Source organism: Sphingomonas panacis (assembly GCF_001717955.1).
GTDB lineage: Bacteria > Pseudomonadota > Alphaproteobacteria > Sphingomonadales > Sphingomonadaceae > Sphingomonas > Sphingomonas panacis.
This window is the reverse complement of sequence record NZ_CP014168.1, coordinates 4,810,406-4,922,164: the sequence shown is the minus strand read 5'-3', so window position 1 is coordinate 4,922,164 and position 111,759 is coordinate 4,810,406. Positions and strand designations below refer to the sequence as shown.

115 protein-coding genes, 1 tRNA gene and 1 pseudogene (2 of these 117 only partly in view) are annotated in these 111,759 nt (G+C 65.6%); 67 read left to right on the top strand and 50 right to left on the bottom strand.

What is annotated here, in order from left to right:
* The 3 genes from glnA to map form a co-directional block, all read right to left on the bottom strand.
* Positions 1-136 carry the start of a type I glutamate--ammonia ligase gene (gene glnA / locus J0A91_RS22920; protein WP_069206833.1) on the bottom strand. 1,277 nt of this gene lie to the left of the window's left edge, so 136 of the gene's 1,413 nt are visible here — the first part of the coding sequence; the start codon lies at positions 134-136; its stop codon lies beyond the left edge, outside the window.
* Positions 137-245: 109 nt separating this feature from the next.
* A complete protein-coding gene (locus tag J0A91_RS22915; protein ID WP_069206832.1) occupies positions 246-584 on the bottom strand; it encodes a P-II family nitrogen regulator in 339 nt (112 codons plus the stop codon).
* A 321-nt stretch (positions 585-905) separates the two neighbouring features.
* A complete protein-coding gene (map, locus tag J0A91_RS22910; RefSeq protein WP_069207597.1) occupies positions 906-1,730 on the bottom strand; it encodes a type I methionyl aminopeptidase in 825 nt (274 codons plus the stop codon).
* A 65-nt stretch (positions 1,731-1,795) separates the two neighbouring features.
* On the opposite strand from map, the gene J0A91_RS22905 reads away from it, so the two are divergent.
* From J0A91_RS22905 to J0A91_RS22885, 5 genes are all read left to right on the top strand, one after another.
* Entirely contained in the window at positions 1,796-2,551 is a 756-nt protein-coding gene (locus J0A91_RS22905) for a competence/damage-inducible protein A (RefSeq protein ID WP_083225012.1), read from the top strand.
* Between the two features lie 65 nt (positions 2,552-2,616).
* Complete coding sequence (locus J0A91_RS22900; RefSeq protein WP_150127035.1) at positions 2,617-3,447, top strand: glycoside hydrolase family 75 protein; 831 nt, start codon at positions 2,617-2,619, stop codon at positions 3,445-3,447.
* Positions 3,426-3,761, top strand: coding sequence for a hypothetical protein (locus J0A91_RS22895; RefSeq protein WP_150127034.1), 336 nt, complete (start codon positions 3,426-3,428; stop codon positions 3,759-3,761). Before J0A91_RS22900 ends, J0A91_RS22895 begins: the two co-directional genes overlap by 22 nt.
* A 35-nt stretch (positions 3,762-3,796) precedes the next feature.
* A tRNA-Gly gene (locus J0A91_RS22890) sits at positions 3,797-3,870 on the top strand.
* A 348-nt stretch (positions 3,871-4,218) separates the two neighbouring features.
* Positions 4,219-4,995, top strand: a complete 777-nt coding sequence (locus tag J0A91_RS22885) for a Crp/Fnr family transcriptional regulator (RefSeq protein WP_069206828.1) — start codon at positions 4,219-4,221, stop codon at positions 4,993-4,995.
* Positions 4,996-5,035: 40 nt separating this feature from the next.
* Here the strand turns inward: J0A91_RS22885 and J0A91_RS22880 are convergent, their stop codons facing one another.
* Positions 5,036-5,359, bottom strand: coding sequence for a hypothetical protein (locus J0A91_RS22880; protein ID WP_150127033.1), 324 nt, complete (start codon positions 5,357-5,359; stop codon positions 5,036-5,038).
* A gap of 798 nt (positions 5,360-6,157) precedes the next feature.
* On the opposite strand from J0A91_RS22880, the gene J0A91_RS22875 reads away from it, so the two are divergent.
* Positions 6,158-7,987, top strand: coding sequence for a diguanylate cyclase (locus J0A91_RS22875; protein ID WP_206364954.1), 1,830 nt, complete (start codon positions 6,158-6,160; stop codon positions 7,985-7,987).
* Between the two features lie 36 nt (positions 7,988-8,023).
* Here the strand turns inward: J0A91_RS22875 and J0A91_RS22870 are convergent, their stop codons facing one another.
* The 7 genes from J0A91_RS22870 to J0A91_RS22840 all read right to left on the bottom strand — a co-directional run bounded on the left by J0A91_RS22870 (position 8,024) and on the right by J0A91_RS22840 (position 19,615).
* A complete protein-coding gene (locus J0A91_RS22870) occupies positions 8,024-9,889 on the bottom strand; it encodes a glycoside hydrolase family 2 protein (protein ID WP_069206826.1) in 1,866 nt (621 codons plus the stop codon).
* 17 nt (positions 9,890-9,906) lie between these two features.
* Positions 9,907-11,214, bottom strand: coding sequence for an alpha/beta hydrolase family protein (locus J0A91_RS22865; protein ID WP_069206825.1), 1,308 nt, complete (start codon positions 11,212-11,214; stop codon positions 9,907-9,909).
* 11 nt (positions 11,215-11,225) lie between these two features.
* Positions 11,226-13,511, bottom strand: a complete 2,286-nt coding sequence (locus tag J0A91_RS22860) for a TonB-dependent receptor (RefSeq protein WP_069206824.1) — start codon at positions 13,509-13,511, stop codon at positions 11,226-11,228.
* 72 nt (positions 13,512-13,583) lie between these two features.
* The gene (locus J0A91_RS22855) at positions 13,584-15,998 is read right to left on the bottom strand and encodes a glycoside hydrolase family 31 protein (RefSeq protein ID WP_069206823.1); all 2,415 of its coding nucleotides are present in this window, start codon (positions 15,996-15,998) and stop codon (positions 13,584-13,586) included.
* Positions 15,995-17,251 (bottom strand): MFS transporter, encoded by a 1,257-nt coding sequence (locus tag J0A91_RS22850; RefSeq protein ID WP_069206822.1) that lies wholly within the window; start codon positions 17,249-17,251, stop codon positions 15,995-15,997. Before J0A91_RS22850 ends, J0A91_RS22855 begins: the two co-directional genes overlap by 4 nt.
* A gap of 73 nt (positions 17,252-17,324) precedes the next feature.
* Positions 17,325-18,113: a DeoR/GlpR family DNA-binding transcription regulator gene (locus J0A91_RS22845; protein WP_083224871.1), complete on the bottom strand. Its 789-nt coding sequence runs from the start codon at positions 18,111-18,113 to the stop codon at positions 17,325-17,327.
* The gene (locus J0A91_RS22840; RefSeq protein ID WP_240502133.1) at positions 18,110-19,615 is read right to left on the bottom strand and encodes a glycerol-3-phosphate dehydrogenase; all 1,506 of its coding nucleotides are present in this window, start codon (positions 19,613-19,615) and stop codon (positions 18,110-18,112) included. Before J0A91_RS22840 ends, J0A91_RS22845 begins: the two co-directional genes overlap by 4 nt.
* 146 nt (positions 19,616-19,761) lie before the next feature.
* Here J0A91_RS22840 and glpK point away from each other — a divergent pair, with 146 nt between their 5' ends.
* Positions 19,762-21,267, top strand: coding sequence for a glycerol kinase GlpK (glpK, locus tag J0A91_RS22835; RefSeq protein ID WP_069206820.1), 1,506 nt, complete (start codon positions 19,762-19,764; stop codon positions 21,265-21,267).
* A gap of 67 nt (positions 21,268-21,334) precedes the next feature.
* Here glpK and J0A91_RS22830 read toward each other — a convergent pair whose 3' ends face one another.
* A complete protein-coding gene (locus J0A91_RS22830; RefSeq protein ID WP_083225010.1) occupies positions 21,335-21,985 on the bottom strand; it encodes a cytochrome b in 651 nt (216 codons plus the stop codon).
* Positions 21,985-23,052 (bottom strand): catalase family peroxidase, encoded by a 1,068-nt coding sequence (locus J0A91_RS22825; protein ID WP_150127032.1) that lies wholly within the window; start codon positions 23,050-23,052, stop codon positions 21,985-21,987. Before J0A91_RS22825 ends, J0A91_RS22830 begins: the two co-directional genes overlap by 1 nt.
* 221 nt (positions 23,053-23,273) lie before the next feature.
* Here J0A91_RS22825 and proS point away from each other — a divergent pair, with 221 nt between their 5' ends.
* The gene (proS, locus tag J0A91_RS22820; RefSeq protein ID WP_069206817.1) at positions 23,274-24,809 is read left to right on the top strand and encodes a proline--tRNA ligase; all 1,536 of its coding nucleotides are present in this window, start codon (positions 23,274-23,276) and stop codon (positions 24,807-24,809) included.
* A gap of 54 nt (positions 24,810-24,863) precedes the next feature.
* On the opposite strand, the gene trhO is transcribed toward proS, so the two are convergent.
* Entirely contained in the window at positions 24,864-25,808 is a 945-nt protein-coding gene (trhO, locus tag J0A91_RS22815; protein WP_069206816.1) for an oxygen-dependent tRNA uridine(34) hydroxylase TrhO, read from the bottom strand.
* A 339-nt stretch (positions 25,809-26,147) separates the two neighbouring features.
* Between trhO and rpsL the strand changes: the two genes are divergently transcribed.
* From rpsL to J0A91_RS22680, 27 genes are all read left to right on the top strand, one after another.
* Complete coding sequence (gene rpsL / locus J0A91_RS22810) at positions 26,148-26,519, top strand: 30S ribosomal protein S12 (RefSeq protein WP_069206815.1); 372 nt, start codon at positions 26,148-26,150, stop codon at positions 26,517-26,519.
* Between the two features lie 61 nt (positions 26,520-26,580).
* Entirely contained in the window at positions 26,581-27,051 is a 471-nt protein-coding gene (gene rpsG / locus J0A91_RS22805) for a 30S ribosomal protein S7 (RefSeq protein ID WP_069206814.1), read from the top strand.
* A 188-nt stretch (positions 27,052-27,239) separates the two neighbouring features.
* A complete protein-coding gene (gene fusA / locus J0A91_RS22800) occupies positions 27,240-29,336 on the top strand; it encodes an elongation factor G (protein WP_069206813.1) in 2,097 nt (698 codons plus the stop codon).
* A 161-nt stretch (positions 29,337-29,497) separates the two neighbouring features.
* The gene (gene tuf, locus J0A91_RS22795; RefSeq protein WP_069206812.1) at positions 29,498-30,691 is read left to right on the top strand and encodes an elongation factor Tu; all 1,194 of its coding nucleotides are present in this window, start codon (positions 29,498-29,500) and stop codon (positions 30,689-30,691) included.
* Between the two features lie 194 nt (positions 30,692-30,885).
* The gene (gene rpsJ, locus J0A91_RS22790; protein WP_069206811.1) at positions 30,886-31,194 is read left to right on the top strand and encodes a 30S ribosomal protein S10; all 309 of its coding nucleotides are present in this window, start codon (positions 30,886-30,888) and stop codon (positions 31,192-31,194) included.
* 207 nt (positions 31,195-31,401) lie between these two features.
* Entirely contained in the window at positions 31,402-32,157 is a 756-nt protein-coding gene (rplC, locus tag J0A91_RS22785; RefSeq protein WP_069207594.1) for a 50S ribosomal protein L3, read from the top strand.
* A gap of 2 nt (positions 32,158-32,159) precedes the next feature.
* Positions 32,160-32,786, top strand: a complete 627-nt coding sequence (gene rplD / locus J0A91_RS22780) for a 50S ribosomal protein L4 (RefSeq protein ID WP_069206810.1) — start codon at positions 32,160-32,162, stop codon at positions 32,784-32,786.
* The gene (locus J0A91_RS22775) at positions 32,779-33,093 is read left to right on the top strand and encodes a 50S ribosomal protein L23 (protein WP_069206809.1); all 315 of its coding nucleotides are present in this window, start codon (positions 32,779-32,781) and stop codon (positions 33,091-33,093) included. Before rplD ends, J0A91_RS22775 begins: the two co-directional genes overlap by 8 nt.
* A gap of 4 nt (positions 33,094-33,097) precedes the next feature.
* Positions 33,098-33,952 carry a 50S ribosomal protein L2 gene (rplB, locus tag J0A91_RS22770; protein WP_069206808.1) on the top strand — a complete coding sequence of 285 codons (855 nt, stop codon included), beginning with the start codon at positions 33,098-33,100 and terminating at the stop codon, positions 33,950-33,952.
* Positions 33,953-33,955: 3 nt separating this feature from the next.
* On the top strand, positions 33,956-34,231 hold the full coding sequence (gene rpsS / locus J0A91_RS22765) for a 30S ribosomal protein S19 (RefSeq protein WP_010164582.1): 276 nt from the start codon (positions 33,956-33,958) through the stop codon (positions 34,229-34,231).
* Positions 34,231-34,608 carry a 50S ribosomal protein L22 gene (rplV, locus tag J0A91_RS22760; protein WP_069206807.1) on the top strand — a complete coding sequence of 126 codons (378 nt, stop codon included), beginning with the start codon at positions 34,231-34,233 and terminating at the stop codon, positions 34,606-34,608. The genes rpsS and rplV overlap by 1 nt, the downstream gene beginning before the upstream one ends.
* Positions 34,608-35,315, top strand: a complete 708-nt coding sequence (gene rpsC, locus J0A91_RS22755; RefSeq protein WP_069206806.1) for a 30S ribosomal protein S3 — start codon at positions 34,608-34,610, stop codon at positions 35,313-35,315. Before rplV ends, rpsC begins: the two co-directional genes overlap by 1 nt.
* Positions 35,316-35,325: 10 nt before the next feature.
* Entirely contained in the window at positions 35,326-35,760 is a 435-nt protein-coding gene (gene rplP / locus J0A91_RS22750; protein ID WP_069206805.1) for a 50S ribosomal protein L16, read from the top strand.
* Position 35,761: 1 nt separating this feature from the next.
* Positions 35,762-35,968: a 50S ribosomal protein L29 gene (gene rpmC / locus J0A91_RS22745; RefSeq protein ID WP_069206804.1), complete on the top strand. Its 207-nt coding sequence runs from the start codon at positions 35,762-35,764 to the stop codon at positions 35,966-35,968.
* A 10-nt stretch (positions 35,969-35,978) separates the two neighbouring features.
* Complete coding sequence (gene rpsQ, locus J0A91_RS22740) at positions 35,979-36,251, top strand: 30S ribosomal protein S17 (protein WP_069206803.1); 273 nt, start codon at positions 35,979-35,981, stop codon at positions 36,249-36,251.
* Between the two features lie 59 nt (positions 36,252-36,310).
* Positions 36,311-36,679: a 50S ribosomal protein L14 gene (gene rplN / locus J0A91_RS22735; protein ID WP_069206802.1), complete on the top strand. Its 369-nt coding sequence runs from the start codon at positions 36,311-36,313 to the stop codon at positions 36,677-36,679.
* Entirely contained in the window at positions 36,679-36,996 is a 318-nt protein-coding gene (rplX, locus tag J0A91_RS22730; protein WP_069206801.1) for a 50S ribosomal protein L24, read from the top strand. The genes rplN and rplX overlap by 1 nt, the downstream gene beginning before the upstream one ends.
* Positions 36,989-37,570 carry a 50S ribosomal protein L5 gene (gene rplE, locus J0A91_RS22725; protein WP_083224870.1) on the top strand — a complete coding sequence of 194 codons (582 nt, stop codon included), beginning with the start codon at positions 36,989-36,991 and terminating at the stop codon, positions 37,568-37,570. The genes rplX and rplE overlap by 8 nt, the downstream gene beginning before the upstream one ends.
* Before the next feature lies 1 nt (position 37,571).
* Positions 37,572-37,877, top strand: a complete 306-nt coding sequence (gene rpsN / locus J0A91_RS22720; RefSeq protein WP_069206799.1) for a 30S ribosomal protein S14 — start codon at positions 37,572-37,574, stop codon at positions 37,875-37,877.
* 10 nt (positions 37,878-37,887) lie between these two features.
* On the top strand, positions 37,888-38,283 hold the full coding sequence (gene rpsH, locus J0A91_RS22715) for a 30S ribosomal protein S8 (protein WP_069206798.1): 396 nt from the start codon (positions 37,888-37,890) through the stop codon (positions 38,281-38,283).
* Positions 38,283-38,816 (top strand): 50S ribosomal protein L6, encoded by a 534-nt coding sequence (rplF, locus tag J0A91_RS22710; RefSeq protein ID WP_069206797.1) that lies wholly within the window; start codon positions 38,283-38,285, stop codon positions 38,814-38,816. The genes rpsH and rplF overlap by 1 nt, the downstream gene beginning before the upstream one ends.
* On the top strand, positions 38,816-39,175 hold the full coding sequence (gene rplR, locus J0A91_RS22705; RefSeq protein ID WP_069206796.1) for a 50S ribosomal protein L18: 360 nt from the start codon (positions 38,816-38,818) through the stop codon (positions 39,173-39,175). The genes rplF and rplR overlap by 1 nt, the downstream gene beginning before the upstream one ends.
* A gap of 2 nt (positions 39,176-39,177) precedes the next feature.
* Positions 39,178-39,921 carry a 30S ribosomal protein S5 gene (rpsE, locus tag J0A91_RS22700; RefSeq protein WP_083224869.1) on the top strand — a complete coding sequence of 248 codons (744 nt, stop codon included), beginning with the start codon at positions 39,178-39,180 and terminating at the stop codon, positions 39,919-39,921.
* Between the two features lie 6 nt (positions 39,922-39,927).
* Positions 39,928-40,104 carry a 50S ribosomal protein L30 gene (gene rpmD, locus J0A91_RS22695; protein WP_069206795.1) on the top strand — a complete coding sequence of 59 codons (177 nt, stop codon included), beginning with the start codon at positions 39,928-39,930 and terminating at the stop codon, positions 40,102-40,104.
* A gap of 173 nt (positions 40,105-40,277) precedes the next feature.
* Positions 40,278-40,829, top strand: coding sequence for a 50S ribosomal protein L15 (gene rplO / locus J0A91_RS22690; protein WP_069206794.1), 552 nt, complete (start codon positions 40,278-40,280; stop codon positions 40,827-40,829).
* A 169-nt stretch (positions 40,830-40,998) separates the two neighbouring features.
* Positions 40,999-42,363: a preprotein translocase subunit SecY gene (gene secY / locus J0A91_RS22685; protein ID WP_069206793.1), complete on the top strand. Its 1,365-nt coding sequence runs from the start codon at positions 40,999-41,001 to the stop codon at positions 42,361-42,363.
* 33 nt (positions 42,364-42,396) lie between these two features.
* Entirely contained in the window at positions 42,397-43,044 is a 648-nt protein-coding gene (locus J0A91_RS22680; RefSeq protein WP_069206792.1) for an adenylate kinase, read from the top strand.
* A 28-nt stretch (positions 43,045-43,072) separates the two neighbouring features.
* Here J0A91_RS22680 and J0A91_RS22675 read toward each other — a convergent pair whose 3' ends face one another.
* On the bottom strand, positions 43,073-43,768 hold the full coding sequence (locus J0A91_RS22675) for a hypothetical protein (protein ID WP_169833210.1): 696 nt from the start codon (positions 43,766-43,768) through the stop codon (positions 43,073-43,075).
* Between the two features lie 295 nt (positions 43,769-44,063).
* On the opposite strand from J0A91_RS22675, the gene J0A91_RS22670 reads away from it, so the two are divergent.
* The 7 genes from J0A91_RS22670 (at position 44,064) to J0A91_RS22640 (ending at position 51,242) form a co-directional block, all read left to right on the top strand.
* Positions 44,064-44,756: a winged helix-turn-helix domain-containing protein gene (locus J0A91_RS22670; protein ID WP_069207592.1), complete on the top strand. Its 693-nt coding sequence runs from the start codon at positions 44,064-44,066 to the stop codon at positions 44,754-44,756.
* 40 nt (positions 44,757-44,796) lie between these two features.
* Positions 44,797-46,113 (top strand): sensor histidine kinase, encoded by a 1,317-nt coding sequence (locus J0A91_RS22665; RefSeq protein ID WP_240502132.1) that lies wholly within the window; start codon positions 44,797-44,799, stop codon positions 46,111-46,113.
* A gap of 183 nt (positions 46,114-46,296) precedes the next feature.
* Positions 46,297-46,665, top strand: a complete 369-nt coding sequence (rpsM, locus tag J0A91_RS22660; protein ID WP_069206790.1) for a 30S ribosomal protein S13 — start codon at positions 46,297-46,299, stop codon at positions 46,663-46,665.
* A 99-nt stretch (positions 46,666-46,764) separates the two neighbouring features.
* Positions 46,765-47,154 carry a 30S ribosomal protein S11 gene (gene rpsK / locus J0A91_RS22655; protein ID WP_034161671.1) on the top strand — a complete coding sequence of 130 codons (390 nt, stop codon included), beginning with the start codon at positions 46,765-46,767 and terminating at the stop codon, positions 47,152-47,154.
* Positions 47,155-47,254: 100 nt separating this feature from the next.
* Positions 47,255-48,319 carry a DNA-directed RNA polymerase subunit alpha gene (locus J0A91_RS22650; RefSeq protein ID WP_069206789.1) on the top strand — a complete coding sequence of 355 codons (1,065 nt, stop codon included), beginning with the start codon at positions 47,255-47,257 and terminating at the stop codon, positions 48,317-48,319.
* A 213-nt stretch (positions 48,320-48,532) separates the two neighbouring features.
* Positions 48,533-48,952, top strand: a complete 420-nt coding sequence (gene rplQ / locus J0A91_RS22645; RefSeq protein WP_069206788.1) for a 50S ribosomal protein L17 — start codon at positions 48,533-48,535, stop codon at positions 48,950-48,952.
* Between the two features lie 145 nt (positions 48,953-49,097).
* Positions 49,098-51,242, top strand: coding sequence for a prolyl oligopeptidase family serine peptidase (locus tag J0A91_RS22640; RefSeq protein WP_069206787.1), 2,145 nt, complete (start codon positions 49,098-49,100; stop codon positions 51,240-51,242).
* A gap of 36 nt (positions 51,243-51,278) precedes the next feature.
* Here J0A91_RS22640 and J0A91_RS22635 read toward each other — a convergent pair whose 3' ends face one another.
* On the bottom strand, positions 51,279-51,593 hold the full coding sequence (locus J0A91_RS22635) for a tetratricopeptide repeat protein (protein ID WP_240502131.1): 315 nt from the start codon (positions 51,591-51,593) through the stop codon (positions 51,279-51,281).
* A 147-nt stretch (positions 51,594-51,740) separates the two neighbouring features.
* Between J0A91_RS22635 and guaA the strand changes: the two genes are divergently transcribed.
* Complete coding sequence (gene guaA, locus J0A91_RS22630; protein ID WP_069206786.1) at positions 51,741-53,297, top strand: glutamine-hydrolyzing GMP synthase; 1,557 nt, start codon at positions 51,741-51,743, stop codon at positions 53,295-53,297.
* 274 nt (positions 53,298-53,571) lie between these two features.
* Here the strand turns inward: guaA and J0A91_RS22625 are convergent, their stop codons facing one another.
* Positions 53,572-54,501 (bottom strand): LysR family transcriptional regulator, encoded by a 930-nt coding sequence (locus J0A91_RS22625; RefSeq protein WP_069206785.1) that lies wholly within the window; start codon positions 54,499-54,501, stop codon positions 53,572-53,574.
* Between the two features lie 161 nt (positions 54,502-54,662).
* Between J0A91_RS22625 and J0A91_RS25100 the strand changes: the two genes are divergently transcribed.
* From J0A91_RS25100 to J0A91_RS22615, 3 genes are read left to right on the top strand one after another with little or no spacing between them, the layout of a single operon-like run.
* On the top strand, positions 54,663-54,995 hold the full coding sequence (locus J0A91_RS25100; protein ID WP_276204597.1) for an SDR family NAD(P)-dependent oxidoreductase: 333 nt from the start codon (positions 54,663-54,665) through the stop codon (positions 54,993-54,995).
* Positions 54,949-55,350, top strand: a complete 402-nt coding sequence (locus tag J0A91_RS25095; protein WP_276204596.1) for an SDR family oxidoreductase — start codon at positions 54,949-54,951, stop codon at positions 55,348-55,350. Before J0A91_RS25100 ends, J0A91_RS25095 begins: the two co-directional genes overlap by 47 nt.
* 41 nt (positions 55,351-55,391) lie before the next feature.
* Positions 55,392-56,507 carry a hypothetical protein gene (locus J0A91_RS22615; RefSeq protein ID WP_150127030.1) on the top strand — a complete coding sequence of 372 codons (1,116 nt, stop codon included), beginning with the start codon at positions 55,392-55,394 and terminating at the stop codon, positions 56,505-56,507.
* 78 nt (positions 56,508-56,585) lie between these two features.
* Here J0A91_RS22615 and J0A91_RS25295 read toward each other — a convergent pair.
* From J0A91_RS25295 to J0A91_RS22600, 3 genes and pseudogenes are all read right to left on the bottom strand, one after another.
* A pseudogene (locus tag J0A91_RS25295) lies at positions 56,586-56,839 on the bottom strand (SDR family oxidoreductase).
* Between the two features lie 188 nt (positions 56,840-57,027).
* A complete protein-coding gene (locus J0A91_RS22605; RefSeq protein WP_069206783.1) occupies positions 57,028-57,456 on the bottom strand; it encodes a tautomerase family protein in 429 nt (142 codons plus the stop codon).
* 53 nt (positions 57,457-57,509) lie between these two features.
* Entirely contained in the window at positions 57,510-58,265 is a 756-nt protein-coding gene (locus tag J0A91_RS22600) for an SDR family NAD(P)-dependent oxidoreductase (protein ID WP_069206782.1), read from the bottom strand.
* A 130-nt stretch (positions 58,266-58,395) separates the two neighbouring features.
* Here J0A91_RS22600 and J0A91_RS22595 point away from each other — a divergent pair, with 130 nt between their 5' ends.
* Complete coding sequence (locus tag J0A91_RS22595) at positions 58,396-59,289, top strand: AraC family transcriptional regulator (RefSeq protein WP_069206781.1); 894 nt, start codon at positions 58,396-58,398, stop codon at positions 59,287-59,289.
* Positions 59,290-59,460: 171 nt separating this feature from the next.
* Here the strand turns inward: J0A91_RS22595 and J0A91_RS22590 are convergent, their stop codons facing one another.
* Positions 59,461-59,862: a winged helix-turn-helix transcriptional regulator gene (locus J0A91_RS22590; RefSeq protein WP_240502129.1), complete on the bottom strand. Its 402-nt coding sequence runs from the start codon at positions 59,860-59,862 to the stop codon at positions 59,461-59,463.
* Entirely contained in the window at positions 59,859-60,905 is a 1,047-nt protein-coding gene (locus J0A91_RS22585) for a potassium channel family protein (protein WP_069206780.1), read from the bottom strand. The genes J0A91_RS22590 and J0A91_RS22585 overlap by 4 nt, the downstream gene beginning before the upstream one ends.
* A 167-nt stretch (positions 60,906-61,072) precedes the next feature.
* On the opposite strand from J0A91_RS22585, the gene J0A91_RS22580 reads away from it, so the two are divergent.
* Positions 61,073-62,026, top strand: a complete 954-nt coding sequence (locus J0A91_RS22580) for a DUF808 domain-containing protein (protein WP_069207588.1) — start codon at positions 61,073-61,075, stop codon at positions 62,024-62,026.
* An 81-nt stretch (positions 62,027-62,107) separates the two neighbouring features.
* Positions 62,108-63,742: a Na+/H+ antiporter gene (locus J0A91_RS22575; RefSeq protein WP_206364953.1), complete on the top strand. Its 1,635-nt coding sequence runs from the start codon at positions 62,108-62,110 to the stop codon at positions 63,740-63,742.
* 31 nt (positions 63,743-63,773) lie between these two features.
* On the opposite strand, the gene J0A91_RS22570 is transcribed toward J0A91_RS22575, so the two are convergent.
* The 5 genes from J0A91_RS22570 to J0A91_RS22550 form a co-directional block, all read right to left on the bottom strand.
* Positions 63,774-64,721 carry a helix-turn-helix domain-containing protein gene (locus tag J0A91_RS22570; protein ID WP_069206778.1) on the bottom strand — a complete coding sequence of 316 codons (948 nt, stop codon included), beginning with the start codon at positions 64,719-64,721 and terminating at the stop codon, positions 63,774-63,776.
* 242 nt (positions 64,722-64,963) lie between these two features.
* A complete protein-coding gene (locus tag J0A91_RS22565) occupies positions 64,964-66,469 on the bottom strand; it encodes an NAD(P)(+) transhydrogenase (Re/Si-specific) subunit beta (protein WP_069206777.1) in 1,506 nt (501 codons plus the stop codon).
* A 111-nt stretch (positions 66,470-66,580) separates the two neighbouring features.
* Positions 66,581-66,892, bottom strand: coding sequence for an NAD(P) transhydrogenase subunit alpha part 2 (locus J0A91_RS22560; RefSeq protein WP_069206776.1), 312 nt, complete (start codon positions 66,890-66,892; stop codon positions 66,581-66,583).
* Positions 66,893-67,043: 151 nt separating this feature from the next.
* Positions 67,044-68,165: an NAD(P) transhydrogenase subunit alpha gene (locus tag J0A91_RS22555; protein ID WP_069206775.1), complete on the bottom strand. Its 1,122-nt coding sequence runs from the start codon at positions 68,163-68,165 to the stop codon at positions 67,044-67,046.
* Positions 68,162-68,299 carry an aa3-type cytochrome c oxidase subunit IV gene (locus J0A91_RS22550; RefSeq protein ID WP_083224867.1) on the bottom strand — a complete coding sequence of 46 codons (138 nt, stop codon included), beginning with the start codon at positions 68,297-68,299 and terminating at the stop codon, positions 68,162-68,164. Before J0A91_RS22550 ends, J0A91_RS22555 begins: the two co-directional genes overlap by 4 nt.
* A gap of 139 nt (positions 68,300-68,438) precedes the next feature.
* On the opposite strand from J0A91_RS22550, the gene J0A91_RS22545 reads away from it, so the two are divergent.
* Together J0A91_RS22545 and J0A91_RS22540 are read left to right on the top strand one after the other, a co-directional pair.
* The gene (locus J0A91_RS22545) at positions 68,439-69,860 is read left to right on the top strand and encodes a sigma-54-dependent transcriptional regulator (protein ID WP_069206774.1); all 1,422 of its coding nucleotides are present in this window, start codon (positions 68,439-68,441) and stop codon (positions 69,858-69,860) included.
* A gap of 140 nt (positions 69,861-70,000) precedes the next feature.
* Complete coding sequence (locus J0A91_RS22540; protein ID WP_069206773.1) at positions 70,001-71,071, top strand: MBL fold metallo-hydrolase; 1,071 nt, start codon at positions 70,001-70,003, stop codon at positions 71,069-71,071.
* Between the two features lie 228 nt (positions 71,072-71,299).
* On the opposite strand, the gene J0A91_RS22535 is transcribed toward J0A91_RS22540, so the two are convergent.
* On the bottom strand, positions 71,300-73,402 hold the full coding sequence (locus J0A91_RS22535) for a beta-galactosidase (RefSeq protein WP_069206772.1): 2,103 nt from the start codon (positions 73,400-73,402) through the stop codon (positions 71,300-71,302).
* Between the two features lie 722 nt (positions 73,403-74,124).
* Here J0A91_RS22535 and J0A91_RS22530 point away from each other — a divergent pair.
* Positions 74,125-74,547: a low affinity iron permease family protein gene (locus J0A91_RS22530; protein WP_069206771.1), complete on the top strand. Its 423-nt coding sequence runs from the start codon at positions 74,125-74,127 to the stop codon at positions 74,545-74,547.
* 347 nt (positions 74,548-74,894) lie between these two features.
* Here the strand turns inward: J0A91_RS22530 and J0A91_RS22525 are convergent, their stop codons facing one another.
* Positions 74,895-75,191 (bottom strand): putative quinol monooxygenase, encoded by a 297-nt coding sequence (locus J0A91_RS22525; protein WP_069207587.1) that lies wholly within the window; start codon positions 75,189-75,191, stop codon positions 74,895-74,897.
* A 71-nt stretch (positions 75,192-75,262) separates the two neighbouring features.
* Positions 75,263-76,063, bottom strand: coding sequence for a type 1 glutamine amidotransferase domain-containing protein (locus tag J0A91_RS22520; RefSeq protein WP_069206770.1), 801 nt, complete (start codon positions 76,061-76,063; stop codon positions 75,263-75,265).
* Between the two features lie 114 nt (positions 76,064-76,177).
* On the opposite strand from J0A91_RS22520, the gene J0A91_RS22515 reads away from it, so the two are divergent.
* A complete protein-coding gene (locus tag J0A91_RS22515) occupies positions 76,178-77,086 on the top strand; it encodes a LysR family transcriptional regulator (RefSeq protein WP_069206769.1) in 909 nt (302 codons plus the stop codon).
* Between the two features lie 165 nt (positions 77,087-77,251).
* Here J0A91_RS22515 and J0A91_RS22510 read toward each other — a convergent pair whose 3' ends face one another.
* From J0A91_RS22510 to J0A91_RS22475, 7 genes are read right to left on the bottom strand one after another with little or no spacing between them, the layout of a single operon-like run.
* Positions 77,252-77,881, bottom strand: a complete 630-nt coding sequence (locus tag J0A91_RS22510) for a cysteine hydrolase family protein (protein WP_069206768.1) — start codon at positions 77,879-77,881, stop codon at positions 77,252-77,254.
* Between the two features lie 52 nt (positions 77,882-77,933).
* Positions 77,934-80,027 carry an NAD-dependent epimerase/dehydratase family protein gene (locus J0A91_RS25150; RefSeq protein ID WP_169833209.1) on the bottom strand — a complete coding sequence of 698 codons (2,094 nt, stop codon included), beginning with the start codon at positions 80,025-80,027 and terminating at the stop codon, positions 77,934-77,936.
* A complete protein-coding gene (locus J0A91_RS22495; protein ID WP_069206767.1) occupies positions 80,024-81,112 on the bottom strand; it encodes a CgeB family protein in 1,089 nt (362 codons plus the stop codon). Before J0A91_RS22495 ends, J0A91_RS25150 begins: the two co-directional genes overlap by 4 nt.
* Positions 81,109-82,296 carry a CgeB family protein gene (locus J0A91_RS22490; protein ID WP_083224866.1) on the bottom strand — a complete coding sequence of 396 codons (1,188 nt, stop codon included), beginning with the start codon at positions 82,294-82,296 and terminating at the stop codon, positions 81,109-81,111. Before J0A91_RS22490 ends, J0A91_RS22495 begins: the two co-directional genes overlap by 4 nt.
* A complete protein-coding gene (locus J0A91_RS22485) occupies positions 82,293-83,420 on the bottom strand; it encodes a glycosyltransferase family 4 protein (RefSeq protein ID WP_240502128.1) in 1,128 nt (375 codons plus the stop codon). The genes J0A91_RS22490 and J0A91_RS22485 overlap by 4 nt, the downstream gene beginning before the upstream one ends.
* Positions 83,417-84,481: an SDR family NAD(P)-dependent oxidoreductase gene (locus J0A91_RS22480; RefSeq protein WP_069206766.1), complete on the bottom strand. Its 1,065-nt coding sequence runs from the start codon at positions 84,479-84,481 to the stop codon at positions 83,417-83,419. Before J0A91_RS22480 ends, J0A91_RS22485 begins: the two co-directional genes overlap by 4 nt.
* Entirely contained in the window at positions 84,478-85,599 is a 1,122-nt protein-coding gene (locus tag J0A91_RS22475) for an NAD-dependent epimerase/dehydratase family protein (RefSeq protein WP_069206765.1), read from the bottom strand. The genes J0A91_RS22480 and J0A91_RS22475 overlap by 4 nt, the downstream gene beginning before the upstream one ends.
* Before the next feature lie 181 nt (positions 85,600-85,780).
* Between J0A91_RS22475 and J0A91_RS22470 the strand changes: the two genes are divergently transcribed.
* Positions 85,781-86,362 carry a histidine phosphatase family protein gene (locus J0A91_RS22470; RefSeq protein WP_069207584.1) on the top strand — a complete coding sequence of 194 codons (582 nt, stop codon included), beginning with the start codon at positions 85,781-85,783 and terminating at the stop codon, positions 86,360-86,362.
* Here J0A91_RS22470 and J0A91_RS22465 read toward each other — a convergent pair.
* Together J0A91_RS22465 and J0A91_RS22460 are read right to left on the bottom strand one after the other, a co-directional pair.
* Positions 86,340-86,774 carry a DUF6165 family protein gene (locus tag J0A91_RS22465; protein WP_069206764.1) on the bottom strand — a complete coding sequence of 145 codons (435 nt, stop codon included), beginning with the start codon at positions 86,772-86,774 and terminating at the stop codon, positions 86,340-86,342. The two genes, J0A91_RS22470 and J0A91_RS22465, sit on opposite strands and share 23 nt — an antisense overlap.
* On the bottom strand, positions 86,771-87,655 hold the full coding sequence (locus J0A91_RS22460; protein WP_240502127.1) for a glycosyltransferase family 9 protein: 885 nt from the start codon (positions 87,653-87,655) through the stop codon (positions 86,771-86,773). Before J0A91_RS22460 ends, J0A91_RS22465 begins: the two co-directional genes overlap by 4 nt.
* Positions 87,656-87,854: 199 nt before the next feature.
* On the opposite strand from J0A91_RS22460, the gene J0A91_RS22455 reads away from it, so the two are divergent.
* The 3 genes from J0A91_RS22455 to J0A91_RS22445 are packed head-to-tail and all read left to right on the top strand — an operon-like array spanning position 87,855 to position 90,791.
* Positions 87,855-88,667, top strand: coding sequence for a TIGR04290 family methyltransferase (locus J0A91_RS22455; protein ID WP_240502126.1), 813 nt, complete (start codon positions 87,855-87,857; stop codon positions 88,665-88,667).
* A 1-nt stretch (position 88,668) separates the two neighbouring features.
* The gene (locus J0A91_RS22450; RefSeq protein WP_069206762.1) at positions 88,669-89,679 is read left to right on the top strand and encodes a glycosyl hydrolase; all 1,011 of its coding nucleotides are present in this window, start codon (positions 88,669-88,671) and stop codon (positions 89,677-89,679) included.
* Positions 89,679-90,791 carry an inositol-3-phosphate synthase gene (locus J0A91_RS22445; protein WP_069206761.1) on the top strand — a complete coding sequence of 371 codons (1,113 nt, stop codon included), beginning with the start codon at positions 89,679-89,681 and terminating at the stop codon, positions 90,789-90,791. The genes J0A91_RS22450 and J0A91_RS22445 overlap by 1 nt, the downstream gene beginning before the upstream one ends.
* Before the next feature lie 19 nt (positions 90,792-90,810).
* Here J0A91_RS22445 and J0A91_RS22440 read toward each other — a convergent pair whose 3' ends face one another.
* The gene (locus J0A91_RS22440; protein WP_069206760.1) at positions 90,811-91,338 is read right to left on the bottom strand and encodes a DUF1003 domain-containing protein; all 528 of its coding nucleotides are present in this window, start codon (positions 91,336-91,338) and stop codon (positions 90,811-90,813) included.
* A 50-nt stretch (positions 91,339-91,388) separates the two neighbouring features.
* On the opposite strand from J0A91_RS22440, the gene J0A91_RS22435 reads away from it, so the two are divergent.
* The 4 genes from J0A91_RS22435 to J0A91_RS22420 all read left to right on the top strand — a co-directional run bounded on the left by J0A91_RS22435 (position 91,389) and on the right by J0A91_RS22420 (position 94,596).
* The gene (locus J0A91_RS22435; RefSeq protein ID WP_069206759.1) at positions 91,389-92,345 is read left to right on the top strand and encodes an MDR/zinc-dependent alcohol dehydrogenase-like family protein; all 957 of its coding nucleotides are present in this window, start codon (positions 91,389-91,391) and stop codon (positions 92,343-92,345) included.
* Positions 92,342-93,316 carry a Gfo/Idh/MocA family protein gene (locus J0A91_RS22430; RefSeq protein WP_069206758.1) on the top strand — a complete coding sequence of 325 codons (975 nt, stop codon included), beginning with the start codon at positions 92,342-92,344 and terminating at the stop codon, positions 93,314-93,316. Before J0A91_RS22435 ends, J0A91_RS22430 begins: the two co-directional genes overlap by 4 nt.
* A 34-nt stretch (positions 93,317-93,350) precedes the next feature.
* A complete protein-coding gene (locus tag J0A91_RS22425; protein ID WP_069206757.1) occupies positions 93,351-93,569 on the top strand; it encodes a hypothetical protein in 219 nt (72 codons plus the stop codon).
* Between the two features lie 196 nt (positions 93,570-93,765).
* On the top strand, positions 93,766-94,596 hold the full coding sequence (locus tag J0A91_RS22420; protein ID WP_083225006.1) for an aldo/keto reductase: 831 nt from the start codon (positions 93,766-93,768) through the stop codon (positions 94,594-94,596).
* A 106-nt stretch (positions 94,597-94,702) separates the two neighbouring features.
* On the opposite strand, the gene J0A91_RS22415 is transcribed toward J0A91_RS22420, so the two are convergent.
* The 10 genes from J0A91_RS22415 to J0A91_RS22370 form a co-directional block, all read right to left on the bottom strand.
* On the bottom strand, positions 94,703-95,983 hold the full coding sequence (locus tag J0A91_RS22415) for a DEAD/DEAH box helicase (protein ID WP_069206756.1): 1,281 nt from the start codon (positions 95,981-95,983) through the stop codon (positions 94,703-94,705).
* Between the two features lie 478 nt (positions 95,984-96,461).
* The gene (locus J0A91_RS22410) at positions 96,462-97,352 is read right to left on the bottom strand and encodes an SDR family NAD(P)-dependent oxidoreductase (protein WP_069206755.1); all 891 of its coding nucleotides are present in this window, start codon (positions 97,350-97,352) and stop codon (positions 96,462-96,464) included.
* A gap of 100 nt (positions 97,353-97,452) precedes the next feature.
* Positions 97,453-98,331, bottom strand: a complete 879-nt coding sequence (locus J0A91_RS22405) for a LysR family transcriptional regulator (protein ID WP_206364952.1) — start codon at positions 98,329-98,331, stop codon at positions 97,453-97,455.
* 250 nt (positions 98,332-98,581) lie between these two features.
* A complete protein-coding gene (gene folP / locus J0A91_RS22400) occupies positions 98,582-99,637 on the bottom strand; it encodes a dihydropteroate synthase (RefSeq protein WP_069206754.1) in 1,056 nt (351 codons plus the stop codon).
* 126 nt (positions 99,638-99,763) lie between these two features.
* On the bottom strand, positions 99,764-100,900 hold the full coding sequence (locus J0A91_RS22395; protein WP_069206753.1) for a site-specific DNA-methyltransferase: 1,137 nt from the start codon (positions 100,898-100,900) through the stop codon (positions 99,764-99,766).
* A 141-nt stretch (positions 100,901-101,041) separates the two neighbouring features.
* Positions 101,042-101,677, bottom strand: coding sequence for a ribonuclease HII (locus tag J0A91_RS22390; protein ID WP_069207580.1), 636 nt, complete (start codon positions 101,675-101,677; stop codon positions 101,042-101,044).
* Positions 101,677-102,900, bottom strand: coding sequence for a bifunctional hydroxymethylpyrimidine kinase/phosphomethylpyrimidine kinase (gene thiD / locus J0A91_RS22385; RefSeq protein WP_069206752.1), 1,224 nt, complete (start codon positions 102,898-102,900; stop codon positions 101,677-101,679). Before thiD ends, J0A91_RS22390 begins: the two co-directional genes overlap by 1 nt.
* A complete protein-coding gene (locus tag J0A91_RS22380) occupies positions 102,897-103,127 on the bottom strand; it encodes a DUF1272 domain-containing protein (protein WP_069206751.1) in 231 nt (76 codons plus the stop codon). The genes thiD and J0A91_RS22380 overlap by 4 nt, the downstream gene beginning before the upstream one ends.
* 125 nt (positions 103,128-103,252) lie before the next feature.
* Positions 103,253-104,593 (bottom strand): phosphoglucosamine mutase, encoded by a 1,341-nt coding sequence (glmM, locus tag J0A91_RS22375; protein WP_069206750.1) that lies wholly within the window; start codon positions 104,591-104,593, stop codon positions 103,253-103,255.
* Between the two features lie 76 nt (positions 104,594-104,669).
* On the bottom strand, positions 104,670-106,271 hold the full coding sequence (locus J0A91_RS22370; protein WP_069206749.1) for a peptide MFS transporter: 1,602 nt from the start codon (positions 106,269-106,271) through the stop codon (positions 104,670-104,672).
* A 111-nt stretch (positions 106,272-106,382) separates the two neighbouring features.
* On the opposite strand from J0A91_RS22370, the gene J0A91_RS22365 reads away from it, so the two are divergent.
* The 6 genes in view from J0A91_RS22365 to fghA are tightly spaced (at most 57 nt apart) and all read left to right on the top strand, a layout consistent with a single transcriptional unit that may run on beyond the window.
* Positions 106,383-106,961, top strand: a complete 579-nt coding sequence (locus J0A91_RS22365) for a nitroreductase family protein (protein ID WP_069206748.1) — start codon at positions 106,383-106,385, stop codon at positions 106,959-106,961.
* Between the two features lie 38 nt (positions 106,962-106,999).
* Complete coding sequence (locus J0A91_RS22360; protein WP_069206747.1) at positions 107,000-107,356, top strand: GntR family transcriptional regulator; 357 nt, start codon at positions 107,000-107,002, stop codon at positions 107,354-107,356.
* Positions 107,357-107,413: 57 nt separating this feature from the next.
* Positions 107,414-109,513, top strand: a complete 2,100-nt coding sequence (locus J0A91_RS22355) for a family 20 glycosylhydrolase (RefSeq protein ID WP_069206746.1) — start codon at positions 107,414-107,416, stop codon at positions 109,511-109,513.
* The gene (locus J0A91_RS22350) at positions 109,510-110,199 is read left to right on the top strand and encodes a pentapeptide repeat-containing protein (RefSeq protein WP_069206745.1); all 690 of its coding nucleotides are present in this window, start codon (positions 109,510-109,512) and stop codon (positions 110,197-110,199) included. The genes J0A91_RS22355 and J0A91_RS22350 overlap by 4 nt, the downstream gene beginning before the upstream one ends.
* 48 nt (positions 110,200-110,247) lie before the next feature.
* Entirely contained in the window at positions 110,248-111,360 is a 1,113-nt protein-coding gene (locus J0A91_RS22345) for an S-(hydroxymethyl)glutathione dehydrogenase/class III alcohol dehydrogenase (RefSeq protein ID WP_069206744.1), read from the top strand.
* Positions 111,361-111,367: 7 nt separating this feature from the next.
* On the top strand, positions 111,368-111,759 hold the 5' end (the start) of the coding sequence (gene fghA, locus J0A91_RS22340; RefSeq protein WP_069206743.1) for an S-formylglutathione hydrolase. The gene runs 448 nt beyond the window's last position; the window shows 392 of its 840 coding nt (coding positions 1-392); the start codon lies at positions 111,368-111,370; its stop codon lies beyond the right edge, outside the window.

Sequence of the window (111,759 nt, the reverse complement as noted above, 5' to 3'; positions counted from 1 at the left end):
GTTCATTCTCGCCAATCACGTTCGCGCACATCGTCAGGTGATGCCAGGCGCCTTTGGGATCGGTGAAGCGGACATCGACCCATTCGATCTCCTGGTCCTTGATCATCTTCAGGACGTCGTTTGCGGAATTTGCCATATGCCCCAACCCTTTCTGGTTCGCTCGTCCGGCTCTGCCGGAGAATCAATGTTGCTCCCGGAGGAGCGTTGCCTGTCACATTATGCTGCGGCGCGTCAAACTGACTTCGTCAGACCGCGTCCTCGTTGCGCTCGCCGGTACGGATGCGCAGCACCGTCTCGACGGGGATCACGAAGATCTTGCCGTCGCCGATCCGGCCGGTCTGCGCCGCCGCGGCGATCGCCTCGACCACGCGGTCGGCGATGCCATCTTCCACCACCACTTCGAGTTTCACTTTCGGCAGGAAATCCACCACATATTCGGCACCACGATAGAGTTCGGTATGGCCCTTCTGGCGCCCGAACCCCTTGGCCTCGGTCACGGTGATTCCCGACACGCCGACTTCGTGGAGCGCTTCCTTCACCTCATCGAGTTTGAACGGCTTGATGATCGCCTCGATCTTCTTCACGTAAACGCCCCCGGTCTGTAAACGGCACAACACCCGCGCCGCACCTTACAACAAACGTGCCACCCGCGCGCGCGGCCTGCAACCTCCCAAAGCGAGCGCATCGCAGGCCGCAAATGCCTAACGCGCGCGCAGTGGCGCGGAAGCTGCCGTATTTTGTGGCATGTTGTCGGCCCCGCCGACGGCGTTCCTTCGTCCGGACCTATCCGTCACCCCAGCGCACGCTGGGGTATTCCGGGGGAGGGCGCGTGGTATCACGGAGAGAACCCAGCGTGCGCTGGGGCGACGTTGAGGTGGGGGAGGGCGCGGTCTTCGCCGCCGGCCTCAATAGGGCGGCCGGTCATACCCTTTGGGGCTGCCGGTGAAGATTTCGCAGCCGTCTTCGGTGATGCCGATCGAATGCTCGAACTGCGCCGACAGCGAGCGGTCGCGCGTCACCGCGGTCCAGCCGTCGTCGAGCAATTTCACGTCGGGGCGGCCGATATTGATCATCGGTTCGATTGTGAAGATCATTCCGGGCTTCAACTCCGGCCCGGTGCCGGGGCGGCCGACATGGACGACCTCGGGCGCGTCGTGGAACATCTTGCCGACGCCATGGCCGCAGAAATCCCGAACCACGCCGTAGCGGTGGCTCTCGGCATGGCGCTGAATGACATGGCCGATGTCGCCGAGATGGTTACCCGGCTTCGCCTGCTCAATGCCGAGCATCAGGCATTCATAGGTGACATCGACGAGCCGCTTCGCCTTGATCGGCACATCGCCGATCAAATACATGCGGCTGGTGTCGCCGTGCCAGCCATCGACCAGCGGCGTCACGTCGACGTTGACGATGTCGCCCGATTTGAGTGTCTTGTCGCCGGGAATGCCGTGGCAGACGACGTGGTTGATCGAGATGCAGCATGAATGCGCATAGCCGCGATAGCCCAAGGTCGCCGGCACCGCGCCGTGATCGAGCGTAAAGGTGCGAACCAGATCGTCGATCTCGCCCGTCGTCACGCCCGGCACCATATGCGGCACGATCAGGTCGAGCGTCTCGGCCGCGAGCCGGCCAGCGCGGCGCATGCCTTCGAACGCCTCGGGGCCATGCAGTTTGATCGCGCCGGTGCGGCCTGTGTCCGAGTCGGGGGTGACGGTGATATAGTCGGTCATCATCGTGATATAGCGACAACAGGCAGGCTTTGCGAGATCGGCCGACACAGGCTATGCGCATTGACATGAACGAGCGCATCTGGACGGCCGCGCTGGCGGTGATAGGCGACGAAATCCTGTCCGGCCGGACTCAGGACAAGAATGTCGCGCAATTGGCGAGCTGGCTCAACGTGCAGGGCATACGGCTCGTCGAGGTGCGGATCGTGCCCGACACGAGCGAGGCGATCGTCGAGGCAGTCAATGCGTTGCGCGCGCGCAACGATTACCTGTTCACCACCGGCGGCATCGGCCCGACGCATGACGACATCACCGTCGATGCGATCGCCGCCGCTTTGGGGGTAGGGGTGGTGTACCATCCCGAAGCGTTGGCCGCGCTCGATGCGTATTACGCGACGCGCGGCGGGCTGACCGAGGCGCGCAAGCGCATGGCGCGCGTGCCAGAAGGAGCGGGGCTGATCGAGAACCGCATGTCGGGCGCGCCCGGCATTCATGTCGAGAACATCTATGTGATGGCCGGTGTGCCGCACATCACCGCAGGTATGCTCGATGCGCTGACCGGCACGCTGGAAGGTGGGCGTCCCGTCGTCGCGGGGACGATCGGCTGCTGGGTGGCCGAAAGCGAGATCGCCGACCTGCTCGGCGCGACCGAGCGCGCTTTTCCCGGCGTGTCGATCGGCAGCTATCCGTTCTTCCGCGATGGCCGCACCGGCGCGAATTTCGTCGTGCGTGCGACAGATGCGGCGCTGGTCGACACTTGTCTTGCCGAACTGACCGCGCGGCTGGAAGAGCTCGGATACGCCGTAACCGCTGGCGGCATCTAGGGAACGGCCACGCTCGCGCCACGTTGGGGGCGCAAGCGCCATGCATCGGCCTGGAGTATCCAATCGTGTCTGTGTTCTGGCGGACATTCGCCGCCGCTTTCTACTGCCTGGCCCCCGTAAGCGCGGTTGCTGGGCCGCTCTGCCCCGCCGATGGATTCGACTATATGGGCACCGCAGTGACCTTCAACGGCGATCGCTCGGCCTATTATCTCGCCAGCGACACCAAGCTTGTCGATGCCGACGGCGCGCCCAACGCCTATCACCCCGCCGATGCACCCGACGCCTGTCCCGACTCCGGCCTCGGCATCGATTGTCTCGCGTCGGCGGGCTATCCGGGCGGATCATGGTGGCGCACCGTGCTCGTGGCCGATCCCGACGATCCGGCGCGGCCCGCCGTTCAGCGGGACGGGCCGTACAAAGGCTATTTCGTCTCGATGACGTCGCTGCGCAACACCGCGCTCGGCGCGGACAGCCCGGCCAGCTATGTCGATGCGGCGCGCACGCCCTATCTGGTGCTACCCGCGCCGATCTATCGCACCGATGGCATGGGCGAAATGGGCGACATCGGTTGGGCGATCAATCTCGACAATGGCCGTTCTACCCCGTTCGTGATTGCAGATGAAGGCCCGGTCGAGCCGTTCGGCGAGGCATCGGTTGCGTTCTGGCGTGCGCTCGGCGGCATGCCCAATCCGCGCAATGGCGACGGTCTTCCCGACGGACGGATCGCCTACGCGATCTTCCCCGGCAGCGGCCGCGACGCCGCGATAGGCTGGCCAATCAACCATGATGCGCTCGTGCGCGAAGCGAAGGCGCGGCTCAACGCGGCGGGCGGGGCCGCGACGTTGCGCGCTTGCGCGGGAAAGACATCGCCAGCGTGGGAACCGACCGCGCAGTGAAGGCGCGGACGCTTGCTTTCGCGGTGCTGCTCGGTTGCGCTGCTCCCGCCGCTGCCGCGCAGGACTGGACACCGCACGCCGCCGCGGCGTTGCTGGACGCGACCTTTCCGACCGCTCAGGCATGCCAGCGCGCGCTCGACGATGCCCGCCGCCGCGAGAGCCGCGCCGCGCCCGTCAACGGCCTCAGCTACACGCATCTGTTCGAACAGGGCCGCTGCCAGAGCTCCGCCCACCAGGGCACCCCCGCCTGGCGTATCCGCATGCACTGGACGCCGCGTGCAGGAAGCGGCAAACGACGTGCGCAAACGCATTGACCTGCGCACGAAGACGGTGCAACTGGCGACGCGTTGCGGGTGTAGCTCAATGGTAGAGCAGAAGCTTCCCAAGCTTACGACGAGGGTTCGATTCCCTTCACCCGCTCCACGCGCAACGCGCTGATTATCAGATGCTTTAGTCCGCGAATCCGCTGCGCGACCTGCGGCATTGGTGCGGCGGAGAGCTCCCGAAGCCACGTCGCGATCTCAACGATAATCGACTCGGTTGCCGCCAAAGCCGGTCCGGATTGGCCAAACGCCGCTTAAAATCGAAGGCAGGCAGATCAGTTCCACTGAGCGTCTGGCAGGGGCACAGCTTTTCTTAATCCAGACATCCGCCGCCAGCGGCTCAGGTTAGGGTCACTGTTAGTCGGCATGTTGTAGCGGCTGATCGTTGGATGTAGCACGGGCGTGCTGGCGACCGAGAGATGCGTAAGCTCCCGCCATCGGAGGTTGCATGTCGTCATCGCCATTGGAGTTCCTCGCCCGCCGGCTTTCACAACGCGCGCCCCTGAGCGAAGATGATGTCGCTGCCGTCTCGTCACTTCCGCACACCGTGCGTATTGTACATGCCGCGACCTATCTCGTGCGAGAGGGCGAGCCGCCGAAACCATATTGCGCGCTCGTCATCTCCGGCATGGCGTTCCGCCACAAGCTGACGGTCCTTGGCGCGCGTCAGATCGTCTCGCTTCATCTCAGAGGCGACATCCTCGATCTTCAGCATCTGTTTCTCAACATCGCCGATCATAGCGTGCAAGCTCTGACGGAACTCGACGTTGCGGAAATCGACCGTGAGGCGCTTCGGGAGGTTGCCCTGGCCAGACCGGCGATTGGGCAGGCGCTGTGGATCGAAGGTCTGGTCGACGCGTCAATCTACCGAGAATGGGTTCTCAATGTTGGACGCCGTGATGCGCGTGCGCGCATCGCCCACATTCTATGCGAAATCGCAATCCGCATGCACGCCGCTGAAATTATCGAGGCCGAGCGTTTTCAACTGCCGATGACACAGGAACAGTTGGGTGACGCGACAGGCTTGACCAGCGTTCACGTCAATCGAACGATGAAGGCTTTGGCCGCGGATGGGCTGATCGAGCAGGCTGGCCGGTGGATTTCCATCCGTGATTGGAATGGCATCAGGAGAGAAGGTGATTTCAATCCCTTGTATCTTCATCTGGATCAGGTCGCCCCGCATTTTGGCCGGCCACTGAGCGCGTTATTCTCGCGCCGCGGCTGAAAGGATCTTCGAACCGGGGCGGATCATCCGTCGCTGGCCGCTATCGCCCTTTTTGACGGCCTGATCGATCCTCCGGGTTGTAGCGGCCGGAATGCGCTTCGATGCTTTGCCGCATACTTACCAGCAAGCTAAGCGACTTCTTCAGCGTTTGGGCAGGCTCCTTCTCCTCGGCCGCGCTCTCCTCCTTTACCTGTGACGCACTCGCGATCACTTCGAGGGCCTGGGATTTGGTCAGCGCACCATTGTCGAGCAAGCTGTGAATGAGGCTCTCTATCAGGAGCAAAGCAGCTTGCCCCTGTGCATCGGGCTGCGGATTGCGATCCTCGCTAAAGGAGGAATCTACATGCGGAGTTTCGTTCGTCATTTTACCGACCAAGTTAGCCGTTCTATATCAAGATGCCGCGCGAGATCGCGAGAGTTCACGGGTGCCGGTTCGCAAGGCGAGATCACAGCAGGCTGATAAGAGATCCAGCATCACCATGTTGGAAAAATATTGCCGGTACTCTGTGATTTCTGGCACCCTAACGTGTGCCGTGCTCGGCTCATCCAGATTCTGATACAGTATCGGACTCCTCGGCACGTTTCCTATATTCGTCGGCCAGCGTGAGGTGGGCCAATGCGGCGGCATTGTTCTCGCAGGTGATGGCCATTTCGAGCTCCTTCCGTGCACGTTGTCTGAAGTAGCTTCGACTATCGGTCCTTGCTTGAGAAGCCATCGCATTCACCTCCTGCGGCGCGCTCTACGCCTGATCGAGGCCACTTTAAGTCAAGTGATAGCCGCCTCAATAAACTCGATCAGGATGCAGGTAAGCAGCCCATTAAAGTGACTATCCGTGCCAAACCAGCGGCGAACCGCTGGTGTGTGCAAGGCGGCGGCCGCGCCCGGGATTGTGGGCGCATCCACTCGTCGGCTCACTTCCCGGAATGGCAACAGGAATGGTGCCTTCGCACCGGAAGAGATAAGCCACAGCTCCCAATCGAAATCGGGTTTGTGCTTCGAATCCGATTCACGCAGAGGGAATGGGCCACGGCATTAAGCCGGATTTTCAGTGTACTGCAGCCCAGTTTACCTTGCGGACGGTCATCTCGAGATTGCGACTCCATTCACCCCTGCGGCGACAACATCTTTTGATCGTTGAAGATTGTTTTGCTACAGAGTTGCATGTTTCAATCGCTTACCGCTCGCATCGCCGCACTGGGTGCCATCATCGTGGCCGCCTTGCTCACGCTGGCGTGGCTGCTTGCCGGTGCGTCAGCGGAAACGCGTGAAAATTTCCGGTGGGTTACCCATTCCGGTGACGTAATCGCCTCGATGAGGACGGCGCTCATAGATTTGCGCGAAGCCGAGTCCGGGCAGCGCGGTTTCGTCTTGACCGGCAACGAGACTTTCATCGCAACGTTCGAACAGCATATCGCCGATGGACGCCGGGCGCTCACGCGCGTGGTGGGGATGACGACCGACAATCCCGTTCAGAACGCCCGCGCGCGTGAGTTGCTGAGGCTGATGGATGAGCGCGTGGGCGGGCTGCGCACGACGCTGAAGGCCGCCCGGAGCGGCGGATTCGAACAGGCCCGCGCGACAGTCGCGAACGGGCACGGTCTCGAGTTGATGAATACGATCTCGTTGCTCGCCACCGGGTTTCTGGAGGAGGAGCGCTCCCTTCGGGAATCGCGAATCGCGGTGGCGGGCGAACGGCTTACCCGGTTGCAGAAACTGGCGTTGATCGGCGGTTCACTGCTGTCGCTGCTGGTCGTGCTGGTGTCCGCGCTGGTCATTCGCGGCATTCGACGCCCGGTGGATGTCATTCACGATGCAATGGTGGCGCTGGGACGGGGCGACCATAACGTGCGGATCACCACCATAATGGGCTCGCGCGAATTCGGGCAGCTCGCCGACGGCTATAACCGGATGGCCGACCGTCTTGAAGCCGCCATTGCCGATCAGGGGCGCAGCGAGGGCGACCTCAAGATCGCCAATGACGAGTTGTTGGGCAACCGGGATGCCTTGCAAGACCGTGGCGATGCGATCGAGCTGCTGGGCGGAATGGCGCATCGTATGCAGGCGGCGCGCACCGACGACGAACTGGCGCAGGTGATCCGCGTGTTCGTGCCCCTCGTGTTGCCGGGGATCGGGGGCGCGCTCTATGCCCACAACAATTCCCGCAACCTGCTGCTCCCGATCGCCGGCTGGGGTGGATCGGCGCCCGAACGGGATGGCTTCGCACCGAACCAATGCTGGGCACTGCGGCGCGGGCAAAGCCATTTCGTCAGCGCGCCGGGCAGCGATATCGTCTGCGCGCATGTCGCCGATGCGGAGACGGTCTACCATTGCGAGCCGCTGCTGGCGGGCGGAGAGGTGATCGGGACGCTTTGCCTGTTCGGCACCGTGACCGCCGAGAACCGCTTCCGCTTGGCCGTCATGGCTGAGAATATCGCCTCGGCGCTGGTCAATCACCGGCTTCAGCGTGACTTGCGCGAGCAGACGATCCGCGACCCGCTGACCGGATTGTTCAACCGCCGCTATATGGAAGAAGCGCTCTCGCTGGAGATCGCGCGGGCACGGCGATCAGGCGCGCCGCTCAGCGTCGTCATGTGCGACATTGATCATTTCAAGCGCTTCAACGACGAGTTCGGGCACGACGCAGGCGACAGCGTGTTGCAGGCGGTCGCCACGGAGATGCAGAGCCGCTTCCGCGACGGCGATCTCGTATGTCGCTTCGGCGGCGAGGAATTCACCATCATCGCGCCGGGCACCACCGCCGAGGCGCTTGGGGCGCGGGTCGAGTCGGTGCGTCAGGCGATTTCCGAAATCAGCCTGCGCCAGGGCGGCCGGCTGCTCGGCGGCACCAGCATGTCGTTCGGCATCGCGACGTGGGACAACAGCATGAACAACGACGGATCGTCGCTCGTTCAGCTCGCCGATGCCGCCTTGTACCGCGCCAAGCGCGAAGGCCGTAATCGCACGGTTATAGAACCGCACGAGGACGCATAGTTCGGAGTCCGCTCTGGTCCGGACTGAAACCCGCAGCTAACCGCCATGCCGTTGGTAATAGGTTGCGAGCACGTCGAACGCCTGCTTGCGCTGACCTGTCTCGGAGATCAGGCCCTTGCGGTTCCAGCCTTGCTGGAAATCGGGATTCTGCCGTCGGGGCGAACGGAAGTCCTTCAGTATCCACGGCGACATCCCGCGTAGCGTCGGAACCTTGTCGGCCATCCGGAGCGTGTAGCGGTAATAATCGGCCTGGAAATCTTCGGAAAACTTCTGCCCCTTGATGGGATCGTGGAAGCCCGCCCGCGCATCGGCGCCGAGTTCGGAGAAGATCAGCGGCTTGTTCGCCGGCACGCGCCATTCGCTGCCGGGAAGGTCAGTCAGCCGGTCCTGTGTGTACCAGCCGTTATAGGTGTTGATTGCCATGACATCGAGTACATCGGCCAACGGGTCGGCGAGAGTCATAACGGGGTGGTCCGCCGTCTTCGATCGTTCGACGAGCAGCGCGGCGCTGACGAGCCGCGTGCCGTCGAGCCGGCGGACATCCGCGACCAGAGTCCGCAGGAAAGCATTGCGCGCGTCGGTCACGGGTGTCTCGTTGGCGACGCTCCAGATCGCCACCGATGCCCGGTTGCGATCGCGCCGGATGTTCTCGGCCAGCATGGTTCGCGCGCGTGCCAGCGTATCGGGATTGGACCAGGCAACGCGCCAGTAGACGGGTATTTCGCTCCAGACCAGCAGGCCCATTTCGTCCGCAAGCCGCGTCGTCACGTCCGAATGCGGGTAATGCGCGAGGCGAACGAAGTTGCCGTGGAGCCCATCCTTGATCTCGCCCAGCAAGGCGCGGGCGGCGGCGGTCGTCATCGCGCGGGTCGGATCGACGCCGAGTTCCTCCTCGTGCATCGAGATGCCGCGCAGGAAAATCGGCTTGCCATTGAGCAGGATGTCCGCGCCACGCACCGCGATGGTGCGGAAACCGATACGGTCGCGCCAGCTATCCTCGCCCGCGACGACGCCGACCTCATACAGTTTCGGTCGGTCGGGAGACCAGCGGACGAGCGCGCGCGGCGCCGTCATCGTCGCACGCCAGTTGCCCTGCGCGTCGGTCACGCCGGCGCGATCGAGTTTAAGCTCGGCGATGCGCAGATGCACGGGTCGGTTCGCGGCCTGTGGGCCGTCGAGATGGACATCGACGGCCAGCCGCCCGTCGCCCAGCAGGCGCACCCAGGCATCATCCACATAGGTATCGGGGGTCGTGATGAGGCGGACCGGCCGGGTGATGCCGCCGTAATTCTCCCAATCGGTGACGGCGGGCGGCACCGTCGTATCGCTCGCCTGCGAATCGACCCCGACGGTGATCTGGTTGTCCCCGTCGCGCAGCAGCTTCGTCACGTCGAACGCGAACGGCGTGAAGCCGCCTTCGTGCCGGCCGACCTGCTGACCGTTGAGGTACACGATTGTCCCATAGTTCGCGGCGCCGAAGCGCAGGAAGGTGCGGCCCTGTCGCTGCGCTGGCGCGGCGAAGGTCCGTTGATACCACATCAGCCCCTGATAGTGGCGCAACTCCGGCGCTTCGGTGAGCCAGGAGGAGGGGAGGGTGGTGATCGGCGAATGGCCGAGATCGAACTCGTAAAGCACGCGGTTGTCGGACGCCATCGCCGCGCGCGGATCGACGTCGCGCCAGCGCTGCTGACCGGCATCGGGCGCCTCGCCGTGAAACCCGGCGATGCCCGAGCGGAATGGATCGATCGAATAATGCCACGGCCCGGACAGATCGGTTCCAGCCCGAAGATCGCCGGCGGCGAGCACCGGGGTTGGTGCGGGAGCGGCTTCCTGGGCGGAGAGCGGCGCGATGGCTATCGCGATCGGCATCGTCACACCGAGCATGCGGAACAGCGGTTTCATGCGTCTCTCCCGTCCCGTCACGATGCGGGCTTGTGTTCGAACATCATGCCAGTCGCCTTGCTCGGCTGGAAGCCCTTCCAGACGGTCGCGGTCGGTGCGCCGGGGCTGAAGGCGGCGATGCGGCCGCGCGGCAGGCCGGGCCAGGTGCCGGTACCGGAGTCAGGCGTAAGCCCGTCGAGAAAGCTCGCCTTGGTCGCGTCGTCTTTCACGTAGCGGTCGAGAAAGGCGGTGATAAAATGCGCCTGCACCGCCAGCAGGCGGTCCTTGCGCCACACCGCATCTTCCAGCCAGTCGATGTCCCAGAAGGTGCGGCGCATTTCGGGCGGCGCACCACTCAGCGCGATGCTATGGCCGGCTTCTTTGAAGGTCAGCAGGTAGCGGGAGGCGTGGACCTCTTGGTCGAACGCGGTACGGACGCCCGGATCATAGCCGACGACATGATCCTGGCTGCCGACGATGAACAGCGTAGGGGCGGTGACCGCCGCGACGCCAGATCCCGCCCAGAGTGCCTTGTCCTGAAGGCGCACCGCCGGCGCGATCGCCACCACCGCCTTGAGGTGCGCGACCTTGAGCAGCTCCGCGTTCGCGCCACCCGCGGCATAGGGCGCAAGCACCCCGCGCGTCGCGCCGCCCAGCCACGGATCGAGCGGCGCGCCCGCAGTCGTAAGCACGCCGTAGCCCCCCATCGAATAACCGATCAACGCGGTACGATCCGGGTCCGCGGCCGCGAACGGAGCCCGCCCGGCCCGGGCGCGCCGCTGTACCTCCGCCGCGACGAATGCGATGTCGAGCGGTCGCCGGGAGAGCGGACCGGCGAACGCGAACGCGCTCCGGTCGCTGATCGGCGGGTCGCGAAAGGCGGGGGCGACGACGACATATCCCTTGCTGGCGAGGTTCTCGCCCAGCCACGCCAGCAATTCGGGCGCATTGCCATAGCCATGTGCGAGGATGACGAGCGGGAAACGCCCGGTGCTTTGGCGCGCGCCCGGCGTCGCGATGCCGGGGATCGTGAACGGCACATCGACCCCCGTCTCGCCCGAAAGCGCGGTGCGGTAGGTGGTGCCGGGACCGGAAACCGCCGCAGGATACCAGATCTTGAGCGGAAGGTGCCGGTCTTCCACAAGCGGCCGGTCCTTGCCCTTGAGCGGGTTCGGCCGATCGGGCTGAACCAGTTCGAGGTCTGCGACCCCGACCGGATAGGCCCCCAGCCGGGCGAGTTCCGGCGCATCCACGCCCGGCCGCGCCGGAGGCTCGGCCCCCGGCGCGGCGCCGATAAGCACCGCTGCGGCCGCAACCGCAAACAGCGCCTTTGTCGACTTTTTCATATCAGCCCGGCTCAGAAGTTCAGCGCCAGCCGCACGCCGCCATAGCGACGGAAGTCGCGTGGCAGCAGCGCCTGGGTTGCGATCTGGTTGCCGAAGTTACCGGCGGTGTTGACCAGTGAGCTGTAATATTGCTGATCGAACAGGTTGTTGACGAAGCCGACGACCTCCCAGCGGCGGTCCTCGTCCCGGATGCCGAGGCCGACGTTGACGATGTGGAAGGCGGGTTGGAACGTCTCGGGGTCGCGCGCGGCATAATAGAGGCTGCTTTGATACTGCCAGTTCACCTGGGCCACGCCGCGCAGCGTGTCGGTCAGGCGCGGTGAATAATCCGCATTGACGTTGAACTTCCACTCGGGTGCCTGCGGGACGCGCGTGCCCGTGAGGTTCTGTCGCGTCGGCGTGCCGGTGCAGCCCAGCGCTGCGGTCTGGAGCGGGTAGCATTGCGCCGTGCCAAACGAGGTGTACTTGGCGTCCAAGTATGTCACAGAGCCGCCCAGCGTGAGATCGCTCGCAAGCGTCGCCGAGCCTTCGAACTCGATGCCTCGGGTGTTGAGGCCGCCAACGTTGGTGAGGCGGTAGTTCGAGGTTCCGTCGGGCAGCGTTTCGATCGTCTGCGCCTGAAGATTGTCATAATCGGTATCGAACAAGGTGACGTTGAGCGTGAGCCGACGCCCGAAGAACTGCGTGCGCAGGCCAAGCTCCTTGTCGCGCGAACGCTCGGGACGGATCGGCCCGGCCAGCGCGCGGTTCTGGTTGAAGCCGGTCGTCAGATCATAGGTCTGGCCTTTGTACCCGGTCGAATAAGTGAAGAATCCGCTGACCGTCGGCGTGAACTCGTAGCGGACGCTGCCGCGATAGGTGCCGGCTGTGTCATAGGCTTTGCCGCTGAACGCCGCGTTGCCGGCGGCGTGATCGACGAAGGTGTACGAAACGCGCTCGTTCTGCACGCGTCCCCCGCCGGTCAGCGTCAGGCCGGGATACACCGTCCAGTCCGCCTGCACGAAGCCGGCGACCTGTCGCGACTTCGAGGTGGCGTCCCAGTTGGCGATCGAGAAAGCGGGGCCGCGAACGAAAGCGCGTTCAAACGAATTGGTCGCCGCATAGGCGCCGACCGTATAGCGGAACGGCTTGTCCCCCGGTGATTGGAGGCGGAGTTCCTGCGTGAACTGCTCCGAGTCAAACGACCCGATCTGATTGTTGTTGCCGTACGTCGTCGTCGAGGACGTGTCGTCCTGATCGAGATAATCGTCGAGGTGGTAGCGATCGTAGGACGAGATCGAGATGAGGTTCATCTCGCCGAACACGCCGAACTCGCCCCGCAGATAGCCGCCGCCGCCCTGATATTTGGTGCGCGAGTCGAAGTTGTTGCTGATGTCCTGATTGTCCGGGCTGATCGTCACGCCGGGAAACACCGTCGCCGGATCGAGCGTGGCGACCCCACGCAGCCGCGCACCGGGCGCGATATGGATGAAGGGGCGACCGACATCGGTATTGCCGTTGACGTAGTTGAGCGACAGCGTGATCGAGGCATCGTCCGTCGGCTTCCAGCGCAGCTTGCCCCGGACGTTCACCGCCTCGCGGCCGCTGACCTGCTTGTCATCGAAGACATTGTGGACGTTGCCGTCCCAGAAATTATACGCGGCGGAGAAGACGTAGCCGACATCGGGCGACAGCGGGCCGGAGACGCTGACATTGGCGCCACGTTCCTGATCGCTCGTCACCACCGCATTGGCGCGCACGTGCAACGTGTCGGTCGGATCGCGCGTGATGAGGTTGACGAGGCCAGCCGAAGCCGACTTGCCGTACAGCGTACTCTGCGGCCCGCGCAGCACCTCGATCCGCTCGATGTCGGGAAGGTCTGTGAACGCGCGCGCGGTGAGCGGCACCGGCACCTCGTCGACCAGTACCGCGACGCTCGATTCGACGCCGATGCCGAACGCGAGCGTACCGACGCCGCGCAGCGAGATGTTGGAGTTCTGCGGCTGCTCGGCCGGGCGCACGATCAACGACGGTGCGATCTTGCCGAGATCCGCGAAGTTCCGCACCCCCGCAACGGCGAGTTGCGCCGGCGCGATGACCGACACTGCGAGCGGCACGCTCTGGATGTTCTCCGCGCGCTTGTTGGCGGTGACGATGATGTCGCCGACCGCCACTTCATCCACAGTTGTGGCTGGCGCAGTCGCGGTATCGGCGGGCGGGGTGGCGTCCGGCGCGGTCTGCGCGAGGGCAGGCGACGCGCTCAAGGCCAGGATCGCGGCGATGGCGGCGCTCGAAACAGTGGTACGATAGTTCAACATAGTCCCCTCCTCATGATGCCGCGCGATTCACTGTCGGCGGCGTGGTTGTGAAAGATCGATCCGGTCGTTGGGTCAGCGCGGGTGTTCTCCCGGCCGTATCGTCAGGAGTACGCCGTCGCGGCCGTCGATGGTCACGCGCTCACCTTCGCCGCCGTTGACCAGCAGCGTCCGACGATCTCCCGGCGGAAGCAGCAGCGCCACGCGGCCGTCGCCGATCGTGCCTGGACCTTCGCGGCCCAGCGTAACGTCGATCCGCGCGGCGTCGGCGCTACCGCTCAGACGCCACCGATCGACCGGACCGTCCCCGTCGCCGGCGTCTTCAAGCGCGTCGCAGGCAAAGGCTCCGGCTCGTGGCGGAAACAGCCACAGGCCGCGCTGGTAGGGCCGGGGCCGCCAGCCGCCGACCGCGAGGTCGACAAGCATCGCCGTGCCTGCCCGCGCAAGGAGCGGCGGCGGCCCGTCCAGCGGAGCGTCGAGCGTGATCATGTGCCCGCCAGCGGCCCTCTCGCCGGACCAGACGTCGATCCAGTCAGCTCCCGCGGGCAGCCGTAGACTGCGCATCGTCACCCCCGGCTCGCAGACCAGCGGCACCAGCAGGGCCGGCCCAAGCAGATGATCGTCGCTCTCAGCCCAGCAGAGCGGGTCACCTGGAAAGTCGAGCCAGGTTGGCCGCACCATCGGCTCGTACTCCGTGTGATAGCGGTGGAGCAGGTCGTACAGGAACGGCAGCAGCGTCTGGCGCAGCGCCATCAGCCGCCGGATCGCAGGAAGTACCTCGGGGTACATCCACGGCTCGTTCACGGTGCGGTCGTCGTTCCAACTGTGGATGCTGAAGCGCGGCATCAGCACGCCAGCCTGCACCCATCGCACCAGCAACTCGGGCGAGGGGGCTGGTCCCGAAAAACCACCGATGTCGTGCCCGCTGTTTGAAACCCCGGACAGCGCCAGGCCGATCGACTGGCGCGCGTTGTAGCGGATAGTTTTCCATTCGGTGCGATTGTCGCCGCTCCACGTCTGGGCGTAGCGATGCAGCCCCGCCATCCCGGAGCGGGTAACCACATAGGGGCGGCGGTCGGGCCGCGCCTCCTGCTGCGCCCGGCGCGAGGCGCGCATCATCAGCATCGGTTGGACCGGGCGCATCGCCGCTGCGGCGCAGGGCGCGCCGAAGCCGGCGAAGCGCGCGCGCGAATCCCACAGCTCATATTCGTTGTTGTCGTTCCAGCTTGCCTCGATGCCGGTGTCGAGCAGCGCGGTCGTGACTTGCTCACGCCACCAGCGCGCCGCCTCGGGTTTGGTGAAATCGAGATAGCTGCCGACTTCGTCCCAGAATTGCGCCTCGACCGGCGTTCCGTCCGCGTCCGACACGAACAGGCCAGCGGAGGCGACCTCGCCATAGCGCGGGTGGCTGCGCAGCAAGGCGGGCTTGATGTTGGGGACGAGACGCACCGCCGCTTCGGCATAGGACGTGACGAACGCGGCTGGATCGGGGAATTTGTCGCGGTTCCAGTGGAAGACGTACCGCTTGTCGCCGATCGAGGTATAGCCGGACGACAAATGAAATGACGTGCAGCCGAGATCATGCTCGGCGCATTTCTCCAGAAAGCCGGCCATCTGCGCCGACGCATCTGGCGCGTCGGTATAGGTCATCGTTGAACCCGAATAGCCGAGCGACCAAAGCGGCATCAGCGCCGGGCGGCCGGTCAGCCATGTGAACCGGCGTGTTACCGCCAGCGGATCGGGACCGGCGATCATCCACAGATCGAGGTCACCGGCGTCGGCAACGACATGGCGGTAGAGGCCATGATAATTGTCGAGTTCGCGGCCGAGATCGACCGTCACGTCGGCGACGCTGTCGTAAAACGCGCCGTGGCAGCGGCCCGCCGCGTCCGCGACGAGCAGATAGGGGATCGACTTGTAGAGCGGGTCGCTATGCTCGGCGTCAAAGCCCATCGGATCGAGATTGGTCAGCCGAAACCGCCGGCCGGCACGATCGACATCGCCGGCGCGATCGCCGAGACCGAAGAACCGGTCGCCGGGTTGGCGGGCGACGTAATGATGCGCGCGACCGTCCCACCAGCCGAAGTCATAGGCCTGGGTGGGGCGGTCGGCGGCCATCGCGATCCAGCCGTCGCCGTCGCGCTGCTCCCAGGTGCAGTGGAGGCCGTGCAACCGGATGGTCAACCGCAACCGCGCGGTCTCGATCCGCAGCACGCCGTCCTCGCCTGCGATGGCGGCGTCCGGGCAGGAAAAATCCTCGGTGCTCATCCGGTCGCGTCCGGGTTCGGCGATGTCCTCGGCGCCCGGCGCGATCGCCCAGCTTGGCGGGCTCGTGACGACGCCGGTTGGCAGCAGGAGAAAGCGCATCACGTCTTCTTCGAGGACGAACACGTGGGCGATCGCGCCCGTGTCGGCGGTAAGCGTGACACGGCCGCGTGCGCGCTCGGTGAGCGTGAAGCGCGGCGGATCGGACAGGGTGGCGCGTTTCATCGCACGGTCTCCGGCAAACGAAGCTGCTTCATGCCGAGCAGCAAGACGGCGGCGCCGATCAGATCGAACACCGACAAAGCTGCGAACAGCGGAGCATAGCCAATCGTGTCGGCAAGCTGCCCGATCAGCAGCGAAAACAGCAGACCGCCCAGCCAGCCCGCCTGGCCGATAAAGCCGTTGGCAGTGCCGACCTCCTCGGGAGTGAAGACGTCGGCGGACAGCGTGTTGATGAGGACGGACAGCATCTGGTGCGCGAAACCGCCGACGCAGAACAAGGCGATGGCGAGATACGGGCTGACCGCGAGGCCGATGCACCCCGGCGCGATCATCAGCACTGCCGCGACCACCACGCCGGCGACGCGCGACGGCACCAGCCGCAACCCCGCACGGCGCATCAGGAAGGGGGACAGATAGCCGCCAAGCACGCCCCCCAGATCGGCGGCGAGAAACGGCAGCCAGGCGAACAAGGCGATCTGCTTGAGGTCCATGCCGCGCTCGGTCGCGAGGTACAGCGGAATCCAGAAGCTGAACGTCTGCCACGCCGGCTCGGCGAGAAAGCGCGGGATCGCGATGATCCAGAAGCGCGATGTACGCACGATTTCGCCCACTCTGGCGGGGCGCGACGGTTTCGCCGGCCGATCGGCCGCGATCAGCGCGCGCTCGTCTTCGGTGATCGCGGGATGCTGGCTGGGCGGACGGTAGAAGACCCACCATGCCGCCGCCCAGACCAGCCCGACCGCGCCGGTGACCGCGAAAGCGACCCGCCAATTGGCCCATAGCGACACCGCGACGACAAGTGGCGGTGCGATCAATGCGCCCAGCGATGTACCGGCATTGAACCATCCCACTGCCACCGACCGTTCGCGCGCCGGAAACCATTCGGCGATGGCCTTGATGCCCGACGGCACGGCGGCGGATTCGGCAAGACCGAGCAAACCGCGAAACAGCGCAAGGCTGATCCAGCCGAACGCCAGCGCATGAAGCATGTTGGCCAGCGACCACGCTACCCCGAACAAGGCGAAGCCCGCGCGCAGACCGAAACGATCGACGATGAACCCCGCGACCGGCTGCATCACCGTATAGGCGAACTGAAACGCGCCGACGACGTAGCTGTACTGCTGCGTCGTCATCGCCAGCCGGAGCTTGAGCTCAGGCGCGAGCACGCCCAGCGAGTTGCGGGCGAGATAGTTGGCAACCGTGCCTGCGCAGATCAGCGCCACGATCCACCAACGAAGATGCCGCACTCGCCCCAATTCCGTCTCCCCTTCCTCTAATCCGACCGCCGGTTCTTTTTGACCGGCTGTTCAGGCGCTTATGGTATTCGCTTCACTCGAGCTCGGTTTCGATCACATGCACGCCAGCCGCCGCACAGGCGGCGGCAAGCTCCGCATCGTCGAGCCGGTCGGTGACAAAATGGTCGATCGCGTCGAGGCCGGCGATCCGCACCGGCGCGGCCCGCCCGAACTTGGTTCGATCGACCCCCAAAATCGTGCTGCGCGCATGTGCGATGATCGTCTGGGCGACGCGCACCTCGTCAACGTCGAAGTCGAGCAAAGTCCCGTCGGGTTCGACCGCAGACGCGCCGATCAGCGCGATATCGACCTTGAAGGCGCGCACGAAATCCATTGCCAGCGCGCCGACGATCGCGCGGTCGCCGGGCCGCACTCGACCGCCCGCCGCGATCACTTCGATCGACGGCTGATCGACGAGGATATCGACGACGTTGAAGTTGTTGGTGACGACGAGCAGATCGCGATGGTTGACGAGCGCACGTGCCATCGCCTCGGTGGTGGTGCCGATGTTGATGAACAGGCTCGCGCCGTTGGGAACGATGCGGGCGACGGCGGTGCCGATCGCAGCTTTGGCCTCCGCCGCCACCTGTCCCCGCGCGTCGTGATCGAGATTGTCGACCCCGGACGTAACTACCGCCCCGCCATGCACGCGCGACAGCATCGAGCGGCTGGCGAGGATGTTGAGGTCGCGCCGCACCGTCTGCGGCGTCACGCCGAGGTGCGAGGCGAGCGCCTCCACCGACACGCTGCCGGTCTGGCGGGCGAGCTCCAGGATGCGACGGTGCCGCCGCACGACCATATCATCGGTATCGGCGGCGCTCATGCCGCGGCATTCCGCGACAGGTCGGGGCGGGCGGCGAGCAGCGCGTCGAGGCGAGACGCCGTCTCGGCCGGTGCGTGCAGGCCGAGCTTCGAGCGCCGGAACAGGATATCCTCCGCCGTGCGCGCCCATTCCGCGCGCACGAGATAATCGATCTCCGCTTCGTGCAGCCCGCCGCCCAGATCGGCACCAAGCGCAGCCGGGCTTGCCGCCGGACCGAGGATCTCGTCGATGCGGGTGCCATAGGCGCGCGCCAGCCGCCGCAGCAGCGGGCGTGGAAAATTGGGTCGCTCCGCCTCGGCCGCAGCTAGGAACCGCGCGAAATCACCGCCCGGCATCGCCCCGCCGGGGAGTGCCGCGTCGGCGGTCCAGGCGGGGCCAGTGTCGGGAAAGAACCGCGCGAGTTCACCCAATGCGTGTTCGGCGAGTTTACGGTAGGTCGTGATCTTGCCGCCGAAGATACTCAGCAACGGCGCTTTCCCGTGCCCGGCGTCGAGATCGAGGACATAGTCGCGGGTCACCGCCGATGCGCTTCCCTTGCGATCGTCGTAGAGCGGACGAATGCCCGCATAGCTCCACACGACATCGCTCGTGGTGAGCTGGCGGGCGAAATAGCGATTGGCGGTTTCGAGGATATAGGCGGTCTCGTCCGCGTCGATCGTGGCTTTCGCGGGCGCGCCTTCCCAGGGTTGGTCGGTCGTGCCCAGCAACGTGAAATGCCCCTCGTAAGGAATGGCGAAGACGATCCGACGGTCGGCATTCTGGAGCATGAAGGCGTGATCGCCCTCGTAAAGCCTGGGAACGACGACATGGCTGCCTTTGATCAGGCGTACACCACGCTCGCTTTTGGCGCCTGCCGCACGGCCGATCACGTCCGCCACCCACGGGCCGGCGGCGTTGACCAGCGCGCGGGCGCGAACGTGGCGTTCGCCTGCCGCATCGGTGATCGTCGCAGTCCAGCCGTCACCCTCGCGCATCGCCGCTACAAGGCGGGTGCGCGTCAGGATCGTCGCGCCACGCTCGGCCGCGTCCAGTGCGTTCAGCACCACCAGCCGGCTGTCTTCCACCCAGCAATCCGAATAGACGAATGCACGGCCATTCCGCGCCGACAGTCCGGCGCCATACGCCGTCCGGTCGAGACGCACCGTCTTGGTGCCCGGCAGCTCATCGCGGCCGCCGAGGTGATCGTACAGGAACAGCCCGGCACGGACCAGCCAGGCGGGCCGGGGCGAGTGGGTTTGCGGCAGCACGAAGCGAAGCGGCCAGATGATATGCGGCGCCATCTTCCACAGCCGCTCGCGTTCGATCAACGCCTCGCGCACCAGCCGGAACTCGCCATATTCCAGATAGCGCAATCCGCCGTGGATCAGCTTCGTCGATGCGGAGGAGGTGTGGCCAGCGAGATCGTCCTGCTCGACCAGCAGGACCGACAATCCCCGGCCGGCAGCATCGCGCGCGATGCCGGCACCGTTGATGCCGCCGCCGACGACCAGAAGGTCGATCATCTCCTCTCGCGCTGTGCCCGATGTCATCGGTTCGCTTACTCCCGTTGCGACTCGCTGTACCGCAAGAAACGTCAATGTGAAAGCGTTGACGCGCGAATGAAAATGATAAATCGTGCAAACGAAAACGAACGAACGGAAGAGCGACTATGGCTGGCACGCATATTCTGGCGATCGACCAAGGGACGACATCGACGCGCAGCCTGATTTTCGACTCCCGAGCGAAGCGCGTGGCAGCCGCCCAGCGCGAGTTCGCTCAACTCTATCCCGAGCCGGGCTGGGTCGAGCACGACCCGGAGGTGATCTGGCGTGACACGCTCGCGACCGCGCGCGAGGCGATCGCATCGAGCGGCCTGCGCGCAGCCGACATTGCCGCGATCGGCATCACCAACCAGCGCGAAACCACGTTGGTGTGGGATCGCCGCACCGGCGAGACGATTCATCGTGCGATCGTCTGGCAGGACCGGCGCACCGCCGAACGCTGCCAGCACCTGAAGGCGAACGGCGCCGAGCCGATGGTGCGCGACCGCACCGGATTGTTGCTCGATCCGTATTTCTCGGGCACCAAGCTCGCCTGGATTCTCGATCATGTTCCCGGTGCCCGCGTGCGCGCCGAACGCGGCGAGCTTGCCTTCGGAACGATCGACAGTTTCCTGCTGTGGCGGCTGACGGGTGGAAAGGTGCATGCGACCGATGTCACCAACGCCGCGCGCACGCTGTTATTCGACATTCGCCGGGGGTGCTGGGATGCGGAATTGTGCGCGCTGTTAGACGTGCCGATGGCGTTGCTGCCGGACGTGCATGACAACGCGCATCTGTACGGGATGACCGCGCCGGACCTGTTCGATGCGGCGATTCCGATCGCCGGCATGGCGGGCGATCAGCAAGCGGCTTTGTTCGGCCAGGCCTGTTTCACGCGCGGCAGCGCCAAATCGACCTACGGCACCGGCTGCTTCATGCTGCTCAACACCGGCGAGGAGGCGCTGCGCTCGGCCCATCGCCTGCTGACGACGCCCGCCTACCGCCTTGCCGGCCGCACCACTTATGCGCTGGAAGGCTCGATCTTCACGGCGGGCGCGGCGGTGAAGTGGCTGCGCGACGGGTTGGGCGTCATCACCCACGCCAGCCAGACTCACGATATGGCGACGCAGGTGCCCGACAGCCATGGTGTGTACATGGTCCCGGCGTTCGTCGGGCTTGGCGCACCGCATTGGGACCCGGATGCGCGCGCCTCGATCCACGGGCTCACGTTCGGCGCGGGCGCGGCGCACCTCGCCCGTGCGGCACTGGAGGCGGTCGGATACCAGACGCTGGACCTGATCGAAGCGATGGTCGCCGACGGGGGCGCCAGGCCGGCGGTGATGCGCGTGGACGGCGGCATGGCTGCGAACGACTGGCTTGGGCAGTTCCTCGCCGATCTGCTCGAAATGCCGGTCGAGCGTCCGGGCGATCTCGAGACGACGGCGCGGGGTGCCGCCTTTCTCGCTGGTCTTGCGGTCGGCTTATGGTCGGATCTGCCGGAGCTTGCCGCGCTCTGGTCGAGCGCCCGGTGTTTCACGCCAGCGATGGCTGCGGACAGGCGCGACGTGCTGGTCGCCGGCTGGCACGACGCGCTTCGCCGCACCTTGAGCGCTTCACACTCCGCGGCGGATTAAACGCCGCACATTTGCAGCGAGGACCAGCCCAACGACACGTGTGGAGGGTTCAGACGCCCGCGTGCATCTAGTCGCTGGCGTGGCTGTCCGGCTCGGCGAGTGGGGGCGGGGGCGCGGCGATCTCATCCTCGGCAGCCGGTGCCGGAGCCGGCGCGCGCTCCGGTGTCTTCCGGTCGTGCCTGGCATCGCCCCAGGTCATGCTCTGGAGCACGCCATCGCGGCGGATCAGCCCGTGCATCAGCGCCGCCGCGAGGTGGAGCAGGATCAGCCCGAACAGCGCCAGCGCGATCCACGTGTGCGCGAAACGAAGCACAGCGTAGAGCCGCAGGTCGTGCGGAAGGATCGGTGGAAGCACGGTCGCCGGCGTCAACGCGACCGGATAGCCGCCTGCCGACAGCATCCCCCAGCCGATCAGCGGCAACGCGAACATCGCCGCGTAGAGCAGGACATGCGAGCCCTTCGCCGCCAGCCGTTGCGGCGCGTCGAGATCGGGCGGAAGCGCCGGAGCGCCGGTGCCGAGACGGACGACAAGGCGCAACGCGACCAGCGCGAGGATCGCGATGCCGAGCGGGCGGTGAAGGTGAAGCAACGTGACATAGGCAGGGCCCGTGGTGGAGACCATGCCGACGCCGACGAACAGCATGGTGACGATCATCGCCACCATCAGCCAGTGGAGGACGCGCAGCAGTGGCGCGAAGTGGAGGGGACCTCGGCGCATCATCGTGCTCCCTGTCGGGCGAAGTCGTGGCCGGCCGCGCTCGGGCCAGGCCCCTCGCCGGCGCGGCGTGTGAACGATGTCGCATAGGCCTTCGATCGCGCCGGCAGCAGCGGATCGTCGGAGATCGCGATGCCGGGCGGAAGAATCGTGGGATCGAAGTTGAGGTCGCGGCAAACGCCCTGCTCCTCGGTCTGTGCCCGGTCGATGGTCAGCACGCCGGCGTCGATCGTGCGGTGCGGCCCGCTCCATGCCACGGTGGCGCGATCGGTGACATCGCCCGGATTGGCGACAATCAACTGGAGATGCCACCGCGAGGGCGTGTGCCGGGTGCGCGCGATGAACGCATCGACCAGATAATCCCTTGGCAAATTGGCGAGCGTGTCCTTGTCGAGTCCGTGGAGCGGCGTCTCGGGGACGAACTGCCAGCGCACCAGCCGGGTCGTGCCGGAGGGATCGGTGAAGCGGAACGCATTGATGCTGTAATAGGGCGCGTTGCCGAAGCTGTCGGGCAGCACGGCCTTCGCCAGATAGTCCTGAAACGCCTTGGTCTCGGGGTGCTGCTTGATGAACGCGCCCATCAGCTTCGGGTCGGGCTTGCCGGTCTTGGGGTCGGGCCGGCTGGCATATTGCAGGGCGACGAAATCCTCCGGTGTCGCCACCGGGAAGATTGGCGTGTCGTCCAGCGCCATCCGCCATTCCTGCCGATCGGGAGTCCTCAGCAACAGCGCCATCGCATGAAATACGGTGCGCCCGTCAGTCGCCAGCGGATTGCCACCGCCAAGCGAAAACCGGCCGATCACCGGAGTATCGCCCCGCTTCAACACGCTCGCCCCCGCCAGTGCCGCGCCGGCGCCGTTCGCGCGGAAATCGCCCGCGAAGCAGATTCCCTTGGCATGCGCGCGGCGATAACCGGTCTTGGCTCCGCCGAGGTTATATTCGAGCGCGTTGGCGATGGTACCGCCGCTCACCCGGCGCGGGCCGATGACGCCTGCGGTCCAGGCGAAAGCGGTCGCCGATCCGCCCACCGCAACCGCGATCAGCGCGGCGGGCAGAAGCTGCTTCTTCATCGATGGCCTCGTCATTCTGGCTTTCCGTAGTTTCGCACGTGGATGAACCTTTGCGTGTACCCGGATCACCCCAGCCTTGATGTTTTACAACTATACAGAGGTTTGGAGTGGCTCGCGCCAGCGGTGACACCGAAGGCCGTCCGATGAGCGGCGGTTCACGCCTTCGATTGAGCCGGGGCGGGGGGTGACGCGGGCGCGGCCAGGCGCTATCGGCGCGCACCATGATAAAGCACGCCCTTTCCGTCTCGCGCGAAGCCGATTTCGCCGCCTGGTATCAGACCGTCATCACCGAGGCCGACATGGCCGAGGAATCGGGGGTGCGCGGCTGCATGGTGATCCGCCCGTGGGGCTATGGCATCTGGGAACGGATGCAGCGGCTGCTCGACGATCGCATCAAGGCGACGGGGCATGAGAATTGCTATTTCCCGCTGTTCATCCCGCTCTCCTATTTCGAGAAGGAGGCCGAGCATGTCGACGGCTTCGCCAAGGAAATGGCAGTCGTCACCCACCACCGGCTGATCTCGGACGGCAAGGGTGGCCTGATCCCCGATCCATCCGCCAAGCTGGAGGAGCCGCTCGTCGTGCGCCCGACGTCGGAGACGGTGATCGGCACCGCCTTCGCGCGCTGGGTCCAATCGTGGCGCGATCTGCCGGTGCTCATCAACCAATGGGCGAATGTGGTGCGCTGGGAAATGCGCACGCGCATGTTCCTGCGCACCGCCGAGTTCCTGTGGCAGGAAGGCCATACCGCGCACGCCAGCGAAGCCGAAGCGCGCGAGGAAACCCTGCGCATGCTCGAAGTCTATCGTGAATTCGCCGAGGATTGCGTCGCGCTCCCGGTGATCGCCGGTGAGAAGCCCGAGAACGAGCGCTTCCCCGGCGCGGTCGCGACCTATTCGATCGAGGCGATGATGCAGGACGGCAAGGCGCTCCAGGCGGGCACCTCGCATTTCCTCGGTACCAATTTCTCGAAGGCGCAGAACATCACCTTCCAGAATGCCGAAGGTCAGGTCGAGCTGGCGCACACGACGAGCTGGGGCGTATCGACGCGGATGATCGGCGGGCTCATCATGGTCCACGGCGATGACGACGGCCTGCGCGTGCCGCCGCGTGTCGCGCCCTGGCAGGTCGTGATCGTGCCGATGCTGCGCGACCAGCCCGAGGATGCGGCGATCGTCGAGTATTGCAAGGCGTTGCGCGCCGAACTGGGTGCGTTGAGCGCGCTCGGCGAGCCGGTGCGCGCCTTGCTCGATCTCAAGGCGGTCAAGGCTGCGACCAAGCGGTGGGGCTGGGTGAAGAAGGGCGCGCCGATTGTAATCGAGGTCGGCGGCCGCGACGTGGCGGGCGGCAACGTCTCGGTGATCCGCCGCGACCGGCTGTACCGCGGGGACGGAAAGCTCGACAGCGCGGTGGTCGCCAAGGGCGATTTCGTCGCCGGCGCGGCGGCGATGCTCGCCGAAATCCAGCAGGCGCTCTACGCGGACGCCAAGGCGCGGCTCGACGCCAACATCGTGCGCGACGTGACCGATTTCGCCGGCGTCGAGGCGTTCTTCGCGGAGGGCGTGAAGAACCCCGGCTTCCTCGAAGTGCAATGGTCGAAGCCGACCGGCCCTGCACTTGAGAAAGTGGTCGAGCGTTTGAAGGCGCTCAAGCTGACGCTGCGCAACGTTCCCGCCAATGCCGCGCCGGTCGATGGCGCATGTGTGTTCACTGGTGACGCGGCGGTGGAGCGGGTGATCGTCGGACGGTCTTACTAACCACCGTCGCCCCGGCGAAGGCCGGGGCGACGTGTATGGCTTTTACCTACGCCCTCAAGAAAGCGTGCCGCGCTTTGCAGCGGTCGCACCGACATGCGCCTCGCCACGCGACTCGGCGAGTTTCACCTGGCGGTGGCGTTCGGCCAGATTGGCCCGTTTGGTGGCGTCGCGCGTACCGTGGCAGGCGGGGCAACTCACCCCTTCCTCGTACAGCGGCGAGGCCCGATCCTCAGGGCTGACCGGCATACGGCATGCGCGGCACAGCGCGTGGCTGCCGGGCGCGAGGCCGTGGCCGACCGCGACGCGTTCGTCGAACACGAAGCATTCACCCTGCCAGCGGCTCTCGGCGGCGGGCACCTCCTCGAGATATTTGAGGATGCCGCCATGCAGGTGGAACACCGAATCGAAGCCCTGCGCCTTGACGAACGCGGTCGCCTTTTCGCAGCGGATGCCACCGGTGCAGAACATCGCGATCGTCTTGCCCGCGAGGTCCTGCTTGTGTTCGCGGAACCAGCCGGGGAAATCGCTGAACGTGTCGGTGCCAGGGTCGAGTGCACCGGTGAAGCTGCCGACGCGCACCTCGTAAGCGTTGCGGGTGTCGATCACCACCGTATCGGGGCGTGCGATCAGCGCGTTCCACTCGGCGGGCGCGACATAGGTGCCGACATCTTCGAGCGGATCGATCTCGGGTTCGCCCATCGTCACGATCTCGCGCTTGAGCCGGACCTTGAGCCGGTGGAACGGCATCTCGGCGGCACGCGCGAACTTGATCTCGGCTTCCGCGCAACCCGGCAGGGCGCGGATCGCTGCGACGAGGTCCTCGATCGCGGCATCGCTGCCCGCGATCGTGCCGTTGATCCCCTCGCGGGCGAGCAGCAGCGTGCCCTTCACGCCGCGCCGCGCGCAGAGATCGTACAGCGATGCGCGCAGCGCGGCGGGGTCGTCGAATCGGGCGAATCGGTACAGAGCGGCGACGCGAACGGGCAGGGGGGTGGTCATCGGCCGCTCGCTAGAATAGTTTGCCGGGTGCCGTCAAAAGTCGCGTCGCCGGTGCAGGCCGGGCACCGGATCTGGGGCGAGCGGGGTGCCGGGCCATGCAACGCCGCCGGGGCGATGCACGGCGTCGCCCGTGGCATTGACCGTATTCGAGTCCGCTTGTATAGGCGCCGCTGCTCGCATGAGGACTAACACTCTCGTGTGGGTGCTTGAACATTGCTGGATGCATTCAGGGCCAGGGGGAATCACACGATTCTCGAAGGCCCTTTTGTATTCCCCAAATTGTTCGGGGGGGCGTAATGGCTCCAGCAAAGTAACCAATATTCCAAGGTGAAGAGATTCATGCCGACGATCAACCAGTTGGTCCGCAAGGGCCGCGATCCGCAGAAAGCCAAGTCCAAGGTTCCTGCGATGGAAGCCAATCCTCAGAAGCGCGGCGTTTGCACGCGCGTCTACACGACGACCCCGAAGAAGCCGAACTCGGCGCTGCGCAAGGTGGCCAAGGTCCGCCTGACCAACCAGCGCGAAGTCATCAGCTACATCCCGGGCGAGGGCCACAACCTGCAGGAGCACTCGGTCGTGCTGATCCGCGGCGGCCGCGTTCGCGATCTTCCCGGCGTGCGCTACCACGTTCTGCGCGGTGTGCTCGACACACAGGGCGTCAAGGATCGCAAGCAGTCGCGTTCGAAGTACGGCGCCAAGCGTCCTAAGTAACTCGCCAGAGTAAGCCCCGGACGTGTTCCGGATTAGCTGAAGCACAGATAAGGAATTTGAAATGGCACGTCGTCGCAGGCCCGAAAAGCGGGTCATCCTGCCTGATCCCCAGTACGGGGACGAGGTTCTCTCCAAGTTCATGAACAGCGTGATGCTGGACGGCAAGAAGTCCGTCGCCGAAGGGATCGTCTACACCGCGCTCGCCACTGTCGAGCAGCGTGCGAAGAAAGACCCGATCGGCGTGTTCCACGACGCGCTGGCGAACGTGAAGCCGGGCATCGAGGTCCGCAGCCGCCGTGTCGGTGGTGCGACGTACCAGGTGCCGGTCGAGGTTCGTCCCGAGCGTGCGCAGGCCCTTGCGATCCGCTGGCTGATCACCGCAGCGCGCTCGCGCAGCGAGAACACCATGTCGGCACGGCTCTCGGGCGAGCTGCTCGACGCGTCGAACAACCGCGGCAACGCGGTGAAGAAGCGCGAAGACACGCACCGTATGGCGGAAGCCAACCGCGCCTTCTCGCACTACCGCTGGTAAGCATACCGATCATGGCGGGTTTGTAAGACCTGTCGTGATCCCTTATATGGGTGGCGAGGCCGGGAGGTCTCGCCCCCACATTTGTATTCCACCGTCCGCGTCCAGCCGCTATCGCGCGGCGTGGCGCGTTCGGGAACCCTCCCGCCGCCCGTTTTTACCGCCGTCCAGGCACCCAGGAGTGACGCATCATGGCCCGCAGCCATCCGCTCGACCGCTATCGCAACATCGGCATCATGGCGCATATCGACGCCGGCAAGACGACGACGACCGAGCGCATCCTCTATTACACCGGCAAGTCCTACAAGATCGGCGAAGTGCATGAAGGCACCGCGACGATGGACTGGATGGTCCAGGAGCAGGAGCGCGGCATCACGATCACGTCGGCTGCGACCACCTGCAAGTGGCGTGCTGAAGACGGCAAGGGCGAAGAGCACCTCATCAACATCATCGACACGCCGGGCCACGTCGATTTCACGATCGAAGTCGAGCGTTCGCTGCGCGTGCTCGACGGCGCGGTCGCGTGTTTCGACGGCGTTGCCGGTGTCGAGCCGCAGTCGGAGACGGTGTGGCGCCAGGCGGAAAAGTACAAGGTTCCGCGGATGTGCTTCGTCAACAAGCTCGATCGTACCGGTGCCTCGTTCGTTCGCTGCGTCGACATGATCAAGGATCGTCTCGGTGCGCGTCCGGCGGTGCTGTACCTTCCGATCGGCCTCGAAGGCGACTTCAAGGGCCTGATCGATCTGGTCAACAACCGCGCGATCGTCTGGCTCGAAGAATCGCTCGGCGCGAAGTTCGAGTATAAGGACATTCCGGCTGAGTACGCCGATGCCGCCGCGACCGCGCGTTCCGAGCTGATCGAGATGGCCGTCGAGCAGGACGACGAGCTGATGGAAGCTTATCTCGAGGGCAACGAGCCGAGCGCGGCCGACCTCAAGAAGCTGATCCGCAAGGGCACGCTCAACTTCTCGTTCGTCCCCGTCACCTGCGGTTCGGCGTTCAAGAACAAGGGCGTGCAGCCGCTGCTCGACGCCGTCGTCGATTATCTGCCGAGCCCGCTCGACGTTCCCGCCATCCAGGGCCTCAAGCTCGATGGCGAGACGCAGGACGAACGTCCGTCGTCGGACGAGGCGCCGTTCTCGGCCCTCGCGTTCAAGATCATGAACGATCCGTTCGTCGGCACGCTGACTTTCGCGCGCATCTATTCGGGCAAGCTCGAGACCGCTTCGACCGTCATCAACTCGGTGAAGGACAAGAAGGAAAAGGTCGGCCGCATGCTGCTGATGCATGCGAACGAGCGTGAGGACATCCAGGTGGCCTATGCGGGCGACATCGTCGCGCTGGCGGGCCTGAAGGACACGACCACCGGTGACACGCTGTGCGCGTCGTCGGCGCCGATCATCCTCGAGCGGATGGAATTCCCCGAGCCGGTGATCGAGTTGTCGGTGGAGCCGAAGACCAAGGCCGACCAGGAGAAGATGGGCGTCGCGCTCAACCGTCTCGCGCGCGAAGATCCGTCCTTCCGTGTGTCGTCGGACGCCGAAAGCGGCCAGACGATCATCAAGGGCATGGGCGAGCTTCACCTCGAAATCCTCGTCGATCGCATGAAGCGCGAGTTCAAGGTCGAAGCGAACGTCGGCGCGCCGCAGGTTGCGTACCGCGAGTATCTCGGCAAGCCGGTCGATGTGGATTACACCCACAAGAAGCAGTCGGGCGGCACCGGTCAGTTCGGTCGCGTGAAGGTCAAGGTCACGCCGGGCGAGCGCGGTTCGGGCATCATCTTCAAGGATGAGATCAAGGGCGGTAACATTCCGAAGGAATATATCCCGGCGATCGAAAAGGGCTTCCGCGAAACGGCGGCCACGGGTTCGCTGGTCGGTTTCCCGATCATCGACTTCGAGATCCTGCTGTATGACGGCGCCTACCATGACGTCGATTCGTCGGCGCTGGCGTTCGAAATCACCGGTCGCGCAGCGATGCGCGAAGTTGCCCAGAAGGCCGGGATCAAGCTGCTCGAGCCGATCATGAAGGTCGAAGTCGTCACCCCCGAGGATTATCTCGGCGACGTCATCGGCGACATGAACAGCCGTCGTGGCCAGATCCAGGGCACCGACAGCCGCGGCAACGCGCAGACCGTCGAGGCGATGGTGCCGCTGGCGAACATGTTCGGCTACGTGAACGCGCTCCGCTCGTTCAGCCAGGGCCGTGCACAGTACAGCATGCAGTTCTCGCATTATGACGAAGTTCCCGCGAACGTGGCGGACGAAGTCAAGGCGAAGCTGGCCTGACGTGGGCCGGCACGCGGCGCTCAGGCCCGCGTGCCGATCCACAAGGCGCTTGACGTTGCATGCTGATGCACGCAGGGCTGGCGCAATTCATTTTGAGCCGCTATGGGGCCGCTTTCGCGCGGCAATCCCGGCACGGAAACGATCAATTAAGGTAGGGAATCATGGCTAAAGCAAAGTTCGAGCGGACTAAGCCGCATCTCAACATCGGCACCATCGGTCACGTCGATCATGGTAAGACCTCGCTCACGGCAGCGATCACGAAGGTTCTGGCCGAGACCGGCGGCGCCACGTTCACCAGCTATGCCAACATCGACAAGGCTCCTGAGGAGCGCGAGCGCGGCATCACGATCTCGACCGCACACGTCGAGTACGAGACGCTGGCACGCCACTACGCGCACGTCGATTGCCCGGGTCACGCCGATTATGTGAAGAACATGATCACCGGCGCGGCGCAGATGGACGGCGCGATCCTCGTCGTTTCGGCGACCGACGGCCCGATGCCGCAGACCCGCGAGCACATCCTGCTCGCCCGTCAGGTCGGTGTGCCGACGATGGTCGTGTTCATGAACAAGGTCGATCTGGTCGACGACGCCGAAATCCTCGAGCTCGTCGAGCTGGAAATCCGCGAGCTGCTCTCGTCGTATGATTTCGACGGTGACAACATCCCCGTCATTCAGGGTTCGGCTGTTGCTGCGCTCAACGACGTCACGCCGGAAATCGGCCATGACGCCGTTCTGAAGCTGATGGAAGCGGTCGACACCTATCTGCCGCAGCCCGAGCGTCCGCTCGACAAGCCGTTCATGATGCCGATCGAAGACGTGTTCTCGATCTCGGGTCGTGGCACGGTCGTCACCGGCCGCGTCGAGACCGGCATCGTGAAGGTCGGCGAGGAAGTCGAGATCGTCGGCATTCACCCGGCGGTTCGCAAGACCACCGTCACGGGCGTCGAAATGTTCCGCAAGCTGCTCGACCAGGGCCAGGCAGGCGACAACATCGGCGCGCTGATCCGCGGCGTCGGCCGTGAAGAGGTCGAGCGTGGCCAGGTTCTCTGCAAGCCCGGCTCGATCAAGCCGCACACCGACTTTTCGTCGGAAGTGTACGTGCTGTCGAAGGACGAGGGTGGCCGTCACACGCCGTTCTTCGCCAACTATCGTCCGCAGTTCTACTTCCGTACCACGGACGTGACCGGCACCGTCGAGCTGCCCGAGGGCACCGAGATGGTCATGCCTGGCGACAACATCGCACTCGGCGTGAAGCTGATCGCACCGATCGCCATGGACGTGGGCCAGCGCTTCACGATCCGCGAGGGCGGTCGCACGGTTGGTTCGGGTATCGTCAGCGGTATCACGAAGTAATCTCACGCTAAAAAAAAGTCGCCGCCCGTGCCTCCCTGGAGGCGCGGGCGGTTGCTTTTTGTAGGAGGCCGCTGTAATGGCCCGCCTCCGGTTTTGAACTGAACAACCAGCGGTGGCCCTTCGGCCCGAGTCCCGGCGATTGCCGGTCTCGCGGTCGGGGAAAGTCACCCCGCTCTTTCGCATTGGTAGGGTACATGGACAGCAACATCCGCATTCGCCTTAAGGCGTTCGATCATCGCGTGCTCGATCAGGCTGCCGGCGACATCGCCGACACCGCCCGTCGCACCGGCGCACTCATCCGTGGCCCGATTCCTTTGCCGACTCACATCGACAAGTTCACGGTCAACCGCGGCCCGCACATCGACAAGAAGTCGCGCGAGCAGTTCGAGACGCGTACCTACAAGCGCCTGCTCGACATCGTGCAGCCGACCCCGCAGACGGTGGACGCGCTGATGAAGCTCGACCTCGCTGCTGGTGTTGACGTTGAGATCAAGCTCGCGTAAACGCGCCGCTCCAAGAGATTCGGCCCCGTAACCGGGGCAGATAGGGATACCGCCGGACTTGTCCGGGTCTGCGTCCCCCGACATGCCTCCTGCTTTCAGGAGGCGCCAGCCCGGGTCGGGGCCGACGCAGTATAAATGTTTTCGGGTTGAGCACGCACGCTACGGAATCGTCCGTGGCGTGCCTCTGTTATGGAAAGGGATCAGATCATGCGCACTGGCGTGATCGCGAAGAAATTGGGGATGACGCGTCTGTTCCAGGACGATGGTCGGCATGTGCCGGTAACCGTTCTGCAGCTCGACAATCTCCAGGTCGTGGCCGTTCGCGAGGCCGATCGTGATGGGTATGTCGCCGTCCAGTTGGGTGCCGGCGTTGCTAAAGCAAAGAATGTCGCCAAGCCGCAGCGCGGCCACTTCGGCAAAGCCGAAGTCGAGCCCAAAGCGATCGTCCGCGAATTCCGTGTCGCCGAGGACGCCGTCCTCGAGGTCGGCGCCGAGATTTCGGCCGATCACTATGTCGCTGGCCAGATCGTCGACGTTCAGGGGTACACGCAGGGCAAGGGCTTCCAGGGCGGCATGAAGCGCTGGGGCTTCGGCGGCCTTCGCGCCACCCACGGCGTCTCGGTGTCGCACCGCTCGCTCGGTTCGACCGGCCAGCGTCAGGATCCGGGCAAGGTCTTCAAGAACAAGAAGATGGCCGGCCACATGGGTGATGCGCAGCGCACCCAGCAGAACCTCGAGATCGTTTCGACCGACGTCGAGCGCGGCCTGATCTTCGTCAAGGGCTCGGTGCCTGGCTCGAAGGGCGGCTGGCTGCTCGTCAAGGACGCGGTCAAGATCGCACGCCCCGAGGCTGCTCCGTATCCCGCCGGCCTCAAGGCCGCTCAGAACAACAACGATGCGCCCGCAGAGACGCCCGCCGAAACGGTGGACGACGCAGCGGCCACCGACGGCCAGGAGGGCTGATCGTGAAGGTTAAGCTTCAATCCTTCGCCGATACCGCGGAAAGCGATATCGAGCTCAACGACGAGGTCTTCGGCCTCGATCCGCGCGGCGACATCCTGCACCGCGTCGTCACCTGGCAGCTTGAAAAGCGTCGTGCGACCGCAAGCGGCACGCGCGAGCGCGCCGACGTTGCCCGCACCGGCAAGAAGTTCGGTCGCCAGAAGGGCGGCGGTACGGCACGTCACGGCGATCGCCGCGCTCCGATCTTCGTCGGTGGTGGTAAGGCGCACGGTCAACGGACCCGCGACTTCAATCCGTCGCTGAACAAGAAGATCCGCGCGCTGGGTCTCAAGATGGCGCTCAGCAGCCACGCCAAGGCTGGCTCGCTGGTGATCCTCGACAGCCTCGCGGTTGCCGAGGGCAAGACCAAGACGCTGATCGCCGACTGGGCCAAGCTCGGCACCGGCAAGACCGCGCTGGTCATCGACGGTGACACGGTTGAGACGACGTTCGTTCTCGCCGCTGGCAACCTCTCGACGATCAACGTGCTGCCGGCCGCCGGCGCCAACGTCTATGACATTCTGAAGCACGACACGCTGGTTCTCACCCGCGCTGCCGTTGAAAAGCTGGAGGCGCGCTTCAATGGCTAAGAAGCAGAAGGGCGATATCGCGGTCCGTCATTACGACGTGATCGTTGCGCCGCACATCACCGAAAAGGCGACCCTGCTCTCCGAGCACAACGCCGTCGTGTTCAAGGTTGCGAACGACGCCACCAAGCCTGAAATCAAGGCTGCGGTCGAGGCGCTGTTCGGGGTGAACGTCACTGGCGTGAACACCATTGTCCAGAAGGGCAAGACCAAGAAGTGGAAGGGCGCGGACTATACGCGCTCCGACGTCAAGAAAGCGATCGTGACGTTGAAGGACGGCCAGTCCATCGACGTGACGACGGGGATCTGATCCGATGGCATTGAAACATTATAACCCGACGAGCCCGGCGCGGCGTGGTCTCATCCTGGTCGACCGTTCCGGCCTGCACAAGGGCGGCCCCGTCAAGGCGCTGACCGAAGGCAAGCGCAAGACCGGTGGCCGCAACAACAAGGGCCATGTCACCTCGCGCGGCATCGCCGGCGGCCACAAGCAGCGCTATCGGATCATCGATTTCAAGCGCCGCAACTGGGGCGTCGAGGGTACGGTCGAGCGGATCGAATATGATCCCAACCGCACGGCTTTCATCGCGCTGATCGGCTATAACGGCGGCTCGGCTGCCGAGGGCGGCGAAGTCGCCTACATCATCGCGCCGCAGCGCCTCGCCGTTGGCGATAAGGTGATCGCGGACAAGAAGACCGACGTGAAGCCCGGCAACGCGATGGAGCTCGGCCAGATTCCGGTCGGTACGATCGTCCACAACGTCGAGATGAAGCCCGGCAAGGGTGGTCAGCTCGCACGTTCGGCCGGCACCTATGTGCAGGTCGTCGGTCGCGACAAGGGCATGGTGATGGTTCGCCTGAACTCGGGCGAGCAGCGCTATATCCACGCAGGCTGCATGGCGACGATCGGTGCGGTGTCGAACCCCGACAACGGCAACACCAATCTCGCCAAGGCCGGCCGCAACCGCTGGCTCGGCAAGCGCCCGCTGACGCGCGGCGTCGCGAAGAACCCGGTCGACCATCCGCACGGCGGTGGTGAAGGCCGGACTTCGGGTGGCCGTCATCCGGTCACGCCGTGGGGCAAGCCGACGAAGGGTGCGCGCACCCGTCACAACAAGTCGACCGACAAGATGATCATCCGGTCGCGTCACGCGAAGAAGAAGGGCTAAACGATGGCTCGTTCCGTTTGGAAGGGTCCTTTCGTGGACCTTCACCTGCTTAAGAAGGCAGAAACCGCGCAGGAAACCAATGCGCGTGGTGCGATCAAGACCTGGTCGCGCCGCTCGACGATCCTGCCGCAATTCGTCGGCCTCACGTTCAGCGTCTATAATGGCCGCAAGTTCGTGCCGGTCTCCGTCAACGAGGACATGGTGGGCATGAAGCTCGGCGAGTTCGCGCCGACGCGCTATTTCCCCGGCCATGCCGCGGACAAGAAGGGCAAGCGCTGATGTCGAAGCCGAAATCCCCCCGCAAGGTCGGTGAGAAGGAAGCTCTCTCGGTCGGTACGCAGATCCGCGGCTCCGCGCAGAAGCTCGGCCTCGTCGCCGCGCTCATTCGCGGCAAGAAGGTCGGCGATGCGATGAACATCCTGCAGTTCTCGACCAAGGGCATGGCCGTCGACGCGCGCAAGGTGCTGGCTTCGGCCATCGCCAACGCCGAGAACAACCATAACCTCGATGTCGACGCGCTCGTCGTTCACGAGGCTTCGGTTGGCAAGTCGATCGTGATGAAGCGGTTCGCCACGCGCGGCCGCGGCAAGTCGACCCGCATCCTCAAGCCGTTCAGCCGTCTGCGCATCGTCGTGCGCGAGCAGGAAGAAGCATAATGGGTCAGAAATCGAACCCGATCGGTCTGCGCCTGCAGATCAACCGCACCTGGGACAGCCGCTGGTACGCGGAGGGCGCCGATTACGGTCGTCTGCTCCTCGAAGATCTGCGGATGCGCCAGTACATCATGAAGACGCTGCCGCAGGCGGCGATCTCCAAGGTGGTGATCGAGCGTCCCGCCAAGCTGTGCCGCGTGTCGATCTATGCCGCCCGTCCGGGTGTCATCATCGGCAAGAAGGGTGCGGACATCGAGAAGCTTCGCAAGAAGCTCGGCGCGATGACCACGTCGGACGTGTCGCTGAACATCGTCGAGATCCGCAAGCCGGAAGTCGATTCGAAGCTCGTCGCGCAGGGCATCGCCGATCAGCTCGAGCGTCGTATCGCTTTCCGCCGCGCCATGAAGCGTGCGGTTCAGTCGGCGATGCGGCTCGGCGCCGAGGGTATCCGGATCAACTGCGGTGGCCGTCTCGGCGGCGCCGAGATCGCGCGGACCGAATGGTATCGCGAGGGCCGGGTACCGCTTCATACGCTGCGTGCGAACGTGGATTATGCCGAAGCGCAGGCGCACACCGCCTACGGCGTGTGCGGCGTCAAGGTCTGGATCTTCAAGGGTGAGATCCTCGGCCACGACCCGCTCGCGCAGGAGCGCATCATGATGGAGGCTCAGACCTCCGGCGTGCGCCCGGCGCGCGACGACCGTCGCTAAGGACTGAATCATGCTGCAACCGAAAAAGACCAAGTTCCGCAAGGCCTTCAAGGGCCGCATCCACGGCGACGCCAAGGGTGGCACCACGCTCAACTTCGGGTCTTACGGCCTGAAGGCGATGGAGCCGGACCGGCTCACCGCCCGTCAGATCGAGGCGGCCCGCCGCGCGATCACGCGTCACATCAAGCGCCAGGGGCGTTTGTGGATCCGCGTGTTCCCGGACGTTCCGGTCTCGGGCAAGCCTGCCGAAGTCCGCATGGGCTCGGGCAAGGGTTCGCCGGAATTCTGGGCGGCGCGGGTCAAGCCCGGCCGCATCCTGTTCGAACTGGACGGCGTGCCCGGCGATATCGCGGCAGTGGCGTTCAGCCGCGCGGCGATGAAGCTGCCGATCAAGGTTAAGGTCGTCGCCCGTCTTGGCGACACCTCGCATCTGGGAGTCGTGTAAGATGGCACGGATCGACGATTTGAAGGCGAAGTCTGAGGACCAGTTGTCCGAGGAACTCGGCAACCTGAAGCGCGAGGCGTTCAACCTCCGTTTCCAGGCGGCGACCAACCAGCTCGAAAAGCCGAGCCGGGTTCGCGAAGTCCGCCGTGACATCGCCCGTATCAAGACGCTGCAGACCGCTCGCTCGCGCGACGCGGCTGCCAAGTAAGGATTTAGACATGCCGAAGCGCGTGCTGACGGGGCTGATCGTCTCGGACAAGGGCGACAAGACGGTGGTCGTGAACGTGGAGCGCAAGGTCAAGCACGCGCTCTACGGCAAGATCATCCGCCGTTCGAAGAAGTATCACGCCCATGACGAGGCGAACGAGTACAAGCAGGGTGAAACCGTGCGGATCGAAGAGACCGCGCCGATCTCCCGGCTCAAGACCTGGAAGGTGATCGATCGGGTTAACACCCATGCGACGCCGGAGCGGGTCGACGTCGACGCGTAAGCGTCACTTTTAGGCGGGGTCCGGTCGGAATCGGCCCCAGATGAGAAGGAAGCGGATCAATGATCCAGATGCAGTCCAATCTCGAGGTCGCTGACAACAGCGGCGCGAAGCGGGTTATGTGCATCAAGGTGCTTGGGGGTTCCAAGCGTCGGGTTGCAGGCGTGGGCGACATCATCGTCGTCAGCGTGAAGGAGGCCGCACCGCGCGGCCGTGTCAAGAAGGGCGACGTGCATCGTGCCGTCATCGTGCGCACCGCGAAGGACATTCGCCGCGCAGACGGTTCGGTGATCCGCTTCGACGGCAACGCCGCGGTGCTGGTCAACAAGAACGAGGAGCCGATCGGTACCCGTATCTTTGGCCCGGTCGTGCGCGAACTGCGCGGCAAGAAGCACATGAAGATCATCTCGCTCGCACCGGAGGTGCTGTAATGGCCGCCGCCAAGATCAAGAAGGGTGACCGCGTGATCGTCCTGTCCGGCAAGGACAAGGGCCGCACCGGCGAAGTTACCCAGGCGTTCCCGAAGGACGGCAAGGTCGTCGTGTCGGGCATCAACGTCCACGTCCGCCACACCAAGCCGACCCAGGGCGACCCCCAGGGTGGCCTGAAGCGCTCGGAAGCGCCGCTCGATGCGTCGAACGTCGCGCACGTGACCGCCGACGGCAAGCCGACGCGCGTCCGTTTCGAGATGCAGGACGGCAAGAAGGTCCGCGTCGCGGTCAAGACCGGGGAGAAGATCAGTGGCTGATGCCTATAAGCCCCGGATGAAGGGCCTCTACGACGAGAAGATCGTCAAGGCGATGACCGAGAAGTTCGGTTACAAGAACGCGATGGAAGTTCCGCGCATCGACAAGATCGTCCTGAACATGGGCGTTGGCGAAGCGACGCAGGACAAGAAGAAGGTCGACAAGGCGGCTACCGAAATGGAGCTGATCGCTGGCCAGAAGCCCGTCGTCACCAAGGCGAAGAAGTCGATCGCGCAGTTCAAGCTGCGTGAAGGCATGCCGATCGGCGTGAAGGTCACGCTGCGTCGCGAGCGCATGTACGAATTCCTCGATCGCTTCATCACGATCGCGCTGCCGCGCGTCCGCGATTTCCGCGGACTGAACGACAAGAGCTTCGACGGACGCGGCAACTATGCCTGCGGCCTGAAGGAGCAGTTGATCTTCCCGGAAATCAGCTACGACCAGGTCGATCAGATCCGTGGCATGGACGTGATCGTCGCGACGACCGCGAAAACCGACGACGAGGCGCGCGAGCTGCTTCGCCTGTTCGGTTTCCCGTTCCCGATTGAAGCCGACGCAGAAAAGAAGGCGGCATAAGATGGCAAAGCTGAGTTCGATCAACAAGAACGAGCGTCGCAAGCTGCTCGTGAAGAAGTACGCCGGCCGCTATTCGAAGCTGAAGGCGATCGCCGCCGACACGACGCTCGATGATGGCGAGCGCATGATCGCGCGCCTGAAGATGGCCGAGATTCCGCGCAACGGCAATCCGACGCGCATTCGCAACCGGTGCGAGCTGACGGGTCGTCCCCGCGCTTACTACCGCAAGTTCCGCCTCTGCCGCGTGCAGCTTCGCGATCTGGCCAACAAGGGCATGATCCCGGGCGTCACGAAGTCGAGCTGGTAAGGATCACGAGATGGCATTGACCGATCCCCTGGGTGATATGCTCACCCGCATCCGCAACGGCCAGCGCGCGCGCAAGGACTCGGTTCTGACGCCGGGCTCCAAGCTGCGTGTCCGCGTGCTCGACGTGCTCCAGCGCGAAGGCTACATCCGTGGCTACAGCGAAGAGCAGATGGGCCCTGCAGCCGGCATCCGCATCGAGCTGAAATATTTCGAGGGTCAGCCCGCGATCAAGCATGTCGCGCGCGTCTCCAAGCCGGGCCGCCGCGTCTATTCGGGTTCGACCGAACTGCCGCGGGTCATGAACGGCCTTGGCATCACGATCGTTTCGACGCCGAAGGGTGTTCTGTCTGACGCGGAAGCGCGTGAGCAGAACGTCGGTGGCGAAGTGCTGGCGGAGGTATTCTGATGAGCCGCATCGGTAAGAAGCCGGTCGCGATCCCAAGCGGTGTCACCGCGACGATCGACGGCGGCAAGCTCAACGTGAAGGGACCGAAGGGCACCCTCCACCTCGCGCTTCGTGAAGAGATCACCTACACGCTCGAGGACGGCGGCATCTCGGTGCAGCCGGCCAACGCCAGCAAGGCGGCGCGTGCTTTCTGGGGCATGCAGCGCACGATGGTTCAGAACCTCGTCACCGGCGTGACGACGGGCTTCACCAAGAAGCTGCTGATCAACGGCGTGGGCTACCGCGCCGCCGCGCAGGGCAAGGTGCTCAACCTGAAGCTCGGCTACAGCCACGACGTCAACATCGACGTGCCGGAAGGTCTTGAGGTCAAGACCCCCGACAACACGACGGTCGAGATTTCGGGTGCCGACAAGCAGAAGGTCGGCCAGCTCGCCGCAGAGGTCCGTCGCTGGCGTAAGCCCGAGCCGTACAAGGGCAAGGGCATCAAGTACGACGGCGAGTTCATCTTCCGCAAGGAAGGGAAAAAGAAGTAATGTCGACCAAGGGTATGTCTCTCTTCGAGAAGCGGCGCCGCCGCAACCGTTCCTCGCTTCGTGCGCGCAGCGGAGGCCGGCCGCGCCTTTCGGTGCATCGCTCGGGCAAGCACATCTACGCTCAGGTGATCGACGATGCGGCAGGCCGCACCATCGCTTCGGCCTCGACATTGGAGAAGGACGTGCGCGGCACGTCCGGCGCCAACATCGACGCGGCGACGGCGGTCGGCACGCGGCTCGCCGAGGCGGCGAAGGCCGCTGGCGTGACGCAGGTCGTGTTCGATCGCGGCGGCTTCCTGTTCCACGGTCGCGTCAAGGCGCTGGCGACTGCCGCGCGTGAAGCCGGATTGGAGTTTTAAGAATGGCCGACACCAACGATATCCAGTCGCAGGAAGGCGCTCCGGCTGAGGCCGGCACCGCCGAGGCGCCGCAGAGTCCGAATCAGAACCGTGGTCCGCGTGGCGGCCGTGGTCGCGGCGGCCCTCCGGGCGGCGGCAACAACCGTGGCGGTCGCGACAATCGCGGCGGTCGCGACAATCGTGGCCGTGGTGGCCCCGGTGGCGCTGACGACGGCGGCGAAGAGCTGATCGAGAAGCTGGTTCACATCAACCGCGTCTCGAAGACGGTGAAGGGCGGCAAGCGCTTCGGCTTCGCGGCACTCGTCGTCGTGGGTGACGGCAAGGGCCGGGTCGGCTTCGGTCATGGCAAGGCACGCGAAGTGCCGGAGGCCATCTCGAAGGCAACGGCTGCTGCCAAGAAGGCAATGGTCCGCGTTCCCCTGAAGGAAGGCCGCACGCTGCATCATGACGGCAATGGTCACTTCGGTGCCGGTCTCGTCACGCTGCGCTCGGCGCCGCAGGGCACCGGCATCATCGCGGGTGGCCCGATGCGCGCCGTCTTCGAATCGCTCGGGGTTGCCGACGTGGTGACGAAGTCGGTCGGCACGTCCAATCCGTACAACATGATCCGCGCGACCTTCGAGGCGCTGACCTCGCAGACCAGCCCCAAGGCAGTCGCGCAGCGTCGTGGCAAGAAGATCGCCGATCTGCTGGGCCGTGGCGGTTCACAGACCGCCGAGGCTGATGCCGCGGCTGTGGTGGAGTAAGACACGATGGCAACCATCAAGATCACGCAGACCGGGTCGCCGATCCGCCGCGAGAAGGATCAGCGCGCGACGCTGATCGGCCTCGGCCTCAACAAGATGCACAAGACGCGCGAGCTGGAAGACACCCCCGAGGTTCGGGGCATGATCCGCAAGGTCGCGCATATGGTGAAGATCGAAGCGTAAGCTTCGTTCGACATCTGCAATAGGGAAGGGCCGTCACGCGCGTGGCGGCCTTTTCTATGTGGCGCGGCGAGACTCTTCGCCGCCCAGAATCAGCGTGACAAAGGCGGAACGTCTCGCTAGACGCTCCGCCTTCCATTCCATCAGCGCGACAAAAGCGAAAGCGAGTGCATTCCATGAAGTTGAACGAAATCCGCGACAACGCGGGCGCCCGTAAGTCCAAGATGCGTGTCGGCCGTGGTATCGGTTCCGGCAAGGGCAAGACCGCAGGACGTGGCCAGAAGGGCCAGAAGAGCCGCGAAGGCGTCAGCATCGCCGGCTTCGAAGGCGGCCAGATGCCGCTCCACATGCGTCTGCCGAAGCGTGGCTTCAACAACATCTTCGCCAAGGACTATGCCGAGGTGAACCTCGGTGCGATCCAGAAGGCGGTCGATGCCGGCAAGATCGCTGCCGATGCGTCGCTCGATCACGAGTCGCTCAAGGCCGCTGGCCTGGCGCGCGGTGGCAAGGACGGCGTCCGTCTGCTCGGCAAGGGCGAACTGACCTCGCCGCTGACCTTCACCGTTGCCGGTGCGTCGAAGGGCGCGATCGAAGCGGTCGAGAAGGCTGGTGGTTCGGTTTCGGTGATTACGGTCGTTCCGGCTGCCGAGAAGGCCGCTGCCAAGAAGGGCGTCAAGTACCGCGAGCGCAAGGCCGACAAGGCCGCCAAGATCGCCGCCAACGCGTGATCTTAATGCCCCGTCGCGGACAAACGCGGCGGGGCGAACGTGGCGCGGGAACGCTCCCGACCACAATGGCGCTAGGCAACCCCAAACGCATGACTATATGAGCGGCGGGGCGGTTAAACGCTTTCCGCCGCTTTTGTTTCCTAGACCGTAGTTCGGGACGATTTCCAGCATGGCATCCGCAGCCGACCAGATGGCATCCAGCATCAGCCTGTCGAAGTTCGCACAGGCGACAGATCTCAAGAAGCGCCTTTGGTTCACGATCGGCGCGCTGATCGTTTTCCGGCTGCTCAGCTATGTGCCGCTGCCCGGCATCGATCCGACCGCGCTTAGCCAGCTCTCGCAGTCGACGAGCGGCGGCGTGCTCGATTTCTTCAACGCGTTTTCAGGCGGCTCGCTCAAGCGGATGAGTCTGACCGCGCTCGGCGTGATGCCCTACATCACCGCCTCGATCGTGATTCAGCTCGCCACCTCGCTGTCACCGACGCTGGCGGCGATCAAGAAGGAAGGCGAGAGCGGGCGCAAGCGGCTCAACCAGTACACGCGCTACGGCACGGTCGCGCTGACGGCGGTGCAGGGCTATTTCATCGCGGTCGGTCTGGAAACGCTCGGCGCCAACCAGGGCGTGCAGGCCGTGGTCGATCCCGGCATGATGTTCCGCGTCGCCGCGGTCATCTCGCTGATCGGCGGCACGATGTTCCTGATGTGGATCGGCGAGCAGATCACCAGCCGCGGCATCGGCAACGGCATGTCACTCATCATCATGGCCGGCATCGTCGCCAACCTGCCGACCACGCTGTACAATCTGTTCGAAGGCGGCCGTTCGGGCAATCTCGATGGCTTCCGCATCGTCGGCATCATCGTCGCGGTGGTCGCCCTGGTGTTGTTCATCTGCTTCATGGAGCGCGCACAGCGCCGCATCCTGATCCAGTACCCCAAGCGCCAGACCCAGCGCGGCATGCAGGCCGACCGCAGCCATCTGCCGCTCAAGATCAACACCGCCGGCGTGATCCCGCCGATCTTCGCCTCGTCGCTGCTGCTGATGCCGCTGACGATCATGCAGTTCGCCGGCAAGCGGGTTGAGAGCAATAGCTGGTGGAGCGACGTCATCCTGACGCTCAACCAGTACCTGCAGCACGGCTCGCCGGTGTACATGCTGCTCTACGGCGCGGGCATCATCTTCTTCTCGTTCTTCTATACCGCGGTTGTGTTCAACCCCGAGGAGACGGCGGACAATCTGAAGCGCTACGGCGGTTTCATCCCCGGCATCCGGCCCGGCAAGAACACCGAGATCTATTTCGATTACGTGCTGACGCGAATCACCGTGATCGGCGCGGGCTATCTGGCGATCATCTGCCTGCTGCCCGAAGAGCTGGTGTCGATGCTCCAGATTCCCTTCTATCTCGGCGGAACCAGCCTGTTGATCGTCGTCAACGTGACGATGGATACGGTGACTCAGATCCAGAGCCACTTGCTCGCGCATCAATATGGCGATCTAATCAAGAAATCGAAGCTGAAGGGCGGCCGCCTGCGCTAAGCGGGACGGGTACACAACAGGGGACGGACAGTCGTGAACATCATTCTGCTTGGCCCGCCGGGAGCGGGCAAGGGCACGCAGGCGAGCCGGCTTGAGACGACGCGCGGGATGGTGCAATTGTCGACCGGCGACATGCTCCGCGCCGCGCGCAAGGCCGACACGCCGCTTGGCCATCAGGTCGCGGCAGTGATGGATTCGGGCGCGCTCGTCTCCGACGAAATCGTTTCGGCGCTGATAGACGACAAACTCGGAACGCTTTCGCCCGAACAGGGCACGATCTTCGACGGCTATCCGCGCACCGCCGCGCAGGCTGAGTCGCTCGACGCGATCCTCGCCCAACACGGTCGCAAGCTCGACACGGTGATCGAACTCGACGTGAACGAGGATGCGCTCGTCGAGCGGATTGTCGGGCGCTACACCTGTGCCAAGTGCGGTGCGGGCTATCACGATCATTTCAAACAGCCCGCAGTGGCTGGCGTCTGCGATGTGTGTGGCTCGACCGAGTTCAAGCGCCGCCCCGACGACAATGAAGAGACGGTGCGCACCCGCATGGCCGAATATCGCGCCAAGACGCTGCCAATCTTGCCGCTTTACGAAGCGCGCGGTATCGTCGCCAAGGTCGATGGCATGGCCGATATCGACGAGGTGAGCGCGCAGGTCGCGGACGTGCTCGACCGGTAACGGTCGAGCGCAGCCCTTCGCCGCGTGTTTAGAACACGCGCGACCCGGCGGCACGTTCGGTCGTCAGCAGGAAGTGCGGATCGGATGATCCCGCCGGGCGCGCCGGAAAGTGCGTGTGCCATTTGCCGGGTTGCCGCGACGCGATCGCGAAGATGTAGACCGCTGCGTTGGGTTCCTGCGTCCACGAGAGATATAGCGGCTCGAAGCCCTCTTCTTCGAACAGGCGGATGGTCGATTGCGGCGAGAACCGCCAGTAATCGCCATAATCGGCGTGCTGCGGTTGCAACCACGGCAGGACGATAATGACGATGTCGGACGACATCGCGCAGAGGTTGCGGAACGCGCGCCTGAAGTCCCAAATGTGTTCCAGCGTCGTGTGATTGAAGACGGTGGCGAACTTCCGCGAGAGATCGGCCGGTAACGCTGCTTCCAGATCGAGGAATATTTCGTTGTCCGCGCCCTGGAGTGTTCCCTGCTCGGTCCCGAAGTTGGTGATGCTCCACGACGAGGCCGAACGGAAATAGTTTCGGTAGAAGTCGCCCTCCTTGTCGCGATCTTCCCATGCGCTGACATTGACGGCAGCGCCTCCGAACAAAGGTGCGAAACGGCGCAACTCCGCATTCGACCAGCGCCGCGGCACGCCGAACGCGGCCGATGCGTAATCGCGCGGCAACAATCCGGCTCGGCGTGCGAGCTGCCGGACGCGTGACATAACGCCTGTCATCGCAAGCTTCCTCCCCTGGCTGTTATCACATGCGGGTACAGTGGCCGGGGCGCTCTGTCCGACGGTTCTTGATCCGATCCGGCAGCATCGCCCACATGACAGGTTCGTCATCCGCCCTTCACCGAATCGGGGGAGGGCGATCGCTAAGAGGCGGACATGGCCGATGTGCTTTGGCCCATATATTTCCGAGATCGGCGTCCGCACTCCCGGGGGCGCCGTTGGCCGGCGGAAGGTTCACTTTCCGCCGGCCTCAATCCGTTCTAGGCTAAAGGGCCCGTCCGGAATGTCGCAGCCCATGACCCGTAAGATCCTGATCGTCGAAGATGACGCCGGCACCGCCGCCTATCTGGCCAAGGGCCTGGGCGAGGCCGGGTTCTCGATAGAGACCGCGGTGGATGGCCGCGACGGCCTGTTCCTCGCCAGTGAGGGCATCTTCGATCTTGTCATCGCCGATCGCATGCTGCCGGGGCTCGACGGTCTCGCGATGATCGGTGCGATCCGCGCCGCGGGTATTCGCACGCCGGTGCTGATGCTCTCCGCGCTCGCCACGGTTGATGACCGGATCGACGGACTGAAGGCCGGCGCCGACGATTATCTCTGCAAGCCGTTCTCGTTCGCCGAACTGTTCGCCCGGATCGAAGCACTGCTGCGCCGGGTCGATCTGGCGGTGTCGAAGAACCAGGTTACCAAGCTCAGCGTCGGCGATCTCGAGATCGATCTGCTCGCCCGCACGGTTACGCGTGAGGGCCGCTCGATCCCGCTCGGCGCGCGCGAGTTCAACCTGCTCGAATATCTTGCGCGGCACGCCGGGCAGGTGGTGACGCGCACGATGATGCTGGAGAAGATCTGGAACTACCATTTCGATCCGGGCTCGAATGTGGTCGATGTCCATATCGGGCGGCTGCGGCGGAAGATCGAGGATGGCTTCCGCGCGCCGATCCTGCATACCGTGCGCGGTGCCGGATACCGTCTCTCTGCCGACGGCTAGACGCCCCTTTCGCCTCACCGTCACGGCGCGGATCGCGCTGTTGGCGATCGCGCTGGCGCTGATCTCGAACCTCGTGCTCGTCGCGTTCGTGTGGCGGCAGATACATGACGATGCGATCGATGCGTTGCGCCGCGATACGATCGAACAGTCGGACGCGCTTGTCTCGGTGTGGCGCTCGGGTGGGATGCCCGCTCTGTCGCGGGCGATCACCGAAGCGCGCGCGCCGGGGGATATGTCGCTGATCCTCGCCGTCGTCGATGGCGGGGGCGTGCGGCGGATCGGCGTTGGCCCACAGGATATCACACTGGCCGGCGCGCCCGAACCCACCACGTTCCGCATCGGTAAGCTCGGCGGCGCCCGGCCGTGGTCGGAGCGCGAGGCCGGCTATGCGGTACGGCGGGTCGGGGGGGATTTCCTCATCAGCGGACGCTTGCTCGACGATTGGGAGCAGGAGCAGCGCGGCATCGAACAGGCGATGGTGGCGGCGACGTTGCTGTCGCTCGCGCTTGGCATCCTGGTCGGGCTGGCGGTGACTCGCTATGTCGGCCACCGCCTCAATGAAGTGTCCGATGTGATCGAGGGCGTCGCCGCCGGCGACTTGACCCGCCGGGTGCAGGGTCTGGCTGGCGGCCAGGACGCTTTCGACCGGCTCGCCTCACGGCTCAACGCGATGCTCGACAAGCTCGAGCGCCTGATGACGGAATTGCGCGTCGTCACCGATGGTTTCGCACATGATCTGCGCTCACCGCTGGCGCGGTTACGTAGCAAGGCCGAGGCGGCGGTGCTCCACGGCGATCCCGAGCAGCGCGAGGCGGCAATGAGCGGCCTCCTCGTCGAGACCGATCTGGTGATGCGGATGCTGACCACGCTGATCGAGATCAGCCGTGCCGAGTCGCTCTCGCGCGACCGCTTCACCAGCGTCGATCCGGCGGCGCTGGTCGAGGAGATCGCCGAACTGTACGCGCCGGTGGTGGAGGATGCGGGCATGGCGTTCACCACCGTGATCGAAGGCGACGGCGCGCGCGTGATCCTTCACCGCGAACTGATGACGCAAGCGATCACCAATCTGATCGACAACGCCTTGCGGCATGCGGGGGCGGGTGGCGCGGTGACGCTGCGGCTGATACCGGACGAGGGCTGGCTGCGTTTCCAGGTCGAGGATCGCGGCCCGGGCATCGCCGAGGCCGATCGTGCGCAGGCGCTACGCCGTTTCGGGAGGCTCGATCGTGCGCGTACCACGCCCGGCGCGGGGCTGGGGATGGCGCTGGTCGAGGCGGTCGCGCGGCTGCATGGCGGGCGGCTGGAACTGGGTGACAATGCACCGGGGCTGATCGTCGCGATCGTCGTGCCGCTATAGCGACGGCGAGCCGCCTTGATCCGCTTGACAGCACGGGGCCGAGTCCTTACGTGCGCTTCTCTCCGACACACCGGCTACGGCGGCGCTCATGGCGCGCGCCGCAATCGTGCGTGTTGGAATAGGCAACGCGTTGAGATGGGGTATGCAGCCATGCAGGCCCTGTGGAGCAGGAGAACAGATTTCATGGCACGTATCGCGGGCGTCAACATCCCGACCAACAAGCGCGTGGTGATCGCGCTCACTTATATCCACGGTATCGGCAATACCAAGGCACAGCAAATCACCGCCAAGCTGGGCATCGCGCCGGAGCGCCGCGTTCAGGATCTCACCGATTCGGAAGTGCTGCAGATCCGCGAGACGATCGACGCCGATCTCACGGTCGAGGGCGATCTGCGCCGTCAGACCGCGATGAACATCAAGCGTCTGATGGACCTCGCCTGCTACCGCGGCCTGCGTCACCGCAAGGGCCTGCCGGTTCGCGGCCAGCGCACGCATACCAATGCGCGCACCCGCAAGGGCAAGGCGAAGCCGATCGCGGGCAAGAAGAAGTAATCAGTCCGGGGGACTGATTGAGCTTTTTCTCCGCCGGAGGCGCGCCGGGCGCTACCGCCCGCCGCCTTCCGTCTCAGGATATAGGAATAGGACGAAAAAATGGCACGCGAACCACAGCGCATCAAGCGCCGCGAGCGGAAGAACATCACGTCGGGCGTGGCCCATGTGAACGCCAGCTTCAATAACACCATGATCACGATCACCGATGCCCAGGGCAACGCGATTTCGTGGTCGTCGGCAGGCATGATGGGCTTCAAGGGCAGCCGCAAGTCGACTCCGTATGCGGCGCAGGTCGCAGCCGAAGACGCTGGCAAGAAGGCCGCCGAGCACGGCGTCCGCACGCTCGAGGTTGAGGTCAAGGGCCCCGGCTCGGGCCGCGAATCGGCTCTGCGCGCACTTCAGGCGGTCGGCTTCCAGATCACCTCGATCCGGGACGTCACCTCGATCCCGCACAACGGCGTTCGCCCCTCGAAGCGCCGCCGCGTCTGAATTCGTCTCGTCCGTGCGCGGTTGATCGCCGCCGGTCGCGGACGATTCGCCCAAGGCCGGAGTTGCCCTCCTGCTCCCGCCCAAAACCAAGGGGAAGCCCGTGTCCGTCAATGCTAAGAACTGGCAGGAATTGAAGAAGCCCAACGGCCTCGAAGTGAAGCCGGGCGGCGATGCCAAGCGCAAGGCGACCTTTGTTGCCGAACCGCTCGAGCGTGGCTTCGGCCTGACGCTCGGCAACGCGCTGCGTCGCGTGCTGCTGTCGTCGCTCCAGGGTGCCGCCGTCACCTCGATCAAGATCGAGAACGTCCTGCACGAATTCTCCTCGCTCGCCGGCGTGCGCGAGGACGTGACCGACATCGTCCTCAACGTGAAGCAGATCGCGCTTCGCATGCAGGGTGAGGGGCCGAAGCGCCTCCAGCTCTCGGCGACCGGTCCGACGACCGTCACGGCGGGCGACATCGCGGTTACGGGCGACATCGAGGTGATGAACCCCAAGCTCGTGCTGTGCCATCTCGACGACGGCGCGACGCTCAACATGGAACTCACCGCCGATGTCGGTAAGGGCTATGTCGCGGCGGTCGCAAACCGTCCGGCGGATGCGCCGATCGGGCTGATCCCGGTTGACGCATTGTATTCGCCGGTGCGTCAGGTGTCGTACAAGGTCGAGAACACCCGCGTTGGGCAGGAACTCGATTACGACAAGCTCACGCTGACGGTGGAGACCGACGGCACCGTCACTCCCGAGGACGCGGTCGGCTATGCCGGGCGCATTCTGCAGGACCAGTTGGCGCTGTTCGTCCACTTCGACGATTCGGCGATGACCCGTTCGGCACCGACCGGCGTTGCGGCCCCGGCTGCGACCAGCGAGGTTTCGGGCGATACCCAGCAGATCAACCGCTACCTGCTCAAGAAGGTCGACGAGCTCGAACTGTCGGTCCGTTCGGCCAACTGCCTCAAGAACGACAACATCATCTACATCGGCGATCTGGTCCAGAAGACCGAAGCCGAGATGCTGCGCACGCCGAACTTCGGCCGCAAGTCGCTCAACGAGATCAAGGAAGTGCTTTCGTCGATGGGTCTCCGTCTCGGTATGGAAATCCCCGGCTGGCCGCCCGAGAACATCGAAGAGATGGCGAAGAAGCTCGAGCAGGAAATCATGGGCTAAGTCGCACCGGGTTAGCGCAAGCTAACCCGGAGACGACATCAGCCCGGCTGGCGGTGCCGAAAAGCATCGTCGGGCGACGCGGCTTCGCCGCGGCGGGCCAAGTTACACAGCGGCCCCGGCCTTCGCCGGGGCGACGGATATCGGCCAGCGCACCGTCCTGGCCTGCTCTGGGGTACCTCACACGGCCCCTTAACGAACGAAAAGGATATACCAATGCGTCATCGTGTAGGCGGCCGTAAGCTTCAGCGGACCTCGGCCCACCGCATCGCGCTGTTCCGCAACATGTCGGCAGCGCTCATCAAGCATGAGCAGATCACCACCACCGTCGCCAAGGCGAAGGAACTGCGTCCCTACGTCGAGAAGCTCATCACGCTCGCCAAGAAGGGTGGTCTTTCGAACCGCCGTCTCGCGCACGCCCGGCTCCTCGACGACGCGCAGTTGGTGAAGCTGTTTGACGTGCTGGCCGATCGCTACGCCTCGCGCAACGGCGGCTACACCCGCATCGTCAAGGCCGGCATCCGCGCCTCGGACGCGTCGCCGATGGCGATCATCGAGTTCGTCGATCGCGACGTGTCGGCCAAGGGCCAGGATTCGGGTCCGGTGATGTCGGACGAGGATTACGAGGCCGCGTAATTTTCCGTTCGCCGCGAGCGAAGTCGAGGGGCAGGCTTTGTGCCTTGTATCTCGACGGCGCTCGACATGAACGGATTGAGACCAGGTTGAGAAAGGAGTCGCACCTGCTACGGTGCGGCTCCTTTTTTCGTTTCGGGAGGTGAGAATGCGTCGCGCCATGCCATTGATCGCGCTTGTTCTTTCCGCCCCCGCTCTCGCCCAGACCAGCAAGGCCCCGACCATGACCTATCCCGCCACCCCCCGCGTCGATCAGGTCGATGAGCAATTCGGCGTGAAAGTTTCCGATCCGTATCGCTGGCTCGAGAACGATGTCCGCACCGACGCGAAGGTGAAGGCATGGGTCGATGCGCAGACCGCGACCACCAGCGCCTATCTCGCCACGCTGCCCGGCCGCGACCTACTCGCCGCGCGGCTCAAGACGTTGCTCGATTACGAGCGGTTCGGCGTGCCGGTGAAGAAGGGCGGGCGCTACTTCTACACCCATAATGCCGGTTTGCAGAACCAGGCGGTGCTGTTCGTCCGCGACAGCCTGACGGGCACCGGCCGCGTGCTGATCGATCCGAACACATGGTCGAAGGACGGCGCGACCGCGCTGTCCGAATGGGTGCCGTCCGAGGATGGCGGCAAATTGCTCTACGGCGTGCAGGATGGCGGCACCGACTGGCGCACGCTCAGGATCCTCGATGTCGCCAACGGCACGTTGCTGCCCGATACGATCGAGTGGGTGAAGTTTTCCGGGCTTGCCTGGGCCAAGGATGGCTCAGGCTTCTATTATTCGCGCTTTCCGGCGCCACCCTCTGGCGAGAAATTCCAGGCGCTCAACGAGAACCAGAAGGTCTATTTCCACGCGCTCGGCACCCCGCAGACGAGCGACCGGCTGATCTACGAGACGCCCGATCATCCCAAGCGCGGCCACGGCGCGCAACTGACCGAGGACGGCAAGTGGCTGGTCATCACCACCACCGAAGGCACTGACAATCGCTACGAGATCACCGTTATCGACCTGACCGCGCCCAAGCCGACCCCGCGCACGATCTTCAAGGGGCTGGAAAACGAGTGGACGCTGGTCGGCAATCAGGGCGGTAATTTCTACTGGTCGACCAACAAGGACGCGCCGCGGTTGCGCATCGTCTCGACCAACCTCTTCGCGCGGTCGGCGGAAGTCCCGATCCACGAGGTCGTGCCCGAAGACAAGGGTGGTGCGGTGCTGGAGAGCGCGTCGATCCTCGGCGGCAAGATCGTCGCCGACTATCTGGTAGACGTGAAATCCGAAGTGCGCCGCTACGGCCTAGACGGTACGCCCACGGGCAAGGTCGCGTTGCCGGGCATCGGCGCCGTGGTGGGTGGCAGCGGCACGCAAGGCGACAGTGAGGCCTTCTACGCCTTCACCAGCTTCGCCACGCCGACAACGATTTACCGCTACGACGTGAAGACCGACACATCGACCATATGGGCACAGCCCAAGGTCGCGTTCGATCCTGCCGCTTACGCCGTCGAGCAGCGCTTCTACGCCTCGAAGGATGGCACCAGGGTGCCGATGTTCGTCGTGCGCCGCAAGGACGTGGCGGGGCCGGCGCCGACATTGCTCTATGCCTATGGCGGGTTCAACATCTCGGTGACGCCGGCCTTCTCGGCAACGCGGATCGCGTGGCTGGAGCAGGGCGGGGTGCTCGCGGTCGCCAACATTCGTGGCGGCGGCGAATATGGCAAGGCGTGGCATGATGGCGGTCGGCTCGCCAACAAGCAGAACGTGTTCGACGATTTCATCGCGGCCGGCGAGTATCTCAAGGCGCAAGGGATCACGTCGAAGGACGGTCTCGCCATTCAGGGCGGATCGAATGGCGGCCTGCTGGTCGGCGCGGTCACCAACCAGCGGCCCGATCTGTTCGCGGCGGCGATGCCGGCGGTCGGCGTGATGGATATGCTGCGCTTCGATCGGTTCACGGCGGGGCGCTACTGGGTCGACGATTACGGCTACCCCTCGAAGGAAGCCGATTTTCGCGCGCTTTATGCGTATTCACCCTATCACAACATCAAGGGTGGCCGTGCGTATCCCGCGATCCTCGCGGAGACCGCCGACACCGACGATCGCGTCGTGCCAGGGCACAGCTTCAAATATGCGGCGGCGTTGCAGGCGGCGGATATCGGGCCGAAGCCGCATCTCATCCGCATCGAGACTCGCGCCGGACACGGCAGCGGCAAACCGACAGACAAGGTGATCGCGGAAACCGCCGACGTATGGGCATTCGCGGCGAAGTGGACCGGGCTGGCGATCAAGCCGGTCGAATAGAACGAGCAGGGGCGCCATGGCGCCCCTGCCGATAGGTCAACGCGACGAGACCGCGGTCACGGTCTTGAGCGCTTGCCGTGCGACGGTATGCGACCAGATCGCGTCGCCGAAGCGCGTTTCCAGCATGACATTGTCGAGCGCGAGCGCGCGACGATAGTGGTTCATCGCCTCGCCGGGGCGGTCGGCGCGCAGATAGGCCTGTGCGAGTTCGATCGCGGTGCCGCCATCGTTCGGATTCACGAGGGTAACAGCTTCCAACGTCGAGACGCTGGGATTGGCGGGGGCGGCCACTGCCGGAACCGCCGACAGCGGCGCGGCGACAAGCAATGCGAGAGCAATCATTTTAGCCATGAGATCATCCTTCCATATCATCGCGTTTTTGCGATGTTACAGAATGATGACACATATGCGTCAGATATGTGAAATGGTTTTTTGTTACAGTCCATCTGGGCACGGCACAGGCTGGCGCGAAGCGGCACGAGCCGGTATCGGCTCGCCATGACACATCCCACCGATTCGATCCTCATCGTCGATTTTGGCAGCCAGGTGACTCAGCTCATCGCCCGGCGCGTGCGCGAGGCCGGCGTCTATAGCGAGATCGCGCCCTTCACGACCGCCGCCGAGGCGTTCGCGCGGATGCAGCCCAAGGGCGTGATCCTCTCGGGCAGTCCGGCCTCGGTACTGGACGACGGCAGCCCGCGCGTTCCGCCGGTGGTGTTCGAAAGCGGCGTGCCGGTACTCGGTATCTGCTACGGCCAGCAGGTGATGATGCAGCAGCTCGGCGGGCAGGTCGTGCTCGGCGAGTCGGGTGAATTCGGGCAGGCGTTCATCGAGATCCAGGACGATTGCGTGCTGTTCGACGGGCTATGGGCGCCGCAGGAGCGCCATCAGGTCTGGATGAGCCACGGCGACAAGGTGATCGACCTCGCGCCCGGCTTCCGCCCGGTCGCGGTCAGCCCCGGTTCGCCGTTCGCGGTCGTCGCCGACGATGCGCGCCGCTATTACGCGACACAGTTCCATCCCGAGGTGGTCCACACGCCCGACGGCGCCAAATTCCTCGCCAATTTCGTCCGCCACGTCTGTGGACTCTCCGGCGAATGGACGATGGCCGAGTTCCGCGCCGCCAAAATCGCCGACATCCGCAAGCAAGTGGGCAAGGGTCGGGTGATTTGCGGCCTGTCGGGCGGCGTCGACTCGGCGGTGGCGGCGGTGCTGATCCACGAGGCGATCGGCGAGCAGCTCACCTGCGTGTTCGTCGATCACGGGCTGATGCGCAGCGGCGAGGCCGATCAGGTCGTCAGCCTGTTCCGCAACTCGTACAACATCCCGCTCGTCCATGTGAACGCCGAGGCGACTTTCCTCGCGGGCCTCGCCGGCGTCACCGAACCGGAGAAGAAGCGCAAGTTCATCGGCGCGGCGTTCATCGATCTGTTCGAGGCCGAGGCGAAGAAGGTCGGCGGCGCCGATTTCCTCGCGCAGGGCACGCTCTATCCCGACGTGATCGAGAGCGTCAGCTTCACCGGCGGCCCCTCGGTGACGATCAAGAGCCACCACAACGTCGGCGGCCTGCCCGAACGCATGAACATGCAACTCGTCGAGCCATTGCGCGAATTGTTCAAGGACGAGGTCCGCGCGCTCGGCCGTGAACTCGGGCTTCCCGAAGCCTTCGTCGGACGGCATCCGTTCCCCGGCCCGGGCCTCGCGATCCGCATCCCCGGCGAGGTGACCAAGGAGCGCTGCGACATCCTACGCAAGGCCGATTCGATCTACCTCGAGGAGATTCGCACGGCCGGGCTGTACGACGCGATCTGGCAGGCATTCGCGGTGCTGCTGCCGGTGCGCAGCGTCGGCGTGATGGGCGACGGCCGCACCTATGACAACGTGCTGGCGCTTCGCGCCGTCACCTCGACCGACGGCATGACCGCGCAGGCGTTCGAATTCCCCGGCGGCTTCCTCGCGCGCGTCTCCACCCGCATCGTCAACGAGGTTCGCGGCATCAACCGCGTGACCTACGACTATACGAGCAAGCCGCCGGGCACGATCGAATGGGAATGATTTTTACCCCTCCAGAGGGGGGCGAGACTACGCCAGAATACGACGTAAGTGCCTGACAAAACTAATTTGAGCTGGCCGATAGCCTAGGGTACGTCGACAACCGCAGCGATTGGCGCCGCGCAAGAGAGATTGCGGTCAGCGCTGCGCCGAACCTGAGCGCTTTGTGCAAGTCCTTTCTTCAAGGCGCCGAGCTTTGGAACTCGTGCCTCTGGATGCGGGGCAATCATAGCTGCAGTCCAAGCGGTCTCGTGGCGCGCCTCGGTATCGGCGATCGTCATCGGTGTTGGTTCGCCCTCCGGCATACCGCAACGACGGTTTCACGAAGCCAGCGATGCGCCGGATCGGCGTCCAGTCGGGGATGCCACATCGCCGAGATCACGATTTCCGGCGTTCGAACCGGAAGCTCGAAGCTCTGAAGTCCGACTGTGTCTGCCAGGTCGCTATCGAAGCCAATGCCAAAGCACGACCGCGGCACAAGCCCGACCAAATCCGTCTGACGAGCGATCCTCATGGCGTCGGGAAATCCCGGCACGACACACGTCACGATGCGGCTTAGCCCAAGCTCTTCGAGCGCGTTGTCGACGGGGCCGCTAAATTCACCTCGCCGTGAAGCAACGACATGATTGCACGCCGCATATCGTTCGATCGTGATGTTCGTGTCCGCAAGAAGCGGATGCCCGATCCGGGCTACGCCGACAAAATTGTCTCGAAACAAGGCCTGTGTGCGTACCTCGGGCGCGAAGGGACCGAGCACCCCGATCTCCAGATCAATCTGCCCCTCCCGGAGCGGGCGCGCGCCCTTTTCGGGTTTTGGCGCGAACCGCAGGCGGACACGCGGCGCAGCCGTCGCAATCGCAGTGACCAAAGCGGCGGAAAGACCTGCGACAAACCCTTCGCTAGCCCGAATGGTGAAGGTCCGCTCAAGCATAGCGATGTCCACCTGATCCACGCGCGGGCGGAGGACCGCGAGGACCTCCCGGCTAAGCGTGTGAACGCGTTCGCCGAGCTCGGCGGCGTAGGGTGTCGCCACAAGTCCGCGTCCCGCCCGCACGAGCAGAGGGTCCCCGGTCGCCGAGCGCAGGCGCGCCAGCGTCCGGCTCATGGCGGAAGGACTCAGGCCGAGACGCCGAGCCGCACCCGTCACGCTTCCCTCAGAAAGCAGTGCGTCCAGAGCTGATAAAAGGTTCAAGTCCACGTGGTCCATAACCGAACCTACACCATTATGCCGGTTCTGGCATGGCGTATGATGCAACCATATAGTGTGTTCGATGCGTCTGCCGGCATGACCGCAACACCGCTATCACTGACGTATGAGAGCCCGCTCGCCTCATCTGTTTTATGTACGGGCTGCGAAAGGCGTTACCAATGTCTGATATTCTGCTGATCGGCGCATCGCGGGGGCTAGGTCTCGCGATGGCCTCCGAATTCGTGAACAGGGGCTGGAACGTCACTGGAACAGTGCGAGGCGATGCCAGAACCGCGTTGCACGAATTGGCGGACAAGCAGCCGGGCTGGATAACGATCGAGTGCCTGGACATCACAGCGCCGGATCAGATCGAGTCCCTGCGAAAACGTCTCACCGACCGCTTCGATGTCCTGTTCGTCAATGCTGGAATTGCGGACACGGACCCGAACGTCCCTGCCGGACAGGGTGTCCACCGACGTCTTCAATCGTGTCATGGTCACGAACGCGCTTAGTCCGATGCATGTCATCGAAGGCCTGCAGGGGCTCGTGGCCGCGGACGGGCTTATCGGTGTCATGTCGTCAGGGCAGGGGAGCCTCGGCAACAACATAAGAGGCGGAAACGACGTCTATCGTGCCAGCAAGGCGGCCTTGAACCAGCTCATGCGGTGCCATGCCGCGCGTCATGCCGACGATGCGCGCGCCTTCGTGCTGATGGCGCCGGGTTGGATCCGCACCGCCCTGGGCGGTTCTAACGCACCTTTCAGTGTCGAAGAGGCCGTGCCGAAGGTCGTCGAGGTCCTTCTCGCCCAAAGGGGCAGGCCCGGCCTGCAATTTCTCGACCGCGAGGGGCAACCCGTCCCGTGGTGAACCGTCGCTTTGCTTCAGCCCGATGAAATCAGGAGACACTCATGCCGACGCAACCCATTCGAACGGTGCCAAACCCATGGCGGAACGTCTTGCCGGCAGGAGCGCCCGGTTCCTCACAAGGGACGCCCTATTCCTTCTGGGTGAAGCAGGGCGATCCGAAGAAGCTCGCCGTGATCTTCGCCGGTGGCGGGGCATGCTGGACGGGCGAAAACTGCGCCTTGCATTGCCGCCCGCACTATCGGGCGTTCGCGGGCCTCGAGCTCGATCCGACCGACCTGGGCGGGATCTTCGACACCGACAATCCCGAAAACCCGCTTGCCGACTACACCGTGGCCTACCTTCCCACGGCCAACGGGGACGTCTTCCTGGGCGACGCGACGCCCGTTTACGACACGCCCGCGATGAACGGCCACCCGGCAGGCGAGGTCACGATCCTGCATAAGGGCTTCGACAACGCCATGCTGGCCCTCGACTGGATGTTCAAAACCTACGCCCAACCGGACACCGTCGCGGTGATGGGCTGGAGCGCAGGTGCGCTCGCCTCGCCCCTGTTCACGCACATCGTCGCCCGGCAGTATCCCGCTGCCAAGGTCACGCATTTCGCCGACGGCGGCGGCGCCTATCACTTACGCGAGAAGCTCGCCCCGCTTTTCAAATCTTGGGGGACGGAAAACGTCCTGAAGCGCGTCGAGGGCTTCGAGGATGTGCCGATCGACGGGCTGACCATCGAGGATCTCTATGTCCGCGCGGCCGAGCTCCACCCCGACATCGTCTTTCATCAGTACAATGAACGACACGATGCCGTGCAAGCGATGTTCATGCAGATGATTGGCGACAGGAAGCCCGACGTTCCCGCGAAGCTGGACGAGGCGCACGCCTATATCCGCACGCGCATCGCCAACTTCCGCAGCTATACCAGCTGGGGGCACGACGAAGCGATCATCGGCGGATACTATGACGCCGTTCTGGCGAAGAACGCGCTGGACAATCGCGGACGCCCACATGTGCTGGATCGGCTTTACACGCGGCAATCCAACGGCGTTCGATTCCTCAACTGGTTTGCGGCGGCCATAACGGGCGAGCCGGTAGAGGATGTGGCTTGCGTGGACTGCGAAACTCCCGAATATCATTGGAAGCGCCCCGCATTTCCCCAATAAAACGTCCACAATTCGTTTCATTGTCGCGCTCGGCTGCGGGGCAACACGCTGCACAAGGGTACGTTCCCACGACGACGATCAGACCTGCCGCATACCCTCGTCGACGTACTGTTCGACTCCGGCAATGTAGCTCGCTTCGTCGCTCAGGAGGAAGAGGGCGGCTGCGGCGACCTCGGCGGGCGTGCCATGCGACCAAGCGGGACCGGCGCGATCAAGACCGCCCGCACGGCCTCGGGCACGCGCGCCATCATCGCGGTGTCGGTTGGCCCAGGTGCGGCGACGTTGACGCGGATGCCGTGCGGCACGAGTTCCGCGGCCCAGGTGCCGCGCATAGGAACGCAGGGCGGCCTCGGTCGCGGCATACGTGCCGTAGGAGGCGATCCCCCGCCGAGCCCGCGATCGACCCGATCAGCACCACCGGCCGCCCGTCGCGCTGCCTGCAATCCGAACACCGAGCCCCGACAATGCTCGAATTCGGATCATAGCACGTAGCGCCAGCACGGCCGCGAACGTGCAAACGTCAAATCGCCGGGGCGTCCGGCGCGCTTGCGCGCAGCGCGGCCAGATCGGCCTGCTCACCGAAGATGCCCCAATTCTCTTCCGCAACCTCGTGGATGACGACATACACCGGCGCGACCGACGTTCCGCCTGGGCGTCGATCCAGGATGGCGGTTGCACCTTCGATGAGCTTGCGCTTGCCGGCAGTGTCGAGGCCACCGGCCAGGACATATATCTGGAGCGTTACGACGGGCAGCCGGGCAGGTTTGTCGCCCATGAACACGGCATCGGCCGCATAGTCGGCGAAGTAGGTCCATACGGTGCTGCACACCATCGGCGAGGACGGCAGCGCCTCGCAATCGAGGCCCAGCGCCATCAAGGCACCGGCGACCCGCTGCCGATCGGCGGCGTCGAACGTGCCGGCTGGCGCGTGGATGATAAGCTTCGGCATGGTGCTGCTTTCGGAATGCGAGGGGCGCCATGCGCCCCGCCGCGACTTGGGCGTCAGATGGTCTGGCCGCCCGACACCTCGATGCGCTGGCCGTTGACCCAGCGATTGTCGGGGCCGAGCAGGCTCGCCACCATCGGCCCGATATCGTCGGGCAGGCCGACACGGCCAAGCGCGGTCATGCCGGCGAACGCCGTGTTGTAGTCGGGGATGTCGCGCACCGCGCCGCCGAAAAAGTCGGTCTCGATCGCGCCGGGGGCGACCGTATTGGCGGTGATGCCCCGCGCGCCGAGCTCCTTCGCCATGTAGACGGTGAGGATTTCGACCGCGCCCTTCGCCGCCGAATAGGCTGAGAAGCCGGGGAACGATATGCGGGTCAGGCCGGACGAGAAGTTGATGATGCGCCCGCCATCGGCGAGAACCGGCAGCAGCGCCTGCGTCACAAAGAACACGCCTTTCACATGGACGTTGAACAGTGTGTCGAACTGCGACTCGGTGGTGGCGGCAAAGTCCGCCATTTCGCCGTGCCCCGCGTTGTTGACGAGGTGGTCGATCGTATCGCGGCCGAAGGTGCCGGCCAACGCAGCGCGGACGCCTTCCACGAACGTCGGGAAGGTCGATATTTCTCCGGTGTCGAGCTGCAACGCCACCGCCTTGCGGCCCAGCGCCTCGATCTCGGCAACGACGGCATCGGCGCCTTCCTTGCCGCTGCGATAGGTCAGGATCACGTCGCCGCCATGGCGAGCGATGCTGATCGCGGTGTTGCGGCCGAGGCCGCGGCTGCCGCCGGTAACGAGAGAGATTGTGGTCATGGATGCCTCCGGTTTGGGTTACCGGCAATATGCATCGAACCGCATTGGCGGTGTTGCGCGATCATGCGTAAAACTTGCCCAATCATCCAAACACGTTGTGGCATCGCCGCGCCTTCCGTATTGGATGCCCATGACGGATCAGCTTCTCGACCATGCCCGGCGCTATGCCGATGTCCATGCAGATCGGTCCGGGGTTGCGGCGACTCCGGTCGAGGGGTTGGTGATCCTGCGTGAGACGGCACCGACCTTGCTGCAATACGCCGTGTCCAAGCCGCTGGTTGCGCTGGTGTTGCAAGGCGGCAAGCGCGTGACGATGGGCAGCCGCACCTTCGACTTCGGCGCGGGTGACTCCCTCCTTATCACCACCGACGTGCCTACGGTGAGCCAGATCACGACCGCCAGTCGGGCCTTGCCTTATTATTCACTCGTTCTCGAGCTTGACGCCACCATCATCGCCAGTCTGGTGAGCCAGATCGGCGCGGCGCCGTTTGAGGCGGATCAGCCGGTGCGGGTCGATCCGACCGAGGCGGAGGTTGCCGATGCCGCCCTACGTCTGCTCCGTCTGCTCGACCGTCCCGACGCGCTCGCAGTGCTGGGGCCGCAGCTTAGCCGGGAGCTGCACTATTGGCTGCTCAGCGGGCGGCATGGAGGCGCGATCCGTGCGCTGGGCGTCACAGACAGCCACGCGCAGCGCGTTGCGCGCGCCGTCGCCGTACTTCGCAAGCGCTATGCCGAACCCATCAAGGTCGAGGCTCTGGCCGAAGCGGCGGGGATGAGTCTGTCCGCCTTCCACATGCATTTCCGCAGCATCACGTCGCTGTCGCCGCTGCAATTCCAGAAGCAGCTCCGGCTGATCGAGGCCCGGCGTCGGATGCTCGCGCAAGGTGAGACGATCAGCGACGCCGCCTACGGCGTGGGGTATGAGAGCGTGCCGCAGTTCACGCGGGAATATGGCCGCATGTTCGGGCAGCCTCCCGCCCGCGATGTTCGACAGGCGCGGGCGCAGGTCAACGCTGCCGCATAGTCAGTACCAGACAACCAAGCGAGGCGGGTATCGGCCGCAGGAGTCGATAGCTGCCGTCCTGAAAACGCTATCGGGAGCGCCAACATGCTCATGTGATGGGTTCTGTCCCGCGTAACACGCGGGTGACTTCGCCCGTATTTCTGTCCCCCAATCGCACAGCGGCACGAGAACCTACGTCAGGCTGCGACCTAGCGGCGTCAGCGCGTCGTCGATGCGAGACGGAATCGCCTTGGGATCCGTGCGCAAGACCTCCCCATCCTTATCGAGCTCTTTCAGATGCTGAATGAGCATTTTGTCGCTGACGCCGCGCGCGGTACGCCGCAACTCACTGTACCGCTTGGGGCCGGAAAGCAGGAAATAGACGAGCAGTGGCTTCCACTTCCCGGCAACGATCCGGAGCGCAACGTCCCGCCAGCAGGTGAAATCCAAAAAGTAACTCCCGGTCAGGGTGGCTTGAACGCGCTTCCGGCTCTTTCGGGTAATGGACTGGCTGGCCGCTATCGCCGCCCCAAGGGACGAGCGCCGAAAGGCCGCTACCCCGGTTCCCCCGGCGATACCGTCCGCCTCGATCACCGCGCCGGCATCGCCATCTCACCACGCGGCACCACCTCGACGATCAGGTCTCCGGCCTCAAGCCGGCCCGCCTCGATCTCCCAGAAGCCGAACATGCGGTCGCCGCGGTATATACGCATTCCCAGTCCGGTGCCGATCGATGCGAGCGGGTGCCCCACTTCGGCGGCGGTCACCATCCGTTCGTGCAGCGCCACGCGCCCGTCGGTCGCGGCGAGATCGGCCATATAATCGGCGATGTGCGGCCCATGCGTCGATCCCGCGAGCAGCAGCCCGGCGAAACTCGCCGGGTTGATCACGGTGGTCGCCCCCGCTTGCCGCGCGAGCGCCTCATTGTCCTCGGAGCGGACCACCACGCTGATCGGCACGCCGGGCGCCAGCCGGCGCGCGGTCAGCACGATCAGGATCGAGGTGTCGTCGCGTCCCGCCGCGACGATCACGGCACGCGCACGTCCGATTTGTACCGCTTCGAGTGTCGCGTTGCGCGTCGCGTCACCCTCGATCACCGTCGCGCCGCAGTCTGCGGCAGCTTGCAACGCGGCTGGACGCTCGTCGATCACCACCACATCACTGCCGTCCGCCCCGCGCCGGAGCAGCTCGCACACCGCTTCCGCGCCGCTGGTGCCATATCCGGCGACGACGATGTGATTGTGCAAATGCCGCTGGATCGTGCTCATCCGCCATTTCTCCCAGACGCGCTTCAAAAGGAAATCATACGCCGTGCCGAGAAAAATCAGCCATACGAACAACCGGATCGGGGTGACCACGAACGTATCGAACATCCGCGCCTGATTGGTGACGGGGATGATGTCGCCATAGCCGACCGTCGTCACGGTGATCATCGTGAAATAGATCACATCGAGAAAACTGATCGCGCCATCGACATTGTCGCGCAGCCCGTCGCGCCAGAACCAGTGCACCGCCAGCGCGATGCCGATCAGCCCGAAGGCGAGCAGCATCCGCCATAGCAGCGACAGCCAGGCCGGGGTCCGGCTCTTGCGGTGCAGGCTGAGCGGACGATGATGGGAGGTGGAGCCGCGGCGCATCGTCGGGATGTACCGCAATTCATCGCCGATAAGAACCGGACGTGTCGGGTTGCCTTGGCCGCAGCGGACGTGTTGATGGATACCGCCGCACGCCCGGGACGTTCCCCGATATTCGACCGACCGCCGCCGTTCGCCTGTGGCGGCAACAACGACACAAGGGGAACATGATGCCGTCAGGACTGGTAGCGCTGCTCGACGACGTCGCCGCGATCACCAAGCTTGCCGCGGCTTCGCTGGACGATGTCGCGGCGGCGACCGGCAAGGCGGGCAGCAAGGCGATGGGCGTGATCCTCGACGATGCCGCGGTCACGCCGCGCTATGTCACCGGCTTCACGCCCGACCGCGAACTGCCGATCATCGGCCGGATCGCGCTGGGCTCGATCCGCAATAAGCTGCTCATCCTGCTGCCCGCCGCGCTGCTGATGAGCGCATTCGCGCCGTGGCTCATCACGCCGCTGCTGATGCTGGGCGGCTGCTACCTGTGTTTCGAAGGTGCGGAGAAGGTGTTCGAGGCGATCTTCGGTCACCACGGCGAGGAAGATGTCGCGGCGGCGCCGACCGATGCCGCGACGGTTGAGAAGACCACGGTGTCGGGCGCGATCCGCACCGACCTGATCCTGTCGGCGGAGATCATGGCGATCGCTCTGGCCGATGTGGCGACCTCGTCGATCGTGACTCAGGCGATCGTGCTCGCGCTGGTCAGCCTCGCGATCACCGCTGGCGTGTACGGGGCGGTCGGGCTGATCGTGAAGATGGACGACGTCGGATTGCACCTGGCCAAGCGCGACGCCGCAGCGACACAGGCCATCGGCCGCACGCTGGTGACAGGTATGCCGATCGTGATGCGCGTGCTGGCGATCGTCGGGACCGCAGCGATGGTGTGGGTCGGCGGCGGCATCATCGTTCACGGTCTGGAGGGGTTCGGGATCACCGGCCCCGCTCATATCGCGCACGCTTTCAGCGCCGCCGGTGCCCGTGTTCCCGCGATCGGCGACGTTACGTCGTGGATCGCGAACGCGGTGTTCTCCGGCATCGTCGGGCTGGCGGTCGGCGGGGTGATCGTCGCCGGCATCCACCTCATCGCCAAGCTGCGCGGCGGCGGCGGTCCCGTTTCGCCGTGAGTCAGGCATCATCGTCGGTTTCGAACCGAAAGACATGCTAGACGCCGCATAATGGCAGGCGGCCATGCTGGGAGTGCAGGCTTGGAATCCATATCTATCGTGTTGATCTTGCTGCTGGCGGTCGTCGTCAGCGGTGCCATATCGCGGATGCTGCCGGTCGCGTTGCCAACGCCGCTGGTGCAGATCGCGCTGGGGTTCGTCGTGGGCCTCGCCGGGCATTGGCGCGTTACGCTCGACCCCGAACTGTTCATGCTGCTGTTCCTGCCGCCGCTCCTGTTTCTGGATGGTTGGCGCATCCCCAAGGATGCGCTGTTCAAGGATCTGTCGACCGTCGTCGAACTGGCGCTTGGACTTGTCCTGCTGACTGTCGTGGGCATGGGCTTCCTGATCCACTGGATGATCCCGGCGATGCCGCTGGCGGTGGCGTTCGCGCTCGCCGCCGTCATTTCACCAACCGATCCGATCGCGGTGTCGGCGATTGCCGCGCGGGTGCCGATCCCGAAGCGGATGATGCACATCCTTGAGGGAGAATCGCTGCTCAACGACGCATCCGGGCTGGTGTGCCTGCGCTTCGCGATCGCCGCGGCCTTGACCGGCACCTTCTCGGCGACCGGCGCGGCGCTGAGCTTCGTCTGGATGGCGGGGGCGGGGATCTTGGTCGGGGTCGCGCTGACGCTGGTGGTGACCCGTGCCAAGGCGTGGGTATCGCGACGCTTCGGCGAGGAGACCGGTTCGCAGATCCTGATCAGCGTGCTGATCCCGTTCGGCGCCTATCTCATCGCCGAACACGTCCACGCTTCGGGCATCCTGGCGGCGGTGGCAGCGGGTGTGACGATGAGCTTCGCCGAGATTTCGCGTCAGGCGCTTGCCGTCACGCGGATGCGGCGCAACTCGGTGTGGGACACGATCCAGTTCGCCGCGAACGGCATCATCTTCGTTCTGCTCGGTGAGCAACTGCCCGAGATTCTGTCCGGCCTCGACCAGACGGTCGAAATGACCGGCCATACCAGCCCGTGGTGGCTCGCCCTGTACGTCGTCGCGATCATGGCGGGTCTCGCCGCGCTGCGTTTCACCTGGGTATGGGTGTCGCTCCGCATCACGTTGCTTCGGCGCGCGCCAAGCGGCAAAACGGGGACGAGGCCGCCCTGGCGTCTGGTTGCGGCGATGTCCTTCGCGGGCGTGCGCGGTGCCATCACGCTCGCGGGCGTGCTGACGTTGCCGCTGACGATGGGCGACGGAACGCCGTTCCCGGGGCGCGAGCTTGCGGTCTTCCTCGCGACCGGGGTGATCCTGACCTCGCTGGTGATGGCGAGCCTGGGCTTGCCGCTGCTGTTGCGCGGGCTGACGATGCCGCCCGAGCCGTCGCAACAGGCCGAAGAGGACATGGCTCGCGTGGCTGCGGCCGAGGCGGCGATCAGGGCGGTCGAGCGCGTCCAGCATGCGCTGGCGGAGGGACGCGACGACGCGGACGTCTATGCCGCCGTCGGTGCGCGGATCATGGATGGCTATCGCGAACGGATCGAGAGTCGCGCCGCCGACGGTGACCTCAGGAACGAGGCGCGCGCGAGCGAACGGATCGAGCGTGATCTTCGGCTCGCGGCGGTTCAGGCCGAACGCGACCAGATCGCCCGTATCGCGCGCGACCGTGGCATCGGCAGCGAACTTGCGAACAAGCTGATGCGCGAACTGGATCTGCTCGAGGTGCGCTACAAATAGTGGGATTTGCACCGCCGGCTGGAGCCATGCCCTACAATATCGCCAGCCCGGCGCGCTTCAGCCCACCGAGATAGCCGCGCATCGCCTCGCTCGCGGGTGGCGCGAGTTCCATGAAGGCGCGCCGGCGGTCGAACGGGTCGGGCACGCGCGTCAGCAGCCCCGCCTCGGTCATCTTGGCGATCCAGCGCAGCGCGGTGGTGGGCGCGACGGCGGCGGCGATGCATAGGCTCGACACGGAGACCTGGACGCGTTCGAGTTCGGCGGCGAACAGGTCGAGCAGGATGTCCCACGCCGGGTCTTCGAACAGCCCCATGTCGAAATACTGGTCGCGCAAACGCCGCGCGCGGATCGCGCCGCGGACGTCACGGGGAGAGATCGCGGGCGGGTCGTTGGCGGGGGGCTGCGGCGTGTAGGTGCCGCCCCGGTCCGCCACGCGGCTGCGCGCGGGGTTTGTGGTCTCGAGTCCGCTGAGCCGCGCCAGCGTTTCCGCGATCCGCGCGATCTCTTCGTTGAGCCGGCGCAAGCGAACGGTCTCGACCTCGCACGCGGTATCGAACAGCCGGTCGCGGCGCGGCGGCGACAGCGATGGCGCATAAGCGGCGACGCGCTCGGCGAGGGAGGGCGCGCACAGCAGTTCGACGTTCGGGCCGAACAGATTGGCCGCGACCAGATCGACCTGGGTGGAGGCGAGCGTCGCGACCAGGCGCGCATCATTGTCGCGGGCGAACTGGTTGATGCGTGGCAAGGCATTCACCAGTGCGGCATCGTCGGTGCCTTCGCAATCGGCGACGATCAGATGGATCGGCCCTCGCGCCTCAAGCTGCGCAGGCGCTTCCGCCCAATCCACCCGGCCGAGCAGGCGCGCGGTCGTCGCGCCGATCGCGGCGGCCGCGTCGGGCGCCTCATGATCGGCGATCACCAGTGCGGCAATCGTCGCTGTCGGAGGCCGTGTGGTTTCCCAAGCGTCGCGTCCGTCCATGCCAGCCCCCTGACTTGTGTTGAGAAGAAGAAATACGCTTTTAGCCAAAACGGAGCAGGTGGATCATATCCACAATGAACGAAACTCCTGATTTTGCGCTATTGACTCATGCGTATTCGGCGGAAAGTCGGCGCAAGTATCCCCAAAATGGAGGCAATGTTCGGAAGGTCGCGGATCGGAATTGAACGTCTATCGTATGAATGCGTCATGGCGGATGCTCATGCCTGGCGATGCGGCTCCGCTCAGTCGAGCGCTTTGACGATTTCCTCGACCATCTTCTTGGCATCGGCGAGCAGCATCATCGTGTTGTCCATATAGAACACATCGTTATCGACCCCGGCATAGCCGACCCCGCCCATCGAGCGTTTGACGAACAGCACGGTCTTGGCCTTTTCGACGTCGAGCACCGGCATGCCGTAGATCGGTGAAGTCTTGTCGGTCTTGGCGGCGGGATTGGTGACGTCGTTGGCGCCGATCACGAAGGCGACGTCGGTCTGCGCGAACTCGCCGTTGATGTCCTCCAGCTCGAACACTTCGTCATAGGGCACGTTCGCCTCGGCGAGCAGCACGTTCATGTGGCCGGGCATGCGCCCCGCGACCGGGTGGATCGCGTATTTCACGCGCACGCCATGCGCCTTCAGTTTGTCCGCCATCTCGCGCAGCGCGTGCTGCGCCTGCGCCACCGCCATGCCGTAGCCGGGGACGATGATGACCTGTTCGGCCTGGCTCATCAGGAAAGCGGCGTCCTCGGCGCTGCCACGCTTCCATGGGCGATCGACCTTGGCGCCGCCGTCCGCCGCTGCCGCCGTCGCGCCGAAGCCGCCGGCGATGACGCTGATGAAGCTGCGGTTCATCGCCTTGCACATGATGTAGCTCAGGATCGCGCCCGACGAGCCGACCAGCGCGCCGGTGATGATCATCGCGGTATTGTGCAGCGTGAAGCCCATCGCCGCCGCCGCCCAGCCCGAATAGCTGTTGAGCATCGACACCACGACCGGCATGTCCGCGCCGCCGATCGGCACGATCAGCAGGAAGCCGATCGCGAAGGAGAGGGCGGTGATCGTCCAGAAGATCCAGGGGCTCTGGTCCTGCGTGAAATAGGCGACGAGGCCGAGGATCGCGGCCAGCACGGTGAGGTTGATGACGTGGCGGCCCGGCAGCAGGATCGGCGCGCCGCCCATGTTGCCGTTGAGCTTCAGGAAGGCGATCACGCTCCCTGAAAAGGTGATCGCGCCGATCGCGATGCCGAGCCCCATTTCGATCCGGCTCTGCGGATAGATCGCGAAGAACGGCTTGCCGATCATCGGGATCACCATGTCGGCAATCCCGAACGCCTGCGGATTGAGGAACGCCGCTGCCGCGACCAGCACCGCCGCGAGGCCCACGAGCGAGTGGAAGGCGGCGACGAGTTGCGGCATGTCGGTCATCGCGATTTTCCGCGCGGTGAGAAGGCCGATGGCGGCGCCGATGCCGATGGCCGCCAGGATTTCGGCGATCGTGACATAATCAGGAAGGAACGGAGCCGAGCCGATCGTACCGTCCATCAGATTGGCATGAACGAATACCGTCAATCTCGGCACATGCGTCAGCAGCGTCGTCACCACGGCGATGGTCATGCCGATGATGCCCATGCGGTTGCCGCGCTGCGACGTCGCCGGCGAGGACAGCCCACGCAGCGCGAGGATGAAGCACACCCCTGCGACGAGATAGGCGAGCGCCGCCCAGGGATTGACCGCTACGTGTTCCATCGTTCGTCCTACCCCAATATCGTCATGCCAGCGCACGCTGGCATCTCCCCGTTGCTCGCGCGGGACAAGAACCGCGCGAGACCCCAGCTTTCGCTGGGGTGACGGGTTGTTTTAGTGTTTGGCCGCCACCGGCCGGTCTTTCTTCTTGTACATCGCCAGCATCCGCGCGGTGACCGCGAAGCCGCCGAAGATGTTGACGCTCGCCAGCACCACCGCGACCAGCCCGAGCAGCTTCGACACCGTGCCACCTGCGCCGATCCCGGCCGCCGCCGCCGCGATCAGCGCGCCGACGATGATGACCGAGGAGATCGCGTTGGTGACTGCCATCAGCGGCGTATGCAGCGCGGGCGTGACCGACCAGACGACATAATAGCCGACGAAGCACGCCATGACGAAGATCGACAGGATCGAGATGAAGTCCATGTCCGGCTCACACCCTCTCAAATTTCAGGAAGCTCGTGCATATCGAACGAAAAAAACGGCGCCGGGCTCATGTGAAATTTCGACCGGGCGAGGATAGTGGATAAGCCGCGCGTAGGACAGGCCACGCCTGATCCTCCCGCTCCGGGGAGGATCATGAGAGGAGCCTTGGGTTCACGACCTGACCACCCCGGGTCAGCCGCACCGCGTCGCCGATTTCTTCGTCGAGCACCGGCGCGCCTGTCTCCTTGTCCCAGAACGCGTTCAGGAAGTTGAACAGGTTGCGGCTGAACAATGCGCTCGTGTCCGCCGCCAGGCGGCTTGGCACGTTCTTATGGCCGACGATCTTGACGCCACCGACCTCGACAATCTCGCCCGCGACCGCGCCTTCGACGTTGCCACCCTGTTCGACCGCGAGATCGACGATCACGCTGCCGGGCTTCATGCTCGCCACCTGCGCGGCGGAGATCAGGCGCGGGGCGGGGCGGCCGGGAATCAGCGCCGTCGTGATGACGATGTCCTGCTTGGCGATGTGCGTGGACACCAGTTCGGCCTGCGCCGCCTTGTAGGCGTCGCTCATCTCGCCGGCATAGCCGCCAGACCCTTCGCCTTCGATGCCGGCGACATTCTCGACGAAGATCGGCTTGGCGCCGAGCGACTGGATCTGCTCCTTGGTGGCCGAGCGCACGTCGGTCGCCGAGACCTGCGCACCGAGCCGCCGCGCGGTCGCGATCGCCTGCAAGCCCGCCACGCCGACGCCCATCACGAACACGCGCGCGGCGGAGACAGTGCCCGCCGCGGTCATCATCATCGGGAACGCGCGGCCATATTCGTTCGCCGCATCGAGCACCGCCTTGTAGCCCGACAAGTTCGATTGTGAGGAGAGGATGTCCATCGACTGCGCACGCGTGATGCGCGGCATGAACTCCATCGCCAGCGCTTCGAGTCCCGCCGCGGCATAGCCATCGACTCGGGCACGCTCTCCGAACGGATTGAGGCTGGCGACCACCCACGCACCGGGCGCGACTCCGCCGAGCGATTCGGGATCAGGCCCTTGCACGCCGAGCACGATGCCCGCACCCGCGAGCGTGCCCGTCCGGTCGCCGACGGTCGCGCCGGCGGCGGCATACTCCGCATCGGCGATCGCGGCGGTCAGGCCGGCGCCGGCCTCGATCGCGACTTCGGCACCCAAGCCGATGAATTTCTTGACGGTTTCCGGAGTCGCGGAGACACGGCGCTCACCCGGAGCGCTTTCCTTGAGGACGGCGATTTTCACTTGCTGGCAGGCGCGAGCGCGAAATAGATGATGATGAAGGCGAGCAGGAAGCACGCCACTGCACCATATTTCAGCAGGCCGATCACCTTGTGATAGGTCGCTTCATGGACCTTGATGTCGCCGTCTTCGGCCATGCCTGCATCTCCCAATGCTTATCTTGATCAAGGCTTAGCCGCTGTGCGCCGGTCCCTCAAGCCCGCAGCGGCATGTTTAAGGTCGCTTTTACCCATCGTCCTTAAAAGGGCCGTTCGAACGGCTTTTGTAGGATGGCGGATGACGCGTAACGGGCAACGGCTGCTGATGCTGATCGACGACGAGCCGGCACAACGCCGTCTCGTCGCGGCGATTGCCGCGCGGCGCGGGTGGCGTGCGATCTTCGCCAACGATGGCGAGATGGCGATCGCGACGCTCGGAACGCAGGACGGGATGCAGCTCGACGCGATCCTGCTCGATCATTGGGCGCCCGATGCCGATCCCACCATCCTGATCGCCGAATTGCGCAAGCGCCGCCCGGCGCTGCCGCTGCTTCTGCTCACCGCCAACAGCTCGGTGGCGCAGGCGGTGGCGGCGATGCGCGCCGGCGCGACCGATTTTCTCGTCAAGCCGCTCGCGCCCGAACGGCTGCTCGGCGCGCTCGACGCGGCGGTGGCGGGCAAGGCGGCGGGCGAGCTGCGTCCGTTGACCGAAAAGATCCCGGCGCTGCTCGCGTTCGACGAGATCGTCGGCTCCGCGCCCGATTTCCGCGCAGCGCTCGCCATCGCCGCCAAGGCGGCGCGCGCGCGCGTGCCGGTGCTGCTGGAGGGCGAGAGCGGGGTCGGCAAGGAAGTGGTGGCGGAGGCGATCCATGCCGCATCGCCGCGCGGCAAGAAGCCGATGATCACCGTCAATTGCGGCGCGATCCCCGCCAACCTCGTCGAAAGCGAGCTGTTCGGGCACGAGCGCGGCGCCTTCACCGGCGCGTTCGAGCGTAAGATCGGCCGCTTTCAGGAGGCCGATGGCGGCACCCTGTTCCTCGACGAGATCGGCGAGATGCCGCTGGAAGCGCAGGTCAAATTGCTGCGCGTGCTGCAATCGGGCGATATCCAGCCGATCGGCGCGCGCCATGCCCGCGAGGTGGATGTGCGGGTGATCGCGGCGACCAACAAGACTTTGATCGACGAGGTCGAGGGCGGGCGCTTCCGCGAAGATCTCTATTACCGGCTGAACGTGGTGCAGGTGACGATCCCGCCCTTGCGCGAGCGGTCCGGGGACATTCCCGCGCTCGCCCGGCACCTGCTCGCGCGGATCGCGCAGCAGCCGGGATTGCGGCCGCTCGGGATCACCGACGAGGCGCTCGACCTGCTTGGTAATTATGATTGGCCGGGCAATGTCCGCCAGCTCCAGAACGCCCTGTTCCGCGCCGCCGTGCTGTGCGACGGCGCCGCGCTCACCTCCGCCGATTTCCCCCAGATCGCCGCGCTCGGCGCGCAACGCCACAGTGTGACGGGGCCAGCGCCGATGGCGACCTCGGGCGGGGTGACGCTGTTCCACCCCGACGGCAATTTGCGCGCGCTCGAGGAGATCGAAGCGGACGTGATCCGGCTCGCGATCGGCCATTACCGCGGGCGGATGACGGAAGTGGCGAGGCGGCTGGGGATCGGGCGGTCGACCTTGTACCGCAAGCTGGGCGAACTCGGGATCGATAGCGCGGCCTGAGCGCAGGCGCGCGAGGGCTTTGGTCGCCGCTGGCGTGAACTTGCGCAATGGTGCTCGGCGCGCTGACGGGATACTGACCGCACTTTCGCCGCCACCTGTAATCTGTCAGCAGTGACGCCATTAGCTTTCGGGAGGAAATCGTGGAGCTAAGTCGCCGATCACTTCTGGCCGTCGCGGGCGTATCGCTGATTCCCACATCCCGGCTATTGGCAGCCGATACGCTCACGGTCCCGTCCATCGACCGGCTCCAGTTGACGGTGCTGATCGACAGTACGACGAGCGTCTTCGGGGCATCGATCACGCGGCCCGATATTCGTGTCGTGCCGCCGCCAATCACTGCCGATTACCACACGGCCTTTGCCGGCCAGTGGGGATATTCCTTGCTGGCGAAGTCGTCCGCTGTCGGCACGGCGCGGACGACTCTGATCGATTTCGGTTACACCCCGGCTGCCCTGCTCAACAACATGGCCCTGCTCGGCGTCGCCCCGGATATGGTCGACGCGATGGTTCTGAGCCACGGCCATTACGATCATTTCGGCGGGCTCGACGGCTTCCTCGCGAGCGGAAAGGTAAGGCGTGGAACGCCTTTGTTTGTCGGCGGCGAGGAAGCGTTTTGCGAACGCATCCGTGGCACCGATCCGGACGGCTCCTCTTTCGGCGCGGTCGACCGTCCGGCGATCCGCAAGGCCGGGATCGATCTCATCGTCTCGGGCGATCCTCGGATCGTCGCCGGGCAGGGTTTCACTACAGGCCGAATCCCGTTCGTCTCTACGGAACATCCACGCGTGCCGACCGGAATGCTCCCCGGCCAGAATTGCGATCGGAGGCTGCTCGACCCTGCGAAGCGAGACAAAAGGTTCGTCGTCGACGATGCCGAGCACGAACTCGGCACGGCATTCCATGTTGCAGGACGCGGGCTGGTCGTGGTCGGTTCCTGCAGCCATCGCGGTATCATCAATACCGTGCGGCGTGCGCAAGCTGTGTCGGGTATCGACAAGGTTCACGCAATCGTCGGCGGCTTCCATCTTGTTCCGCCGCAGACGCGGGATCAGGCGATGGAAACGCTGGCGCTGATGCAGGCGATCAACCCGGATTACATCATTCCGGGCCACTGCTCGGGCGAGGCCTTTATCTCCGCCGCTACGGCGGCCATGCCGCAGAAGGTGATACGGTCGGTTGTCGGCAGCAGCTATTTCTTCGGCTCTGCCTGACGTCTGCTTACGCTACCGGGCTGCCTCAAAATTGCCAGGCTGCGAGCCACCAATGTTCGTCTGCACGAAAACGCATTAGCGTTCCCCGCGTGACCGGAGCCGCCATTTGGAAGCGTTGGATCGAAGGACCGGAACGCCCCTAAACGGCGTGAGGTCGGCCCCTCGCTGGAGGAGAGCAAGCGCGTCTTCCACGTCAAGCCCGGGTGTGCGCTAAGCCAGGGTGGTGCGTTATGAGCCGGATCGGCCATCTTCCTCGATGATGGCGACGTCCCACGCGGCAAGGTCGATCGATCCGCCGCGCTGCACCTTGCGCTCATGCAACAATTCCGTGCCGGAAGCGGGGGCGGCCAGATGCTGTGGCACAGCCGAATAATTGAGCACGTACCGGACCTTGTGGCCGTTCTTCAGCGTGCCGCCGCGCACGATCAGCGGGAATTGCACGCCGGCGACCGATGGCTCGACACCCGCACGCGCGACCTCCGCAGCGACGATCTTCTCGGCCAGCGCGTCGCTCGGCATGAAGCCGACATAGCTGACCTCGCCTTTGCCCCAGTGGTTGCGGGTCATCGCGGCGCCAGCCGGCCATGACGGATGCTGATAGCGCGCCACGACTTCGGCGGTGGTGGGCTTCAACATCTCCATCCACCAGCGCGGCGCGTTGTCGGCATCCGAAACCCCGAACGGATTGCCCGCCAGCGTGACCCCGACGGGAATCGTGTACTCCTGATAGGTGACGCCCGCCGCCTCGGCGATCGCACCCGGCTGCGCAGCATAGCGGACCTTGGTGTTCTCGTCCGAAAAGCCGCTTTTGAACGTGTAGAGCAGGTGGCCGCCGCGCTTGGCATAGTCATTCAGCCGCGCGATCTCGGCGTCGCTCGCCGCGTAAAGCGCCGGCACGACGATGAGCTTGTAGTCATCGAGCTTCCGCGTGCTGTCGGGCGACAGGATGTCGGCCTCGACATTCATCCGGTAGAGCGCATCGTAAAAGGGGCGCATCACCTGATTATATTCAATGCCCTCCGGCTTGAACGAATTGAACGCGGTCTGGGCGGTGTTGCTGACATAGACGGCGACCTGGTTGTGCTTCGTCATGCCAGCCAGCTTCGGGCCGAGGCGCGCGATCTCGGCGCCGATCTCTTTTGCCGCCGCATATTCCGCATTGGGTTTGTAGTCCTGCGACAGCAGCCCGCGCCAATAGGTTTCGGCCGCGTTGGCGGTGGTCGCCCAGTGCCAGTATGCGACCATCTGCGCGCCCGAGGCGAGATGGCTGAACGCCTGCAGACGAAGCTGGCCCGGATAGGGCGTCCATTGCGGAAAGCCCTGCGCCTCGGTTTCCAGCACCAGATAATTCTGTCCGTTGCGGATCGAGCGGGCCTCGTCGCCCCCAAAGGCGATCTCCGCGCCGGTCAGCTTGTCCTGCGTTGGATGATAGATGTCGATGCCGGCGATATCGAGCGACCGTGCCGCTTTCCAATGGTCGGCTTCCGGCTGGATGCCATAGGAGCCCTCACGCCAGCCCAGGGAAAAGTTCTGCGTCATGAACTGGCCGGGCCGGGCATGGGCGCGCACCAGCTTGGCCTGCCACGCCAGAAAGTCGGTGACGAGGCTGCGCTGGTAGGCGGCGAAGGCGTTGGACATGCTGGCGTTGATCGAGCCGTTGGTCGACGGGAAATCCTCCCATCGGTTGATCCGGTTCGACCAGTAATTCAGGCCCCACGCCTGGTTCAGGGCGTCGAGGCTCGGCCATTTCGCTTTTATCGACTGGACAAACGCCGCCTGCACCGCCGGGCCGCTGGTGTTGAAGGACGAGGTCTCGTTGTCGAGCTGGTAGCCGATCACCGCAGGATGATCCTTCACATGGTCCACCAGCGCGACGATCACCCGCTCGGCCGCAGCGCGGTAGTCGGGATCGGTGATGTCCATATTCTGCCGGCTGCCATATTGCGCGCGGACGCCGTCGCGGCCGACGATGAGCACATTGGGATGCTGGCGCGCGAGCCATGTCGGCACGGCATAGGTGGGCGTGCCGACGATCACCTTGATGCCCTGCTTATGCATCGCGGCGAGCATGCGGTCGACATGGCTGAAATCGAAGACGCCGGGCTGCGGTTCCAGCGTGCCCCAGGTCGACTCCGCGATGCGGACGACACTGATCCCTGCCGCCTTCATCATCCGCGCGTCCTCATCGACGCGGTCGACCGGCGTGTACTCGTCATAATAAGCGACGCCGTAAAGGATGGTATCCGGCACCTGCGCCTGCGCCGCCGCCGGCAGCGCCACAATGGCCGATGCGAGTGCTTTCACGAACCGCTGCATGATCCTGCCTTCCATTACCAATTCTTCCCCCGCCGTATCGCTTCCAAACTAACAGGCGCGTCGTGCGAGAAGCGTCTCGCCGCCCGGCCTGATCGCGCACAGCACGAGTCTGTCAGATTGGCGGCGTCCCCGGTCAAGATGACGCTCTTCGTAAGAGATCTGTACGCCAGCATCAGAGTGATCGTAGTTGTTCTGGAAAATCGGAAATACCCGTCCGGCTCCGCGGTGAGACGCGATGCGTATTTCCCTGTGTCTGCGAAGCGCAAAGCTGAGGCGGACCTTTTTCGTAGAACGCGACAGCGGCGCAGGAATTCGCGCAGCACAACGAAGTGGGCGAGCTTTCATACATCGTCTCCCATGTTGCGCCGCGTGTTCGTTTCCGAGGGTAGGGCTGCGTGCCTTACCCCGGTTGCCGACGCGTATCGTGAACAAAGGTTTTCTACACGACGATGTCGTATATGCAAGAAAGCTTTCATATATGCTTTCGATGCTTCGAGTGGTGGCTGTTCTTGGATTCACAGTGCTGGACGCCGCCGCGTATGCCGCTTGCCTATAATCGCGATCTGGCTGCAGAGCAGGGGGCGGCCGGGCGGCTCATGGCCACGCCGGCATGAGTGCGGAGCGCGGGTGCGAGGCGGTATGACATCCGCGCTGCATCGGGTCTCGCGAGTGGGTGAGGTGCCTGGCACCTGCAAGGGCGTGGCGGTTCGAGGCCTCAGTGGCATAAGGAGAATGGCGTGGAGCGGATCTTTACGAAACTCGCAGGGCGCATCGCCGCATTTGCTGGAAAGCCGCTGGCGTTCGTTCTGGCGGGTGCCTTCATCGTCATCTGGGGCGTGACCGGGCCGCTATTCCACTATTCCGACACCTGGCAGCTTGTCGTGAACACGGCGACGACGATCGTTACCTTTCTCATGGTGTTCCTGATCCAGAACAGCCAAAATCGCGACGCGGGGGCAATGCAGGCGAAGCTCGACGAATTGATCCGCGCCGTAGACCAGGCACGGGGCCAGTTCATCGGAATCGAGCATCTGACCGCCAAGCAGATCGAGGAAATTCGAGCCGCTTTGGAGAAGGAATGCAGCGAACAGCCGGATCAATATCAGGGTAAGGCGGGCACGACGGGCGATACCGTCGAGCAGCTTCTCGCGCGATACTGAGCGCTGAACCTTGCTTCGAAGGGCGATTTGTTGCGACCAATGTCGCTCCATCCGCTCACGGACGCCGGAAAATTTGCGACGCACGAACCGCTGCGCTGAGCGGCGTTTGCGGTACGTTGAGCTCAGGCACTCGAGCGCTTCGCCTGGATGAGCGGCGCCCGCGCTGACCAGACCATTGCGATTCCGTCAGCCTGAGGTTTCGCCACGCACCTGCTCGGGAACGGGGTCGACAGGCGGCGCCGATGGTTGAGCGTTGTGCGGGACGTGGCGGGTCTCCAGCCAGGGGTGGCACCGCGGGCCTCGTTCCAACCCGCGGTGTCAAATTCGGCTCCGAGGTTCGCGCGAGATCAGGCCACGGATGCGGGATCGAGCGTCACGGCGGTGCGCTCGGCGAGGTCGTTGATGACAGACAGGTAGTTCCGGAAATGCGGCGACGCGCGATGCGCCGCGACGGCCTCGCCATCACCGTAAAGCTCGTCGAGCACGAAGCGCGCGGGATCGGTCTGGTCCTGCCACAGGTCGTAGCGCAGGTTGCCCGGCTCGGCGCGGCTCGGCGTGGTCATGCCGTCGAGCAAGGTCCGCAGGTCCGCTGCCTTGCCGGGCCGGGCGGTCAGAATTGCGACGATTTTGACATGATCGGACATGGTGTTGTTCCTTGTTGGGTGAAGCGGTGTGGCGAGGCTCGCGCGAAGCGCCCCGCCGGTCATGCGCGTGCTCATGCGTTCGCGAGCGAGCGGTCGAGCGCCTCGATCAGCGCCGCCGCGACCGGGTGATCCGAGGCCATGTTCTGGCCGGTGATCAGCTCACGATCGACGACCACGTTGGCCGCCCAGTCGGCGACGCCGGTCGTCACCTCGGCGCCCGCCAGCCGCAGCGCGTCGGGCATGTAGAAGGGCAGCCTGGCGTCGAAGAGGTTGTCCTCGGCCCATTTCTCCTCGCTGGTCGAGAACACGGTCGTGCGATAGCCTGCATAGATCCAGCCCTTGGCCAGATCGGCTGCGGCGGCGGTATCCCCGGCGACCAGCGCCGCGCGGAATTCGCGAGCGCGCGGCAGCGCGGCGATGAGCGCGACGGGGCCGTGGCAAAGCAGGGCGGTCGGCTTCGCGGCCTCGTGGAAGTGGCGCAGGATCGTGCCGACGTCCGCATACTGCATCAGGTCGACGACCGGGGCATGACCGCCGGGCACGAACACGCCGGCAAAGCCGTCCAGCCCTTCGTCGATCACCGAGCGCAGCGTGCGCACCTCGTTCATCGACGGATCACTGTCGTAGAAGCTTCTGGCGCGGGCATGAGCAGCCTCGTCGTTGCCGAAATGCTGCGCGACATCCGAGACTTCATCAATGTGCGGTTTGGTACCGTTCGGCGTGGCGAGGACGACCTCGTACCCGGCGGCGATCAGCGCCATCGACGGAACCACCGTTTCGTTGAGATACTGGCCGATCGCGGCCGAGCCGCCGCCATGAAGGTCGATCTGCGTGGCGTTGGAGCCGAGCACGAGTATCTTTGCCTTGGTCATCTGAACCTCCGTCGTGAATGCTGTGCCTGTGTTGACGGGAGCAAGATGGCGGCACGAGGCGCATTCAAGAACTTTATTTTCTGGATTATAGATATGTCGTAAGCAGCATATCTGATGCGCTACGATCTCAACCTGCTGCCGATCTTCGCCGCTTTGATGGAGGAGCGTAGCGTCACGCGCGCCGCCGAGCGGGTCGGCATGACCCAGCCCGCGCTCTCCAACGCGCTGGCGCGGCTGCGCACGATGCTGCAGGACCAGCTCTTCATCCGCGAACGCTATGGCCTGCAACCGACGCCGATCGCATTGGAGCTTGCCCCCGTCATCGCCGAGGCGCTGGCGAAGCTCGACGATGCGGTGCTTGGGCAGCAGGATTTCGACCCCGCCAGCGCTGAGCGGGTGCTGACGATCGCGCCGAACGGCTATGTCGAGTTCGTGCTGGTGCCCGCGATCGTGGCACGCCTTCAGGAGGTGGCACCCGGCATCAGGCTTCGCCTGACACCCTTTGGCAATGATCTGGCGGAAACCGGCGTGGTGTCGGGGACCACCGCGCTGGTGCTCGGACGAATCATCGACCCGCCCGACAATCTGGTCGTTCAGCATGTGATGGACGAGGGGCTCGCCTGCATCGTGGCGGCGGGCCATCCCGATATCGGGGATAGCCTCACGCGCGAGCAGTTCGAACGGCTCAAGCACGTCAACGTCGTACCACCCGGCCGCATGCGCGCCGGGCTGTTCCAGGCGCTGTCGCAGCAGCAGCTCAAGCGTGACGTCGCGATCTCCGTGACGAACTTCTTCGCGGTCGCCGAGATGGTGGCCGTCACGAAGTACTGCGCGACGTTGCCCAATCTCATCTGCCGCCGGCTGGCGCACGATCCCCGGCTGAAAGTGCTGCCCGCGCCGGTTGATCTGGGGACGTTTCCGGTCGAGATGGCGTGGCATGTGCGCTACCGCCACGATCCAGCCCATCGCTGGCTCAGGACATTGATCGGTGAAGTCGCTGCGCAGCTTGTGGCTGGCAGCTGACAGGTCGCATGCGACCGGTCACGACCGTGAACGAACGGCGACCTCCGGGGGAAGGTCAGGCCGTGCGTGATGTCTGATGCGATGTGCAACCTGGCGGGGCGCTGTCTCGCCCCGGTTCTGCCGGTTTCGCGTCGAGATCCGGGATTGAGGTCTCATAACCCGCCGTCATGATTGCGCCGGCTGATCCTCCCGCGAGCGCTCGACCCAGTCGGCGAGTGACACCTCGGATGTCGGGCGGGTTTCGGCGCTCATGCTGTTTGCCATGATCTCCAGCGCCCACCGGCCTCGCTCCCGCGTTTCGGCGGCGACCGCATCCTCGGGAATCCAGAGATCATAGTCGCGCATGTGCGCGTCCGCTGCCGTGAACAGAACGCAGATGTCGGTGGCGATCCCGGTCAGGATCAGCCGGTTGACGCCGAGCTTGGGCAGCAGCACCGGCAGGTTGGTGGCATAGAAGCCGGAGAATTGCGGCTTGATGATGAAGTAATCATCGTCATTGGGCGTGAGCGATCCGGTGATCTCGTTGCCGTCGCGCATCGCGCTGTCGATCAGCCGTGAGCGTTCGGAATGCCATTCGCCGAAATTGTCGTTGACGAAGATGACCGGACATCCGGCGCGCTCGACAGCGCCGCGGAGCGCCGCGATGGTGCGTGCGGCGGCGAGCGCGGCCGGCTTGATCTGCTCGGCTTGCGGAAAGTCGAACCGGTTTATCATGTCGATGATGAGCAGCGCCGGGCGGTCGGCTTTCTGGTCGCGCGCCGGTGTGGTCGGATCGGGATGCTGCGCATCGTGCATCTAAAGCTTCCTGCTCGCAACGCGCCGCGCGGGGCGGATCACACCGCCCCGCTTACTCGGCTGCTACCTTCAGTCTGTTCTCGAAGTCGGGGGCGCCGATCTCCTCGGCGAACCACGCGCAGGTCCGTGCCAGACCCTCGGCGAGCGGAACGCGCGGCTGCCAGCCGAGCTGTTCCTGCGCGCGCGCGATGTCGGGGCGGCGGCGGCGGGGATCGTCGACCGGGAGTGGCAGATAATCGATCGCGACCGGGCCGCCGATCACCGCGAGGATCTCGTCAAGCAGTTCGTTGAGCGTGCGCTCCTCGGGGTTGCCGAGGTTGGTCGGTTCGAGCCCGTCGGCATCGCTCTCCATCAGCCGGATCAGCCCGTCGACCATGTCGGAGACGTAGCAGAAGCTGCGCGTCTGGTTGCCGTCGCCGTAGATGGTGACCTTGCGCCCCGCCAGAATCTGACAGATCAGGTTGGAGACGACGCGCCCGTCATCGGGGTGCATGTGCGGGCCGTAGGTGTTGAAGATGCGGGCGACGCGCACCGCCGCGCGGCCCATCCGGGCGAAATCGAACGTCATCGCCTCGGCGGCGCGCTTGCCCTCGTCGTAGCAGGCACGCGGGCCGGTGCAGTTGACGAAGCCGCGATAGCCTTCGCGCTGCGGATGCACTTCGGGATCGCCATAGACTTCGCTGGTCGAGGTGAGCAGGAAGCGCGCGCCAGAGCTTTCCGAAAGCCGAAGCAGGTGATCGGTGCCGACCACGCAGGTCAGCATCGTATGTTCGGGATCGGCCTGATATTGCGGGGGCGAGGCGGCGCAGGCGAGATTGTAGATCCGCGTGAAGCGATCGCTCAGCGCGACGATCTCGCCCGGCAGCGGATTGACGATATCGCCTTCGATGAAGGTGAAGTTCGGGTGCGACTCCAGCACGCGCAGGTTGGATGGCCGCGCCGTCTGGAGATTGTCGAGGCAGACGACGTGCTCGCCGCGCGCGAGCAGTTCGGCGCACAGATGCGAGCCGATGAACCCCGCGCCGCCGGCGACGAGGGTGAGGGACGGGTTATGGGCTGTCACGGTGGCGATCCTCTCGTGCGGCGCTGCCGGTGGCTGCGCCGTTCTTTCCATCAGATAGGCTTCGAGTTCGGCGGCGCGGTGCGCGGCGGTATGCGCGGCGAGCACGCGCTGGCGTGCGGCGGTGCCGATGTCATCGCTGTTGCGCGACAGTGCGGCGATCGCCTCTTCGGTGGTGTCGGCCAGGACGATTTCGCGGCCCGGCGCGAACAGGCTGTCGATCCCGTCCCAGCGATCGGACAGGATCGGCGTGCCGCACGCCCCCGCCTCGAACAGCCGCACCGATGGCGACCAGCCTGCCGCGATCATGTCGGCACGCGTCACGTTGAGCGTCATCCGCGAGGCGCTGTAGAATTCGGCATGGTTCGCGGGCGGCAGATGTTCGATCCGCTCGACATTGGCGGGCCAGTCGATGTCGGCGGGATATTGCGGCCCGGCCACCGCGAAACGCAGATCGGGGCGGCGGCGTGCCGGTTCGATCAGCAGTTTTTCGAGCGTCGGTTGACGATCGGGGCTGTAGGTGCCGAGATAGGTCAGATCCCAGCGCTTTGGCATGTCGAGCGGGCGATAGGCTTGCGGATCGACCGAACAATACAGCGCGCGCGCCGCTGGTGAGCGATAGTCGCGCTCGATCCGTTCGAGCGTCGGGCCGCCGGTGAAGGACAGATACAGGTCGAAGCCGGGAATCCCCTCGGGCGACAGATATTCGAAATCGCCGCGCGCCAGCTTGGCGAGCGTGACGGGCGTGTCGATGTCGTAGAACGCGGTGACGCCGCGCGCCGCGCCTTGCACGAAGCGCGCGACCGCACCCCCCTCGGGCACGTAGGAGCCGACGATCACCGCATCGGCCCCGGCGATCTCGCCGCGCCAGCGTTCGAGGTCGGGGAGGTCGCTATAATATTCGAGCCGGCAGAAGTCGGGGTCGATCAGGTCGCGGTGGGCGCCCGCGTACCACGGTACTTCGCGTTCGAGGAACAGCACCTCATGTCCGCGCGCGGCATAGGCGGCGAGCAACGCGCGGAAGGTGGTGGCATGGCCGTTGCCCCAGGACGAGCCAAGGCTGAGGCCGAGAACGACGAGTTTCATGCGGCCTCCGTCAGTCGCTGGCGGTGTTCCTGGAAGATGCGGTGGACCTGTTCGCCCCGCAGCGCATAGGTGTGCTCGGCGCGCACCCGCGTCAGCGCGGCAGCGCCAATCGCGCGGGCGCGGTCTTCGGTCAGCGCGGCGAGATGCTCGGCGACATCCTGCCCGTCACGCGCCACGAGCACCTCTTCGTCGGGCGTGAGGAACTGTTCGATCCCCTCCCACGCATCGGTGATGAGACACGCCGCCGCGCCCGCCGCCTCGAACACCCGCGTCGCCGGGGAGAAGCCGATATGCGCCATCGAATCGCGCGCGACGTTGAGCACGGCGCGCGGCGTGCAGTTGAACGCATTGTGGTCGTTGGTGCCGACATGGCCGATCGCGCGCACGTTGGCGGGCATAGGCTTGTCGTGCCAGCCATTGCCGCCAAGCAGGAAGCTCTGTTCGGGCAGCGCCGCGGCGGCCTTCAGGAAGAACTCCTCGATCCGTGCCTCGCGGTCAGGCAGGCGGTTGGCGAGCAGGCCGAGATCGGCGGTGAAGCGCGGCTGCGGCGGCGCGGGGTGGTGCGTCTCCGGGTCGAGCGCATTGTACACCGGTACGCAGCGCGCCGCGCCGAAGCCGGTGTACGCGTCGATCACCGGCGGCCCGCCGCCATAGGTCAGCACCATGTCGATATCGGGCAATGCCGCCAGCACCGGATGCGCGGCGTCACCGCGCATCTCGTCAAGCGTCGCGGCGGCGTCGACATCCCAGAAGATGCGCAAAGCATCCGGGCGGCTTAATGCGACCACGCCTTCGAGCAATTCGCGGTCGAACACGCCGACGCCGTTCGCCTTGACGACGATGTCGGCGCCGCCCGCTTCGGCGAGCACCGAGCGCAGGCCTTCTGCGGTCGCCGGATACACCACCGAGCGCGCCCATTCCGGCGGATCGATGTCGCGGTGCTGCTGGCGCTCGAACGCGTCGGGCTCGTAAAAGGTGATGTCGTACCCGTGCGCGGCGAGTGCCTTGAGGATGCCGCGATAATAGGTCGCCGCCCCGTTCCAATAGGAGGAGAGCAGGCTCGATCCGTAGAAGGCGATTTTCATGCGGCGCTCCCTTGTGTCTGTTCGTCACCCCAGCGAACGCTGGGGTCTTCCGCGGCAGGCGCGCGATCGGCCTCGGGAGATCCCGGCTTTCGCCGGGATGACGTGATGTGGCTGGTGATTTCGAGCAGTTCGTCGACACGGTGCGCGCAGCTATGCCGCGCGCGGATCGTCTCGAGCCCGTTGCGGACGAGCTGCGCGCGTAAGTCGGCATCGTCGCGCAAGGCGGTGAGGTGGCGGGTCATCTCGTCGCCGTCGCGCGCGACGAGATAATCCTGGCCGGGCCGGAACAGCCCTTCGGCATCGTCCCACGGCGCGGATACCAACGGAATCCCGCAGGCGAGCGCCTCGAACACGCGGATCGTCGGGATGCCGGGCAGGATCGTCGCATAATAGCGGCGCGGCACATGCACGGTGGCGAGGTGGCCCGCGAAGATCTCGGCCGCGCGCGCGTTCGCGGCCCAGCCGTGATAGCGCGCACCGTAGCGTGCGAGCATCGCTTTGGCGTCGTCGGGATAGCGCACGCCGTAGACATCGAGCGGCAGGCGAGCGGTTTGCGCGGGCTCGAACAGGAAGCGTTCAAGCTCCTCGGTGCGCTCGCCGTCGCCCCAATTGCCGATCCAGACGAGGCCTTCGCGCGCGCCTTCGGTTTCGGGCGGGTGGAAGCGGCGCAGATCGGCCGCCTCGTGCCACGTCCACACGCGGCCTTCCCAGCCCCAGCCGCGATAGACCTGCGACAGTGTTTCGCCGAACGCGAGCACGCCGTCATAGCCCGACAGGTCGTAGGCGCGCATCGCCTCGGGCTCGCTCACCGCGCGGTGGTGCGTGTCGTGGAACAGCAGGGTGAAGCGCCCGCCCGCCGCGCGCAGCCGGCCGATCCCGGCGACCAGCGCGGGATCGTTCCATTCGTGGACGATCACCAGATCGGCGCCATCGACCATCGCGTCGGGCGCCGTGTCGGGCGGATAGACCGAGGACGACAGTTCGGGATAGGCGGCGCGATAGGCATCCAGTCCGGCGTCACCGTGATCGGCGAGCAGATTGGCGAGGCTCCACGCGCCCGCCGGTTCCCACACCTGTACGTCATGCCCGCGCGCGATCAGCTCGCTCAGCACGCCGCGCAGGAAATGCGCGTTGCCGTGATTCCAGCACGACGCGAGCGAATGGGTGAAATAGACGATTTTCATGCCGCGATCCTCCCGCCGGGAACGACCGTGCCGAGCAGATCGGCATAGATCGCGAGCATGCCGTCGGCCATCGCCTGCGGGGCGTAGCGCTGGGCGCGGTGGCGCGCCGCCTCGCCGAGCCGCCGCCTGAGCGCGGCGTCGCCGATCACCGTCTCGATCGCGCGGACATAGCCGCTCTCGTCGTCGCCCGCGACGAACACCGCCGCGCCGTCCCAAAGCTCGCGGAAGCCGGCGGTGTCGGACAGCACCAGCGCGCAGCCGGCACCCGCCGCTTCGAGCACCGCCAGCCCGAACGGCTCGAACGACGCCGCCGACACGAACACCGGCCGCGCCGCGAGCTGCCGGCCGAGCGCATCAGCGTCGATCTGGCCGAGCAGGTGAAGGTTGGTAAGATCGATATGCTCGCCATGCGGCCCGGTCGCCGCGCCCGCCGCGCTGAACGGCACCGCCAGCCGCGCGGCGACCCGGTCGAGCAACTCGGCGCGCTTGACCCGGTCCCACAAGCGCCCGACCGTCAGCACCCGATCGTGAAGCGCGCCCGCGCCCGGCGCGGCGAGCGGCGCGCGGCCATTGTGGACGATCTGCGGCACGCGCGGCAGCGCATAATGGCGCGCGACCAGCGCGGCATAGCTCGCGGTCGGTGCGACCAGCCGGTCGGCGGCGCGCAGGCCCGCCGCCATCATGTCATGGTGCCAGCCGAACTGCGGATCGAGCGGCGCGCCGGGCTTTGCCGCCTGCCACCATGTCGAAACGCAACCATGCGTCACCGCAACGGTCGGCAGTGTGTGCGGCGTGGCCGCGAGGGTGGGCATGTTGAGCTGGACGAGATCGGCGTGCAGATCACCCGCGAGTGTCGCGATCGCCGTGCCCGCCGCGCGGATCGGCGCGGGGCCGTCGCACAGCCAGTCGAGCGGCAAGCCGGTCTCGACCAATGTCGCGCCGGCAATCGCACGCGCTTCGGCGCGCTGCGCGTCGGACGGTGCCGGGCCGAGCAGCGCGAGAAGCGGTTCGGCGCCGCGCGCCACCAGCCCGCGCGCGAGGTCGAGCCCATATTGCCACACCCCGCCGACCGCATCGACGGTCAGCAGGATTCGCAAACCCTCGGCGCGCGAGCTGTGCGTCACAGTGCGACCGCCGCCGCCGCGCCGATCGGCAGGCCGCGTTCCGTGGCGAGCCACTGCGCCAGCCGCGCGACGCCCTCGCGCCACGGCACCGTCGCGCCCAGCCCGAGCGCGGCTTGCGCCGCGCGCGTATCGGCGACGAAATAGCGCTGGTCGCCCGCACGCCAGTCGTCGAACCGCACGTCGGGCGCGGCGCCGACCAAAGTACCGATATGGTCGAGCAAAATGCGCAGGCTCACCGCGTTGTCCGGCCCGCCGCCGAGATTGAACGCACGGCCCGCGACCGTGTCGATCCCGCGCCACGCCGCCATATAGGCGTCGACCGCGTCGCTCACCTGAAGGATGTCGCGCACCTGATGTCCGTCGCCGTACAAGGTGATGGTCTGGCCTTCGAGCGCGCGGATCAGGAAATGCGCGACCCAGCCCTGATCCTCGGTGCCCATCTGGCGCTCGCCGTAGATGCAGCTCATCCGCAGCACCGCCGTCGGCACGCCGAAGCTGCGCGCATAATCGAGCACGTACTGGTCAGCCGCGCCCTTCGAACAGCCATAGGGCGTGTGGAAATCGAGCGGGCGCGCCTCGCTGATGCCGTGCGCGCGCAGCTCGGGGTCGGCTGGCAGATAGCCCTGGTCGGTCGCATCGAAATCGAGATCGATCAGGTCGCCGTACACCTTGTTGGTCGACGCGAAGATCACCGGCACAGGCGCGTCGGTGCCACGCACCGCTTCGAGCAGGTTGAAGGTGCCGCCGATGTTGATGTCGAAATCCTCGCGCGGATCGGCGAGGCTGGTGGTGACCGCGACCTGCGCGGCCATGTGGAACACCGCGCCGGCGCGGCGCGCGGCCGCGCTGAGCGTGGCCGCGTCGCGCACGTCGGCGACGATCAGCTCGACCTTGTCGCCGTGGCGCTCTTGCAGCCATTTAACGTTGCGCTCGACCCCGGCGCGCGCGAGCGCGTCGTAGACGATCACGTCATGGCCTTCGCGCAGCAGCCGATCGGCGATGTTGCAGCCGATGAACCCCGCGCCGCCGGTGACGAGGATCGGCCGGTCGCCCGCGCTCATGCCACCAGCCCCCGCGCTTCGAGTTCGGCGCGCGCGTGCGCGACATTGTCGTCGGCGGTCTGCTGCTGAACCCATTCGGCGAGTTCGGCCAAGCCTTCTTCGAAATCCTGCCGCGCTTCGAAGCCCAATTTCTCGGCGGCGAGGCTGGTGTCGCAGAAACAATGCCGGATATCACCGATCCGCGCCTTGCCGACGATTTCGGGCGCGATGCTGTTCTTGCCCATCGCCCGCGCCAGCGCTTCGGCGACCTGCGTGACCGAGCGATCCTCGCCAGACCCGATGTTGAAGGTCTGACCGGTAGCCTCGGGCAGCACCAAAGCATCGGCGAACGCGCGCGCCACGTCGCTGACATGGACGAAGTCGCGGCGCTGCTCGCCGTCTTCGAAGATCATCGGCTGCTGGCCGTTGAGCAGCCGCGACGCGAAGATCGCCAGCACGCCGGTATAGGGGTTCGACAGCGCCTGACCCGGACCATAGACGTTGAACAGCCGCAGGCACACGCTCTCGATCCCGTACGGCGCGCCCATGATATGGGTGGTGCGCTCCTGCACGAATTTGTTGAGCGCGTAGATCGACGCGAGGCTCGGGCGCTTCCATTCCGGCGTCGCCACAGGCGAGAGCACGCGGCCCTGCGCGTCGAGCGGATCCCAGATCTTCTGCCCGTCGCGCACCATGCCGCGTTCGGCATTCTCGACGAAGTTGCCGTCCTCGTCGCGGTACAGCCCTTCGCCGTAGATGCTCATCGACGATGCGGTGACGACGCGCCGCACCGGATTGTCGATCAGCCGCTCGAACAGCACCGCCGTGCCGACGTCGTTGGTCGAGGTGTAGCGTTCGACCTCGTACATCGATTGCCCGACGCCGACCTCGGCGGCGAGATGGATCACACTGTCGACGCCGCGAAGCGCTGTGGCCACCGCATCGCCGTCGCGGATATCCGCCTGGATCAGTTCGACCTCATCGGGCAGGTCGGCAGGGCGCTCGCCAGCACCGTGGACCTGCGGGATCAGCGCGTCGAGCACACGAACGTTGTTACCACGCCGCAACAGTTCGCGTGAGACGAAGCGGCCGATGAAACCTGCGCCGCCGGTAATCAGGACTGTCTCGCTCAAAGCCATAGCCTCCTCATTGTCGTTGATCCAGATCAGGAATTGTGATTAACTCAGATCAAGATCGGCAAATGCGCTTGATTGTAAAGGTTTGTTGCGCTTTCTTGTCTGAGGCAATGCTTCTTCTTCCTCTTTGTTCCCGATGAAGATCGAGCATCAACTTGGTTCGTCGAATATTGGTGGCATGCCGATGAAGATCGTGATTCTTGCACGGCACGGCGCACATGCCGAAGTCGGACATGTTCTGAGCGGCCGGTCGGAGATCGCGCTCAGCCCGCGCGGGCAGGCCGAGGCGGTCGCGCTCGCCCAAGCGCTCGACGGCACGCCGATCGCATCGCTGCACGCCAGCCCGCGCCGCCGCGCGCGGGACACCGCCGCGCCGCTCGGCGAACGGCGCGGCCTTGCGGTGGAGATCGCACCGGCGCTCGACGAGATCGATTTCGGCGCCTTCACCGGGCGCAGCTTCGCTGAACTTGATAGCGATCCCGACTGGTTCCGCTGGAACGCCGAACGCGCCACCGCGCGCTGCCCGGACGGCGAGACGATGGCCGAAGCCTCCGCCCGCGCCGCCGGGTACCTGAACAGCCTCGCGCCCGATCGCCTTCCGGCGCTTTGCGTCTCCCATTGCGACGTTATTCGCGGTCTCGTCGCCCGGCAGCTCGGCCTCGGCTTCGATCGAATGTTCGCGCTGGAGTGCGACCCGGCTTCGCGCACCACGCTCGATCTTGATTCGGGCCGGTTGGTCGCGCTCAATGAGCGGGTGCGGCCATGAACGCGGGCTGCCCGACGGTGATGCCGGCGTAACTCTTCTCCTCGACGAGATCGGATTCGAGCAGCGCATTGATCCGCCGCTTGATCGCGGCGCGTTCGTCATTGCGCTGATAGACCGAGCGCGCGAGCTGGATGAACTCGGCGCCGAACCGCGCCTCGGCCTCCTTCTCGCGGATCGCATCCTCGATCTCCCACAGCGCCTCGTTGACCGCGCGCAGCTCCGCGAACAGCGCCGCGACATCGGCGCGCCCGAGCGCGCTCGCCCCGATCGCGTCGAGCAGGCTGCGCTCCTTCTCCACGTTCGCGCGCGCTTCCGGCCGCGCGATCCGCGCGCGCTTGATTTCGAGGATGGTGATCTTGTCGAGCAGTTCGCCCCAGGACACCGGCACCGCCGGGTTTGCCAGATGCTTCATACGCTATCCTCCAGTGCGGGAAGGCTGAATGCGGCGAGATCGCGCTCGGCATCGGCGACAACGGCGCGCCAGTCGCCCGCGCGCGGCTGCGCGTAGAGGCGCATCGTCGGATACCAGGCGCTGCGCCGCGTGTGCGTCGGCCAGCGCCAGTCGGGTTCTGCCTTGAGCAGCAGCCAGACCGGCTTGCCCAGCGCGCCGGCGAGATGCGCGATCATCGTATCGACGGTGATGACCAGATCGGCGCCGGCGACCAGCGCGGCGGTGTCGGCCATGTTCAACGGGCAGCCTTGCGGGTTGCGCACTGGCAGGTTGGTGGCTTCGGGCATCAGCGTGAAGCACGGCGCGAGGTCGCACAGCGGCGCGAGCAGCGCCGGCGGAATCGAACGCTCGCTGTCCCAATCACCCGCGCCATAACAGAGCGCGACTGCGCCCGGCGGCAACGGCGCGGGGGTAGCGCGGATATAGGGCGTCAGCGTCGCATCGGGGGCGACGCGGAGCGCGAAATCGAGTTCGGTGATCTCGATATCTACCTCGGCGGGTGGCAGCGGATGCGCGACATCGAACGGAACGAGGCTGATGCGGTCGCTGACGGTGGCGATCAGATCGCGCAGCCTCGGTTGCACTTCGACCGTCACCGACGCGGCGCGTGTCGCAAGCAGCGGCAGGAAGCGCGCGAACTGGATCGTGTCGCCAAGTCCGTGATAGCAACGCACCAGCACGTCGCGGCCGTCGATCGCGCGGCCATCCCACACCCAGCGCAGATGGTAGGGCAGGGTGCGGTCGTCGCGCGTCGCCGGATCGCGCTCGGCGAGACTCTGCGCCGCGAGCGCCCAGGCGGCTTCATAGTCTCCCGTTCGCATTGCCGCGACCCATGCTGCCATCCGATCCGCCATGCGCGAAGCAATCTTCGCGGAGCGGTAACGGTTCCCAAGGTCTCGTAAAAAGCTGACCAGCTTTATCTAAGTTAATCAATGGCATTCACATGGATCAAGACGTGACGCTTTGTTGCTGTTTGCGGAACAGCATGGTTCAATGTTCGTTGGCGTAACGAATCCCGAGGTTTGTCCGAGAGGTAGCACGTTGCATCAACTGACTGGCCGGAGCGCGAATGCGCTGGATAACGCCGCATTGCGCACGCGGATCGATGCGCTTGGACCGTGGTTCCACAATATCGATCTTGGCGGCGGGGTGACGACCGCGCCGGAGCATTTCCTCGGCGACTATCCGACGTTCAAGTACGAGCAGTTCGCGCATGTCATCCCGGCGGATCTCACCGGCAAGACCGTGCTCGATATCGGCTGCAACGCCGGCTTCTATTCGGTCGAGATGAAGCGCCGTGGTGCTGCCCGCGTGCTCGGCATCGACAGCGACGACCGCTATCTCGCGCAGGCGCGGCTGGCGAGCGAGGCATTGGGCTTCGAGGGGGTCGAGTTCGCCAATCTGTCGGTCTATGATGTCGCCGCGATCGGCGAGCGCTTCGATCTCGTGATCTTCATGGGCGTGCTCTACCATCTGCGCCATCCACTGCTCGCGCTCGACCTGATCCGCGAGCATGTCGCTGGCGACCTGATGCTGTTCCAGACGTTGCAGCAAGGGTCGAACGCGGTGGCGGACGTACCGGCGGATCATCCGTTCTTCGTGCCCGACACCTACGATCCGCCGGCCTATTTCGACGATCCCGGCTATCCCAAGATGCACTTCATCGAACGCGAATTCGCGCACGACTGGACCAATTGGTGGGCGCCCAACGCGGCGTGCAGCCAGGCGATGCTGCGCGCCGCCGGTTTCACGATCGAGGCCAACCCGGAAGCCGACGTCTATCTCTGCCGCACCGCGCCCGTGCCGTATGCCGAACACGGCCCGGCGGCGGTCTATCCATCGAAGGGGGGCTGACGTGATTGAAGCGGCGATGCTCTGGAACGAGCCGAACAACAAATCGCATTGGGACCCGGCGCTCGATCCCGACTGGTCGCGCTTCGCCGATCATGTGATCCGCGCCGGCAACGCGATCCACGCGATCAACCCGGCGGTGACTCGCGTGCTCGGCGGCATGTCGCCGATCGACCCGCACTGGCTCGGCAAGATGGGTGAGCACGGCGCGCTCGACGCGGTCGATGTCGTTGCGGTCCACGGCTTTCCGCTCGACTGGAATCTGTGGCCGCTGTCGGCCTGGCCCGACAAGATCGCCGAGATCACGGCGGTGACGGACAAGCCGGTGTGGGTGACGGAAGTCGGCGTCAGCTCGTTCGGCGCGGAGGAAGTGCAGGTGTTCGGGCTGGATCGCACCGCGAGCCTGCTCAAGGGCATCGCGCCGCGTGTCTTCTGGTATTCGCTGTTCGATCTGCCGATGAGCTGGGGCGCCGAGACGCGCCACCGCGAGGCGGAGGGATCGTCCTACTACCGCCATTTCTATCTCGGGCTGATCCGCGAGGACGGCAGCCCCAAGCCCGCGCTCGAAACCTATGCCCGGCACGCCGCCGATCTCGGGCTGATGCAGTGGTTCCACTTCAACGATCCCCGGCTCGACGAGGCGGTGGCGTGGATGAAGCGGCTCGGCACGCGCCGCATCCGCACCGGTCTGTCGTGGGCGGACAGCTTCCGCCCCAATGCGATCGACTGGTTCGACCGGCAGATGGAAGCGCTCGCCGATTTCGACGTGACCGTCACCTTCTGCTTCACGCCTGAGCATCTTGGGCTCGCGCCGCACCATACCAGCCCGGCGCGCGACCCGCAGCAATTCGCCGATTTCTGCGCGTGGATGATCGACCGCTATGCGCCGGCCGGCGCTTCGAGCGCCGGCATCGCCGCGCCCGAGACCCCGCCGGTGCCGCCGCGCGTGCCCGAACTCACCCCTCTCGATTTCAACCGCGACGAGCGTCTCGCCGCCGAACGGAGCGCCGCCTGATGCTTTCCCCCGATCGCCGTGGAATCAACGTCGCCCTCGTCGGCATCGGCAATTGCGCCAGTTCGCTCGTCCAGGGCATCGAACATTACCGGGTCGGCGCCAACGACACGGTCGGGCTGATGCACCGTGAGCTGGGCGGCTACGAACCGAGCGATATTCGCATCGTCGCGGCGTGGGATGTCGATACGCGCAAGGTCGGCCGTGATGTGGCGGAGGCGATCTTCGCCAAGCCGAATTGCACCGCCGTGTTCTGTGATACGATCGAGCCGACCGGCACCGAGGTGCGGATGGGCCGTGTGCTCGATGGCATCGCCGATCACATGGCGGATTATCCCGACGAGCGTACCTTCCGCCGCGCCGATGCGGCCGAGCCCAGCAAGGACGAAGTCGTCGCGCTGCTGCGCGAGAGCAAGGCCGATGTCCTGATGAACTATCTGCCGGTGGGATCGCAGGTGGCGAGCGAATTCTACGCCGAATGCGCGCTCGAAGCGGGGGTCGCGTTCGTCAACAACATCCCCGTCTTCATTGCCAGCAATCCCGAATGGGCCGATCGCTTCACCCGCGCCGGCGTGCCGATCATCGGGGATGACATCAAGGCGCAGCTCGGCGCGACCATCGTTCACCGCGTGCTGACCGACCTGTTCAAGAAGCGCGGGGTCAAGCTCGACCGGACGTATCAGCTTAACACCGGCGGCAACACAGACTTCCTCAACATGCTCAACCGCACGCGGCTCGCGTCGAAGAAGGAGTCCAAGACCGAAGCGGTGCAGTCGGTTGCGCAGGTGCGGCTGGAGGACGAGAACATCCATGTCGGCCCGTCCGATTACGTCGCGTGGCAGAACGACAACAAGGTGTGCTTCCTGCGCATGGAGGGGCAGTTGTTCGGCGGCGTGCCGATGAACCTCGAACTGCGGCTGTCGGTGGAGGACAGCCCGAACAGCGCGGGCGTCGCGATCGACATGATCCGCTGCGCCAAGCTCGCCAAGGATCGCGGGATGGCCGGGCCGGTGCTGCCCGCCGCGGCGTGGTTCTGCAAGCATCCGCCGGTGCAGATGCCCGACGACGAGGCACATGCCGCGCTCGAAGCGTTTATCGCCCAGCGCGCGAACTGACGCGCGCTGGCCGGGGGCATCATTGCGTCAGCCCTTCCTCACGCCTGCGCTGGTCGAGTGCGTCGAGCACCTCGGTCGGCTCGACATCGGCTTCGATTTCGCCGAATTCGGCGCGATCGACGGGTACGTCGAGCTTCGCAGCGATCCGCGCGACGAGTTCGGCGAGCTTGGTCAGTTCGTGCTCGGCGAGCAGGTTGACGTGGAGGTCGAGATCCGCGCGCCGGTCCGCGGCCACGGCCATCCGGTTCTGACTGATGAGAACGAAGGTCGAGAGGAAGATCGCCTCGACCGACGCCACCATCGCGAGCACGACGAAGCTCGGATCGAAGCGCGGGAGGCCGGGAACCGCGCCGAGATTGACGGCGATCCAAACGCCGAACACCGCCAGGTGCAGCGCCACGAAGCGCATCGATCCGGTAAATGCGGTGATCTGCCCGGCGATACGTTCGCTCAGCGGCGCGGCATGCGCTTCGGCGCGTTCGCGTGCGGTCAGCCGGGCGATGTTGTCGCGCAGCGTTTCGATCATCTGTGGCGTTGGGCTGGTCATGGGAATGGCAATTGCCCGGCTGCCAAATAGTTTCAGCAAAAGGACATATCATGCGCGCTGCAGTGCTGGATAAACCCGGCGTGATCCGGATCGACGAGATTGCTACGCCAGCCCCTGCGCGGGGCGAGGTGCGTATCCGGCTGGAGGGCTGCGGCGTGTGCGCGTCCAACCTCGAACCCTGGGCGGGGCAGGAGTGGATGACCTATCCGGGCGACGCCGGCGGTCTCGGCCATGAAGGCTGGGGAACGATCGACGCGGTCGGCGAGGGCGTCGCGGGCCTCGCGCCGGGCGACCGCGTCGCGGCGCTGTCGTATCGCAGTTTCGCCGAGTATGACGTCGCGGCGGCTGACATGGTCGCCAAGCTGCCGCCCGCTCTGGCGGATCAGCCGTTTCCGGGCGAGCCGCTCGGCTGTGCGTTCAACATCTTCCGCCGCAGCGACATCCGCGCCGGGCAGACGGTGGCGATCATCGGCATAGGGTTCCTCGGCGCGGTGCTGACCAAGCTCGCGAGTGATGCGGGCGCACGCGTGATCGCGATTTCACGGCGGCAGGAATCGCTTGATCTCGCGCGGCACTATGGCGCCGCTGAGACGATCGCGATGCACGATCATTATGCGATTATCGATCAGGTCAAGGCGCTCACCGGCGAGGCGATGTGCGAACGCGTGATCGAGGCGGTCGGCAAGCAATGGCCGCTCGATCTGGCGGGCGAGCTGATCGGCTTCGGTGGGCGGCTGGTGATCGCCGGCTATCATCAGGACGGGCCACGGCAGGTGAGCATGCAGACGTGGAACTGGAAGGGCATCGACGTCATCAACGCGCACGAACGCGACCCCGCCGTGCAGATGCGTGGCTTGCGCGAGGCGATCGACGCGGTCGCGAGCGGGCGGCTCGATCCGAAGCCGCTCTACACGCACCGCTACGGCCTCGATCAGCTCGGCGATGCGCTCGACGCCACGCGCGACAAGCCGGGTGCGTTCGTCAAGGCGCTGGTGATGCTGGCATGACGCCCCGGATCGGATTCCTCGGCACCGGCTGGATCGGCCGGCACCGCATGGCGGCGATGCTCGCGACCGGCGCGGTCGAGGCGGTCGCGATCTGCGATCCGTCGGCAGAGTGCGTCGCCGAGGCGCAGGCGCTCGCCCCCGGGGCGCAGGTCGTCGATACGCTCGCGGAAATGCTGGCGCTCGATCTCGATGGCGTGGTGATCGCGACGCCGAGCGCGCTTCACGCCGCGCAGTCGATCGAAGCGTTCGAGGCGGGCAAGGCGGTGTTCTGCCAGAAGCCGCTCGGCCGCACCGCCGCCGAGGCGCAAGCGGTGGTTGATGCCGCGCGCGCCGCCGACCGGCTGCTCGGCGTCGATCTGTCGTATCGCCACACCGAAGCGATGCGCCGCATCGCCGGCCTGGTTCGAACAGGCGCGCTCGGGCGGGTATTCGCGGTCGATCTCACCTTCCACAACGCTTATGGACCCGACAAGCCGTGGTTCTATGACGCCGCGCAATCGGGCGGCGGCTGTGTCGTCGATCTCGGCGTGCATCTCGTCGATCTCGCGCTCTGGACGCTCGGCTTCCCGCCCGTCGCTGATGTCGATGCGCGGCTGACGCGCGCCGGTCTGCCGCTCGCGGCGGGCGAGGTCGAGGATTATGCGGTTGCGCAGTTCGCCGCTGGCGACGCGCAGGTGCGGCTCGCCTGTTCGTGGCGGTTGAACGCCGGGCGCGACGCGGTGATCGAGGCGGCGTTCTACGGCACCGAAGGCGGCGCGGCGTTGCGCAACGTTGATGGCTCGTTCTACGATTTCACCGCCGAGCGGTTTGACGGCACCGCCGCCACCCGCCTTGCCGATCCGCCTGACGACTGGGGCGGCCGCGCCGCCGCCGCCTGGGCCGAGCACCTCGCCCGCGCGCCGGGCTACGATCCGCAGGCCGAGCAGTTCGTCCATTCCGCCGAGGTGCTCGACCGCATCTACGGGCGCTGACGCCGACAGGTTGCGGTATCTAAAAGCGAGGAACGTGTTCGTCTATCGGGTGATCGCGACCGGCACGATCGAGGAGAAGATCCTCGCTCTGCAGGAACGCAAGGCAGCCTTGGCCGAAGCATTGTGGAGCGAGGATGCCGCCGCACCGGCACACCTCACCGCGGACGACATCGCCTTCCTGCTTGGCTGGAAGACGGCGCGCGAAAACAGCGCTCCGCGTCGGCCTAGGATCGTGTCCCACCAAGTGGTGTAGCTTCGCCAGCGCGGTGGCGGCGATCCCTGTGTGGGCGGGGCTGAGATGCGCGGGGCGGCGCGCGCACGGGTTTTTCGTTTCGCGGTGGTTGGCCAAATTCGCCATCGAATCGCAATCCTGATCGAGGATCGGTGGCCCCAATCGGCGGCCGGTGCGTTCGATGACTGCGGCGGCGTTCTCGCCGCGGGAGGTGCGGATGCGCGACGTCAAGATGACCGATGGTGAGAGCGTTCCGTGTCTCGGGCAGGGAACCTGGAACATGGGTGAGCGGCCCGATCGGCGATCGGACGAGATCGCGGCGTTGCGCGCCGGCATCGACTTCGGGATGACGCTCATCGACACCGCGGAGATGTATGGCGATGGCGCGACCGAGGAACTGGTCGGCGAGGCGCTCTCCGGCATTCGCGACGACGTGTTCCTTGTCAGCAAGGCATATCCGCAGAACGCCTCGCGCGATCGCCTGGCGGAGGCCTGCGAGGCGAGCTTGCGTCGCCTGCGCACCGATCGGCTCGACCTCTATCTGTTGCACTGGCGCGGCAGCGTGCCGCTTGCCGACACGATCGAGGGTATGCAGGCGCTCGTGAAGGCAGGGAAGATTCGCCACTGGGGCGTCAGCAACCTGGACGTCGACGACATGGACGAGCTGGTGGCCGCCGGCGGCGCAACCTGCGTTACCGACCAGATCCTTTACAACCTCGGCCGACGCGGGCCGGAGCGCGAACTGCTTCCCTGGCTGACGGAACACGGCATGTCGGCGATGGCCTACAGCCCGGTGGAGCAGGGGCGCCTCGTCGACGATGCCGGGCTTGCCGCGATCGCGGCGTCCATCGGGCTGACCGCTCCCCAGCTCGCACTCGCCTGGGTGCTGAGATGCCCGGCGGTGATCGCCATTCCCAAGGCCGGCACGGTCGCCCATGTTGGCGAGAACAGGAAGGCCGCCGACATGGAGTTGTCGCCTGAGGTGCTGGCCCGGCTCGACGACGCCTTTCCAGCGCCGCCCGGCCGCATACGGCTCCAGATGCTCTAGCCCCGACGTGCTCGGGCGGCCGTCAGGAGCGGATGCCAGTCGGGATAACGGCCGACCGCGCCTCGATCATCGGCTTGGCCGCTCGTCGCCGCCAGAAAGCGTCTGCTCAGGCGGCCCTTGCTGCCTCTCGCGCGGCGCGCTTTTCTTCCTCAGTCCAGACCTTGCGCACGCGCTCTTTGGGCGGCTTGACCTGCTTGACCGGCCCGCCGCCCAGTACAGGCGCGCGTTTGGTCGAATGTCGCGCCACTTCGCAATGCCAATGATGATCGTCCTTCACCGTCAAGGTGCGACCGATTGTCCGCTCCACGTCATGCAGCCAGGCGCGCTGTTCGGCGTCGCACAGCGTGATCGCAAATCCGCTTCGCCCAGCACGGCCGGTCCGGCCGATCCGGTGGACATAACTTTCCGGCAGGCTGGGCAGATCGTGGTTGAAGACATGCGTCACCGTGTCGACATCGATGCCGCGCGCCGCGATATCCGTCGCCACGAGAACCTGCACATCCCCGGCGCGAAAGGCGTCGAGCGCGCGTTCCCGCTGCCCCTGGGACTTGTTGCCGTGCAAGGCCTCGGCGGTGATGCCCGCCTCGCTGATGAAGGCGCAGACTTCATTGGCAATATTCTTTTGCAGCGTGAAGACGACGGCCTGACCCATCTCGGGCGTTTGCAACAATGCCAGGAGCGCCGCCTTCTTGTTGGCGGCGTCAAGGAACATCACGGACTGTTCGATCCGGTCCACGGTGGTCGATGGCGGGGCGATCTCGACATTGGCCGGATCGCGCAAAAGGCTGTCGGCCAGCGCCGTTATCGATTTGGGCATCGTTGCCGAAAACAGCAATGTGTGCCGATCCGTAGGCAGCGCGGCGACAATGCGTTCGATCGGCTTGGCAAAGCCCATATCGAGCATCTGATCGGCCTCATCGAGGACCAGCGCCTCAAGTGCGGACAAGTCGCAAAGGCGCTGCTCGATCAGGTCCAGCAAGCGACCCGGCGTCGCCACGATGATGTCGACGCCAGCCTTGAGCGCATTGACCTGATGGAACTGGCTTACGCCGCCGAAGATCGTGGTCACGCTGGGCTTCAGATGGCGGCCGAATTTCTCGAAGCCGACGGCGATCTGCGACACGAGTTCGCGCGTCGGCGCAAGAACGAGGACGCGGGCACCCCCCTTGGGCGCGGGACGAGGATCGGCGGCGAGGCGATGCAACAGCGGCAGCGCGAAGGCCGCAGTCTTGCCCGTGCCGGTCTGCGCCATGCCGAGCATGTCGCGGCCCTGCAACAGCATCGGGATGGATTGAGCCTGGATCGGTGTCGGTCTGGCATACCCTTCTTCAGCCAGCGCCTGCAGCAAAAATGGCGCCAGAGAGAGATCGGCGAAAGTCAGGTTCATCGTAGAAAGGCGCCTCCAGCGCTCGGTAAACTGCGCCTGATCGGGCTTAACGTGTTCAATGCGCGGGCTGTTAGGTGTGATGCTGCACTGCGTCAACGTCGAAAGCCGGGCCGTCCGCTTTATGGACCCGGCGGCGCATCTCGCCGGGGTTAGCGAACCAACACGTTTCGACCCAGGTCTGCCCGCCGCTCAACGGCCAATTTTCGCGCCCGCGGTGCCGGCGCTCCGCCATTCCCGCAGATATCGACCAAAGCTCGCGTTTTATCCTGCGTGTGCCCGTTGAAAGCGAGGGGGAGACCGGAGTCGGGAGGCGGGTAGGGCGGCCTGAACGTCGCGTTCCGGTCGTTGCAACCGTGTCGCTGGTTCCCGAGCCTAGATGCTCACGCGTCTGGAAGGGGTGCCTGACGATCGGGCTCCAGGCGGCGGCCATCAACCGCCTTTAGCAGAACGGGATCCCGATCATCGCAGCGACCTGCGGTCAGGCCGCTGGCGGAGCGTAGGCGCGCAGCTCATCGAGGATCGAATGCCGCGTCGGGCGCCAACCAAGCTCACGTTCGGCGCGTTCGCCCGAGACCACCTGATCGCACGCGATTGCGTCCGCGAAGCCCCCGAGCGCCTGCCGTGCCTCCTCCAACGGCCATTCCGCCACCCGACCTTCGGCGCCCGCGCCCTCGCTGGCGGCCCGTGCAATGTCGATCAGCGGGATAGCGGCGCCGTGAGCGCCGTTGAAAATCGAGGCCGCCGGCGCCTTTTCGAGCGCGAGCAGATAAAGGTCGGCGAGATCATCGACATGCACGCACGTCCAGCGGTTCTGCCCGTTGCCGACATACCGCGCGGCGCCATGCTCCTGAGCCGAGCCGTACATCATCATCGTGGTCCATGCGTGATCGCCGTAAACCCAGGCGGGGCGGATGATGACCCCGTGAACGCCATCGGCTGCAGCGCCACGGATGTCCGCCTCGATCGCCTCGCGAAAGCGCACCATTTCGAGCGGATCGAGCAGGGCATCCTCGGTTGCGGGCGTATCGCCGGTCGCGCCGTACAGGAAACAGCCGCTCGTGTAGAGAAAGCGCTTGGACGTGCCCCGCAGCGCAGCGAGGATCGCGCGGGTCGCCGCTTCGTCATACGCCGCGCTGTTCTGGTCATTCGGCGAGGCAGCGTGAACGACCGCGTCGACGCCCCGAACCGCGTTGGCGATGCTGGCCGCATCCTCCAGATCGCCGTGGACCGCCTGATAGCCCATGTCGGCGAGCTTGGCCGCGCTCGCGTCCGAACGCGCAAGCCCGACGACGTCATGCCCCGCCGCCGCCAATCGACGGGCGACCGCGCCGCCGATCAATCCCGTCGCGCCCGTTACCAATACACGCATCTTAGCACCTCATTGCTTGTGTGCCGTGACGTAGAGCGGAACGGCGGTCCCGCGTGAAATCGCCAGAAATGATACGGTGTCATCGGCTCGGCCGATGGCGTCAGGCGGACGCGGCGATCCCGGCAATGCAGTCGCGCAGCCACGCCGTGGCGGGATGGTCATCCACCCGGCGGTGCCACATCATCGCCAGCGGCCAGTCGGACAGGGGGATTGGCGGTTCATGCACGACTATGCCCAAATTGGCCGCAGCGAACCGCCCGGCGACGCGCGAGGCGAGCGTCGCGATCAGATCGGTATCGGCAACGACGAACGGTGCGACCAGAAATTGCGGCAAGCTCAGTACGACTCGGCGTGCGAGCCCAAGCGCCGCAAGCTTGCGGTCCACCAGCCCCGCGCGATCCCCCTCGGGCGATACCAGAAGATGCGGAGCCTCCGCGAACGCCTCGATGTCGGCATGTTCTGCAAAGGCGGGATGCCCGGGCCGCGCGATGCAGGCGAAACCTTCCCGAAGCAGCGCGCGTGTGAGGATGCGTGCCGAGGTGTCGACCGGAACGCTGAGGGCAAGGCTTACCTCGCCACTGTCGAGGAGGTCGACGACTTCATCTTTGCCAAAGATGCCGCGGACCCGGAGATCGAGGCGAGGAGCTTCAACCGCAAGCCGGGCCAGCAATGGGGGCAGCAACACGAACGCGGCGTAGTCGGTCATCGCGATCGAGACGATCTGATCGGCAGCCGCCGGATCGAATCGATCGTCTTGCAGGACGGATCGCATGAGACGGAGCGAAGACGAGATCGGGCCGGCCAGATCATCGGCGCGCGGTGTCGGTTGCATCCCTGTCGGCGACCGGACGAACAATTCGTCACTGAACACCTCGCGCAGTCGCGTGAGCGCACCGCTCATCGCCGACTGGCTCAGACCGATACGCTGGCCAGCACGGGTGACGTGGCGCTCCGCATAGAGCGCATCGAATGCCTTCAATAAGTTAAGGTCGAAGCCAGCTACATCCATCAGACGGCCATAGAAGGATGAGGCCAGCCGGGAAAGCAATCGACAGGTTGTCTAAACTCCCTCGCTTCCGGGCAGATCGGCCAACTGGGGGCGAGGTCCGCCCCCACGCCGCCATTGTCGCCGACATGAACAATGGCCGAAACGCGAGAGCGTGGCGGCGCGCCGCACGGCAGGTCGCGTGAGCATGGCCTCTTTCGTCGGTAACACGCCCGGTTTGGCCTTACCCCACCAGCGCGCGATCCCTCAGCCCGCGCCATACCCGCAGCGCTTGCACCGTCTCCGCCACGTCATGCACGCGCAGCACTTGCACGCCGGCGTCGGCACCTTTCAGCGCGAGCGCGACCGAGCCGCCGAGGCGTTCCCCGACCGGGGCTTCGTTCGAGAGCGCGCCGATCAGCCGCTTGCGGCTCGCGCCGAGCATGATCGGGCAGCCGAGGCCGTGGAACAGCGCGAGGCCATTGAGCAGCGCGAGATTGTCGGCGAGCGTCTTGCCGAAGCCGATGCCGGGATCGACCAGGATCTTCGCGCGATCGACACCGGCGGCGACCACCGCGTCGATGCGGGCTTCGAGCCAGTCGTACACCTCGGTCAGCACGTCGCGGTATCCGTCGCCGCCGTGCGGGCCGCGTTTGGGGTCGGGCGAGTGCATCAGGATCACCGGCGCGCCGGCAGCGGCGACGATGCCGGCGGCGCGATCGTCCCACAGCAGCGCCGACACGTCGTTGACGATCACCGGGCCGAGCGCGAGCGCGGCCTCCATCACCGCGCTCTTGCGGGTGTCGATCGAAACGAGCGTGCCCGCGCGCAGCAGCCGCTCGGCGACCGGGGCGACGCGCTTGGCCTCGTCGCCTTCCCATACCAAAGGCGCGCCGGGGCGAGTCGATTCACCGCCAAGATCGATCAGCCCCGCGCCCGCTGCCGCCATCGCGACACCGGCGGCGGCGGCCGCTTCGGGATCGTCCTGGAGTTTGCCGCCGTCGGAGAAACTGTCGGGGGTAACGTTGAGGATGCCGGCGACCACCGGCTGATCGAAGCGCAGCGTGCGCGCGCCCAGCGTGAGCGGCGCGCGCGGCGCGACGATGCGCGCGTGGATCGCGGCGGCACGCTCGCCGAGCGTGGCGATCTCGGCGACGGGGACGGTGCGCTTGGTGCTGCCTTCGATCACCTCATACGCCGCGAACCACAGCATCCCGCCCGCCAGCCGCGCGACGCCGCCATCGGGGTGCGAGGCGGGGGTGTCGACGAACTGGGTTGGGCGGAGGTGGAGGGTGGTCATCGCTCGGCTCGTAATCTCCACAACCCGTTCGTGTCGAGCGAAGTCGAGACACCCTGCGCAACCGTCGGGCTTGTCCCTCGACTGCGCTCGGGACGAACGGATGTGGTGGGTCGCCTCAACCCGCCATCACGGCTGCGTCGCCAGCAGATACGTCTGCCGCAGCGTGTCGATCGGGGCCAGGCCGGTCTCGGTTTCGATGTGCCAGAAGGTCCAGCCATTGCACGCCGGCGCGTTCTGTACGAGCGAGCCGACCTTGTGGATCGAGCCGTTGTGCGTGCCGCATGCGCTCTGCACGCTGCCGTCGGCGCGGACCAAAGCGCGGTGTTTGCGCTTGGCGTCGCTCAGCACCACGCCGGGGGTGAGATAGCCGTTTTCGACCAGCACGCCGAACGCCACTTTCGGCGCGGCTTTGGGCGATTGCATCGTCGTCAGCGCGCTCTCGTCGAGTGGCAGCGCCGCGTCGATCCGCTCGCGCGCGGCGGCGACATAATCGTCCTCGCGCTCGATCCCGATCCAGTGGCGGCCGAGCCGCTTCGCCACCGCGCCGGTGGTGCCGGTGCCGAAGAACGGATCGAGCACCACGTCGCCGGGCTTGGTGCAGGCGAGCAGGATGCGGTAGATCAGCGCTTCGGGCTTCTGCGTCGGGTGGACCTTGACGCCATCCTTCTTGAGCCGTTCCTGACCGCCGCAGACGGGGAATTCCCAGTCGCTGCGCATCTGCAACTCATCGTTGAGCGTCTTCATGCTGCGATAGTTGAAGGTGTAGCGCGCCTTCTCGCCCATCGACGCCCAGATCAGCGTCTCGTGCGCGTTGGTGAAGCGCGTGCCCTTGAAATTGGGCATCGGGTTCGACTTGCGCCAGACGATGTCGTTGAGGATCCAATAGCCGAGATCCTGGATCGCCGAACCGACCTTGAAGATGTTGTGATAGCTGCCGATCACCCAGATCGAGCCGTTGGGCTTGAGGATGCGGCGCGCCTCGGCGAGCCATGCGCGGGTGAAGGTGTCATAGGCCAAGAGGCTGTCGAACTTGTCCCATTCGTCGGTGACGGCATCGACATGGCTGCCGTCCGGGCGCGACAGATCGCCGCCGAGTTGGAGGTTGTAGGGCGGATCGGCGAAGATCATGTCGATCGAATCCGCGGGCAAAGCCCGCATCGCGGCGATGCAATCGCGCTGGATGATCTGATCGAGCGGTAGCTCGACCGGCACCAATGCCACTGGCGCCGCCTTGCGCGCCTTAACCTTCTCCATCAGCCCCATGCATGTACCCCCGCTTCCAAGTCCGCACCTTCCTGCGGATCGCGAGACTCGCGTCAAGCGAACATTGGTTAACGATTCCCGTTGCTAAATCGTTAACGCAGCGGAACATTTCGGGAAGGTTTCCAGATGTTGAGTCCCGACTTATCCACAGGCCCCAGCGATAGCGTGTGGCAGCGAAGACTCGGCCTCCCGAAAAAAAGCGGCGACCGGCGCGAAGCTGCGGCGATGGAGCGGGGAGGGGCCGTGTTCGCGCAAAGCGCGCAGGTGTTCGGGTGCGCCATAGCCCTTGTTGGTGATCCAGCCGTAATGCGGATGCGCCTCGTGATGCGCGAGCATGATCGTGTCGCGGGTGTGCTTGGCGATGATCGAGGCGGCGGCGATCGACAGGCTGATCGCGTCGCCTTTGACGATCGGCGTGGCGGCATGGCCCCACTTCGGCAGGCGGTTGCCATCGACGAGGATATGGCCGGGCACGCAGCCAAGCGCTTCCACCGCGAGCGTCATCGCCTTCATCGTCGCCCAATAGATGTTGAGCGTGTCGATCTCCCCCGCCTCGACGATGCCGATGCCGATCTGCGCGCACCCGCGCAGCCGGTCGTGCAGTCGCGCGCGTTCGGCGGCGGGGAGCTTCTTCGAATCGTCGATGCCGCGCGGCACCCCTTTGGCGGGCAGGATCACCGCGGCGGCGACCACCGGACCGGCGAGCGGACCGCGCCCGGCCTCGTCGACACCGGCGACGGGGGCGAGGCAGAGTTTTTCGTGTTTGAGGCTGGGCATCAGGCGATCCGCCATGCCGGAAAGCGCCGCGCCTCGCCAGCCTGGTAGAGACAGAGCGCGTTGCCGGCGGGATCGCGCGTGCGCGCCTCGCGCCAGCCCCAGCGCTGCTCGACCGGATCGTCGACCGATGCGCCGGTCGCGCGCAACGCGGTGACGGTGGCGTCGAGATCGTCGCATTCGAGATAGAGCATTGCGCCGTGCGGCGTCTCGTCCGTCGCCTCGATCGAGAGGGTGACGCCGCCCTCGCTCTCGAAGCGGGCATAACGCGGCGCGGCATCGACGATACGGGTGAGGCCCAGCGCTTCGTAAAAAGCGGCGCTCGCGGCGAAATTGGTGAGCGGCAGCGTGATCTGGTTGGGCGTGGGCGCGGGGCGGGGGCCGTCGAGCCGGACGGTGTGATGCCCCATCGGCCCGTGCCCGCCACCGAATCCGGGCGCACCGAGCATCGCAAGACGGACGAAGCTGCGCGCGCGCGCGATCGCATGCGGCAAAGGTGCGCCGCGCGCGAGTTCGGTCGCGATCGCCGAGGCGAGCGTGCAGCCGGTGCCGTGGGTGTGGCGGGTGGCGATGCGTGGGCTGTTCCAGCGCGCGATCTCGCCGTCGGGGCCGACGAGCCGGTCGGTCAGCGTGTCGCCGTCGGCGTGGCCGCCTTTGGCGAGGATCGGGGTGCATATGCGGGCGGCCAGCGCTTCCGCCTCCCCCGCCGTTCGTGCTGAGCGTGTCGAAGCACGTGCATCGAGCGCCGCGCCTGCGACACGCCCTTCGACACGCTCAGGGCGAACGGAGAGAGAGAGCGCGGCCAGTTCGGGCAGGTTGGGCGTGACCAACGTCGCGAGCCGCATCAGCCGGTCGAACGCGGCGATCGTGTCGGCATCCGCCAGCACCGATCCGCTGGTCGCGACCATGACGGGATCGAACACGATCGGCACGCCGAGCGCTTCGATCACATCCGCCACCGCATGCGCGGTTTCGGCCGAGCCGATCATGCCAATCTTGATCGCGTCGACGCCGATGTCGGACACGCAGGATTCGATCTGCGCGACCACTATGTCGGTGGGGACCGGCATCACCGCCTGTACGCCCATCGTGTTCTGCGCGGTGATCGCGGTGATCGCGGTCATGGCGTGGCCGCCGAGCATCGTCACCGTCTTGATGTCGGCCTGGATGCCGGCGCCGCCGCCCGAATCCGAACCGGCGATGATGAGGATGCGCGGGGTCGTCACGCATGGCCCTTGAAATAGCGTATTGTCGAGGCGGGATTGCCGGCGAGCGCCTTGCCGGTGCGCGCCGGGCGGTCCATCAGCTCGCCGCCGCAATTGGGGCAGCGATCGTCGAGATCCTCGGCGCATTCGGCGCAGAAGGTGCATTCGAACGAGCAGATGAACGCGCCGGGGGCGTTGGCGGGGAGATCGGTGCCGCAGCGTTCGCAATCGGGGCGCATTTCGAGCATTTCGTGTCCTTTTCTCCCCTCCCGCTTGCGGGAGGGGTCGGGGGAGGGCGTGTCCAAAGGGTGTCGCGTTCGCGGGCAGGCCCTCCCCTAGCCCCTCCCGCGAGCGGGAGGGGAATATGTTGCGATTACGCCGCCGCCGCCCTTACCGCGTCGCAGATGCGATCGACCACGCGCTCGACCTGACCCGGATCGTCGCCTTCTGCCATCACGCGGATCACCGGCTCGGTGCCCGAGGGGCGGATGACGAGGCGGCCTTTGCCGGCCAGTTCGGCCTCGGCTTCGGCGATCACGGCTTTCACCGCTTCGGCCTCCAAAGGCTTGCCGCCGGCGAAGCGGACGTTCTTGAGCAGTTGCGGCAGCGGGTCGAAGCGGTGAAGCAGTTCGCTCGCCGGCATGCCCGAACGGACCAGTTCGGCGAGGATCTGCAACGCCGCGACCAGCCCGTCGCCGGTGGTCGCGTAATCCGACAGGATGATGTGCCCCGACTGCTCGCCGCCGACATTATAGCCTTGCGCGCGCATCGCTTCGAGCACGTAGCGGTCGCCGACCGAGGTGCGCACCAGCTTGATGCCCTGCGTGGCGAGGTGCCGCTCCAGCCCGAGGTTGGACATCACGGTGGCGACCAGCCCGCCCTGCTTGAGCCGACCGGCGCGCGCCCAGCCGCTCGCGATCGTCGCCATGAGCTGATCGCCGTCGATCACCTTGCCCTGCTCATCGACCACGATCAGCCGGTCGGCATCGCCGTCGAGCGCGATGCCGATGTGCGCGCCGCTCGCCACCACCGTTTCGCACAGCACCTGCGGCGCGGTCGAGCCGACACCGTCGTTGATGTTCTTGCCGTTGGGGGTGACGCCGATCGCGATCACCTCGGCACCGAGTTCCCACAACGCCGAGGGCGCGACCTGATAGGCGGCGCCGTTGGCGCAATCGACCACGATCTTGAGACCGTCGAGCGTCAGGCCGTCGGGGAAGGTCGATTTGGCGGCGTGGATATAGCGCCCGCGCGCATCCTCGACCCGGCGGGCGCGGCCGATTTCCTCGGCGGGGGCGAGCGCGACCTCGCCGTCGATCAGCGCCTCGATCGCGAGTTCGTCCGCGTCGGACAGCTTGTAGCCGTCGGGGCCGAACAGCTTGATGCCGTTATCCTGGTACGGATTGTGGCTGGCCGAGATCATCACGCCGAGATCGGCGCGCATCGCATGCGTCAGCAGCGCCACCGCCGGCGTCGGCATCGGCCCGACCAACACCACGTCCATGCCGACCGAGGTGAAGCCCGCCACCATCGCGTTTTCGAGCATATAGCCGGAAAGGCGCGTGTCCTTGCCGATCACGACGCGGTGGCGATGCTCGCCGCGCCGGAAATGCGCGCCCGCCGCCATGCCGACCTGCATCGCCATCGCCGCCGTCATCGGCGCCTTGTTGGTCAGCCCGCGAATGCCGTCGGTTCCGAAATATTTGCGTGCCATGCCAGCCCTCTGGATCGGTTGTGTCAGCTCAGTAACGCCGCCGCGCGCGAAGCGCGAGGGGCGGGGTTGGAAGGGTTCAGCGCGTGCGGGTCTCGCCGCGCGTATCCAGCCCCGCCGCCGCCGGTTCGGCAAGCCCGGCTTCGCCGAGCATCGCGTGATCGACCGGCGCGTCGAGCAGATCGAGGTGCATCAGCCGCTTCACCCACGGGCTGACCAGCACCACCAGCACGCCCACGCCGATCGAGAACCACGAGATGCTGGTGTAGACGTGGAGCACCTGATCCGGCCCGGCATTGTCGCCGCCGGTCGCCTGCGCGATCACCGAGGCGATGAAATTGCCGGCAGCCGTCGCCAGGAACCACGTGCCCATCATCAGCCCGGTCATGCTCGCCACCGACAGCCGCGTCATCGACGACAGGCCGATCGGCGAGAAGCACAGCTCGGCCATCGAGTGGAACATGTAGAGCAGGATGATGAACAGCGCCGGGGTCAGCCCGTTCCCGCTCGCGGTGGCGCCGGCGACCAGCACGATGAAGCCGACGCCGACCAGCATCAGCCCGATGCCGAATTTCAGCGGTACGCTGGGCTCCAGCCGCCGTTTGGCGAGCCATGTCCACAGGCCCGCGAACAGCGGCGCCAGCGTGATGATGAAGGCCGAATTGACCGACTGGAACACCGATGCCGGCACGGTCCAGCCGAGCATCACGCGATCGACCCGCTCGTCGGTGAAGACGTTGAGCGACGAGCCGGCCTGTTCGAACAGCGCCCAGAACAATGGGCTGAGCGCGACGAGAAACATCGCCGCGAAGATGCGGTCGCGCTCGACGCGCGGGAGCGTCCACACCGCCAGATAGACGATCAGCGCCACCGTCAGCGCCGAGAACCCGCCGAGCAGCAGGCCGACCGCGCCTTCCGAACGGATCAGCCACCAGGCGACGCCGATCGAGAGGAAGGCCGCGATATAGATGATCCATTCGCGTGACAGCCCGGCCACCACCGGCTTGCGCAGCAGCTCCGGCGATACCGGTCGGCCGACGCCGTGAAGCTCGCGCTGGAACACCACGAACACGATCTGCCCGAGCACCATGCCGATGCCGGCGGCGCCGAAGCCCCACGACCAGCCCACCGTCTCACCGAGGATGCCGATGATGATCGGGCCGATCCACGCGCCGGCGTTGATGCCCATGTAGAAGATCGAAAACGCCGGGTCGCGGCGGATATCGTTGCGCGCGTAGAGCTGGCCGACCAGCACCGAGATATTGGCCTTGAGGAAGCCGGTGCCGATCACGATCGTCGCCAGCGCGAGATAGAAGCCGTTGAGATAGATGCCCTGCTCGCCGACCGGCCCCTCGAACAGCGCGATCATCAGATGGCCGATCGCGATGAGGATACCGCCGGCCAGCACCGCCTTGCGCGCGCCGAGATACCGGTCCGCCAGATAGCCGCCGATCACCGGGGTGACGTATACCAGCGAGGTGTAGGCGCCGTACACCGCGTAGGACGGGTCTTTCGCGAACAGGAAATGCTTGGTGAGGTAGAACACCAGGATCGCGCGCATGCCGTAATAGGAGAATCGCTCCCACATCTCGGCGAAGAACAGCATGAACAGCGCGCGGGGGTGGCCGAACAGCGTTTTCGCGTCAGCGGGCACGCCCGGGGCGGATTCGGCGATGGCCATGTACGCAACAACTTCCTGAAAACCCTGCCGGAACGCCCGGCATGCAAGCGCGCGAAACTAGCGGCATTCCGGCGACTGTAAATATCCCCGCCGCCACGCTACATCGCGGGCATGTTCAACGACACCAGTTCGCCGCTCGCGCTGCTTTCCACCCGCCGCTCGGGCAAGCCGCGCGACATGATCGCCCCCGGCCCTTCGCCCGAGCAGATGGAGACGATCCTCACCATCGCCGCGCGCACCCCCGATCACGGCAAGCTCGCGCCGTGGCGCTTCGTAGTCGTGCCCGACGACAAACGCGACCGGCTCGCCGAGGTCATCACCGATGCGTACCGCGCCGAGCGGCCGCAGGCGACACGAGTCGAGATCGATTCGCTCGTCCAGTTCGCGCATCAGGCGCCGGCGCTCGTCGTCGTGCTCTCGGCGCCGCATCCGACCAGCAAGATCCCGACGTGGGAGCAGGAGCTTTCGGCCGGGGCGGCGTGCATGAACCTGCTCGTCGCCGCGCATGCTTCGGGCTTCGTCGGTGGCTGGCTGACCGGCTGGCCGGCCTATTCGGATGCGGTGCGCGACGCATTCGGCGCCGCGCCCGAGCGGATCGCCGGCTTCATCTTCCTCGGCACGCCCGAGCGCATGCTCGACGAGCGGCCCCGGCCGAATTTGGGCGAGGTCGTTTCCACCTGGCAGGGGTAAGGACTGGACGCGACGCCCTGCTGCTGTATTAAGGTGGCATGACAGCGCTCAGCAACGACGACAGCCCCGTATACATCCGGCTGCGCGGTACGATCGCGGCGGCGATCCTGCGTGGCGATTATCGCGCGGGCGACCAGCTTCCCTCGGTGCGCGCGCTCGCCGCGCAGCACGGCGCCAACCCGCTCACGGTGGCGAAGGCGTATCAGACCTTTCAGGACGACGGTTATGTCGAGGTGCGGCGCGGCGTCGGCATGTTCGTGCTGGCGGGCGCGGCGGAGAAGCTGCGCGATGCCGAGCGGGCTTTGTTCCTGACCGAAAGCTGGCCGCGCATCCGCGACCATATCGGGTTGCTCGGTCTCGATCCCGCCGATCTGCTGGAGCGCAGCGACGCCTGAGTTCGGCCCGGCGCAATCGTGTTCCTTTTCGGCGAAGAATGCGCTTGAAGCGACGTGATGCGCACATCCGGCACGATCATTCTGGGCGGCCTCGCCGCATTCGGCGCGACCGCCGCCGCCGCCGCGCCGCCCGCGCTGGTGCCGCTGCCCGCCTCGATCATCGCGCAGCCGGGCAGGGGATTCGACGTTCCGACATCGCCGCGCCTGCGTGTCGCGCCGCACGATGACGCCGCCCGCGCCGCCGCCACCGCCTTGCGCGACCGGCTCGCGAGCACGACACGCCTGCGCCCGAGCGTCGTCGAATCCGCCGAGCCAAGCGCCGGCGACATCGCCTTCGCCAGCGATCCCGCCGCGCCGGGCGGCACGGAAGGCTATTCGCTCACCGTCGCCGACACCGGCGTCACGATCCGCGCCTCGGCGGCGGCGGGGCTGTATTATGGCGGCGTTACCTTGTGGCAGTTGCTCACCCAGCAGCCCGGCGGGACCACCCATCTCGCGGACGTGACGATCGCCGATCAGCCGCGCTTCGCGTGGCGCGGGCTGATGCTCGATTCGGCGCGGCACATGCAACCGGTCGCCTATGTCGAGCGATTCCTCGACTGGATGGCGGTTCACAAGCTCAACCGGTTTCACTGGCATCTGACTGACGATCAGGGCTGGCGGATCGAGATCAAACGCTATCCGCGCCTGACCTCGGTCGGCGCGTGGCGCACGGCGGTGGCGCCCGATACGATCGCGCCGGACGGTACGCCGGTCACGCGCTACGGCGGCTTCTACACGCAGGACCAGATCCGCGCGGTGGTCGCCTATGCCGCCGCGCGGCACATCACGATCGTTCCCGAGATCGACCTGCCGGGGCACAGCACCGCGCTGATCGCGGCATACCCCCGGCTCGGCGTGCGCGGCTTCGCGCCCGAGCCGGTCGCATCGGACTGGGGGCTGCTGCCCGAAGTGCTCAACACCGACGAGGCGACGATCGCCACGGTCGAGAACATCCTGACCGAAGTGATGGCGCTGTTCCCCGGCAGGTTCGTCCATCTCGGCGGCGACGAGGTCGATCCGACGCAGTGGCAGACCTCCGCCGAGACGCAGGCGCGGATGACGGCGCTCGGCCTCAAGGACGCGCCGGCGCTCGAACGCTGGTTCATCGCGCGGCTCGGGCGCTTCCTGGAGGCGCATGGCCGCCGGCTGATCGGCTGGGACGAGATTCAGGAGGGGGCGACCGGCGCGGGGCTCGACTCGCAGGCGGCGATCATGTCGTGGCACGACGGGGACGGCGCGGCCAAGGCGATCGCCTCCGGGCACGATGTCGTCATCGCGCAGGCGCCGCTCTATTACCTCGACAACCGCCAGAAGAACACCGCCGACGAGCCACCCGGCTGGAGCGACATCGTCACCGCCAGGATGCTCTACGAGCATGATCCGGTGCCCGCCGGCCTGTCGCCCGAGGCGCGGCGCCATGTGCTCGGGCTACAAGGCCAGATGTGGACCGAGCGCGCGCGTCGCGAGGATTGGGTGACGCAGATGGTGTGGCCGCGCGCCGCCGCCATCGCCGAGGTCGGCTGGAGCCCGCCCGCACGCGACTGGGACGGCTTTCAGAGCCGCATGGCGGTGCAGCGTGCGCGCTACCGGCTGATCGGTCTCGACGCCGGCACGGAAGTCGCAGCGCCGCCCGCGCCGGGGCCGCGCCGCGCGAGCATCGATCTCGATTTCTGCACACCCGGCGCGACCGCGTTCATCCTCGAAGCGCCGCCGCGCGCGGGCGGCGGCACCGCGCTGGTCCGCGTATCGCCGCAGCATCCGTGCTGGCTGTACCGCGCCGCCGATCTCGACGCGGCACGGCGGCTCGATGTCGCGGCGGTGAAGCTGGCGTTCAACATGCGGCTCGGCAATGCCGCGCCGATCGCTCGCCTCGCCAAGCCGCGCACCGCCGCCGGCGAGATCGACGTGCATCTCGATCGGGTCGACGGGCCGCTCCTCGCCTCGCTCCCGCTCGGCGGCTGGCCGGCGGACGCGGACCGCCATGCGCTGTCGGCGGCGCTGCCGGGCGGAGGCGGCAGACATGACCTGTATTTCGTACTGACCGGCGCCGATATCGATTCGCGCGCCAAGGTGCGGCCGCCGATGATCGCGGTCGAGAGCGTAGCGTTGCAGTGACCAACCCTGTCTCCGGCCACAGCATTGCGGGCGAGACGCTCACGCGCGCCGACATCGCGGCGCTGGCCGGCGCGGCGCCGGTGCGGCTGATCGACTGCGATCTCGCCGAGGCGGAGCTTGGCCGGCTCGATCTGTCGGGCTGGAGCTTCGAAGCGTGCGACCTGCGGCGTGCCGACCTCTCCGGTGCCCGGCTGGAGCGAACGCAGTGGCGATCGTGTCGCGGCGCGTTCGCGAGCTTCACCGGCGCGGACCTCGGCGACGCGGTGTTCGCGGCGAGCGATTTCAACAACGCGCTGCTACGCGGCGCGACATTGTCGTCGGCGTCGTTCACGAGCTGCAAGCTGACCGGCGCCGACTTCACCGATGCGCGCGCGCTCGATCTGCGCTTCGAGGAGACATTGCTGATCGACGCGCGGCTGGCAGGCTTCTCGTTCCTCAAGCAGACGCTCACCCGGCTCGATCTCAGCCGTGCGGACTTACGTAAATGCGACTTCCGCCATGCCGTGTTCGAGGCGTGCAGCCTGCGCGACGCCAACATGGCCGGTTCGCGCTTCACCGGCGCGGATTTGCGCGGTGCCGATCTCGGCGGCTTGCGGCTGGTCGATGCCGCGCTGTTCCGGGGCGCCACCATCTCGCGCGACCAAGCCGGGCAATTGCTGGGCGAACTGGGCCTCAACGTGCGGTAGCGCAGTCGGGAAGAGGGCGATAAGAGGCGCGCAAGCAGGAGACACCTTATGAAAACCCGCGCCGCCGTAGCGTTCGAAGCCAAGAAGCCGCTGGAAATCGTCGAGCTCGATCTCGAAGGCCCGAAGGCCGGAGAAGTGCTGGTCGAGATCATGGCGACGGGCATCTGCCATACCGATGCCTATACGCTTGACGGGCTCGACAGCGAGGGACTGTTCCCGAGCGTGCTCGGGCATGAGGGTGCGGGCATCGTGCGTGAAGTGGGCGCGGGCGTCACCAGCGTGACGCCGGGCGACCATGTCATCCCGCTCTACACCCCCGAATGCCGCCAGTGTAAGTCGTGCCTCAGCGGCAAGACCAACCTGTGCACCGCGATCCGCGCCACGCAAGGCAAGGGGCTGATGCCCGATGGCACCACGCGCTTCTCGTACAAGGGGCAGCCGATCTTCCATTACATGGGCTGCTCGACCTTCTCGAACTTCACCGTGCTTCCCGAGATCGCGGTGGCGAAGATCCGCGAGGACGCGCCGTTCAACAGCGCCTGCTATGTCGGCTGCGGCGTGACGACCGGGGTCGGCGCGGTGGTCAACACCGCCAAGGTGCAGGTCGGCGACAATATCGTCGTGTTCGGGCTGGGCGGGATCGGCCTCAACGTGTTGCAGGGCGCGCGGCTGGCGGGCGCGAACAAGATCATCGGCGTCGACATCAACCCCGATCGCGAGGAATGGGGCCGCCGCTTCGGCATGACCGACTTCATCGACGCGCGCGGCAAATCGCGTGACGAGACGATCGCCGAAATCCTCGCGCTGACCGATGGCGGCGCGGATTATACGTTCGATTGCACCGGCAACACCGAGGTGATGCGCACCGCGCTCGAGGCGTGCCATCGCGGCTGGGGCACCAGCATCGTCATCGGCGTGGCCGAAGCGGGCAAGGAGATCAGCACCCGCCCGTTCCAGCTCGTCACCGGCCGCAACTGGCGCGGCACCGCGTTCGGCGGGGCGAAGGGGCGCACCGATGTACCCAAGATCGTCGACTGGTACATGAACGGCAAGATCGAGATCGACCCGATGATAACCCACCTGCTGAGCCTCGACGAGATCAACAAGGGTTTCGAGCTGATGCACTCGGGCGAGAGCATCCGTTCGGTCGTGGTGTATTGATCCGCGCATGATCGGCATCGAAACGCTCTCGACCAACCGCGCACACGGTGGCGTGCAGGGTGTCTATCGGCACCAATCCTCGGCGACGGCCACTCCGATGACCTTCTCGGTGTTCGTGCCCGATCATGCGCCGGGCACGACCCTGCCGGTGATGTGGTTCCTGTCGGGGCTGACCTGCACCCACGCCAACGTCACCGAGAAGGGTGAGTATCGGCAGGCGTGCGCCGAACTCGGGCTGATCTTCGTCGCGCCCGACACCTCGCCGCGTGGCGAGGGGGTGGCGGATGTGCCGGACTATGATTTCGGACAGGGCGCCGGCTTCTATGTCGATGCCACCGAAGCACCGTGGTCGGCGCATTTCCGCATGCGCTCGTACATCGAACAGGAACTGCCGGCGCT

What these genes read in the sequence shown, in the direction of transcription:
- rpsN (WP_069206799.1), top strand. Translation starts at nt 37,572, where the DNA reads ATGGCAAAGCTGAGTTCGATCAACAAGAACGAGCGTCGCAAGCTGCTC.
- rpmC (WP_069206804.1), top strand. Translation starts at nt 35,762, where the DNA reads ATGGCACGGATCGACGATTTGAAGGCGAAGTCTGAGGACCAGTTGTCC.
- J0A91_RS22470 (WP_069207584.1), top strand. Translation starts at nt 85,781, where the DNA reads ATGAAGATCGTGATTCTTGCACGGCACGGCGCACATGCCGAAGTCGGA.
- J0A91_RS22565 (WP_069206777.1), bottom strand. Translation starts at nt 66,469, where the DNA reads ATGGAACACGTAGCGGTCAATCCCTGGGCGGCGCTCGCCTATCTCGTC.
- J0A91_RS22415 (WP_069206756.1), bottom strand. Translation starts at nt 95,983, where the DNA reads ATGAACCTGACTTTCGCCGATCTCTCTCTGGCGCCATTTTTGCTGCAG.
- rpmD (WP_069206795.1), top strand. Translation starts at nt 39,928, where the DNA reads ATGGCAACCATCAAGATCACGCAGACCGGGTCGCCGATCCGCCGCGAG.
- J0A91_RS22380 (WP_069206751.1), bottom strand. Translation starts at nt 103,127, where the DNA reads ATGCTCGAAATGCGCCCCGATTGCGAACGCTGCGGCACCGATCTCCCC.
- J0A91_RS22345 (WP_069206744.1), top strand. Translation starts at nt 110,248, where the DNA reads ATGAAAACCCGCGCCGCCGTAGCGTTCGAAGCCAAGAAGCCGCTGGAA.
- J0A91_RS22865 (WP_069206825.1), bottom strand. Translation starts at nt 11,214, where the DNA reads ATGAAAAAGTCGACAAAGGCGCTGTTTGCGGTTGCGGCCGCAGCGGTG.
- rpsG (WP_069206814.1), top strand. Translation starts at nt 26,581, where the DNA reads ATGGCACGTCGTCGCAGGCCCGAAAAGCGGGTCATCCTGCCTGATCCC.
- rpsL (WP_069206815.1), top strand. Translation starts at nt 26,148, where the DNA reads ATGCCGACGATCAACCAGTTGGTCCGCAAGGGCCGCGATCCGCAGAAA.
- J0A91_RS22465 (WP_069206764.1), bottom strand. Translation starts at nt 86,774, where the DNA reads ATGAAGCATCTGGCAAACCCGGCGGTGCCGGTGTCCTGGGGCGAACTG.
- rpsE (WP_083224869.1), top strand. Translation starts at nt 39,178, where the DNA reads ATGGCCGACACCAACGATATCCAGTCGCAGGAAGGCGCTCCGGCTGAG.
- J0A91_RS22580 (WP_069207588.1), top strand. Translation starts at nt 61,073, where the DNA reads ATGCCGTCAGGACTGGTAGCGCTGCTCGACGACGTCGCCGCGATCACC.
- J0A91_RS22510 (WP_069206768.1), bottom strand. Translation starts at nt 77,881, where the DNA reads ATGCACGATGCGCAGCATCCCGATCCGACCACACCGGCGCGCGACCAG.
- J0A91_RS22420 (WP_083225006.1), top strand. Translation starts at nt 93,766, where the DNA reads ATGCGCGACGTCAAGATGACCGATGGTGAGAGCGTTCCGTGTCTCGGG.
- map (WP_069207597.1), bottom strand. Translation starts at nt 1,730, where the DNA reads ATGACCGACTATATCACCGTCACCCCCGACTCGGACACAGGCCGCACC.
- J0A91_RS22365 (WP_069206748.1), top strand. Translation starts at nt 106,383, where the DNA reads ATGTTCAACGACACCAGTTCGCCGCTCGCGCTGCTTTCCACCCGCCGC.
- J0A91_RS22675 (WP_169833210.1), bottom strand. Translation starts at nt 43,768, where the DNA reads ATGACAGGCGTTATGTCACGCGTCCGGCAGCTCGCACGCCGAGCCGGA.
- J0A91_RS22625 (WP_069206785.1), bottom strand. Translation starts at nt 54,501, where the DNA reads ATGGACCACGTGGACTTGAACCTTTTATCAGCTCTGGACGCACTGCTT.
- trhO (WP_069206816.1), bottom strand. Translation starts at nt 25,808, where the DNA reads ATGACCACCCCCCTGCCCGTTCGCGTCGCCGCTCTGTACCGATTCGCC.
- J0A91_RS22855 (WP_069206823.1), bottom strand. Translation starts at nt 15,998, where the DNA reads ATGAAACGCGCCACCCTGTCCGATCCGCCGCGCTTCACGCTCACCGAG.
- J0A91_RS22355 (WP_069206746.1), top strand. Translation starts at nt 107,414, where the DNA reads ATGCGCACATCCGGCACGATCATTCTGGGCGGCCTCGCCGCATTCGGC.
- J0A91_RS22635 (WP_240502131.1), bottom strand. Translation starts at nt 51,593, where the DNA reads ATGGCTAAAATGATTGCTCTCGCATTGCTTGTCGCCGCGCCGCTGTCG.
- J0A91_RS22870 (WP_069206826.1), bottom strand. Translation starts at nt 9,889, where the DNA reads ATGAAACCGCTGTTCCGCATGCTCGGTGTGACGATGCCGATCGCGATA.
- J0A91_RS22480 (WP_069206766.1), bottom strand. Translation starts at nt 84,481, where the DNA reads ATGAGCGCGGGCGACCGGCCGATCCTCGTCACCGGCGGCGCGGGGTTC.
- J0A91_RS22550 (WP_083224867.1), bottom strand. Translation starts at nt 68,299, where the DNA reads ATGGCCGAAGACGGCGACATCAAGGTCCATGAAGCGACCTATCACAAG.
- J0A91_RS22775 (WP_069206809.1), top strand. Translation starts at nt 32,779, where the DNA reads ATGGCTAAGAAGCAGAAGGGCGATATCGCGGTCCGTCATTACGACGTG.
- J0A91_RS22570 (WP_069206778.1), bottom strand. Translation starts at nt 64,721, where the DNA reads ATGGACGGACGCGACGCTTGGGAAACCACACGGCCTCCGACAGCGACG.
- J0A91_RS22395 (WP_069206753.1), bottom strand. Translation starts at nt 100,900, where the DNA reads ATGGGGCTGATGGAGAAGGTTAAGGCGCGCAAGGCGGCGCCAGTGGCA.
- glmM (WP_069206750.1), bottom strand. Translation starts at nt 104,593, where the DNA reads ATGGCACGCAAATATTTCGGAACCGACGGCATTCGCGGGCTGACCAAC.
- rplO (WP_069206794.1), top strand. Translation starts at nt 40,278, where the DNA reads ATGAAGTTGAACGAAATCCGCGACAACGCGGGCGCCCGTAAGTCCAAG.
- rplB (WP_069206808.1), top strand. Translation starts at nt 33,098, where the DNA reads ATGGCATTGAAACATTATAACCCGACGAGCCCGGCGCGGCGTGGTCTC.
- J0A91_RS22490 (WP_083224866.1), bottom strand. Translation starts at nt 82,296, where the DNA reads ATGAAAATCGTCTATTTCACCCATTCGCTCGCGTCGTGCTGGAATCAC.
- tuf (WP_069206812.1), top strand. Translation starts at nt 29,498, where the DNA reads ATGGCTAAAGCAAAGTTCGAGCGGACTAAGCCGCATCTCAACATCGGC.
- rplX (WP_069206801.1), top strand. Translation starts at nt 36,679, where the DNA reads ATGGCCGCCGCCAAGATCAAGAAGGGTGACCGCGTGATCGTCCTGTCC.
- rplQ (WP_069206788.1), top strand. Translation starts at nt 48,533, where the DNA reads ATGCGTCATCGTGTAGGCGGCCGTAAGCTTCAGCGGACCTCGGCCCAC.
- J0A91_RS22860 (WP_069206824.1), bottom strand. Translation starts at nt 13,511, where the DNA reads ATGTTGAACTATCGTACCACTGTTTCGAGCGCCGCCATCGCCGCGATC.
- J0A91_RS22390 (WP_069207580.1), bottom strand. Translation starts at nt 101,677, where the DNA reads ATGCCCAGCCTCAAACACGAAAAACTCTGCCTCGCCCCCGTCGCCGGT.
- rpsS (WP_010164582.1), top strand. Translation starts at nt 33,956, where the DNA reads ATGGCTCGTTCCGTTTGGAAGGGTCCTTTCGTGGACCTTCACCTGCTT.
- J0A91_RS22440 (WP_069206760.1), bottom strand. Translation starts at nt 91,338, where the DNA reads ATGACCAGCCCAACGCCACAGATGATCGAAACGCTGCGCGACAACATC.
- J0A91_RS22370 (WP_069206749.1), bottom strand. Translation starts at nt 106,271, where the DNA reads ATGGCCATCGCCGAATCCGCCCCGGGCGTGCCCGCTGACGCGAAAACG.
- glpK (WP_069206820.1), top strand. Translation starts at nt 19,762, where the DNA reads ATGGCTGGCACGCATATTCTGGCGATCGACCAAGGGACGACATCGACG.
- J0A91_RS22560 (WP_069206776.1), bottom strand. Translation starts at nt 66,892, where the DNA reads ATGGACTTCATCTCGATCCTGTCGATCTTCGTCATGGCGTGCTTCGTC.
- J0A91_RS22360 (WP_069206747.1), top strand. Translation starts at nt 107,000, where the DNA reads ATGACAGCGCTCAGCAACGACGACAGCCCCGTATACATCCGGCTGCGC.
- J0A91_RS22605 (WP_069206783.1), bottom strand. Translation starts at nt 57,456, where the DNA reads ATGCCGAAGCTTATCATCCACGCGCCAGCCGGCACGTTCGACGCCGCC.
- J0A91_RS22435 (WP_069206759.1), top strand. Translation starts at nt 91,389, where the DNA reads ATGCGCGCTGCAGTGCTGGATAAACCCGGCGTGATCCGGATCGACGAG.
- rpsM (WP_069206790.1), top strand. Translation starts at nt 46,297, where the DNA reads ATGGCACGTATCGCGGGCGTCAACATCCCGACCAACAAGCGCGTGGTG.
- secY (WP_069206793.1), top strand. Translation starts at nt 40,999, where the DNA reads ATGGCATCCGCAGCCGACCAGATGGCATCCAGCATCAGCCTGTCGAAG.
- J0A91_RS22670 (WP_069207592.1), top strand. Translation starts at nt 44,064, where the DNA reads ATGACCCGTAAGATCCTGATCGTCGAAGATGACGCCGGCACCGCCGCC.
- J0A91_RS22830 (WP_083225010.1), bottom strand. Translation starts at nt 21,985, where the DNA reads ATGCGCCGAGGTCCCCTCCACTTCGCGCCACTGCTGCGCGTCCTCCAC.
- rpsC (WP_069206806.1), top strand. Translation starts at nt 34,608, where the DNA reads ATGGGTCAGAAATCGAACCCGATCGGTCTGCGCCTGCAGATCAACCGC.
- rplC (WP_069207594.1), top strand. Translation starts at nt 31,402, where the DNA reads ATGCGCACTGGCGTGATCGCGAAGAAATTGGGGATGACGCGTCTGTTC.
- rpsK (WP_034161671.1), top strand. Translation starts at nt 46,765, where the DNA reads ATGGCACGCGAACCACAGCGCATCAAGCGCCGCGAGCGGAAGAACATC.
- rplR (WP_069206796.1), top strand. Translation starts at nt 38,816, where the DNA reads ATGTCGACCAAGGGTATGTCTCTCTTCGAGAAGCGGCGCCGCCGCAAC.
- proS (WP_069206817.1), top strand. Translation starts at nt 23,274, where the DNA reads ATGATAAAGCACGCCCTTTCCGTCTCGCGCGAAGCCGATTTCGCCGCC.
- J0A91_RS25100 (WP_276204597.1), top strand. Translation starts at nt 54,663, where the DNA reads ATGTCTGATATTCTGCTGATCGGCGCATCGCGGGGGCTAGGTCTCGCG.
- J0A91_RS25150 (WP_169833209.1), bottom strand. Translation starts at nt 80,027, where the DNA reads ATGAAACTCGTCGTTCTCGGCCTCAGCCTTGGCTCGTCCTGGGGCAAC.
- J0A91_RS22880 (WP_150127033.1), bottom strand. Translation starts at nt 5,359, where the DNA reads ATGACGAACGAAACTCCGCATGTAGATTCCTCCTTTAGCGAGGATCGC.
- J0A91_RS22640 (WP_069206787.1), top strand. Translation starts at nt 49,098, where the DNA reads ATGCGTCGCGCCATGCCATTGATCGCGCTTGTTCTTTCCGCCCCCGCT.
- fusA (WP_069206813.1), top strand. Translation starts at nt 27,240, where the DNA reads ATGGCCCGCAGCCATCCGCTCGACCGCTATCGCAACATCGGCATCATG.
- J0A91_RS22885 (WP_069206828.1), top strand. Translation starts at nt 4,219, where the DNA reads ATGTCGTCATCGCCATTGGAGTTCCTCGCCCGCCGGCTTTCACAACGC.
- J0A91_RS22845 (WP_083224871.1), bottom strand. Translation starts at nt 18,113, where the DNA reads ATGAGCGCCGCCGATACCGATGATATGGTCGTGCGGCGGCACCGTCGC.
- rplF (WP_069206797.1), top strand. Translation starts at nt 38,283, where the DNA reads ATGAGCCGCATCGGTAAGAAGCCGGTCGCGATCCCAAGCGGTGTCACC.
- rplP (WP_069206805.1), top strand. Translation starts at nt 35,326, where the DNA reads ATGCTGCAACCGAAAAAGACCAAGTTCCGCAAGGCCTTCAAGGGCCGC.
- J0A91_RS22840 (WP_240502133.1), bottom strand. Translation starts at nt 19,615, where the DNA reads ATGATCGACCTTCTGGTCGTCGGCGGCGGCATCAACGGTGCCGGCATC.
- J0A91_RS22445 (WP_069206761.1), top strand. Translation starts at nt 89,679, where the DNA reads ATGCTTTCCCCCGATCGCCGTGGAATCAACGTCGCCCTCGTCGGCATC.
- J0A91_RS22475 (WP_069206765.1), bottom strand. Translation starts at nt 85,599, where the DNA reads ATGGCTTTGAGCGAGACAGTCCTGATTACCGGCGGCGCAGGTTTCATC.
- guaA (WP_069206786.1), top strand. Translation starts at nt 51,741, where the DNA reads ATGACACATCCCACCGATTCGATCCTCATCGTCGATTTTGGCAGCCAG.
- J0A91_RS22585 (WP_069206780.1), bottom strand. Translation starts at nt 60,905, where the DNA reads ATGCGCCGCGGCTCCACCTCCCATCATCGTCCGCTCAGCCTGCACCGC.
- rplV (WP_069206807.1), top strand. Translation starts at nt 34,231, where the DNA reads ATGTCGAAGCCGAAATCCCCCCGCAAGGTCGGTGAGAAGGAAGCTCTC.
- J0A91_RS22600 (WP_069206782.1), bottom strand. Translation starts at nt 58,265, where the DNA reads ATGACCACAATCTCTCTCGTTACCGGCGGCAGCCGCGGCCTCGGCCGC.
- J0A91_RS22410 (WP_069206755.1), bottom strand. Translation starts at nt 97,352, where the DNA reads ATGCGTGTATTGGTAACGGGCGCGACGGGATTGATCGGCGGCGCGGTC.
- rpsH (WP_069206798.1), top strand. Translation starts at nt 37,888, where the DNA reads ATGGCATTGACCGATCCCCTGGGTGATATGCTCACCCGCATCCGCAAC.
- J0A91_RS22430 (WP_069206758.1), top strand. Translation starts at nt 92,342, where the DNA reads ATGACGCCCCGGATCGGATTCCTCGGCACCGGCTGGATCGGCCGGCAC.
- J0A91_RS22525 (WP_069207587.1), bottom strand. Translation starts at nt 75,191, where the DNA reads ATGTCCGATCATGTCAAAATCGTCGCAATTCTGACCGCCCGGCCCGGC.
- J0A91_RS22825 (WP_150127032.1), bottom strand. Translation starts at nt 23,052, where the DNA reads ATGAAGAAGCAGCTTCTGCCCGCCGCGCTGATCGCGGTTGCGGTGGGC.
- folP (WP_069206754.1), bottom strand. Translation starts at nt 99,637, where the DNA reads ATGACCACCCTCCACCTCCGCCCAACCCAGTTCGTCGACACCCCCGCC.
- J0A91_RS22905 (WP_083225012.1), top strand. Translation starts at nt 1,796, where the DNA reads ATGAACGAGCGCATCTGGACGGCCGCGCTGGCGGTGATAGGCGACGAA.
- J0A91_RS22615 (WP_150127030.1), top strand. Translation starts at nt 55,392, where the DNA reads ATGCCGACGCAACCCATTCGAACGGTGCCAAACCCATGGCGGAACGTC.
- J0A91_RS22515 (WP_069206769.1), top strand. Translation starts at nt 76,178, where the DNA reads ATGCGCTACGATCTCAACCTGCTGCCGATCTTCGCCGCTTTGATGGAG.
- rpsQ (WP_069206803.1), top strand. Translation starts at nt 35,979, where the DNA reads ATGCCGAAGCGCGTGCTGACGGGGCTGATCGTCTCGGACAAGGGCGAC.
- J0A91_RS22495 (WP_069206767.1), bottom strand. Translation starts at nt 81,112, where the DNA reads ATGAAAATCGCCTTCTACGGATCGAGCCTGCTCTCCTCCTATTGGAAC.
- J0A91_RS22595 (WP_069206781.1), top strand. Translation starts at nt 58,396, where the DNA reads ATGACGGATCAGCTTCTCGACCATGCCCGGCGCTATGCCGATGTCCAT.
- J0A91_RS22545 (WP_069206774.1), top strand. Translation starts at nt 68,439, where the DNA reads ATGACGCGTAACGGGCAACGGCTGCTGATGCTGATCGACGACGAGCCG.
- rpsJ (WP_069206811.1), top strand. Translation starts at nt 30,886, where the DNA reads ATGGACAGCAACATCCGCATTCGCCTTAAGGCGTTCGATCATCGCGTG.
- J0A91_RS22460 (WP_240502127.1), bottom strand. Translation starts at nt 87,655, where the DNA reads ATGGCAGCATGGGTCGCGGCAATGCGAACGGGAGACTATGAAGCCGCC.
- rplN (WP_069206802.1), top strand. Translation starts at nt 36,311, where the DNA reads ATGATCCAGATGCAGTCCAATCTCGAGGTCGCTGACAACAGCGGCGCG.
- J0A91_RS22535 (WP_069206772.1), bottom strand. Translation starts at nt 73,402, where the DNA reads ATGGAAGGCAGGATCATGCAGCGGTTCGTGAAAGCACTCGCATCGGCC.
- J0A91_RS22875 (WP_206364954.1), top strand. Translation starts at nt 6,158, where the DNA reads ATGTTTCAATCGCTTACCGCTCGCATCGCCGCACTGGGTGCCATCATC.
- J0A91_RS22520 (WP_069206770.1), bottom strand. Translation starts at nt 76,063, where the DNA reads ATGACCAAGGCAAAGATACTCGTGCTCGGCTCCAACGCCACGCAGATC.